Here is a 112,611-nt window from a genome sequence, read left to right as displayed (position 1 = left end):
AAGTATGATTTCTGATGTAATTTCACAATATTTGCACAAAAAAAAATTAAAAATATTTTACATGAGTTTGTTAGTTATTGGTACTGTGGCATTTGACGCGATCGAGACCCCGTTTGGTAAGACAGATAAAATTGTGGGAGGGGCTGCAACCTATGCAAGTTTGGCCGCTTCGTACTTTTACGACAAGATTAAGATAGTTGCCGTGGTTGGCGACGACTTCCCCACCGAAGAGATAAAGGACTTTAACAACCACCATATTGATACCGAAGGCCTGCAGGTAAAACAGGGCGAAAAATCGTTTTTCTGGAGCGGAAAGTACCATAACGATATGAACAGCCGCGACACATTAGCTACTGAGCTTAATGTATTGGCCAACTTTGACCCGATAATCCCTGAGAACTACCAGGACTGCCATTACCTGATGCTGGGTAACCTTACCCCGCAGGTGCAGCAAACCGTTATCAAACGCCTTAAAAACCGCCCTAAGCTTATTGTAATGGACACCATGAACTTTTGGATGGACATTGCCATGGACGACCTTTTGGAAACCATTAAAATGGTTGACGTATTAACCATTAACGATGCCGAAGCACGCCAGCTTTCGGGCGAATATTCGCTGGTTAAGGCTGCCAAAAAGATCCTGACCATGGGCCCTAAATACCTGATCATCAAAAAAGGCGAGCACGGTGCATTGCTATTCCATGAGAACCATATCTTTTCGGCCCCGGCCCTGCCGCTTGCCGAGGTATTTGACCCAACCGGCGCCGGCGATACTTTTGCGGGTGGCTTTATTGGCTATATGGCCAAGGTAGGCACCGTGAATTTCAACAACATGAAAAACGCCATCATCTTCGGTTCGGCCCTGGCATCGTTCTGCGTAGAAAAATTCGGTACCGAAAAAATAAGAAATCTTACCGAGCAGGAAATTAAAGCACGCGTACAGGAGTTTGTACAGCTGTCTACTTTCGATATAAAATAAAGCCTCTCCCAACCCTCGCCGGAAGGGAGGGCTTAATTTTCAAGTCTCCCCTACCGGGGGAGATTTAGAGGGGGCTTGCTACTAATACTCCAGCCACTTTTTTATTTTAAGGCCAACAGTATCGCCTTCGGCGTATTTGCCACTTTCGTCATTTACCACACGCAGCATGGTACCGTTATTCTCCAGTATCAGGTCTTCATAAAAACCTTTAAATAGCACCTGCTTCACCGTCCAGATACTGGTTTTCAAAATATTGTTCAGGCGGATCCATTCGGGGTAGATCACCACAAATTCTTTATCGGCATTGATCCCGCACGCCTTTGCTTCTTCAACGGTGAGCACGTTGCAATTGGTAAGTAGTTCGGCCGTATATAAGTTAAGCGGAGTTTGATACAGTGTTTTAGGGTGGCCATGTTCTACTATGCCGCCCTGCTTCAATACGATAAGTTCATCAGCCATCGAAAGTACCTCTGCCGGGTCGTGCGATACCATTACTACCGTAAGGCCGGTTTCCTTTACTATCTGCCTGATATCGTGCTGTAGCCCTTCGCGGAACGAGGTATCCACCTGGTTGAAGGGTTCGTCAAGCAGTAAAACTTCGGGGCGGGTAATAATGGCGCGGGCAATGGCTACGCGCTGCTTTTCGCCGCCGCTTAAATCGGCAACGCGCTTGTAGGCCAGCTGCATTATGTTCAACTGGGTAAGTACCTGTTCGGTTTTTTCCTCCTTAAGTTTTACATTGGTGCTGGGCAGCATGCCCGATACATTATCCCAAACGCGGGCAAAAAGGTTAAGGTCATCCGTGTGCTGGGTAACCATTTTCATGGCGTCGTGGCCGGGTATCAGTTTTTCTTCGGGTCCCCAAATGCGTTCTCCTTTAAAGGATACCGTACCGTTATCTGGCGAGAGCAAGCCATACAACAAGCGTAATAAAGTGCTTTTACCGCTGCCGCTTTCGCCAATTATAGCGGTTATTTTGCCGGGTTCTATCTCAAGGTCAATCCCTTTAACTCCCGATGCTTCCGCACCGCCATAACTCCTGCTTACCGAATTTGCCTGTAAAAAAGGTACATCTGCCATTAAGGGCAAAGATACAAAATTGCGCTACCACCCAATGCTCATCCCGAAAGAGAAATTGCGCAGCCCATCCTGAGCGGGGCTGTTCTCAAACATATTGTTAAAGTAGTACTTCGCAAACACCCCTATAGAGCCATAGCCTAACCTGGCTGATGCACCATACCTGAATTTAGCGAAGTGATAATTCCCGCTCAGCTTTTGGTCGCCGTTTTCTTTACTTTCCTGCTTAAGGCTGCTGCTCAACAACATACCCATTTCAAACCCGCCAACAAAATGGAACCTTCTCCCTTCATCATCATTATGCGTCCGGAAATCGAACGCAACCGGCACACGTATATAAGTGGCCGAAAGGCGGTTCTTATCGTATTTAACGTTATCGCGTGTATAAGTTAAAACGGGCTGGTCGCGCAGGATGGTAACACTTTCGCGCAGGCGCAGGTTTGTCCAGTCGAAACCGCCCGAGGTATAGATCCTGAACGAGCTGTTAAAACGGTAGCTTAGCTGCAATACATCGAAGCCAATGTTGCTGCTCCGCCACGAGCGGTAGTTTAAAAAATCGTTTGTTGGCGACAGCTTAAAGCTGCCGTTATCATTCAGGGTGGTTAACCCGATATCAAACCGGGTAAAGGTAAGCCCGAACGAAAAGCCCGGCGCTTTTGAAGCATAGCTTGTTGTATCGTTAATTGATACCTGTGTGGCATCGTCGCCAAAGCCAAGTCTAATATGTGTGCGGCGTGTTTTGGTGGTATCGGTGTTAACAGAATCGGTTTGCGCGGATGCAATGGTTGCAGTTAAGCATATCAGTGCTGTAAAAATCAGGCGTTTCATATGTGGTATAATAATAATCTATCGTTCTTGTTTTTTAATTTTTATAAAGCCCAGGTTAAGGCCGCTCACTACCGATTCATCCTCGTCCTTTGTATCCGAAAATTCTATCAGTTTATCCTTGCGCTTATCCACTTTGCTCACCACCGCGTTTATCAGGTCGCCAAGGTTGCGGATGCGGTGTTTTTTTGCGGGCGCGGCGGCTATGGTTTTGATATCTGCTGCCGGTTGTACAGCTAAAGCATTCGCCTGTAAAGGCACATCATCGGCTGCTGTTGGTTTTTCGTTCAATGGTGTTTGCTTATCGGGTACCACATACTTCACATCATCAGCCGGTTTTTGAATGGTTTGTGCCATTTGCGTTGCGGGTTGTAATATGTCTTCCTGCTTCACGGGTAGCACCTCATTTCTGGTGATGCTTTTTGTTTTTTGCTTGCGCGATTTTACTGCGGTGTTAACCGCTACAACCTTCTCCGGTTGGGGTTGTACTATGTCTTGTAAAGCAATAACCGGCTCTGTAACCGCCTGTGCAGGTTTATCGATCTTAACCGCGGTTATTTGTTCCGGCTTTTTGATATCCTCCTTTGTTTGCGATATGAAATAGAGACCCGCGCTTAGCAATATCAGTAAGCTTGCCGCAATGCTCAGGTATGTTTTCCATCCCGGTTTTTTAGCATCAAGCCCTGACCTGATCTCGCCCCAAACCTTACCCGATGGCTCAACCTCCAGGTTATCCAACCCGGATCTGAATAGTTGGTCAATTTCTTTATCCTGCATATTCATATTTCTTATTGTCCATTTTTAATACCTGTTCCTTTAAAATAGCCCGCGCCCTTGATAATTGCGATTTAGATGCACCCTCGCTAATGCCTACTATTTCGGCGATCTCCTTGTGCGAGTAGCCATCAATGGCGTACATGTTGAAAACCATGCGATACCCCGGCGACAGCGCCTTTATCAGCATCAGCAGGTCCTTAGCTTCCAGGCTGCTTGCGGCTGTGGCGTTTACAGATGGCTCGTGCCCGGTGTTATCAATATCAACTACCTGCATCATTTTGTGGTGGCGGCGGTAATACTCAATAGAGCTGTGCACCATTATACGCCTTACCCAGCCCTCAAACGATCCATCCCCGCGGTAATCATCAATTTTTTGGAACATTTTTATAAACCCGTTCTGCAGCATATCCTCGGCTTCCATTTTATCAGTAGCATAGCGCATGCAAACCCCCAGCATTTTCGCCGCAAACTGCTTGTACAGCAATTCCTGAGCCTTACGCTGCCCGGCCTTGCAGCATTTTACCAATTCATCTATCGTGCGCTTAGGTTCCAAAAACATCATTTAAAACTAAGATGTAAAACTGTTGTAAATGGTTGCATGGGTTATAAAATAATTTTAGCTAAATTTCCTTTGCCTTTTAATGGCTCAAAGTAACCTAAATTATATCTAATGAAAATTATTAACCTTGTGATCTCCGCCATCTTTCTTTTATGCTTACGAAGTGCTGCACAAGATTCCTCATCCAACAAATATATCCTGCTTAAACCCGAACGTGTTTTTGACGGGCAACAAATGCATACCAACTGGTATGTTTTAATCAAAGGCAATCATATCGAAGCAGCGGGTGAACCATCGGCCATCAAAATACCTGCATCTGCAAAAATCGTAGTGTTAAAAGGCCAAACAGTTATGCCGGGGATGATAGAGGGCCACTCGCATTTGTTTTTACACCCTTATAATGAAACCAAATGGAACGAACAGGTAATGAACGAAAGCCGGGCCGAGCGCACCGCCCGCGCTGTTGAACATGCAAAAGCCACCTTAATGGCAGGCTTTACCACCGTACGCGACCTGGGTACCGAAGGTGCCGCATATGACGATGTGGGTTTAAAAACCGCTATCAATAAAGGCATTGTGCCCGGCCCCCGCATGCTTGTAGCCACACGCGCAATTGTTACCACAGGGGCTTACGGGCCAAAAAGCAACGTTGCCGAGCTGCACCTGCTGCTTGGCGCCGAAGAGGCCGATGGCGTTGAGGGTGTATCAAGAGTTGTGCGTTCACAGATAGGCTACGGGGCGGATGTTGTAAAGCTTTACGCCGATTACTGGGCTACCGACGAGGGTGCCACCCCGACATTTACGATTGATGAACTGAAGGCTGCTGTGGCGGTGGCCAGCAGCCGCGGCAGGCAGGTGGTGGTGCATTCGGGCAGTGAAGAAGGCATGCGCCGGGCTATAGCGGCGGGCGTTAACACCATTGAGCACGGCGATGGCGGCACGCCCGAACTATTCAGGCTGATGAAAACTAAAGGGATAGCCTTATGCCCCACCCTTGCGGCAGTTGAAGCCAATGATATTTACAGCGGATGGAAAAAAGGTGTTGATGCCGACCCTGAAGACGTAAAAGCGAAACGCACGATGTTCAGGGACGCGTTAGCTGCCGGGGTTACTATTTGCATGGGCGGCGATGTGGGCGTGTTTACGCATGGCGATAATGCCCGCGAAATGCTGCTAATGGCGGAGTATGGCATGAAACCTGTTGATGTGCTGCGTTCTGCCACATCGGTAAACGCCAAAGTTTTTGAACTGGCAACCCTGGGCAATATAAAACCCGGTTTTCTTGCCGACCTTATAGCCGTTGAGGGCAACCCTGCGGAGGATATTAAAGCGGTTAAACAGGTAAGGCTGGTGATAAAGGATGGGGTGGTTTATTTGCAGAAGTAACCTTGAAGCCTAAAGCAGGCTACGGAAAACCAGGTAAAGATATTGTTCAATCTGTTCAAATTGGAACAATAAGCTAAATGCAATAGCATTTGGTTATTTCTTCTCCCTCAAATACTTGTAAACCTTCACAGCCGACATGATGATGAGGCTGAAAAGGATAATACCGATTACCCCGAAGATCCAGTTGATGGTGCTTTTTAGAACCACCAGGAAAACTATGGCAAACAGGATGATGGTGGCCAGTTCATTCCAAAGGCGTAATTGGGTTGATGTCCATTTGAAAACCCCTTTGGCCATTTGCTTCATTTTTTGTTGGCAAATGAAATGATAGATGATCAGCCCCACTACAAATAACAGCTTTATATGAAGCCAGGGCATTTTCCATAATGCTGGGTTAATGTAAAGCATGGTTACACCGGCGGCAATTACAAAATACATACTTGGCGTAGCAATGATCCACCAAAGCTTACGCTCCATGATCTGAAACTGGTCAGAGAGGATGGTGCGGGCGGGTTCGGGTTTATCCTGCGCCTCAGTATGGTAAATAAACAGGCGCACCATGTAAAACAGCCCCGCCATCCAGCAGACTACAAATATGATATGTATGGCTAAAACGTATTGGTACATGTTTTTAATATTATGTCATTGCGAGGGGCGTAGCGACGTGGCAATCTCTTCGCGTTCATTAACCAGGCGACGAGATTGCCACGCTATCGCTCGCAATGACATATTCTTTATTAGCATTTATATTCTTTTATCACCTCTACCGCGTACTTCACGTTATCAAACGGGATATCGGGCATTATGCCGTGGCCCAGGTTGAAGATGAAGCCGTTTTCGCCTTTCATCCGGTCGAACAGGCGGTAGATGCGTTCTTTTATTACTTTTTTATCAGCATACAATATATGCGGGTCGAGGTTGCCTTGTACGGCGATATTTTTTGGTAAACGGTTCTTGATATCCAGCAGGTCAACATTCCAATCGATGGAGATCACATCCGGTTTGGCTTCGGCCATCAGTGGCGCGAACACCGAACTGCCTTTACAAAACGATATCACCGGGATATCCTTCCTGTTCAGCTTGCTGATGATCTCCACAATATAACGGTGCGAAAATTCGGTATAATCATCCCATGATAATGCCTGCGCCCAGCTATCAAAGATCTGTACGGCATTAACACCGGCTGCTATCTGCAGGTTCAGGTAATCGGCCGTAACCGTTGCAATTTTTGATAAAAGCTGATGCGCCATTTCCGGATGGTTATGCAACATCAGTTTGGTTAGCTTAAAATCTTTTGACGATCCACCCTCAACCAGGTAGCTCATAACCGTAAACGGCGCGCCTGCAAAACCTATCAGCGGGATGCTGCCATTTAAGCGCTGCTGAATTACTTTTATAGCATCGGCAACATATTGCAGCTTATCGCCAACGTTGGTTTGCAGGTTATCGATATCTGCCTGTGTGCGTACCGGGTTGGCAAACTTAGGGCCTACACCTTGCGTGAAGCTCAGGTCGCCGCCCATGGCTTCGCTGGTAACCAAAATGTCCGAAAAGAGGATGGCGGCATCGATACCCAAAAGGTCAACCGGCAGCATGGTAACATCGGCAGCCAGTTCGGGTGTTTTACACATCTCCAGGAACGAGTACTTGTTTTTGATCTCCCAGTATTCGGGCATAAAACGGCCTGCCTGGCGCATCATCCACACGGGCGGTCGTTCTGTTTTCTCTGAAAATGCGGCTTTTATAAATAACGAATCTTTCATGTTTCTTTGAGAGTCAAGAATCAAGAGTCAAGAATCAAGAGCTAATTTGGTTGATTTCTTCTTGATTCTTGACTCTTACATCTTGATTCTGTTTTAGTGTTTCTTTAATTCCTGCTCAACCTTTTGGATCACATCCTTCATTTTGGCAGTTATATTGTCTTTATGTTTTTCGGTAAGCTGCAGGTAAACCCTTGCCTTTTCGTAATTACCGTTGCGTACGTTTATGTTTGCCACATGCACCAGCGCTGCCACATGGTCGTTTGCGCTGCGCAGCGGGTACAGGGCGGCCAATTCATAGTGCTGCTCGGCTTCGGCGTATTCGCGCTTTTGCAGGCATACCCCGCCGTATATAAACTCGTAAAAGCCGCGGCGGCGTTTGCTCAGCCACTCGGCTTTGGGCACTTGCTTCAGCAGGTTCTCGGCTTTGTCGTAATCCTTCTGGTGGAAAGCTTTTGCCGCCAGCACAATAGTACCCTGTTTAAAGTAGCCCCATATTAAAAACCCGATGAACATTACACATACGGCAGCCAGTTCGTAAACCTTTAACTTAAGGATAACGGCCAGCAGTATTACAAAAAGCCCGGTTACTAATATGCGTGCCCTGTTTGTAAACATCTATTAGTGCTGGTTGTCTGTAAATTTATAGCCCACACCGCGTATAGAATGGAAGTAAACCGGGTTTTTAGGATCGGGCTCAAAATATTTACGGAACGTCAGGATAAAGTTATCAATAGTACGGGTTGATGGGTACACATCGTAGTTCCAAACGGTTTCCAGTATCTGCTCGCGCGATACGGCCTCGTTACGGCGCTCTATCAGCAGCTTTAAAAGCATAGTTTCCTTTTTGGTAAGCGGGGTAATGCTTTCGTCGCCATTTACCAGTTCGAACGAGTTAAAGTGGATGGTTTTGTCGCCTATCTTGTAGCTGTTAAACTCTTTCAGGTCGTCGCCTTTTAAACTGCGTTTTACCAGGTTATTTACACGCAGTATCAACTCTTCCAGGTTAAATGGTTTGGTAAGGTAATCGTCGGCACCTTTTTTAAGGCCCGATATTTTATCCTCATTGGTATTTTTGGCGGTAAGGAACATGATAGGCACTTCCGAGTTCTCTAAACGGATGGTTTCTGCAACCACAAAGCCGTCTATCTCGGGCATCATTACATCCAGTATTACCAGGTTAAAGCGTTCCTCTTTGAAGATCTGAAGGGCTTTTTTACCATTGTTTGCTGTAGAAACCTTGTAACCCTCCAGCTCCAGGTTTAATTTGATGGCCTCCAATAAATGGTCTTCGTCTTCGGCTAATAAAATTCTTTTTTTGTTTGGCATGATCTCTATTTGTTTAGGTTAATCCAAATACAACTTCAAATACACTCCCGGCAGGGCGGTTGTCTTTAACTTTTATACTGGCCTGGTGTTTATCCAATACTTGTTTTACAATGAATAAGCCCAAACCAGTTCCTTTTGTATTTCGTGTATCTTCGCTGCCTACACGGTAAAATTTATCAAAAATACGCGGCTTCTCACTGTCTGCAATACCTATGCCATGGTCTGCCACCTGAAAGTAAACTTTGCCATCCTTCTCAAATAGCTTCACGTTTACGGTTTCGCAGGGGCTCGAATACTTTACGGCGTTCTCTACCAGGTTAGTAACAACCGATGTTAATGCAAATTTGTCACCTGTTATTTCAATTTTCGGCTCAATTTCGGCATTAATGATCTGCTGGTTGCAATCGCATTTGCTGATCTGCAGGCGGTTTACAATGCTATCCACCAAAACAGATAGGTTAAATTTAGCCTTAGGGAAGCTGTACGAGCGGTTATCAATTTTTGATGCCAGCAGCATGTTCTCTACCATATCATCCAAACGCTCTACATCAAGCAGCGATTTATCAATAAAGTTCAATATCTGCTCTTTTGTCAGGTTACGCTTTTGGATGGTTTGCAATAATATTTTGATAGATGCCAGGGGCGATTTAAGCTCGTGCGTAACCGAAAGCAAGAAATTTTTTTGTTGCTCGCGCAGTTTGGTTTCTTTATTTAAGGATTTATGCAGGAAGTAAGCCCCGATTAAAAACACGGTAACAAACATGCAGCCTTCGCCCAGTATCATGCCTTTACGGCTTGGGTTTAGGTGTACCAGCATATACCCCCACCATATCAGTTCTGCAACCGCATAAATGATGATAGCGTAAAATATTACAAGTGTCTTTTTCATTTGGCCCTCTCTAAATCTCCCCGATAGGGAAACATTATTTCTAATTATGATTTAAATACAATATCCAGACTATCAAATATAGCTGTTTTTGTGGTTTCTAAGTCGGCCGGTGTATGGGCGGCTGATATAAAGCCAACCTCGTAGCCCGACGGGCCTAAATAAATGCCCCTGTTTATCAGTTCGTGGTGCATTTCTTTAAATTTTGTCATGCTGGCCGGGTCAATATCTTCGGCTGTGGCAATGTTGTCCTGGTCAGTAAATGCAAACCAAAAGATGGAGCCGATGGTGGATACCCTAAACCGGTACCCGCGCTCTGCAACAAAATCCTGTATAGCTTTTACAAAACCGGCGGTTTTAGCATGCAGTTCGTCGTAAAAACCGGGCTTTAATAACTCGGTTAGCTGCGCTATGCCTGCCGCCATGGCAACCGGGTTGCCCGATAGCGTACCCGCCTGGTAAACCGAACCAACCGGTGAGATATAATCCATTACTTCGGCAGATGCACCATAAGCCCCTACGGGCAGGCCACCACCTATGATTTTTCCGTACGTCAAAATATCCGGCCGGATGCCGTAGTACGCTGCAGCGCCTTCAAACCCGACCCTGAAACCGGAGATCACTTCGTCAAATATCAGCATGGTGCCGTTATCGGTACAGATCTGGCGCAGGTACTCCAAGTATTCTTTGGTTTGCAATAATAACCCGTTATTAGCAGGGATAGGCTCGATAATAACGGCTGCGATTTGTCCCTCAAACTCTTCAAAGGCCTCGTGCAGGGCTTTTTTATCATTCAATGATACAACTATCGTCTCATCAGCAAAAGCCTTTGGTACGCCCGCAGATGAGGTCTCGCCAAAGGTTACCAGGCCCGAGCCTGCCTTCACCAATAAGCTATCGGAATGGCCGTGGTAGCAGCCTTCAAATTTTAAGATCTTATCGCGTTTGGTATACCCCCTTGCCAACCTGATGGCCGACATTACCGCCTCGGTACCCGAGCTTACAAACCGGATCTTTTCGATAAATTTATTATTGCCGAGGATCAGTTCCGCCAGCTCGTTCTCCAAAGCAGTAGGCGCGCCAAATGACATGCCCTTTTGCATTACCTCGGTAACCTTATTACGTACAGCAGCATTATTATGCCCTAAAATAAGCGGCCCCCACGAGCAGCAAAAATCTATAAACTCGTTACCGTCCGCATCCCATATGTGGCTGCCATCGCCTTTCTCGATAAAAAGCGGGGTACCGTAAACAGATTTAAACGCCCTTACCGGTGAGTTTACCCCACCCGGGAAATAGGTCTTCGCTTTTTCGTACAGTGCTGCAGATTTTGCTCTGCTTATATCAGGTTTATTCATTTAGCCCCCTCTAAATCTCCCCCGGTAGGGGAGACTTTTTGTTTTCTTTTAATATTACATTCATAAGCCCTCCCCTTCGGGGAGGGTTTGGGTGGGGCTTTCTAAAGCCACTTATTCGCCAACACCTCTTTAGCGTGGTACGTCAGTATCGCGCTGGCGCCGGCACGGCGGATGCTGGTGAGCACTTCCATCGTAGCACGTTGCTCGTTCAGCCAGCCTTTTTGTACGGCAGCTTTGATCATGGCGTATTCGCCGCTTACGTTGTAGGCCGCAACCGGCAGTTCGGTATCGTCTTTTATTAGCTTGATAACATCAAGGTAAGCTAAAGCCGGTTTCACCATCAGGAAATCGGCGCCCTCCGCTTCATCCAAACGGGCTTCTATTAGCGCTTCGCGTTGGTTGGCAGGGTTCATCTGGTAGGTTTTTTTGTCGCCGAATTTTGGGGCCGAGTTTAATGCGTCCCTGAACGGGCCATAAAAAGCACTGGCATATTTTGCCGAGTACGACATGATAGATACGCCGGTAAATCCGTTATCGTCAAGCATCTCGCGGATGTAACCCACACGGCCGTCCATCATATCACTTGGGGCAATGATATCAGCACCGCTGCGGGCGTGGGCCAAAGCCATTTTGCCTAAAATTTCCAGTGTTTCGTCGTTAAGGATCTCGCCATTTTCAACAACGCCATCATGGCCGTCGCTGCTATAGGGATCCATCGCAACATCGGTTATTACACAAGCTTCCGGGAACTCCTTTTTAACCGCACGGATAGCGCGCAGGTAAAGGCTTTCGTCGCGATGGCTTTCGGTAGCGTACTTATCTTTTAATGCCTCGTCGATATTAGGGAAAAGGTCGAACGAATGTAAGCCCAGTTTCATGCAACTTTCCACCTCGCGCAGCAAATTATCTATCGAATACCTATAGATGCCCGGCATGGATGCCACCTCGGTTTTCTGGTTCACGCCATCCACAATAAACAGCGGGAATATCAGGTTAGCCGCGCTAACATGCGTTTCCTGCACCATCTGGCGGATAACTTCACTCTTACGGTTTCTTCTTGGTCGTTGTAGCATTATGTTATCATTGGGTCACTGAGTCATTGAGTCATTGGCCTCAATTATAATGACCTAATGACGCAATGACCCAATGACTAATTATATCCCAAACACCGCCTCTGCCAGTCCAACTTCGTCGGGCGAGAAGGGCAGGGTATATTTTACACCCATTTCATCAAACTTTTTACCAGTTGATTTACCAATGGCTATCACCTTTTGTCCGGGCTCCAGCAGGTTACCGGCAAAGTAGGCTTCCACGTTGCTTGGGCTGGTAAACACCATTACATCGGCACCGCTTGGCTCTACATCTTCTTCCAGCACGGTTTCGTAAACAGGCAGGTCAATTATTTTTGTTTCGGCAGACAGGCCTTGCTGGATACTCCGCATCGGGTTATCCGCTCCCGGGAACAGTACAATAGTACCATTTGCCAGTTCGGCAAAATCGGCAGCTACGTCGGCGGTATCATTGCTTTCGCCAACAAAATCGGCAAAATGGCCGTTGCGGCGCAGCATATCTTCACTGCCGGCGCCCATCACCCCAAATTTTACTTTTTTGGGGAACTGCGGTGATAGTTTAAAGAAATACTCCACCGCGTTTTTACTGGTGAAAAACACCCAGTCGATATTTTTTAAAATGTATGAGTCAAACTTGGTGATAACCGGCACCGTACGGATCAGCGAGCGGGCTTCTATCTCGATTTTGTGCTTTTCCAGCGCACGGCGAAAGTAACTGGTCTCCGAAATATCGCGCGAGATGAATACCTTGTTGGGGAACTTCCTGTCCTTTGCAAAACGGGCAACAATTTTATCGGCAACACCATCAAGGGTATCAGCTTCTATAAAATACCTATCGGGAAATTCTTCACCATCCTCGGCTTTTGAGGTAAACACCTGGAATTTACCATCGTCCCGGCGGCAATAAACGCCGAGTGGTAAATGACAGCCGCCGCCAAACATTTTTAGTACGCCGCGCTCCAATGCCAGCTCTTCTGCCACATCAGGGTGGTTCAAGGCTTGTAAAGCTTCAAACAGATCAGCGTTGCTTTCGCGGATCTGGATGGCCAGCACACCCTGCGCAGGCGCGGGTATAAATTCGGTTGGCGTAAGTTCCTCCACATGAAACTCGCTCAGGTCGATTCCCAAACGGGACACGCCCGCTTTGGCCAGCATAATGGCATCGTAATTTTCATCGCGCAGCTTGTTAATGCGGGTAGGTACATTGCCGCGCAGTTCTTCTATCTCCAGGTCGGGGCGTGTGGCCAGTAATTGCGCCTTGCGCCTGTTGGATGATGTGCCTACCATGCCGCCAAATTTTACGGATAGTTTTTGGCGTACATCCACGCAATCCTTCAAGATCAACAACAGTTCAGCCGGGTCTTCCCGTTCTGAAACTGCTGCGATGATGAGTCCCGGAGGGTTTTCTGTCGGCAGGTCTTTGTGCGAATGCACGGCCAGGTCTATAGTACCTGCCAATAATTCTTCTTCCAATTCTTTGGTAAAAAAGCCCTTGCCTTCCAGCTTATCAAAGCTGAGGTTAAGGATGCGGTCGCCCTGGGTTTTTATAATTTTAAGTTCGGCGGTAATGTTTAAAGCGGCAAGGCTGTCTTTTACAAAGTTTGCCTGCCACAAAGCCAATTCGCTGCCACGCGTTCCTATGATTACTGTTCTGTCCAAAGGGATAAATTTTTACAGCACAAATTTAAATTTTTATGCACAGTAATATAGTATTAAATAAGGATATGAGAGTGGGCTGACTAAGTGCGTATTTAGTAAGCTGAACGCTTGCCTTGTGCTACACCACGAGTTACGCTACGCTAAACTCGCGGCAGCAACGAAAAAGATTGCTGTCGCGGGTTTTCAACCCGTGACACGGCATGGATAAAGCTTTCAGCTTTAGCATCATATTACTAATTTAACGGCATGAGCAGTAATTATAAATTTCACGACCAGGAGCGTCCATACTTCGTAACATTCTCAGTCGTGCGTTGGATAGATGTATTTACCCGAAGGGAGTATAAAGACATATTGGTAGATAGCCTTAAATACTGTATAAAAAATAAGGGACTTGAATTATATGCATGGGTTATTATGAGTAACCATGTTCACTTAATAATTAGCACGAATAACCAGCCCATGCAGGATATTCTGAGGGATATTAAAAGGCATACATCTAAAATGCTTATAAAAGCGGTTAGCGAAAATATTCAGGAAAGCAGGCGGGATTGGCTGTTATGGTTTTTTGAACGGGAAGGAAAACAGAATCCAAATAACGAGCAGTACCAATTTTGGCAACAGGGTAATCACCCTATAGAGTTGTGGAGCAATACTGTTATCGACCAAAAATTAGACTATCTTCATAATAACCCGGTAACCGCAGGGTGGGTTGATGAGCCGGAGCATTATCTGTACAGCAGCGCACGTGATTACGCCGATATTAAGGGTTTAATAGATATTTCGTTAATGATTTGATTTTGTTTGGTAAGCTGAAAGCTTACCTTGTGCTACACCACGAGTTATGCTGCGCTAAACTCGCGGCAGCGGTGTGGTGTTTTCCTGAGTGCACTATCATGTGTCACGTTGAGCTAAACTCAGTAGCTTAGGATTGTGCTTTAATGAAAGCCAGTCCGCTCAATTGCCGCGGAGGGCTGTTACTTTGTCTTGATACAAAGTAACCAAAAATCAAGTCAGCAAAAAGGCTTCTTGGCGCTCATAGCCTTTGCCCCCGCAACCGGGCAGAACCACGGGCTGGAATATTTTGCCCATGCTTCGCCGCACCAGGCCCACTCTTCAGCAAAATTTTCTAAGCCCTTGCCACGCTCAAGGCCACCATCGTTCTGCCCACTTTCGCCCGAAGCTGTTTTGCTGACGGGGGCGGAATTTTCTGAACCATGATTTATGGGATTTTTTTTATTTAAGGATTTCCCCACGCGTTATCGGGCGTAGCATGGTAATTTGATATAAAAGCCAGCGACAAGGAAATGGATAGGTTAAAAGTACTGCCCTAAGGCCACCTCAAAATGCGGCATTGGCCTGTTCGGGTAGCACAGGCATTGCTAAAGCACTAACTATCACAGAGCAGGACACAGCCGCGATTTTTCTTTGGTTACTTTCTTTTGAGAGAAAAGAAAGTAACATCCACAGGCTAATCATAAAGCATAACCATTCCTAACGAAGAACAAACGCGAGGAGATTGCTTCGCCGCGCAGGCACACACACCGGTTCGCAATGACATATTTATTGGGCATGGTTGAGAGATTGCTTCGTACCTCCCAGTGGCTTCAAGAAAATCGCTAATTATTATTGATCAATATATCCTTCGCCATGATCATGGGGACGCTGATATATTTTTTTTCCATGTAGTTCATCACCTTTTCCAAGATCTCGCGCGATTCTTTGTCAAGGCTTTGTACCTCTTCGGCAAACACGGTGTTTACCGCGTTGTTGCGGATCTCTTTGATCTTCTCGGGCACCTGGCGCATGGCAAGTTCAACTTTGCGCTGCTTAAGCATCACCAAATGCCCGGCAATGTTTTGCTCGATGATCACTTCGGCATGTACCAGTTCCTGGTAACGTTCCTGCAGGTTCTTTTTGGCAATTTCGTTAAGGCTGTGTACCTCAATAAAGTTTACATCAAACTGCTCCAATACTTCGGGGGCTGTATCATTAGGGATGGCCAGGTCGACAATGGTTTTTTTATCAGTATCGCCGTTTAATAACGACGCGTATATTTCGGGGGTGATTATAGGCTCAACTGCCGATGTGCAGGTGATAATAGCATCAAACCCCTGTTTAAAGGTTTTTAGGGCATCAAGCTCATAAGCCTGGCCGCCAAGTTCGTTAGCCAGTTGCTGCGCCTTTGCCAGCGTACGGTTAAAAACCGAAAAGTTTGAAAACTTATGTTTTTGCAGGTATTTTGAAATATTGCGGTTGGTTTCGCCTGCGCCGATGATCAGTACACGGGCATTCGAGCAAAGTTTCAGGTCCTTTAACTTGCGGTAAGCCAGCGATACAACCGATATAGGGTTTTTAGAGATATTGGTATTGGTGTAAACCTCTTTAGCGGTTTTAACCACACATTCCATTACCAGCCGAAGTTTATCGCCGGTAAGGCCTGCCCCGCGGCAGTCGTCATATGCTTTGCGCAGCTGGGCCAATATTTCTTTTTCGCCAACTATCAGGCTCTCTAACGAGCATGAGGTACGCAGCAAATGGTTAAGCGCTTCCTGCCCTTCGTAAATAGAAGCGGCATCTAAAAAAGCTTTGGTAGAGTGTGTACAAAGGCCCATTTGCATCTCGGTCAAAAAAGCCTCGGCAAATTCCCTGTCAACCTTTTGCTGGGTTGATAATACAAACTCAACGCGGTTACAGGTTGATAAGTAAAAGATCTCATCAATGCCAAAATGGGCTTTAGCTGCATGAAGTTTTTCGGAAGTGTTCTCCTGGCATAGCACCAATCGTCCCAGTTCCTTCAGCTCAATCTGTTTATGTGTAAAAGCAATAACTTTTAAATACTTCAAAGCAGTTTTTATTTTGACCCAACAAAAGTAACATACCAATGTGCATGCAATGTCAAGGATATGTCAAACGCGTGCATTTAGAATGATTATAAATTAAATGATATCGATAATATTAGCCATCCAATTTTATGATATTATCGTTTTTAGAAGTAGATATGCCCCAAAAAATAAAAATCTTAAAAAAAATCAGTCTTGTAATTTTAGTGCTCGGTTATTTAGCTGCCGGGGCCAATCATTTTTACAACCCGCAATCGTATTACCGCATTATTCCGTCTTATTTACCCTTCCCGGTTGTGTTAAACGCATTAGCCGGCTTTTTCGAGATCCTTTTTGCCCTAATGTTAATACGGCCAAAAACACGTAAGGTTGCTTCGTGGGGCATTGTACTATTGTTGATAGCCTTTTTGCCGGTGCATATAACCATGCTTACAGATGCGCCTTTAAAGGTAGGCAACCTGTTGGTTACTCCTACTATTGCATGGGCGAGGCTGCTGTTGCAACCGGTGCTGATATTGTGGGCGTGGTGGCATGCTAAGTTGTAAGTCTAAAGTCCGCGTAGTCTGTATAAAAAAAAGCCGACTTACGACTAAGAACTTCAGACTTACGACTTTGTACAAAACATTCCTCCCCTAAGTCGGTTACAGGAAAATGGATCTGCAAAGTATTGAATTACGCACACTGGAAGTACAGGACTACCAGGAACTAAAAAAATCAATGAAATCTGCCTACCTGGATATGGACGACGACCATTGGGATCTCGCCTCTATCCGGAAGCTGATCAAGCTTTTTCCCGACGGGCAGGTTTGCGTTACCGTAAATGGCGAGGTTGTTGGCTGCGCCTTATCCATCATTGTGGATTACACCAAGTTTGGAGATAACCACACTTACAAACAAATTACCGGCGGCGGCAGCTTTAAAACACATACCGATAAAGGGGATGTGTTATACGGCATCGAGGTATTTATACACCCAAAATACCGCGGCCTGCGCCTGGCCCGCCGCTTATACGATGCCCGTAAGGCCCTTTGCGAAAAGCTGAACCTGAAGAGCATTATCGCCGGCGGCCGTATCCCCAACTATCAAAAATTTCAGAGCGAATTAACGCCGAGGCAATACATCGATAAAGTAAAATACAAGGAGATCTTCGACCCTACCCTGTCGTTCCAGCTATCGAATGATTTTCACGTACGTAAAATACTGCGCAACTATTTACCCGAGGATGCCCGCTCAAAAGGTTTTGCTACGCTGATAGAATGGAACAACGTTTATTACGAAGAGATAAGCACCGTAATTAACCAAAAAACCGTGGTGCGTATTGGTTTGGTGCAATGGCAGATGCGCCCCTATAGCAACATAAGCGAACTGATGAAGCACGCCGAATATTTTGTGGATGCCGTAAGCGATTACCAGTCGGATTTTATTTTGTTCCCCGAGCTTTTTAACACCCCGCTCATGGCCGAGTATAACCACATGGATGCCGCTAAGGCCATGCGCGAACTGGCCAAATTTACCAAGCCCATTACCGAGGCCTTTACTAAACTTGCCGTATCGTACAATGTAAATATCATCGCCGGAAGTATGCCCAAGATAGAGGACGATTCGTTATACAACGTGTCGTACCTGTTCCGGCGCAACGGCAGCATGGAAGAGAGTGTTAAGCTGCACCCCACCCCTTCCGAGATCAACTCCTGGGGGATGCGGGGCGGCAGCGACCTTAAAGTTTTTGATACCGATGCCGGCCGGATAGGTATACTGATATGTTATGATGTAGAGTTCCCTGAACTTGGCCGCATCCTGGCCGGTCAGGATATGCAGATCTTGTTTGTGCCTTTCCTGACAGATACACAAAACGGTTACAATCGGGTTAAGTTTTGCGCGCAGGCACGCGCGGTAGAGAATGAGTGTTATGTGGCCATAGCCGGCTGCGTGGGCAACCTGCCCAACGTAAACAACATGGATATTTCTTACGCGCAATCGGCAGTGTTTACCCCATCTGATTTTGGGTTCCCTACCAATGGCATCCAGTCGGAAGCCACGCCAAACGCGGAGATGATCGTTATTGCTGATGTTGACCTTTCTACCCTGGGCCAGTTGCACGAGTATGGCAGTGTACAAAATTTAAAGGACAGAAGAACCGATCTGTACGGCATAACATTTAACGGGAAGAAAATTTAGCAGGCCATTGAGCGTGTTATGTTTCATTGCGAAACTGAACATGCTGAAGCCTTTACCCTCTTTGCGAAGCGGAGAGGGTAAAGCACACGGTGCTGCGGGGTGGTAAAATGACAAAGCAGTTTACGATAATTTCATCTTACCATTTTCGCCGTAAAAACTGTAATTTTCGGGCCATGATCGTTAAGCAGCATTATACCATTCCCGGTGCCAAAGGCCGCGGCATTACAGCCGATATTACCTACGATACTTTACTTCCGTATGCACCGTTGGTGATCTTCGCCCATGGCATACGCGGGTTTAAAGATTGGGGGGCGCATAACCTGGTTGCACGGTACTTTGCCGAAAACGGCTTTCGCTTTCTAAAGTTCAATTTTTCTCATAACGGCACTACCTCCGATAACCTTACAGAATTTGCCGATCTGATAGCCTTTAGCGATAACACCTTTACATTTGAACTGGAAGACCTGAAATCTGTTATTGATTTTGCCTGCGGCGGGTCGGCCATACCCAGGGTAAATAGTGTTTACCTGATAGGCCATAGCCTGGGCGGCGGTATAAGCATTGTAAAAACCGCCGAAGATAAACGTATTGCCAAATTGGTTACCATGGCTGCCATATCCAGCTTCCATAATCTTTGGCCAAAAGAAGCCGAGAAACAATGGCGCTTGCAGGGGGTAATGTATATGAAAAACTCCCGAACAGGACAAAACATGCCTTATAAATCGTCGCTGCTGCTTGATCTGGACGAAAACCCTTTACGGCTTGATATCCAGCTTAGGGCATCCGAAATAAAACAGCCATGGCTTATTGTGCATGGCGATGCCGATACCAGCGTGTCATTAAACCATGCTGAGCAATTGCACTCAGCCCAACCTAATGCCGAATATTTAGTTATTCCTGATGCCGACCATACCTTTAACGTAAGCCACCCCTATCAGCTGCCCTATCTATCAGCCCAGCTTTCGGCTTTTTGCGATGCCGCCATTTGTTTTTTTAATAAATAACCGTTACGCAGCCACCGTTAAGCAATCTTTTTAGCTTATTATACATTTTTACAGATACAAGTTTTATAATTGCCCATGAGTTTAGCCGGAGCCAAGAAAAACGGAAGAAAATTTTTAAATCCTATACCTACTGATGATGCCGGTTTCGGCAAGCTTATCCCCATTATGCGGGAATATGCCAAAAATACTGCCGAGAATGTTCCGAAAATCACTTTAGGGCCGTTTAAAACAGATGCCTCAATTTATCAAACACCTCCAAAAAGCGGCTTGCGCATAACCTGGGTTGGGCACAGCAGCCTGCTGATAGAAATTGACGGGACCCGTATTTTAACCGACCCGGTTTGGAGCCAGCGGGTTTCTTTTACCCAGGCCTTTGGCCCCAAGCGCTTTTTTCAGCCGCCAATAGCGCTGGAAGACCTGCCGCCATTGGATGCCGTTATCGTGTCGCACGATCATTATGACCACCTGGATAAGGCAACCATCAGGTTTTTTGCCGGCAAAAATATCCCCTTTATCACTCCTATTGGTGTTTGCAAGTACCTGGAAGATTGGGGCATCCTAAAAAATTACGTTAACGAGGTTGACTGGGGCGATAGCGTAATGATAGGCAATTGCAATATCACAGCTACGCCGTCAAGGCATTTTTCGGGCCGTGGCATCTTCAACCGTAACGAAACCCTATGGGCCGCGTTTGTAATAAAAGGCCCGCAGCATAATATCTTTTTCGGTGCCGATTCGGGCTGGTTTCCGGGTTTTGCTGAAATAGGAGATGCCTTTGGCCCCTTTGATTTGACGATGCTGGAAATTGGCGCTTACGGCAAGTACTGGCCCGATATACACATGGGGCCTGATAATGCCACTAACGCGCACCTCGCACTTAAAGGTAAGGTGATGATGCCCATACACTGGGGCACTTTTAACCTGGCGCCGCATGCCTGGTACGAGCCTGCCGAAAGGTTGTTGAAGTTTGCGGAGGAGAAAAAAATTCAACTTTTTATGCCCGGACCCGGCAAGCCAACCGATGTGAACGGTCCTTATAATTCTGAATGGTGGAAAGACTTTATGAGTGGCGTCAAGAGTCAGGATATTAGAGTCAGGAATCAAGAATAAAAGCTTAAAGGAGGCACCTCCGGAGCCATTGACTACTTTATAATCTGCTATAAACAGGCGACCCCTCCGGGGTCAATAAATTAAAAATAGCGATAGTTCCATAGGAACTACCTGTTTATAGTAATCTGCGAATGTTAACGGCCCCGGCGGGGCCTCCTGTTTGAATAAATCTCTATGCATGTCTTTGATTCGCATGATATTATAATGTAAATTTACTCATATGAAAAACATGGTATCATCCTATAAAATCCTATTTATGCTGATGCTGTGCAGCTTTGCATCGCATGCGCAAACGGTTATTCCGCTATGGGCAAAGGGCGCACCGGGATTTGAGGAACGCCGCGATGAGCCCGAACAAGCAAAAGACTACTGGATAAAAAACATTCATAACCCATCTTTAACCGTTTACGCGCCCCCGACAGGTAAGGCCAATGGCGCTGCGGTGGTTATTTGTCCGGGTGGTGGTCATCGTTTGCTTGTTTATAACTCGGAAGGTGTAGCGCCGGCCAAATTTTATAACCAGCTGGGAATTACTGTTTTTGTACTGAAGTACCGTTTAGGCCGCGATACGCTGTCGCCTTACAAGGTCGATATCCACCCGAAACAGGATGCTTACCGTGCCATGCGTTTGGTTCGCAGCAGGGCGGCCGAGTTTAATATCGATACCAACCGGATAGGCATGATGGGCTTTTCGGCAGGTGGCGAAGTGGTTGACATGGTTGCCTTCAGCGGATGGAAAGGCGACCCAAAAGCAGCCGACCCTATTGACCGCGCAAACGCCAAACCCAATTTTATAGTACAGGTTTACCCCGGCCCCGGCTTTGTGCCCGAAAGTATCCCCTCAGATGCGCCCCCTGCATTTTTAGTAGCCGCCAACGATGACGCCTGCTGCTCGTTGCCACTTATCCAACTTTTACAACGCTATCGCGATGCCAAAGTACCCGTAGAAATGCATATGTACGCCCGCGGCGACCATGCCTTTAACATGGGCACTAACCGCAAGCTAAAATCCATTAACAACTGGCCGCAGCGCTTGGCCGATTGGCTGGAAGACAGCAATATTTTACAGCCCGATCGGAAGAAGGTGCTGCATTAGGGTATTTTCTTGTCATAGATAACTCTTGCGGAACAAAAATTCTGCAATCACGCATCATTGCCGTCCCATTTATGGGGCGGAAAGCCAAAAATTCTTTAATTGGCTTTAGCCGAAATATAGAACTGTGGCTAAAGCCAGCATTATTATGCATCATATCCCGTTGACTAAAGTCAACGGCAATGATAGAATACTTTTTGCTTTGCATAAAAGCGGGAAAGGTTTTGCATTAATTTGTTTGTGCAGCGTTGAGGGTAACCCCTACAGAGCAAAAAATTAACTTCGATTTTTTCTACAAAGCGGTAGCCCCATGGGGCAATTATTGTTTGTTATGGGAAGCCTCTGATTTTCCTTCTGTCCTGTAGGGACAAACGCTTTGTAGCAATAACCTAACCCGCTATTCCGTACCGTAGGTACGCCGCCTTTCCTTACAGGGCCGCCTTTAGAAGAGCCTGCAAGTATGATAACATTATAAATAATAGAATTGGTGGCACTGTTTTGTCAGTACCCCAACCGTCAACTACCTGATTATAAGGTATTAATATTTATTACAGTGGTTGTGTGTATCGTGAACGTGAACATTTTACAGAAGGAATGGTGATCAAAAACGGCTAACCAGCAATGTTTGGTTCTACAAAAACGTATTCTTAATTTATGCGTTATAACTAAAAGGAGATAAAGCTATGGCAAACTTCCAGGATATTATTGCGTCGGATAAACCGGTGCTGGTCGATTTTTCGGCAGAGTGGTGCGGGCCCTGTAAAATGATGCCACCGATCTTAAAACAGGTTAAAGATGCCTTAGGCGATAAGGTAACCATCATTAAAATTGACATTGATAAAAACCCTGCAGCAGCCAGTGCTTACCGGGTGCAAAGTGTACCAACCCTAATGGTATTTCAAAACGGCGAAAGCAAATGGCGGCAAAGTGGCGTAATGCAGGCCGGTCCGCTGCAGCAAATTATCCAGCAATACATCAAGCCTTAAAGCTACAAATAACTTAACCACCATTGGGTGTGTGTTTTTTTGTAATTGGAGAACCATCTGCAAGGATAATAAAGCGATAATATTATTGCCAGCCAGATCAGGTATATCCAGCCAATGCTAAAACCAAACCCCGGCGGTGTAAACAGGAACGGATTGTTCGGCGTAACAATTTGCGAGGGTTTAAATCCTTGCAAAAAGAATACAACTATTGTAATTACCCTTATCAGATAAAAATGCAGCACATAATAAAAAAATGGTACGCTGCCATACACCTTGAAAAACCCTGCCAGTTTGCCTGCGGATTTTTCTGTTAATGCCAGTATCAATAATGCACCGGATAATGTAAGGCAAACAAACAGCAGCGAAGGTGGATATTTGCTTATGCTGAGGAACGACATTAAAGTAAACACCCCATTCTTTTGTACCGACCATGGTGCCGGGTCGCCATAGGCATTTATAAACCGCAGGGCTACAAACACCGCGAATAGAAATATCGCTACGTATAGGAGCATCCTTTTCCTGTCTGCCTGCTGGTGTTTGGCCTGGTAAAGGCTTCCAAAAGCATAACCTAAAAACATCACACCCGTCCATGGGATAATGGCGTACAGGTCGAAAATAAAATGGGATTTATCTAAAATAAATACCGTTCCCCTTGCGGTAAAAAACATTTTCATTAAAATGTCACCAGTGCTATTTGGCACCAGCGTAATGGTGCTTAATAGCTGATGGCTTGCAATTATCGCCAGCCCTATTAATCCTATCGCGCGCAGCGGTAACTTTATCATCAGGGCCAGCAATATCATGCTGATTGCAATAGCCCATATCACCTGCAATACTATTGCATTGTAAAGTGGGTTAAGCGACAAAGCAAACGTAACCAGTACAACTTCTACCAATATAAGCCATAAGCCGCGCTTGAGTAAAAAGCCGCTCAATTCGCCCTTAGTACGGCGCGTGCCGGCAAGGTAGGCTGATAATCCACTTAAAAACACAAAAGTCGGCGCGCAAAAATGGGTTGCCAGGCGCGTGAAGAATATTAGCGGCGTAGTTGTGGCAAGGTTGCTTGGGTCGGTTGAAATAGCACCGATGTTAAAATACTCACGCGTATGGTCTACCGCCATGATCAGCATAATAATGCCGCGTAAAATATCGATGGATTGTACCCTTTGTTTGGTGGATAAGCTTGCCGTCATGATGCAATACAGGTTTACGACCTGAAATTACAGAATTTAGCTTACAAATAAAAAGTGGCTATTTAGTTTCGGCGACCGGTGCTTCCTGCTTATCGGCGGGCTTGCGCAGGTAAAACCACGATAGCAGATACAGGCATAGCAGGCCTAATAAAAAGCCACCCACTACATCGGTAAACCAATGCGCGCCCATGTATATGCGCGAGAACGGGATGGTAAGTATCAGAAACAGGCTTATAACACCAACACTATACCTGAGCACTTTTGGCAGATGATCCAGCTGAAACATCAACAGCATCATAAAGCCAAAAAACACCACGTAAAATAACATATGCCCGCTCGGGAAGCTTTGCTGGGCGGTATCATGGAGTATTCGCACCAAATCTTTTGAGGGCCTGGGCCGGTTAACCAATGCTTTTACTATGGTACTTATTAAACTCGCCAAACCCGTAGCGAGCACGTAAGCGGCCGCTTTTTTATATTTAAACAGGAAAAATATAACGCTGGTTACCGCTACCATTATTACCGATTCGGGCATATAACCCGGTGTACTTATCAGGTACATCAGTTGGTCGAAAAACGCGTTTTGATGTTCCTGGATCTCGTGCGAAACCCTGACATCTATAGACATAGCCGGATACAGCACCACCAGTACAGACAACCCAATAAACCCGGCGATGATGAGGGTTAGTACTAACAGCAGTATGTGCTGCCTGCGTATATTCATTTATACTATATAAGGTCTTTTAAATGTTTATAGTTGGCTTTAATAGTATCTACTACTTCGTCCATTCGGCCATTCAGCATCAGTTTGGTCATGGATAGGGCCATCCCTTTTACCTGTCCCAGTTCAACCTTTGGCGGCATGGCTAAAGCATTAGGATCGGTAAATATATTTATTAATGCCGGGCCTTTATATATCAGCCCTTCAATTAAAGCTTGTTTTGCTTCATCGGGGTCTTTAATAGTTATCCCTTTCATGCCCATTGCTTTGGCAACCATGGCAAAATCGGGGTTGTGCATCTCGGTTTGCCAGTCGGGCAGGCCGGCAACTTCCATTTCCAGCTTCACCATCCCCAGCGAGCGATTGTTAAACACGATTATTTTGATGGGCAGATTGTATTGTGTTATAGTTGCCATGTCGCCCAGCAGCATGGAAAGCCCGCCATCACCACATAACGCTATTACCTGCCTGCCGGGCATTGCCAGTGCCGCGCCTATCGCCTGTGGCATCGCGTTGGCCATTGACCCATGATTGAACGAGCCTATCATTTTACGCTTGCCCGTAGCATTGATATAGCGCGAGCCCCATACGCAAGACATACCGGTATCTACTGTAAATATAGCATCATCGGTGGCTAATTCGTCAATCAAGCTGGCAATATACTCGGGGTGGATGTTTTCCTTTTTACCGGTATCATCCACGTAGATCTTCATGTTCTTTTTCACGTCGGCGTAAAAATCAAGCTGCGCCTTCAGGAAGCTATCGTCCCCGTGCTGCTCTACCTGGGGTAATAAAGCGACAAGTGTATCTTTAACAGAACCGCTTAACCCAACATCAACCTTGGCGCGGCGGCCAATGCGCTCGGGTTTTATATCAACCTGCACTATTTTGCAACCGGTAGGCATAAACGGTGTGTACGGAAAATCGGTGCCTAATAATATCAGCAGGTCAGATTCGTGCATGCTGTGATATGCCGAAGGCAAGCCCAGTAGCCCCGTCATCCCTACCTCGTTGGGGTTATTATACTGGATATCCATTTTGGAGCGGAAAGAATAGGCCACCGGCGCATTAAGTTTTTGCGATAAGGCAACCACTTCGTCGTGCGCATCGGCGGCCCCTATACCACAAAACATGGTAATTTTTTTATGCTGATTAACCAGGGCGGCAAGTTTGGCAATATCTTCATCATTAGGCCTTGTTACTGCAACCGGGTCGAAATTTTGGGTGGACGTTGTAATTTCTTCGGCATCCATACTGGTCAGGTCGCCCGGTACGCCAAGGACTGAAACACCTTTGCGGTGCAGGGCAGCCTGTATACCGGCCTGAAGCATCCGGGGGAATTGTTTGGGCGTTGTGGCCACCTGGTTATAGTGGCTGCAATCGTCAAATAACTTAATGGTATTTGTTTCCTGGAAATATTCGGTGCCATACTCAAAGCTGGCGACGGTAGATGCTATGGCTATAACCGGCGCACCCGAACGATGGGCATCGTACAAACCGTTGATGAGGTGAACATGGCCGGGGCCGCTGCTGCCGGCGCAACAGGCCAGGTTACCGGTAAGCTGCGCTTCGGCGCCCGCTGCGTATGCTCCGGCTTCCTCGTGCCGCACATGCACCCATTGGATACTGCCTTCGCGCCTTACAGCATCGTTAACCTCGTTTAAGCTATCGCCTGTTACAGCATATATTCTTTTGATGCCTGCGTTCACCAGCATTTCAACCATCTGGTCTGCTACCTTTGCCATAATTGTTTGTAGATATTATACTATTTAAACCCAATAAACGGGAAGGGGTTTTAAAATTGACAAACATTATAACGCAAAAAAGCCTCCCGAAAGATCGGGAGGCTTTGATATTCTAAAAGGAATAACTAATTATTCGCCTTTTTCTGCATTTTCTTCTTTGTCGTCAGCTGCAGGAGCTTCAGCCGCAGGGGTTTCCTCTACAGCCGGTGCTGTTTCAGCAACAGGTGCAGTTTCAACAACTTCTTCGGCAACTACGGGGGCAGCAGCAGTAGTATCAGCAGCTGCAGCAGCAGGAGCCGTTTTAGCTTTAGAAGCACCACCACGGCGACGTGTTGTTTTCTTCTCGGCCTTAGCATCAACATCCTTACCGTAAACGGTGTTGTAATCAACTAATTCAATGATAGCCATTTCAGCGTTATCGCCTAAACGGTTCTCTAACTTAACTATACGTGTGTAACCACCGGGACGGTTAGCAATTTTTTCGGCAACTTCACGGAACAGGATGTTCACGGTGTCTTTGTCTTGCAAATAGCTAAACACTGTACGGCGAGAGTGTGTAGTATCGTTTTTTGATTTTGTTAAAAGTGGCTCAACATAACCGCGCAGGGCTTTTGCTTTTGCCAATGTTGTTGTAATACGCTTGTGTTGAATAAGCGAAGACGCCATGTTAGCCATCATCGCTTTGCGGTGGCTATCTGTACGACCTAAATGGTTTACTTTTTTTCCGTGTCTCATTTGTTTGTTAATTTGTGCACGTGCATACCGTCAGGCGAACTTAATCAAGCCCTCGGAATTATGCCCTCGCTTACTGTTTATTAGATTTGAGATAATAAATGTGAGATTGGAGACATAAGATCTAAAATCTCAATACACATATCTCACATCTTATATCTACGATTATTCTTCGTCTAACTTAAATTTAGACAGGTTCATACCAAAAGATAAGCCTTTTGATTTAACCAGGTCCTGAATTTCGGTTAATGATTTTTTACCAAAGTTCCTGAATTTTAACATATCGGCAACATCGTACGATACCAGGTCTGCAAGGCTGCGGATGTCGGCAGCTTTTAAGCAGTTTAGTGCGCGTACGCTCAGGTCAAGATCAACCAACTCGGTTTTAAGGATCTTACGCATGTGTAAAATTTCCTCGTCAACTTCTTTGGTTTCTTCTTTAGCCTGTGCTTCAAGCATCATGTTCTCGTCAGAGAACAGCATGAAGTGCTGGATAAGGATCTTGGCAGCTTGTTTCAATGCATCCTCGGGATGGATAGATCCATCTGTAGAAATGTCAAGGATCAGTTTTTCATAATCCGTTTTTTGTTCTACACGATAGTTTTCAAGCGTATATTTTACGTTCTTAATAGGTGTGAAGATCGAATCGATAGCTATCACGCCTACGTTAGCATCAGGATTTTTGTTTTCTTCGTTGCTGATGTAACCACGGCCTTTAGCAACAGTAAGCTCAACTTCAAGCGTTACTGATGAGTCCATATTACAAATAACAAGATCAGGGTTCAATACGGTAAAGTTGTTTGAAAACTTAGTAATGTCGCCTGCAGAAAAAGCATCCTGGCCGTTAATGATCACAAATATTTTCTCATTATCGCCCGATTCACCTGTCTTTTTAAAACGAACTTGTTTTAAGTTCAGGATGATCTCGGTTACGTCTTCAACAACACCTTTGATGGTTGAAAACTCGTGCATCACACCCGAAAAACGTACTGATGTAATAGCATAACCTTCTAATGAAGAAAGTAAGATACGACGCAGAGCATTACCAATGGTTACACCGAAGCCTGGTTCTAACGGACGAAACTCAAACGTGCCATCAAAATCATTCGATTTTTGCATGATAACCTTGTCTGGTTTTTGAAATGCTAAAATTGCCATTTATATCTTTTGTTTATTGTTAACTTGATTATAGATTTGAGATATGAGACGTGAGATATGAGAGCTTGCCTTTTATCTTCTTCTCTTCTAAAACCCCTTAATTATTTTTCTTTTGACCTGAAACCAGAAAAGAGACTTGAAAAAAGTCTCAAATCTCATATCTAAAATCTCAAATCTTATTTTGAATATAACTCGACGATAAGGTTCTCTTTGATATTCTCAGGGATCTCATCGCGGTTTGGATAGTTTAGGAATTTACCTGATAATTCATCAGCGTTCCACTCTAACCAGCTATATTTATTTACTTTACGGCCTGCTACTGATGTAGTGATGCTTTCAAGTGATTTTGATTTTTCGCGTACTGCAATAACGTCGCCGGCTTTTAATGCATATGATGCAATGTTTACCACGCTGCCGTTAACAGTGATGTGTTTGTGGCCTACCAGTTGGCGTGCACCAGAACGGGTAGGTGCAATACCTAAACGGTAAACTGCATTATCCAAACGGGCTTCTAAAAACTTTAATAAGTTCTCGCCGGTGATACCTTCTTTAGCAGAAGCTGTATGGAATAAGTTTTCGAACTGACGCTCTAACACACCGTAAGTGTATTTAACTTTTTGTTTTTCCATTAGCTGTACCGCGTACTCAGATTGCTTTCCTCTTCTTTTAGAAGCGCCATGCATACCTGGTCCGTAGTTTTTACGTTCTAACGCCTTGTCCGGACCGAAGATCGGCTCGCGGAACCTACGCGCAATTTTTGATTTGGGGCCTGTATATCTTGCCATTATTTGTGTGTTTTAAAGTATCAAACAGCCCGCAGCTGTCGAATCTTAGCTTTAAAAATTAAGTGAATTAAACTCTTCTACGTTTAGACGGACGGCAACCGTTGTGCGGAAGCGGGGTAATGTCCTTTATAGTAGTTACTTCGATACCTGTTGTTTGCAGGGTACGTATTGCAGACTCGCGGCCTGAACCCGGACCTTTAACAAAAACCTCTACCTTGCGCAGACCTAAGTCGTAAGCAACTTTACCGCAATCGGCAGCAGCCTGACCGGCAGCGTAAGGGGTGTTCTTTTTAGAACCTTTAAAACCCATTTTACCTGCAGACGACCATGATACAGCTTGTCCGCTTTTGTTGGTAAGGGTGATGATGATGTTGTTAAAAGTTGCGTTGATGTGTGCTTCGCCGATAGCGTCTACAACAACAATGCGCTTTTTGGTAACTTTTTTGCTTTTAGCCATTTTGTTTTTGAGGTTTGAGATATGAGATTTGAGATGTGAGACAAGCTCATTTCAAAAACATCCTATCCTATTTTAGCAAGATGATAGATATGATCTCATGTCTCATATCTAACGTCTCAAATCTATTTACTATTTAGTAGCTTTCTTTTTGTTAGCAACTGTTTTACGTTTTCCTTTACGGGTACGCGAGTTGTTTTTGGTGCGCTGGCCACGTAGAGGTAAACCTTTACGGTGACGGGTGCCACGATAGCAACCAATATCCATTAAACGTTTGATGTTAAGCTGAACTTCTGAACGCAGTGAACCTTCAACTTTAATTTGATCGTTGATGATTGTACGGATAGCGGTTAACTGATCATCATCCCAATCCTGAACTTTGATGTTAACATCGATACCTGCCTGGTCTAAAATGTCCTGAGCAGTAGAGCGGCCTATGCCGTATATATAGGTTAAACCTATAACACCTCTTTTATTTTTTGGTAAATCAATACCGGAGATCCTTGCCATATTTGTTTTTGTTTTTAAGTAATACCGAACGGCGGGCCACCGTTGTGCGGTTTATTACAATACTTTTCTAATTATCCCTGACGCTGCTTAAACTTTGGGTTCTTTTTGTTTATCACATAAAGTTTCCCGTTACGGCGGATGATCTTGCAATCAACGCTACGTTTTTTAATGGATGCTCTAACTTTCATCTCGTTTTTATTTATATCTGTAGGTTATTCTTCCTTTTGTTAAATCATACGGGCTCATCTCCAATTTCACTCTGTCGCCAGGTAATATTTTGATGTAGTGCATCCGCATTTTTCCGGATATGTGTGCAATAATCTCGTGGCCGTTTTCAAGTTCAACTCTAAACATCGCATTTGATAATGCTTCGCGAATTGTACCATCTTGCTCAATCGAGGATTGTTTTGCCATATTTTATTGATTATTACTTAATTATCCACCCCAAAACCGGGATGCAAAATTAATAAAAAATATTTACTTTTTATTCTTTTCTTCTAAAACTTTATCAATGTATTCAAACGTTGATAAAACATCGGGTTTCCCCTTCTTAACAGCCACGGTATGTTCGTAATGTGCCGATGGTTTTTTATCAGATGTTGATACGGTCCACCCATCATCCCAAAACTTAACACCGGCACGGCCCGCGTTGATCATTGGTTCAATGGCTATCACCATTCCTTCTTCTAATTTAATACCTGCGCCGCGTTTACCGTAGTTAGGTACTTCGGGCTTTTCGTGTAAGCGTGTGCCTACACCATGGCCAACAAGTTCCTTCACTACGCCAAAACCATTCTTCTCGGCATGTTCCTGTACCGCGTAGCCAATATCGCCAATGCGCATACCTACTACGGCCTTTTCAACACCCAGGTCTAAACACTCGCGTGTAACACGCATTAGTTTTTTTGTGGTTTCGTCAACTTCGCCAATGGCAAAAGTAAAAGCCGAATCGCCGTAGTATTTGTTTAGCACTACACCGCAATCAACAGATACCAGGTCGCCCTCAACTAAAACATGTTTACCGGGGAAACCGTGCACCACCTGATCGTTAAGTGAGATGCATAACGAATATGGGAAACCGTTATAATTTAAAAATGCCGGAACCCCCCCGTTATCACGGATAAAGGTTTCGGCAAGTTTATTTAATTCTATTGTGGTTATACCGGGGCCTATAACTTTAGCTATCTCCCCATGTGTTTTGGAAACAAGTAAAGAACTTTCTCTTATCAGCTCTATCTCTTCGACAGACTTATAAATGATCTTTGACATGTATATTATTAGATAACCGGCGGAGTAGCACCCGAAGCTGTAGGGATACTTGCACGGCCTTTTATCCTGCCAGTTTTCATCAACCCATCGTAATGACGCATTAATAAATGGCTTTCGATTTGCTGCAAAGTATCTAACACCACACCCACAAGGATGATTAACGATGTACCACCAAAAAATCTTGAAAAGATGCTGCTTACCCCTACTAAACTGGCCAGGGCCGGTATAATAGCAACTATAGCCAGGAAAATAGAACCCGGTAAAGTTATTTTAGAGATAACCCCGTCAATAAACTCAGCTGTAGATTTACCCGGTTTAATACCCGGAATAAAGCCACCATTCTTTTTCATATCATCAGCCATTTGGTTAGGGTTAACCGTAATAGCTGTATAAAAATATGTAAACAGTATAATTAAAATACCAAATATCAAGTTATGCTGCCATGAGTTATAATTTGATAAGGCCATTAAAAAGCTGTTTGTTGACATAGATGGGAAGAAGCTTGAAATGGTTGCAGGTATAAACATTAAAGCCTGCGCAAATATAATAGGCATTACACCTGCAGCATTTACCTTTAAAGGTATATACTGGCGTACGCCGCCATATTGCTTATTACCAACAATACGTTTTGCATATTGTACAGCAACTTTACGTGTGCCTTGTACTATAAGTATGGTAAACATTACCACACCAAGCAAGGCCACAATTTCTACAATGAAGGTAATTAAACCACCCGGTCCGCCTGTACGTGATTGAAATTCTACAATAAACGCACTTGGTAACTGGGCAATAATACCCACCATAATGATCAGCGAGATACCGTTACCAATACCCTTATCCGTGATCTTTTCGCCCAGCCACATTACAAATAAGGTACCGGCTGTTAATACGCAGGTATTTAATATCGTAAAGTAAGGGTTGCCAATAAGCATTGCATCAGGCGTAATTTGCGATTTTAAGTACGCAACAGCTTGTACCGCGGTAATGGCTATTGTTAAATAGCGTGTCCACTGGTTTATTTTGTTACGGCCGCTTTCGCCTTCCTTTTGCAATTTAATAAAGTAAGGTACTGCAATACCCAATAACTGCACCACAATTGATGCAGATATATAAGGCATAACACCTAATGCCATGATAGACGACCGTGAGAACGAGCCGCCGGCAAACATGTTTAACAGCCCTAAAAGCCCTTCTTTATTTTGGTCGGCGTTAAGTGCTGCCGCGTTTACACCCGGCAAAACAACAAACGAACCAACGCGATATATCAAAAGAAATAAGAGTGTGTTTAAAATACGCACTCTTAGATCTTCAATTTTCCAGATATTGGATAATGTGGTGAAAAATTTCTTCATCGAAATTATAACTTTACAATAGTTCCGCCGGCTGCTTCAATAGCTTTTTGTGCAGTAGCAGTAAATGCGTGTGCTTTAACCTCTAATTTAGCTTTTAATTCGCCGCGACCAAGTATTTTTACCAGATCGTTACGAGAAACTAAACCATGCTCTTTTAAAGTTGCGAAATCAACTGTTGCCAGCGAATATTTCTCAACCAATTGTTGCAATACATCAAGGTTTACACCTGTATACTCTACACGGTTAGGGTTTTTAAAGCCTACCTTAGGTACACGGCGCTGTAATGGCATCTGGCCACCTTCAAAACCTACCTTGGTAGATGTACCTGAACGTGAACCGGCACCTTTATGGCCACGGGTTGATGTACCGCCACGGCCAGAACCTGTACCACGGCCAATTCTTTTCCTATTTTTAGTAGAACCTTCTGCAGGTTTAAGATTACTTAAATTCATGATATTAAATATTTTCTACTGCTACCAGGTGGTTAACTTTACGTACCATTCCAATAATAGCCGCAGTGGCTTCAACTTCCACGCTGTGGTTAATTTTTTTAAGACCTAAGGCCTCAACGGTTTTTTTCTGGCGCTCGCTTCTGTCGATAACGCTTTTAATTTGTGTTATTTTAATTTTCGACATGACTGATTATCCGTTAAATACTTTACCTAAACTAATACCGCGTTGTTGCGCTACGGTATGTGCATCGCGCAGTTGCGATAATGCAGATACGGTTGCTTTAACCACGTTGTGCGGGTTTGATGAACCTTTTGATTTTGCCAATACATTGTGTATACCGGCACTTTCTAATACTGCACGCATTGCACCACCTGCAATTACACCGGTACCGTTAGCTGCTGGTTTTATAAAAACAAAACCACCGCTAAATTTACCTATCTGCTCGTGCGGGATAGTACTGTTGATGATAGGGACCTTTACAAGGTTCTTTTTTGCATCGTCAATACCTTTTGCAATAGCTTCGGTAACCTCTTTGGCTTTACCCAAACCGTAACCTACAACACCGTTCTCGTCGCCTACTACCACAATGGCAGAAAAGCTGAATGTACGGCCACCTTTGGTTACTTTGGCTACACGCTGTATGCTCACCAGGCGATCTTTTAATTCGATCTCGCTGGTTTTTACTCTTTTTATGTTGATTGTTGACATTTCCTGTTTCGATTAAAAGTTTAAACCACCCTCACGTGCACCTTCGGCCAGCGATTTGATGCGGCCGTGATACAGGTAACCATTCCTGTCAAAAACCACATCTTTAATACCTGCGGCAATAGCTTTTTCGGCTACTAATTTACCTACAGCTACAGACTGGTCTGACTTTGTTGTACCGCTTGCTACAAAATCTTTTGATAATGATGAAGCAGATACAATGGTTTTTCCTGTTACATCGTCAATAATTTGTGCATAGATGCCTTTGTTGCTTCTGAATACAGATAGACGAGGGCGTGCTGTTGAACCTGAAAGGCGTTTTCTGATGCCTTTTTTAATCCTGTCTCTTCTTGATAGTTTCATGACGATTATTTTTTAGATGCTGATTTACCTGCTTTTCTTCTCAATACTTCGCCAACAAACTTGATACCTTTACCTTTATAAGGCTCTGGTGCACGTAACGAGCGTATTTTCGCCGCTACCTGACCGATCAATTGTTTATCGTTTGATTCCAGGATGATGGTTGGGTTTTTACCCTTCTCAGCAGTGGTTGTAACTTTAATTTCTGATGGTAATTGAAACACATAGTGGTGAGAGAAACCCAACACAAGGTCTAATGTATTGCCCTGGTTAGTTGCGCGGTAACCCACACCAACTAATTCCTGCTCAATTTTGTAACCGGTGGTTACACCAACAACCATGTTGTTTATAAGCGAACGGTATAAACCGTGTAATGCTTTGTGACGTTTCTGGTCAGACGGGCGCTTAACTAATAAGTTACCCTCTTCTTGCTCAATGATGATATCTCTATCAACTGCCTGTTGCAATTCACCTTTTGGGCCTTTAACAGTAACAACATTATCTGCTGATACGGTAACGGTAACTCCGCCGGTTAATGCAATAGGTGCTTTTCCTATTCTTGACATTGCTTAATTTCCTCCTATTAATAAACGTAGCATAAAACTTCGCCACCCACATTTTGTGCACGGGCTTCTTTATCGGTCATTACACCTTTAGAAGTCGATAAGATGGCGATACCTAAACCATTTAACACACGCGGCATGGTGTCCATACCTGCGTATTTCCTCAAACCTGGTTTACTAATACGTGCAATGCTGCGTATAGCAGAAATTTTAGTTATCGGGTGATACTTCAAAGCAACTTTGATGCTGCCTTGAGGACCGTTATCCTCAAACTTGTAATTAGCAATGTAACCTTTTTCGAAAAGCACTTTAGTGATTTCCTTTTTCAGATTTGATGCAGGAATTTCAACAACCCTATGGTTGGCTTTAATAGCATTCCTTACTCTTGTAAGATAATCTGCGATTGGATCTGTATTCATTATTGTTGTTTATGATAGTGGTTTCCTTCCGGTAACATCCCAGGCGACCTTCTATCGGTTAATTCTTTTAAAATTCGAGCCGCGAAAATACGAAAAATTCAAAACATATTTAAGGTATGTTTTGAATTCTTAATTGCTTACGAATTATATGATAATTACCAGCTTGCTTTTTTAACACCCGGTATTTTACCGGCCAGTGCCATATCGCGGAATGTAACACGCGATATACCAAACTGGCGCATGTAGCCACGCGGGCGGCCTGTTAATTTGCAACGGTTGTGCAATTTTACCGGTGATGAAGCCTTAGGTAATTTATCTAAGCCTATGTAATCGCCGGCTGCTTTTAACGCTGCTCTTTTTTCAGCAAATTTTGCTACTAATTTGGCACGTTTTACTTCACGAGCCTTTACGCCTTCTTTAGCCATTGTTAGTTGGTGTTTGATTTTTAAATGGTAAACCAAATTGTTTCAGTAACTCCAATGCTTCAACATCGTTTGTTGCCGAGGTTACAAAGGTAATGTCCATACCCTGGATCTTGTTGATCTTGTCAATATTGATCTCGGGGAATATGATCTGCTCTGATATACCTAAGGTATAGTTTCCGCGTCCGTCAAAACCTTTATCGTTAATGCCTTTAAAGTCACGGATACGTGGCAGGGCAACAGCAATTAAACGGTCTAAAAACTCATACATTGTATTATCGCGTAATGTAACACGCACGCCAATTGGCATACCTTTACGCAATTTGAAGTTAGAGATATCCTTTTTAGATTTTGAAGAAACCGCTTGCTGCCCAGTGATGGTTGTTAACTCGCTGATGGTGTTCTCGATAAGTTTTTTATCGGTAGTAGCACCGCCAACACCCTGGTTGATAGCTATTTTCTGCAATTTAGGAACCTGCATTACACTTTTATAAGCAAACTTATCTTTAAGCGCCGTGCGGATTTCTTCCTTATATTTTGATTTTAATCTTGGTACGTAAGTCATTACTTAATTTCCTCCCCTGATTTTTTTGATACTCTAACCAATTTGCCGGCATCGTTTAATTTACGGCCAACGCGGGTTGTTTTACCTGTTGAAGGTTCAACCAGTGCCAGGTTAGAAATGTGTATAGCAGCTTCCTGCTTTACAATTCCGCCGTTAGGGTTGGCTGCATTAGGCTTGGTGTGTTTAGATACCATATTGGCACCTTCAACAACAGCCCTGTTTTTATCAATGATAATTTCAACTATTTTACCTTGTGATCCTTTTGAATCACCGGCTATTACCTTAACTAAATCGCCCTTGCGGATCTTTAATTTAGCTGGTTTTGTGTTTTTCTTTTCCATATTACAATACCTCCGGTGCTAATGATACAATTTTCATAAATTGTTTTTCACGTAACTCTCTGGCAACAGGGCCAAAGATACGTGTGCCCCTTGGCTCATCCTGGTTGTTTAACAAAACGGCTGCGTTATCGTCAAAGCGGATATATGAACCATCTTTCCTGCGGATCTCTTTCTTGGTCCTAACCACTACGGCTTTAGATACTGTACCTTTTTTCACGTTACCTGATGGTAATGCGCTTTTTACGGTAACTACTATCTTATCGCCAATAGAAGCATATCTTTTACCGGTACCACCTAATACGCGTATTACTAAAACTTCTTTAGCACCGCTGTTATCGGCTACATTTAATCTTGATTCCTGTTGTACCATGTTATTTAGCCCTCTCTAAAATTTGAACTAATCTCCAGTTTTTGTTTTTGCTCAACGGGCGGGTTTCCATAATCAATACGGTATCGCCAACACCACAGGTGTTTGCTTCGTCATGAGCCATAAATTTGGTAGTCTTCTTTACGAATTTACCATAGATGGGGTGCTTCACCTTCCGCTCTACAGCAACAACAATAGATTTTTCCATCTTATTGCTTACTACCAGGCCGGTACGTGTTTTTCTTAAATTTCTTTCCATTGTTTTCCGACGCTTAAAAATTAATTCTGTTCAGAAGCTGACGCCGCCTTGCGTTTTGTTAGTTCAGTATTCAAACGAGCAATATCCTTGCGCACTTTTGTAATGCGGGTTGGGTTCTCAATAGCCGAAACCGCGTGTGCAAATTTCAGTTTTGTAAGAGTTGATTTTTCCTCGCTCAGTCTTGCTGACACTTCTTCGGTTGAAAGCTCTAAAATTTCTGAGTTCTTCATGTTCTTATTGTTGTTGTAATGTTGGAAAGTTTAAATGTTTTAATGTTACCTAATGGCGGCTGCAATAACTTTACAACCTTTCAACATTTACAACTTTTCAACCATTTATTTATGCTTCTACGTAATCCCTACGTGTTACAAATCTGGTTTGCACCGGTAGCTTTTGTGCTGCAAGGCGTAACGCCTCTTTTGCAACATCTAAAGGCACACCTTCTGCTTCAAATATCATCCTGCCCGGGCGTACAACTGCTACCCAGTATTCTGGGGCACCTTTACCTTTACCCATACGTACCTCTGCTGGTTTTTTGGTTACAGGCTTGTCAGGAAATATCCTGATCCACACCTGGCCTTCACGTTTCATAAAACGTGTTACAGCAATACGTGCAGCCTCGATCTGGCGGCTGGTTATCCAGGCGGCTTCGAGTGATTTTATACCGAAAGATCCGAATGAAAGCTCAGTACCACGACTGGCTAAACCTTTCATCCTGCCTTTTTGCATCTTTCTGAACTTCGTTCTTTTTGGCTGTAGCATTTTCTTAAGTATTGAGATACGAGATATGAGATGTGAGATTTATACCTTTCGGTGTCTCTTATCAAGATATCTTTTATCTTATTTAATTGTTATCTATATGCTGCGGACCGGGGATGATAACAGATGAATTTCTCACATCTCACATCTCAAATCTCACATCTGTTATTATTATCTTCTTCCCGGGCCACCTGGGCGGTTACCACCACCTTGTCCACCGGGGCGGTTACCCTGGCCACCCGGGCGGTTACCCGCGCCTGGTGCACCACCGCCTCTGCGGTCGTTACCACCTGGTTTACGGTCGCCTCTGCGCTCGCCGCCTCTTTCGCCGCCACGTGCATTATCACGGCCGCCGAAACCTGCAGAACCTTCTGGGCGCCCACCTTTACCGCTTGCGCTGCTTGTACCACCAATGTTTGGCGATAAGTCGCGTTTGCCGTAAACCTCACCTTTACAGATCCATACTTTAACACCTATTTTACCATAAGTAGTTAAGGCTTCTGCCAAAGCATAGTCAATATCGGCACGGAAAGTGTGCAATGGAATTCTTCCTTCTTTATATTGCTCGGTACGTGCCATCTCAGCGCCACCTAAACGGCCTGATGTCATCACTTTAATCCCTTCGGCACCCATTCTCATGGTCGAAGCAATTGTAGTTTTCATGGCACGACGGAAAGAGATACGTGCTTCAAGTTGTTTAGCAATACCTTCGGCAACTAACTGGGCATCAAGCTCAGGGCGTTTTATCTCGAAGATGTTGATCTGAACATCCTTTTTTGTTAATTTTTTTAACTCTTCCTTGATCTTATCAACCTCGGCGCCGCCTTTACCAATTACAATACCCGGACGGGCAGTGTGTATGGTTACAGTAATGCGTTTTAAAGTACGTTCTATAACTACTTTAGATACACCACCTTTGTTAATACGTGCTGATAAGTATTTACGGATCTTTTCGTCTTCAACTAATTTGTCGGCATAGTGATTTCCACCGAACCAATTAGAATCCCAACCGCGGATGATCCCTAACCTGTTACCTATTGGATGTGCTTTTTGTCCCATTTCAAATTAGTTGTTATCGTTTTTACTATCCACAATAAGAGTTACATGGTTAGAACGTTTGCGGATACGGAAACCTCTACCTTGTGGTGCAGGGCGTAACCTTTTTAACTGGCGGCCACCACCTACTGATACTTCTTTTACAAATAAAGCGCTATCCTCAACACGTTTGCCTTCATTTTTTGCTTCCCAGTTTTTAATGGCTGATAACAAAAGTTTCTCTACACGTATTGCAGCTTCCTTGTTTGTAAATTTTAAGATGTATAACGCTTTCTCAACGTTTTCACCACGGATCAGATCAACCACCAAACGCATTTTGCGTGGTGAAGTTGGACAGTTCTGTAGTTTAGCAACCGAAGAGCCACCCACTACGAGTTTAGCCGCTTCCTTTTGTTGCCTGATCAGTACAGACTTTTTGATTTTAGTTGTTGCTTCCATGCCTTATTTTTTCTTTTCTGCGTGACCGCGGAATGTGCGGGTTGGTGCAAATTCTCCCAACTTGTGACCAACCATGTTTTCTGTTACGTACACAGGGATAAATTTATTACCGTTGTGTACTGCGAATGTATGACCAACGAAATCAGGAGAGATCATGGAACGACGTGACCATGTTTTTACAACTGATTTTTTACTTGCATCATTCAAGGTCAGAACTTTTCTTTCCAGGTTATGATCTATGTAAGGTCCTTTTTTAATTGAACGTGCCATTATTATTTCTTCCTTCTTTCAATGATGTAACGATCTGATCCTTTTTTCTTGTCACGGGTTTTGTAGCCTTTAGCTAATAAACCTTTACGTGAACGTGGATGACCACCTGAGGCTCTACCCTCACCACCACCCATAGGGTGATCTACCGGGTTCATGGCTACACCACGTACTCTCGGACGGCGACCTAACCAGCGCTTGCGGCCGGCTTTACCTAACACTGCGTTTGCTTTTTCGCCGTTTGAAACGGTACCGATAGTTGCCAAACAAGTTGACAGTATCATACGTGTTTCGCCCGAAGGCAATTTGATGATGGCATATTTACCATCGCGTGCTGATAACTGAGCGTAAGTACCGGCGCTGCGGGCAATAATACCACCCTGGCCAGGGTTTAACTCAATGTTGTGAATGATAGAACCTAACGGGATGTTTTTCAAAGGCATGGTGTTACCAACCTCTGGTGCTGCGCTCTCGCCAGATACAACTACCGTTCCAACTGTTAAGCCTTCCGGAGCTATCATATATCGTTTTTCACCATCAACAAAATGTAACAGGGCTATACGTGCAGATCTGTTTGGATCGTACTCAATAGTTGCAACTCTTGCCGGGATATCAAACTTATTACGTTTAAAATCAATTAACCTGTATGCTTGTTTATGGCCACCACCCAGGTAGCGCATAGTCATTTTACCGCTGTGGTTACGACCACCCGAACGTGTATTGGCTGCTACAACCAACGACTTTTCAGGAACGTTTGTTGTAATATCCGAATTGGATACGTCAATTCTGAAACGGGTACCCGGTGTAACCGGTTTAAATCTCTTTACTGCCATGTCTTATATTATATATTGCTGTAAAAATCAATTGTTTCACCATCCTTCAGCGTGATGATGGCTTTCTTATACGTAGCGGCACGGCCAGATACTGCACCTGCTTTTGTATTGCGGGTTTTAAGTTTACCTACGTATTTCATTGTGTTAACTGCTGTTACGTTAACACCATACATAGCCTCAATAGCGCCTTTTATCTGAATTTTGTTAGCCCTGTGGTCAACTTTAAACGCGTAGCGGTTAAGTTTCTCAGTTAGTTGAGCTACTTTTTCAGTAAGTAAGGGTTTCTTTAAAATTTCCATATTACTTAGCTAATGCTCCCTCCAAAGTTTTAACAGCGCCTGTAGTTAAGATCAGTTTACCTGCGTTTAACACATCATAAGTGTTTAACTGCTCAACGGTAATAACCTTGGTTTTCTTCAGGTTCCTGCTTGATAAATAAACATTGTTATTTTCAACACCGGCTAATACCAATAACGTTTTATCGTTAGTAACATTAAGGTCGGCTTCCATTTGGATGTAGGTTTTGGTTTTAATAGCATCAAAGCTAAAATCTTCCAATACCAAAATGTTGTTATCTTTTGCTTTGTATGATAAAGCAGATGCACGGGCCAGTGATTTTAGCTTTTTGTTTAATTTAAAGCTGTAATCGCGCGGCTGCGGGCCAAACACACGGCCACCACCATTAAACAATGGCGATTTGATGCTACCTGCACGGGCGCCGCCTGTACCTTTTTGTTTATGTAATTTGCGGGTACTACCTGCAATTTCATTACGTTGTTTTGATTTGTGCGTACCCTGGCGTTGGTTAGCTAAGAACTGCTTTACATCTAAGTAAATAGCATGATCGTTAGGCTCTACTCCGAATACGGACTCAGGCAGCTGCACCTTGGCACCTGTTTCTTTACCTGATAGATTTAATACGTTGATTTCCATCTTATTTATCCACTATTACGAATGAACCCTTAGCTCCGGGGATTGAACCTTTAACTACGATTAAGTTTTGCTCGGCAAATACTTTAACCACTTCAAGGTTTTGCACTTTAACACGAACGTTACCCATTTGACCGGCCATACGCATACCTTTGAATACACGCGAAGGCCATGACGAGGCTCCTAATGAACCTGGGGCACGTAAACGATTGTGCTGACCGTGAGTTTGCATACCCACACCACCAAAACCGTGACGCTTTACAACACCCTGAAATCCTTTACCTTTTGAAGTACCTACTACATCAACGTAATCGCCGGCGGCAAAAATCTCAACGGTAACAGTGTCACCAAGAGCTTTTTCGTCTTCGAAAGTTTTAAATTCAACTAATTTACGTTTTGGAGTGGTACCGGCTTTTTGGAAATGGCCTTTTAACGGGCCAGAGGTGTTTTTTTCCTTCTTCTCGCCATATGCTAACTGTACAGCTGCATATCCGTCTGTTTCTACAGACCTGATCTGGGTTACTACGCAAGGGCCAGCTTCGATTACAGTACAAGGAATGTTTTTCCCTGCTTCATCGAAAATGCTGGTCATTCCTACTTTTTTACCAATAATTCCTGACATTTTCTTTATTTTATTTGTGCCCATCGAAGCAGTAGGGCTTCGTTCAAGGCATATTATTTCCCCCTTAAGGGACGGCAAAGATAGAAACTTTACATTAATTTTCAAATAGTTAGTCAGTTATTTTTAAATAAATGTTTGGTAAAGGAAAATGGTTGGTTTTGTGCGGGATGGACAGGGAGAAGAAAGATGATTTACAGATGTGTTTTAAGTAATTTAGCACATATAAGATTTATACATATGCGCCGGGAGCTTTTTCTGATTGTTACTTATGATTTATGGGAGTTGCCTGCAGCCGGTCCGTTAGCCAACAGATCATACTGCGTAAGGCCTTATCTGTTAGCCAACGGAGGGTATCCCCCCTTCAATCCTTAACGCAAATAATCCGTTTGTCATGCTGAACGATAGTGAAGCATCTAATCGCCGACATGCAAATCGAACATGCAAGTTCGCCAGTAGATCCTTCGCGATGCTCAGAATGACAAACAACGGACCTACCCCATCATCAGCCGCCGTATCAACTCGGCGCTTTGCTTGTTACCTTCTTCCAACCGCCCTTGAAAGAAGGCCTGTACCTCGTTAAAGTGCTTCTTGTAGCCTTCCATATCGCCGTAGCCTATGATGGCGCTCCACTCCCGTACGGCTGAGTGAAATTCCAGATCGTCGCCACGGATGGTTTTATCATAAAGGGCGGTTTCGATAGATTCCTCCAATAACTCCTCGTTCTTGAACAGGTATTCGGCTATCCCCAAACGCAGGCGGAACGGCGGGGTTTGGCAGATGAGGTTATCGTAAGGGTTTACGCCAAGGTGGTACCAGGCATCAACCATGCTTAATATGCTCAGGTGCGAGTTTGGTTTTTGGTGCCCGGCATCGCGCGCCAGCGAAAACTCGCGCATTACGGCATCGTTAAACATAATAGGCTTACGGCTTTCGTGGAAAACAAAATCGCGGGCGCGGTAAAGGCGGTTCCTAAACTCCTGCTCTTCTTCCTTTATCATCAGCTTAAACAACTCCGACTCCGATTCGGCATAGCGTTTTACCTGCTGGCGGGCATAAGGGTTCAGGATAGCCAGCCCGGCATAAACGTGTGCCTTATAGCTGAAGATACGCAGGGTGGTCAGGATCTTTACATTATCTATCCCGCCAATATAAGAGGCGTTCTCCCAGGGAAAAAACCCGGCCGATTTCCAGGCCGTGCCCATGCTCTCGAAACCTACGTGGGTTACGGCTTGTGTATCGGCCACAATTTTATCGTGCTCGTGGTAATCCTTTATCTCAACAATGTCGGTTTGCAGGGCAGTAAACAGGTCGTACATGCGCTTGTAGGCACCCGGCTCGCTGCGATGGTTAATGAGTATCAGCTTTTGCCCTTTAGGCTCAAAGCCCGGCCCGTGCATAGCGTGGAAGGTGATGATCTGCGCATCGGCAGGCAGGTACTTTTCAAAAATGGCTATCTCGGGGTGCTTAACTGATGTTTGTCCGGCCACAATGGCGCCGTACTTGGTGGCGGGGCCGTACTGGGCAACCACCTGCTCCAGCTTATCGGCTTCAACAGAGTATATAATAAGGTCGCTTACGCGGGCTACATCTTTGCCATCGTCCATCAGGGTTATGCCTAAAGGGTTAAGCTCGTTCTCCAGTTTCTCCCGGTTATCAGGCATATCGCAGCCGCAAACAGTATAACCCGCCTTTGAAAAAGCTTTGGCATACAATTTACCCATATCGCCCAAACCTATAATACCTATCCGCATAGTATAAATTAAAAAGGCTAATATATGCTTTTGATAATTACACCTTATTATATGTGCTTAACAACTTTTTTATACATTTAAAAAAGAAAAGCATTTGAATGGATATAACTGCAAACCTTACTACTTGTAAAGCCTGCGGCGCAGAAGGAAGCGGTAATTATTGCCACGCCTGCGGCGAACTATACCACACGCACCGCATTACGCTTAAGCACATGCTGCACGAAGTATGGCACCTGTTTACCCATTTTGACAAGGGCTTTGGCTATACTTTAAAGCAGCTGATGCTAAAGCCGGGTTACATGCAGGAAGAATACATTGCCGGCCGGCGCAGCTTGTACCAAAAACCCTTCTCGATGTTTTTTTTATGCGGCACCATTACCGCGCTGGCTTTGTACTGGATAAACAGAGGGGTGCTGGCGATACATGCGTCGGGCGATGAGGCAGAGGGCCATTACTACCAGCATTATTTTGTTTTACTGCAAATGTGCCTGGTACCGGCTTATTCGTTTGTGGCTTACCTGGTATTTAGTAAACGCTACAATTTTGCCGAGTACCTGGTGATATTGCTTTACAATACATCTATGCTGTTTATGTTTATATGTATTGCAAACTTTTTTAAACTGATATTCGGTGCTTTTGAAACGGGGTATATCGAGATAGTGATTGTGTTATTATATAATGTACTTACCTATCTTAATTTATTCAATGACGAAGGCAGGGCATCGGTGATACTGCGCACGCTGTTATCGTCTGTTATCTGTTTTTGCCATATCGCGCGCAGCGATGGAGTTGTTCATCAAATTTTTTATGCCACACAATTAATACAAACTTTTAATACAAACTTTAAATTAAATTTTTACGTTTAAGCAATAAAGCGTACCGATCCTATAATCCCCCGAACCTATATTGATATGATGAAGCTTTTCAAATTACGAACATTTACCATCACTTTACTTATTTTAAGCATAGCCGGTTTTAGCTATGCACAAGATTCAACAAAAAAAGCAGCAGTGAAGCAGGTAACAGTAAAATCTGTTGCCGTAAAGCCAAACCCGTATGCTGCTAAAAAATATGTTCCATATAAAAAACCTGTAACTGCTGCTGTACAAACACCAGGTGCTACTACGCCCCCCTTACATGCCCCGGTACAACCTGCCACCCCTGTTGATAAAAGCCTTCGCGGGCAGTATCAGTATTTGTTAACCAAAGTTTATAATTATCAACAGCCCCTGGTAGCGGCGTTATTTAAAAACTACAGCGATACCTTAAGCCAAACCCGCAAACAGTTAAAAGCTGCGCAGGCCACGCTTGCGGCGCAAACCAAAACTATTGACACACTAAAAGCTGCCTCAATCACAAAAGACCAAACCCTGGCCGAGTCAAAGGCAAAGGTTGACGAGGTGAGTCTGCTGGGCATACCGCTATCAAAATCTACCTATAATTTGATTATGTGGGGACTGGTAATTGGCTTTGGCGCTATTGCTGTTATTGTTATAGCCCGCTCGGGCAGCCACAGCCGCGAGGCTAATTACCGCATTAAGCTCTATAACGAGCTGGAAGAGGAATACAAAATCTACAAAAGCAAAGCCAACGAAAAAGAAAAGAAACTGGCCCGCGAACTGCAAACCGAACGTAACAAGAACGATGAGTTAATGGGTAAAGGATAAGCCCCTCAGCCCCCTAAAGCGGGAGTTAAAAAAAATATGGCACAAGTTATACCCAAAAATAGTTCCCCCGTTAACCAACGGGGGTTAGGGGACAAAGCTTTTTTATTTGGATGGAACCCCACTAAGTTTGCGTGGGCCGATATTGTCGACGATATAGAAACGCTGAAAACAACCGGGAAGTTTGAAGAGAACTGGAGTGTTGCCAGCCATAAAACCATCAAGCCCGGCGACAGGGCCTATGTTGTACGCCTTGGTACCGAACCAAAAGGGATCTTCGCATCGGGGTTTATCACATCCGAGCCTTACCTGGCATCCCGTAGAGGGCGCATCTACCACCGTATTAATATCGGCTTTGATGTATTGCTAAACCCCAATACGGAGCAAATCCTCACTTTCGATATTCTGAAAACCGGTAACCTTGCCGAACAGAACTGGTCGCCGCAGGCATCGGGTATATCCATAAGGCCGCACCTAATTGATGAGGTGGAGGGTGTTTGGCTGGATTTTTTGAGTAATACCTATTATGGCGAATTATAACTTTATTCTCCTTCCGTGTCGCTAATACCCCCTTAAATTGTCGTTTATACACATTTGCGATACCATTTAGCGACTGTACCTTTGAATAAACAAAACAACAAAAAACTATGACAACTCAAATTTTTGTAAACCTCCCGGTTAAAGACCTTGATAAATCAGTGGCGTTCTTTACCAAATTAGGATATACCTTTAATCCGCAATTTACCGACGAGAATGCAACCTGCATGATCATCAGCGATACCATTTATGTGATGCTATTGGTTGAGCCTTTCTTCCAAAGCTTTACTAACAAGGATATTGTAGACACCAGCAAAGCGCAGGAATGTACCATATGCCTGTCTGCCGAAAGCAAGGATGCTGTAAATGAAATAGTTGACAAAGCCGAAGCGGCGGGCGCCAGGATCCCTAAACCGGCAACCGACTACGGCTTTATGTACCAGCACAGCTACGAAGACCTTGACGGCCACCACTGGGAATTTGCCTGGATGGACCCAAACGGTATGCCACAGCATCAGTAATTATCTATAGACCTACATCAAGCAAAAACTATAAAAGCCAACCATTAACGGTTGGCTTTTATATTATTGGATCTTGCCTGTTATCCCAAAAGAATAATATCTCTACAGTATTTTCTCCCACCTCATAAAAGACCGAACAGTTCTTATGAATAAAACCTTTCCGCATATTTAAATTTGATTCCATCGCTTGATAAATAAATGGTGATACTTTGATAGTCTCAATAAGTTTTACTGTCCGTTGTTTAAAATCAGCAACATATTTATCTCCCCACCTGTCCGCCAACTGCCTTGATATTTCATCAAATGTTTCTAAAGCTACAGGAGAATATTTTAGTGTGTACACCATTAAACTACACCTATTCTTTTTTTAAATTCTTCATGTGTGATGAAATTTCCTGCTGCAATTTCTGCCCGTCCTCTTGCTATTCCGTCTAATACATGTTGAGGCAGATCATTTATACTCTCATCTTTAATAAAAGAAATATGCTGTTCTTCCAAAAAATCAGCTATTAACTTTTCCTGGTCGGGAGTAGGAGTTACTATGTATGTGCTCATAAACAAATTTACTTAAAAAAGTATCAGCAACAAAAAAGCCATCCTTTTTCAAGAATGGCTTTTTATTATAGATCTTCCGGTACAGTTACACTTTGATCTCAACTTCAACACCGCTTGGCAATTCAAGCTTCATCAGCGCATCTACAGTTTTTGAGTTTGAGCTGTAGATATCCAATAAACGCTTGTAAGAGCATAATTGGAATTGCTCACGTGCTTTTTTGTTAACGTGTGGTGAACGTAAAACAGTAAAAATTTTCTTTTCGGTTGGTAACGGAAGTGGTCCGCTAACTACAGCGCCTGTTGGCTTTACTGTTTTTACGATCTTCTCGGCAGATTTATCTACCAGGTTGTAATCGTACGATTTTAATTTGATCCTGATTCTTTGGCTCATTTTGCTTGTTTTAATGGCTAATCCTAAGAGCTATTTATTAGGCTTAACCGTGTTTATTTATTTAAAAGTTGATTGGTAACTAATCTCTAATCACCAATCAACTAATCACTAATTCTTAATTATTTCCAGCAGCTCTTCTGCCTTTGGCTTTAGCAACAATTTCGTCCTGTACGTTACGTGGCGCTTCAGCATAGTGATCAAACTCCATGGTTGAAGTAGCACGGCCCGATGTAATGGTACGTAACTGGGTTACATAACCAAACATTTCTGAAAGTGGTACAGTAGCTTTAATTACCTGTGCACCGGCACGAGAGTCCATACCCAAAAGCTGGCCACGACGACGGTTCATGTCACCGATAACGTCACCCATGTTTTCTTCAGGGGTTAAGATCTCGATTTTCATGATCGGCTCCAACAATACTGGTTTACAACGTGGCAAAGCCTCGCGGTAAGCCATCTTAGCAGCTAACTCGAAAGATAGCGCATCTGAATCGACCGCGTGGAACGAACCATCGATCAAACGTACTTTTAAGCCGGTAAGCGGATAACCTGCCAACACACCATTTGCCAAAGAAGCCTCAAAGCCTTTTTGTACAGATGGGATAAACTCACGGGGGATTGAACCACCAGAAATTTCGTTGATAAAGGTTAAACCTTCTTTGCCATCATCATTTGGCGATAATACAACTTGTATATCAGCAAATTTACCACGGCCACCAGTTTGTTTCTTGTATGTTTCGCGGTGTTGTACCGAACCTGTAATAGCTTCTTTGAAAGCTACCTGTGGCGCACCTTGATTAACTTCAACCTTAAACTCGCGTTTAAGACGGTCCATGATAATATCCAGGTGAAGCTCGCCCATACCGCTAATTACGGTTTGGCCGGTTTCTTCGTCAGATTTTACGTGGAACGTAGGATCCTCTTCAGATAATTTACCTAAAGCGATACCTAATTTATCAACATCAGCCTGTGTTTTAGGCTCGATAGCTAAACCGATAACCGGGTCAGGAAAGTTCATTGACTCCAATATGATCGGGTGTTTCTCGTCGCAAAGGGTATCACCTGTTTTAATATCCTTAAAGCCTACTACCGCAGCAATATCACCGGCACCTACATTAGGTATCGGGTTTTGCTTGTTAGCGTGCATCTGGAAGATACGGGAGATACGCTCTTTATTGTCAGAACGCATATTGTGTATGTATGATCCTGCTTCCAGGTTACCCGAGTAAACACGGATAAAGCATAAACGACCTACGAAAGGATCCGTTGCAATTTTAAATGCTAAAGCTGCAAAAGGCTCTTTTTCTGATGGTTTACGTAAGATCTCTTCGCCGGTGTCTGGGTTAGTACCAATAATACCTTCAACATCCATAGGTGAAGGAAGCAATTCCATCACATAATCAAGCATGGTTTGTACACCTTTGTTTTTGAATGATGAACCGCAAACCATAGGTACGATCTTAGCATCTAACACTGCTTTACGCAATGCATCTAAAATTTCGCGCTCGGTAATTGAAGCAGGGTCTTCGAAGAATTTCTCCATCAAAGTCTCATCATAATCAGCTACAGATTCAAGCAATTTCTCTCTCCACTCGGTAGCTTCTTCGATCATATCCTCAGGGATAGGCACTTCGGTAAAGGTCATACCTTTATCATGCTCATTCCAAACAATACCTCTCCAGTTGATCAGATCGATCACACCTTTAAAGTTCTCTTCTGCACCAATTGGTAACTGCAATGGTACTGCGTTACTGCCCAGCATGCTTTTTACCTGTTTTACAACATTTAAAAAGTCGGCGCCGCTACGGTCCATTTTATTTACGAAACCTATACGGGCAACGTTGTAGTTATTAGCCAGTCTCCAGTTAGTTTCAGATTGTGGCTCAACACCATCAACCGCACTAAAAAGGAACACCAAACCATCCAGTACACGTAAGCTGCGGTTTACCTCTACAGTAAAATCCACGTGCCCCGGTGTATCAATAATGTTAATATGGTAATCTTTACCCCTGTATTTCCAACCAACTGTAGTAGCTGCCGAAGTAATGGTAATACCACGCTCCTGCTCTTGTGCCATCCAGTCCATTGTAGCTGCACCCTCGTGTACTTCGCCTATTTTATGGCTCACACCCGAGTAATACAGGATACGCTCTGTAGTAGTGGTTTTACCGGCATCAATGTGAGCGGCAATACCTATATTTCTTGTATATCTTAGATCTCTTGACATTTTCTTTTTATTGAGAGCGGAGAGCGGGGTGTGAAGACCGGTAAAACCCGTTCCCCGCGCCTCGCTCCCTGCACTAATTATTTTTAGAATCTAAAGTGAGAGAACGCCTTGTTAGCTTCAGCCATTTTGTGCGTATCTTCTTTCTTCTTAACAGCAGCACCTTCACCTTTAGCGGCAGATATGATCTCGCCTGCTAATTTCTCCATCATGGTTTTTTCACCACGACGACGGGCATAGCTGATCAGCCATTTCATACCCAAAGCAATTTTACGCTCGGGACGAACTTCTGTAGGCACCTGGAAGTTTGCACCACCAACACGGCGGCTTTTTACTTCAACAGCAGGCATTACGTTGTTCAAAGCTTTTTTCCAGCTATCTAAGCCGTTTTCGCTTGTTTTCTTTTCAACAATATCAATTGCATTGTAGAATATGGTGTAAGCAGTAGATTTTTTACCGTCAAACATCATGTTATTTACAAACCTGGTTACCAATACTTCGTTGAATTTTGGATCAGGAAGAAGGATTCTTTTTTTTGGTTTTGATTTTCTCATTATTACTATCCTCCTTTAATTATTTCTTTTTACCTTTTGCTGGAGCCGCTGCTGCTTGTCCTGGTTTAGGGCGCTTGGTTCCATATTTTGAACGACGTTGGTTACGACCGGCTACGCCCGAAGTATCTAACGCACCACGGATGATGTGGTAACGTACACCGGGTAAGTCTTTAACACGACCACCGCGGATCAACACAATAGAGTGTTCCTGTAAGTTGTGGCCTTCACCAGGGATGTAGGCGTTAACTTCTTTACCATTTGTAAGGCGCACACGTGCAACTTTACGCATTGCTGAGTTTGGTTTTTTAGGGGTAGTGGTGTACACACGGGTGCACACGCCTCTTCGCTGTGGACAGCTGTCCAACGCTGGCGACTTACTCTTGTCAACCAGAGCTACTCTACCTTTTCTAACTAATTGCTGAATAGTAGGCATTTTTCCTTTTTTGTATTTACAGTTTTATCCTTATTTTAAGGACTGCAAAGGTAGGCACTATTTTTTGATTTTCAAGGGCTTGGGAGAAAAAGATTTTTGTAATGGATTGATTGAGTGGAAGAACTGGGCAGGATGGGCAAAATTTAACTTAATATTTATAAATCATGTCATTGCGAGCGATAGCGCGGCAATCTCGTAGGACGTTAGGCTAAATTTTTGAAAAGCAAATATAGGGCTTCTATCTCCCGCCAGCCCCGCTTTACGCTAATACTGCACAGGCTTTAGGCGCAGGGCCGGTATCCGCTGCAATCGGGTTTAGTTGGCAAGGCCTGTGGCCTATCAGACCTGCCTCTCTGTAGAAATTTAAAGTAACAAAAAAACCCGTCCTTTAATTAAATATATTCACCAAGTATCTGCATAGCAATTATTCCAAAACATATGGTGACGTTATTTTGTCAGTAATATATTTATAAATGCCTGATTATAAGATGTTCATGTTTTGTTCACGTTGTATGTGTATCGTGAACGTGAACATATCTGTACTTACGAAGGAAAAAATTTACAACTTTTAAAAAGTTGTAAATCCTGATAAGCTGCACATTTACCCTCTATCCATACGTTAAAAGATGTTAAATACTATACCTATATATATAAGGTGCGGTTTTACCGTTATATATTCGTCTACTAAATAAATAATTGACTGATTTATAATATTCAACTATCTTTGCAAAATGTTTAAAAAACAACTACTCATATTTTCGGGCGTAATGTTCCTGCTTATTGTTACGCTTGGCAGTTGTAAAAGCAAATACGAAAAGTTAAAAGCAAGTAACGATAACGCTAAAAAATACCAGGAAGCGGTAAAGTTTTATAACAAAAAAGATTACTCGAAAGCCCTTGGTTTATTTGAAGACCTGGTAACCCGTTACCGCGGCCGTGCCGAAGCTGAAGACTTATTTTACTATTACGCTTACACAAACTATAAGCTTAAGGATTATACATCAGCAAGGTTCCATTTTAAAACATTTGCAGATACCTACCCTTCGAGCCCGCGTGCCGAGGAGTGCCGTTTTATTGCTGCATATTGCTATTACCTGGATTCGCCTATTTACTCTTTAGATCAGGAAAACACCACCAAGGCTATCGAATCGTTACAGTTGTTTATTAACCTTTACCCAAAAAGCGACCGCGTTACCGAGGCAAGCAAACTGATACAGAACCTGCGCGATAAGCTGGAGCAAAAATCCTACGCTAACTCTAAGCTATATTTAACCATAGGCGATTATCAATCGGCAGTTATTGCGTTTGGCAACACCCTGCGCGATTACCCCGATACTAAATATGCCGAAGAACTGGAGTTTTTAACCATACGTGCACAATACGAATACTCAAGGGTTAGCCGCGAAAACAGGCAGGAAGATCGTTTTAACCAAACCATAGCTTATGCTGATGAGTTTACCGAGAAATACCCTTCAAGTAAATTCTTAAAAGAGGCCGCCGACTATAAAAAAGACAGCCAGGAAGGCATCATTAAGGCTAAAAAATTTATGGCCGAATTAAATGCCAATCCAAAACTGGCCGAGAAAATTGCTAAGAAAGATACTGTAACTTCGCAGCCACCCTCAATTAAGGACAGGGATAATCAGAAAATACCATATTAATAATAAATAAAGACATGAACGTTAACAACCCAACTAACAAACCGGCTATTGCCAGCAGCACAGTTACCCGTGACCTGCGTGAACTGGATGTGAAAACCGACAATATATACGAGTCGTTGGTAATTATGTCAAAAAGGGCAAACCAGATCTCGAACAATATAAAAGAAGAGTTACACCAAAAGCTTTCTGAATTTGCATCGGCTAATGATAACCTGGAAGAGGTATTTGAAAACCGCGAGCAGATAGAGATATCAAAATACTACGAAAAATTACCTAAACCTACTTTGGTAGCCGTTCAGGAATTTTTAGATAACAAAATTTACTACCGCAACCCGGCTAAAGAAGCAAGGGAACTGTAGTAGCCCCCCGGCCTCCGTTAGCTAACGGAGGAGCTGGAAAGATATAGCCCTTCTCTGTACCGAGAAGGGCTTTGTTTGTTTAATAACGTTAGGTTATTTATATATTTGGATCATCGTTCACCCCTTCAGGGGGTTAGGGGGTTATATGCTTGAGGGTAAAAAGATAATTTTAGGGGTTTGCGGCAGTATTGCGGCTTATAAATCGGCAACGCTGGTGAGGCTATTGGTTAAAGCCGGTGCCCAGGTGCAGGTAGTAATGACACCCGATGCTACCAACTTTATTACCCCGCTTACCTTATCCACCCTATCTAAGCGTCCTGTATATTCCGACTATTTTAAGCCCGAAACCGGCGAATGGAACAACCATGTAGAGCTTGGCCTTTGGGGCGATGCCATGATCATAGCGCCGGCAAGCGCTAACACTATGGCCAAAATGGCCACAGGTTTGGTTGATAACCTGCTTACTGCTGTGTACCTGTCGGCCAAGTGCCCGGTGTATTTTGCGCCTGCAATGGACCTTGATATGTGGAAACACGAAACCACCCAGCAAAACATTACTGATCTTCAAAGCTTCGGAAATATACTGATGCCGCCGGGCAGCGGCGAACTTGCAAGCGGCCTGCATGGCGAAGGCCGCATGGCCGAACCAGAAGAGATAGTAGCTTTTCTTACCGATGACATCAAAAAGAAACTGCCTTTGTTTGGCAAACAGCTATTAGTTACTGCGGGGCCAACCTACGAGGCTATTGACCCGGTACGTTTTATAGGTAATCATTCATCAGGCAAAATGGGATTTGCCTTGGCGGATGAACTGGCTTCGCTGGGCGCGGATGTTACACTGATAGCAGGGCCAACGGCGCAGATTAGTAAATATAAAAGCATAAAACGGATAAATGTTACCAGCGCGGCAGATATGCTGCAGGAGTGTTTAACTTACTTCCCCGCTGCCAACGCCTGTGTAATGTGCGCGGCTGTTGCCGACTATACCCCGGCTACCGTATCGGCACAAAAAATAAAAAAGCACGACGACGGCCTTAATATCGAGCTGAAGAAAACTACCGACATATTAAAAACCCTCGGCGGGCAAAAACGCGATGGCCAGGTATTGGTTGGTTTTGCCCTGGAAACCCAGAACGAGGAGCAATACGCGATAGAAAAACTGGAAAAGAAAAATTTGGATTTAATTGTGCTAAATTCGTTGAACGATGCGGGTGCGGGGTTTAAGGGTGATACAAATAAGATAACACTCATTGATCGCCAATTGCATAAAACTACCTTCGACCTTAAAAACAAAGCCGAGGTAGCGCACGATATTTGTATTAAGCTGATTGAACTGCTAAAAAAATGAAAAGATATATAACTTTTTCCGTGTTGTTTTTTACCTGCTGCGCCGTGCAGGCCCAGGACCTGAATGCACGTGTAAAGGTTGTTGCCCCAAAAATACAGGTTACCAATAAGCGCGCCCTGCAAACTTTGGAAACCGCGATGAAAGACTTTTTAAACGGGCGCAAATGGAGCGCCGATGACATCGCCCCGCAGGAACGTATCGATTGTAATTTTGTGTTGAACATTACCTCCTGGGATGGCAGCAGTAACTTTAGCGGCGAATTGCAGGTACAATCGTCAAGGCCGGTGTTTAACTCAACCTACGGCACCACCCTGCTAAATATCAACGATAAGGATTTTGATTTTACCTATACCGAGGGCCAAACCATCGACTACAGCGACCAGAATTTTCAAAGTAACCTAAGCTCGGTAATGGCATTTTACGCCTATATTATTGTGGGGATGGATTACGATTCGTTCTCGAAATATGGTGGCACCCAGTATTTTCTGAATGCGCAAACCATTTCCATCAACGCGCAAACCACCTCGTTTAAAGGCTGGAAGGCTTTTGACAGTAACACCAACCGCTACTGGCTGGTAGAGAATTTAAATAACAAGCTTTACAACAACCTGCGCGAGTTTATTTATAACTACCACCGCAATGGCTTGGATATAATGGCTGATAACCCTTCAAAAGGCCGCAAGTATATCAGCAGCATACTACCTGTATTGAGCCAGGTAGATCGTAAACGGCTGGGCTCATATTTTCCGCTTGCTTTTTTTACAGCTAAAAATGCCGAGTTTGTTTCCATCTTCAGCAATGCTTCGCCGCAGGACAGGATGCAGGCTATGAACACCCTCTCGGCAGCCGACCCGGCTAACGGGGGTAAATACCAATCGCTTAAAGGGAAATAGTTAGGGGAAATTCCAAACGCTAAAGTCTAAGTTCTGATCTTAAATAGTTTTTGCTGTCCTCAGTATCTTTCTGTCGATATAAAAGGTACCGAAGGGGATGATGCATGCCAGCAACACTTTGCCTGTGGTTTTAAATTGCCATTTCTGTTCTACCCCTACGCTTACCGTATTCACAATAAACAACAGGAATAAGGCGCCGTGTACAGGCCCCATCGCTTTTACCATCACCGGATTGTGCCCTAAGTACTTAAGCGGTATCGCTATAAATATTAACACCAATAGTGAGATGCCTTCTAAAAAGCCGATGATGCGCAGGCGGCCAATGTTTGTGGAGAGTAATTGTTTCATAAATTAAAAGAATGTAAATATGGCCTTTGCGCCAGTGGCGAAAACGGCCAGGGTATAGCTATAAATATAATAAACAGCGCCAGGCCAAACCATATCAGTATCGTTTTAAACTTCCCGCTATCTGTTGGTTTACGCTTGGCCATAGCCGAGCCTATAGTAATGATAACAATTGCCGATACCATCAGCAATAAATGCAGCACACCGAAAAAGAATGGTTGGGTTATTTGTCCATCAGTGCCAATGGCGTGTAAAGTGAACTTAGCATTAGGGCTTTGCGTGTACAGTACAATACCAAGCATTAATTGGATATGCGCGATAGTGGCTGTCCAGTGCCTCACAAAATCGTCGCTTTTGGTAAAAGTTAGTTTACCGCTACAACCTTTATAAGATCTGTAAATGGCATAAAGTAATGTACCCAGTACGGCCCACCTAACCATCGAATGAAAAAATAACAGCGTATTTAACATGATTATAATATCAGCAACAAACATAATTAAAACATACCAATTAGTATGTTTTAACTGAAAAAAAATTGTTACCCGAGTTGCTTTAAATAGTTTTTTAGTTCCTGCAAATAGATTGGATAGCATGATGAGCCCATTGCCTTACCCATATTACGGATGCCACTGTAGCCGGCAACCACAAAACAGGCCACGTATTCGGCGTTAACATCCCCGCGGATCTCTTTTGTGGCTTTCCCCTGGTTAATGCTTTCTTTGATAGCAGCCTGCCATTGGTCGGTAAGTTTTACTAATGCTTGTTTAAAATCCTCATTCAGCGGCGACATCTCCTCTATTAAATTTACCGCAGGGCAGCCATATTTTGCCCTCAGGAACGGCACTTTCAATAACACGTTCCGCATCATTTCGTAGATATCGTTTATCGGGCTTTTGGCGTCTAACAATGGTTTTACCAAACTGGCGTACATCCCGGGGAAAATGACCTCGTTGATCATGGCCAGTCCCATTTCATCCTTGTTCTTAAAATGATAGAAGAAAGCGCCTTTGGTAACCTGGGTGGTAGCCAAAATATTATCTATACTCGTAGTCTGGTACCCCTGCTTATAAATAAGCTCGAAGGATTTGGTCAGGATCATGGTACGGGTAGTGGCCGCTTTAGACATTTTTTATACTGATTAGTATGTACACAAACGTACTGGTTAGTTTAGCAGCTTCCAAATTTATTTTACGATGAATGAACTTTAATTAAAAGAATTTCCCAACTTCTGCGTTTAGCGATAAACAATTCTTAAAATTCCTTAATTCTGAAAATTCGGGTTCAGGCGAATTGCTATCTTTACTCTTTTAAAAGCAATAGATTTATGATTAAACGGTGGGTGTTAAAAGATGCGGCAGATGCAAGTACTGTACAGGAACTCGCTGCCGGCCTTAACATTGATCCCGTCCTTTCTGCATTGTTGGTGCGGCGCGGTGTTAAAACCTTTGATGAAGCCAAATACTTCTTTCGCCCCTCTACCTTGCACCTGCACGATCCTTTCCTGATGCAGGATATGGAAAAAGCCATAGACCGCATCGAGCAGGCCATTGCCAAAAACGAAAAAATTTTGGTTTACGGCGATTATGATGTAGATGGCACCACAGCCGTGGCCCTGGTTTACAGCTTTTTTCAAAAGATCCACCAAAATATAGAATACTACATTCCCGACAGGTACAAAGAAGGTTACGGCATATCCACCGCCGGCATTGATTATGCAGCGGCCAATGGCTTCAGTTTAATTATCGCCTTAGATTGCGGGATAAAATCAGTTGATAAAATTGCTTACGCCAATACGCTCAATGTAGATTTTATTATCTGCGATCACCACCTTCCCGGCCCGGAATTGCCTGAAGCCATAGCCGTACTCGACCCAAAACGCGCCGATTGCGCTTATCCTTTTAAAGAACTTTCGGGTGCCGGTATCGGTTTAAAGCTGATACAGGCATGGTCTGATAAACACGGCCTGCCGTTTGAAGGTGTTGCCGAATACTTTGACCTCGTAGCGATTAGTATCGCCTGCGATATCGTACATATCACCGGCGAAAACCGCGTACTGGCCCATTTAGGCCTGCAAAAAATAAACGAAAACCCATGCATAGGCGTAAAAATGCTGATGCAGGTTGCCGGGCGCACAGGTACTTATACCATAAGTGATGTGGTGTTTTTATTGGGCCCCCGCATTAATGCTGCCGGGCGTATTGATGATGCCAAACATGCTGTTGAGCTTTTGATAGCCTGCCACGAGGATGCCGCCAAAGAAAAGGGCGACATGATCAACATCCGTAATACCGAACGGAAGGGCCACGATCAGCAAATTACCGACGAGGCTTTGGGAATGATAGATAACGACGAGGTGATGATAGCCCGTAAATCTACCGTGGTATTTAATAAGAACTGGCATAAAGGGGTTATTGGTATTGTGGCATCGCGCTTAACCGAAAAATATTACCGGCCAACCGTGGTGCTTACCCAATCGAACGGGCATGTTGCTGGTTCGGCCCGCTCGGTTTTAGGATACGATCTGTACGAAGCATTATGTGGCTGTAGTGATCTGTTGATACAATTTGGCGGGCACAGGTACGCGGCCGGCTTAACCATGCATCCCGAAAACGTTCCGGCTTTTATTCAAAAATTCGAGGAAGTAGTGAGTTCAACCATTACTGATGAACAACTGGTACAACAAGTAAGCATCGACGCGGAGATAGAACTGAAGGATATCGACGCTAAATTTTTCAGGATCCTGGCTCAATTTGCACCTTTCGGGCCCGAGAACATGTCGCCGGTTTTCCTCAGCAAAAATGTGTATGTTAGCGGTAACGCGGGTTTGGTGGGCAGTAACCATGTAAAAATGCTGGTGATGCAGCCTGGCTCGGCAGCGTTTAGCAGCATAGCCTTTAACCAGGGCGAGCTGCTGCATTTATTAAAACCGGGCGTGCCCTTTGATATTTGCTATACCATTGAGGAAAACGTATGGCGCGAACAACGCAGCATACAGTTAAATATAAAGGGGATAAAGCCCCACCCAAACCCTCCCCGAGAGGGAGGGCTTTAATAGGAATTTTAAAATTCTCCTCTATCGGGGGAGATTTAGAGGGGGCTATATGATTTTACGGGCAGAAAATTTAGTAAAGAAATATAAACAGCGCACCGTTGTAAACGATGTAACGTTCAACGTATCGCAAGGCGAAATTGTGGGTTTGCTTGGGCCAAATGGTGCCGGTAAAACAACCTCGTTTTACATGATTGTAGGTTTGATAAAACCCAACGAAGGCAAAATATTTTTAGAAGATGAAGATATAACCGGCGACCCCATGTACCGCCGCGCACAGAAAGGTATCGGTTACCTGGCGCAGGAAGCATCTGTTTTTCGTAAGCTTTCGGTAGAGGATAACATTAAGGCTGTGCTGGAAATGGGCAAAATGAGCAAGGACAAGCAGCGCGATAAGCTGGAAGAGCTGATAGATGAGTTTAGCCTGCACAAAGTGCGCCGTAACCGGGGCGATTTATTATCGGGTGGCGAGCGCCGCCGTACCGAAATTGCCCGCGCCCTTGCTGCCGAACCAAACTTTATCCTGCTGGATGAGCCTTTTGCCGGGGTTGACCCGATAGCGGTTGAAGAGATCCAGGCGATGGTTGCCAAATTAAGGCACCGCAATATCGGCATCCTGATAACCGACCACAACGTACAGGAAACCCTATCCATTACTGACCGTGCCTACCTGCTTTTTGAAGGGAAGATCCTGGAATCGGGCGTGCCCGAGGTACTGGCCGAAAACGAAATGGTACGTAAGGTTTACCTTGGCGCAAACTTTGTATTGAAAAGAAAAACGTTCCCGCAATAACTTTATATTTGGCTGTAGGTTGTTCATAGATGATAGTTCATGGTTCATAGAAAGCCCCAAAGATACGAACTATCAACTATGAACCATCAACTACGAACTATCAACTAACTTATGACCATAATCAACTCCGTATTTACCTGGTTCATGAAAAAGCGTATCCACCAGATAGAGCTTTTCAAGAAATACCCGAATGAGGTACAGGAGGAGTGGTTTGAGCAATTGATAGCCGGTGCCGAAAACACCGAATGGGGCAAGCAATACGGTTATAAAAGCATCGAGAACCTGGCACAGTTTAAAGATCGTGTTCCCATCCAAAATTACGATACACTAAAACCTTACATCGAGCGGATGCTCAAAGGCGAGCAAAACGTGCTTTGGCCGTCAGAGATCCGCTGGTTTGCCAAATCATCTGGCACAACCAGCGACCGCAGCAAGTTTATCCCCGTAAGCGAGGAGTCGTTAGAAGAATGCCACTTTAAGGGCGGTAAGGATATGCTTACCTTGTACTTTAATAACAGGCCCAACGCGCGCATTTTTACCGGGAAAAGTTTAACACTTGGCGGCAGCCACCAGGTTGGGCAGTTAAATGCCGATACTTTTTTTGGCGACCTATCCGCGGTGATCATGAAAAACCTGCCTGTTTGGGCTGAGTTTTACCGTACCCCGCACCTGGACATTGCCCTGCTCGAAAACTTTGAGGAGAAAATTGAAAAGATGGCCTATGCCACCAAGGATGTAAATGTAACCAGCATCAGCGGTGTGCCCACCTGGAATATTCTGCTGTTTAAGCGTATCCTGGAAATCACAGGTAAAAAAAACCTGCTGGAAGTTTGGCCAAACCTGGAATTGTATTTTCATGGGGCGGTTAACTTCACTCCCTATCGCGAGCAGTTCAGGAAACTGATCCCTAATGATGATATGTATTACCTGGAAACCTACAATGCATCCGAAGGTTTTTTTGGGATACAGGATGTAGAAAACCCCGGCGAATTGTTGTTAATGCTTGATTATGGCATCTTCTACGAGTTTTTACCGATAGAGAACCTGCACGAGGAAAACCCGAAAACACTTACGCTATACGAGGTTGAGCTTGATAAAAATTACGCGCTCATCATTACCACCAACGCCGGCTTATGGCGATATATGATAGGTGATACCGTTCGTTTTACTTCGTTGGTGCCTTATCGCATCCAGATAACCGGCCGTACCAAGCACTTTATTAATGCCTTTGGCGAAGAACTGATCATAGACAATGCCGAACGCGCCCTTGCCGAAGCATGCTCGCAAACCGGCGCTATTATTCGCGATTATACTGCTGCTCCCGTTTATTTTAACGATAACGAATGCGGCGCACACGAATGGCTTATTGAATTTGAAAAACGCCCCGCCGAGTTTGAACGCTTTGTTGACCTGCTGGACGAAACCCTGCGCCGTGTAAACTCTGATTACGATGCCAAGCGCTTTAAAGATATGGCGCTTCGCCGCCCGCAGGTAAAAGCGGTAGCCCAAAACACTTTTTTTAACTGGATGAAGGAAAAGGGAAAAATTGGCGGTCAGCATAAAGTACCTCGCCTTGCCAATAACCGCGAGTACGTAGATTCGATATTAAAAATGACGCAGTTTATAGTGAATTAGTTTTACTGCGGCCGGAGGCCTCATAATAGTCGTCACTCGCGAAGACGCGAGCGACTGCGTGGAATAAAGTTACCAATTTGCACTCGCCCGGCTCCAGCCGGGTGAGCAATATTATAAGGCCTCCGGTCGCCTCAAATCAAAATATTCACTTATCCTTGTAGCATTCGCGTAACCACTTGCGTAATAGTGTTATAAACTGGTCGAAATGAAAAAAACTTTACTGTTTGTGCTTGTAGTTGCCTGTTTTGCATCCTGCAAAAAGGACGATAACCCAAAGATCCCATCTGTTAACGGCACATGGGAATTAAGATCGATATCAGGTGGGTTTAGTCCGGGTGTTTCGATAGCTCCGGGCAAAGGGGACAAGTACCAGTTTAACACCAACAGCACTTATACTAAATCCTCAGACGGCAAAGAAACGGCTAAAGGTAAGTTCAGCATAAATTTTACGGGCGAAGAGCGGGGATTTAAATATGGTACCATAACATTTACCAACCCCGATTACCGCGACGCGTTTAGCTATAAACCCGATACCATTTACATCGGCACTTCTATAGCCGACGGGCCTACTTATCAATACATAAAAATTAAGTAAAAACTGTTAGCAAATGAAAAAGATCATTTTACTTATCGTAATTGTAACAGCCTTTGCGTCGTGCCAAAAAGATAATACTACCCCGGTTACTTCAAATGAGTTTACCGGCAACTGGGAATTGCGCGGACGTTATGGAGGCCTTATAGGCATCAACGAACATTATGCACCCGGTAACATGAACCTGCTCCAATTAAATATCGATAGTACTTATAAACTACTTGAAAAGGGTGCTTTGAATAAGCAAGGCGGTTACAGCATCAGGTTAAACACAGATACATTGGATGGCGTGGTTTACAACCGGATCTATTTCGACGATGATACGCAATACGGTACAGAGATCCGCCTTCACGGAGATACGCTTACCATCGGCACAACCATTACTGATAATATTGCGGTTGATTACCAGCGGGTAAAATAATCCCTCAGGATGAGGTGCAGGCACTGTAAATTTTCACCGCTTCAACAGCTTCCTTTACATCGTGCACGCGCAATATATTTGCCCCTTTCATCAGGGCGATGGTATTGAGCGCCGTTGTACCGTTCAAAGCTTCGTTGGCGGTGGTGCCTAATAAATTATAGATCATTTTTTTGCGGGATATACCTGCAAGCACAGGCAATTGCAATGTATTAAATTCCTGCAACCTACTCATCAGCGCGTAGCTGTGCTGTTGTTTTTTGGCAAAGCCGAAGCCGGGGTCTAAAATGATATCGTGCACGCCTAATTGCTTTAATTGACAGATCTTCTTTACGAAATAATCGTACACCTCAGCAAACACGTCTTCATAATTGGCCAATTGCTGCATGGTTTGGGGGTTGCCCTTCATGTGCATTAAAATATAAGGCACCTGCAAACGGGCAACGGTGGCAAACATATCCTCGTCCAGTTCGCCGCCCGAGATATCATTAATGATCTGCGCACCCGCCTTTACACCAGCCTCTGCAACCTTAGCGCGAAAGGTATCGACAGAAATAACAGCATCCGGAAAGGTTGATACGATAGTTTCAACCGCAGGCAACAGGCGGTCAGTTTCTTCCTGTACAGAAATATCAGTTGCGCCGGGGCGGGATGAATAGGCGCCTAAATCAAGGAAAGTGGCACCCTCGGTTAGCATTTTTTCGGCTTGCAAAAGTATATCTTCGGCATTTATTTTACGGCTTTCGGCATAGAAAGAATCAGGCGTAATATTGATGATGCCCATCACTTTTGGAGTAGACAGACCTATCAATTTACCATCTGCATTTATGGTTGCCTTTTTCTGAAAAAATGTATCTTTAGCCATCTGATGGTTGAAACGTTGTAAGGTTGAAACGTTGTAAAGTTAAAGTACTTTACATAAATCCTTTCACCCTATTTGCTGATAACATTTCAACCTTCAAACATTACAACTTTACAACAACTAAGTGAGCAACACAGCAGCAGAATACGAAGCGGTAATAAATATTTGCAGGGGCCTTTTCATCAAAAAAACTCGCGACTACGGCACCGCCTGGCGCATTTTACGGATCGGATCCATCACAGATCAGATCTTTATCAAAGCGCAGCGCATCCGTACCCTCGAAGAAAAAAAGGTTTCGAAAGTTAACGAGGACATCACCGGCGAGTACATTGGCATTGTAAACTATTGTGTTATTGCCATGATGCAGCTGGATTGCGCCCCCGAAACCCCTACCGAACTGGATGCTGCCGAGGTAGAAATGATATTTGATGGCAAGGTGAACGAGACCAAGGAATTGATGTTTGCCAAAAACCATGATTATGGCGAGGCCTGGCGCGATATGCGCATCAGCTCGTTAACCGACCTGATTCTGATGAAACTACTGCGCGTAAAACAAATAGAAGATAACAAAGGCCAAACCCTGGCATCCGAAGGTGTAAAAGCTAACTACCAGGATATGCTGAACTACGCGGTGTTCGCACTGATAAAACTTGGTGTAAAATGAAGAACGGATTGGTGTGGTTTTGCAGGATAGCCGTTGGGCTTTTATTCATTTTCTCAGGATTGATAAAGGCTAACGACCCGCTTGGCTTCTCGTACAAACTGGAAGAATACTTCGAGGTGTTTCACATCACCTGGCTAAACGGCTTTGCCTTAAGTATGGCCATTATACTTTGCGCGTTAGAAATGATACTTGGATTTGCCCTGCTGGTTGGTGCGCGGGCGATAAAGGTAGTTTGGGGTTTGTTATTGCTTATCATATTTTTTGCGTTCCTTACGTTCTATTCGGCTTACTTTAAAGTGGTGCAAAGCTGCGGCTGTTTTGGTGATGCTATTCCGCTTACGCCATGGCAGTCGTTTATTAAAGACTTGATGTTACTGCTATTGGTGTTAGTGTTGTTTGTGAACCGTAAAAGAATCAAACCGTTGGCCAATGCCAAGACTGGTGATAACCTGCTGATCGGCGCGGCAATTGTGTCCATCGGTTTTGGCTTGTACACTTATAATTTTTTGCCGGTGGTAGATTTTCTACCCTATAAAATTGGCGCGAACATCCTGGAAGAAATGAAGACCCCATCGGGTGCTGTGCCTGATGAGTTTGAGATCACCTACAAGCTTGCCAACAAAAAATCCAAAGAAACCAAAACCATGACCGACAAGGAGTACCTTAAATCGGGCATTTGGAAAGATGCCAGTTGGGAAATACAAGGCAACCCAGAAAGCCGGCTGGTTAAAAAAGGTTTTGAACCCAAAATACGCGACCTCAACATCCAGGATGCACAGGGGAATAATTACAACCAGGAATTGTTGTCGAGCCCGTTTTATAGCCTTTGGGTTGTAGCTTATAACCTTGATGACACTAACTCTGAAGCCGTTAACCGTATCAACGCTTTAGCCGCCAACCTTATCCAGAACTACAACACCCGTGTTGTATTCTTAACATCAAATGCCCCCGAAAGCGCGCAAAAATTTTCTAAAGACCATAAACTGGTAAGCGAATTATTTTACGCCGATGGTGTACCGTTAAAAACGATGGTGCGATCCAATCCGGGTATTATACTGTTAAAAAATGGCGTAGTGATAAACAAATGGCATTTTCATAATATGCCTAAGTACGAAGACCTTATTAAAAACTACCTGAGCAAACAATAATGGGCCTGATATTTTTAGTTGGATTTATGGGCTGCGGTAAAACATCATGGGGCCGCAAACTGGCAGCAGGATTAGGTTACGAATTTATTGACCTTGACCATACCCTTGAAGCCAAAGTGGGTTCAACCGTTGCCGAATATTTTGCATCGCATGGCGAAGAAGCGTTCCGTAACCTGGAAAGCGAAATATTAAAAACAACTGCTTATCCACAAAACACGGTAGTATCAACCGGCGGTGGCCTGCCCTGCTTTTTTGATAACATGGACTGGATGAACAGCCACGGACAAACACTTTATATACAATTATCGCCCAAGGCACTGGCTAACCGTTTAGAAAACGCCAAAACCCCGCGCCCCGTTCTGCAAGGCAAAAAAGGCGATGAACTGGTGGCATTTATCGAACACAAACTGGCCGAACGCGAAGGCTTTTATTTAAAAGCTACTCACGTGGTTGATGGTATAGATATGAGTGTGGAGAAGTTGGCGGGAGTGGTGGTGGGGTTGCATTGACTCAGCTATGTCATTGCGAGCGTAGCGTGGCAATCTCAGCATATCCAAGCGTAAATAAGCTAATCATACCACCCGATGCTTAAGTCATTGCAATCGGGATTTTCGTTAACTATTAAAGCTATCTTCTTTTTCCGCGAACCGGCCTTTATTTGTTTTTCACGCGCTATAGCATCTTGTATCCATTGAAATTCTTCGTAATAAACAAGTTTGCCACATTGATATTGCGCCGAGAAACCTTTATTCATTTTATCCTTATGCTGAAGTACACGATCCGCTAAATCATTGGTAACGCCGGTATAAAGCACGTTATTAGAAGCATTAGTAATTATATAAACGTAGTACTGGTGGATTTTCATTTATCCCTTTATTAGAAAAGCCGTTTACTTGTCCTATGAGATTGCCACGCTATCGCTCACAATGACATGGTGGTAAGCGCGTAACATTCTACCTCAAATAAACAGCATCCTCCTGTCCTTCTTCGTCCAGCACCACGTCTACATGCTCTTTAATAACAGTTGAGAGGGCAATACCGGCATAATCTGTAGTTACCGGGAAGTTTTTGTGGTTACGGTCTATAAGTACTACCGTGCGCAGCTTTTTTAGGGGGACATCAAGGAATACGCCGAAACCGTAAGCGAGGGTTTTGCCGCTGTTCAGCACATCATCAACCAAAACAATAACTTTATTACTGCAGTCCTGTACGTCAAAATTGGTTTTGGCCTGCAGCTGGCTGCTTTGTTTATCCAGTTCAATAGTTAACAACCTGCTGGTAAACGGTGCAATTTTATCTAAAACGGTTTTTAAACGCCCGGCTACGTGGTTACCGCGGGGCAGGATCCCGGCTATAAGGATCTCCTTCTCGTCAAAATTATCTTCCAATATCTGGTAAGCAATACGGTCTATCTTCTGCTGTATTTGCTGCTGGTTTAATATCAGGATCTTTTTATCAGACATGGGGAGTTTTTTGTAACGTTGGAAGTTAAATGTTGGAATGTTTGATACGGTTTAAAGGTAAAAATAACTTTACAACATTTCAACCTTATAACATTTCAACTTTTTACATACGGATAATACACAAAATTAGCCCCTTCTGGTACTACCACAAACAGGCACATAAAATCGTTGGGGTTTTTATAGGTGTTCAGGAAACGTTCCTTCAATTCAGTTTTGATGATGCCGCGCTCTACAAATTCTTCTATAGTTGAGGCGTGGATGCTCCATTCGGTGTTCAGTTCTATCCTGTCCAATATCAGTTCACCGAGTTTAATTTCATGCTGATGGGCGATGAATATCGGGTGTAGTGAAAGTCCTTCAACCATAATTTCTATAGCTACCTCGCGGATAGATTCGTTAAAGAATTTAAGATCGCGCTCTAAACTTACCAGCGGACTGTCCTTTTTTGGCTGCTGTTCTGCCCCTCGTTTCTCGTTAAAAAGTTCTTTAGCTTCCATATTTCTGTTGTATAAAATTATTCTTCGGGTGGGGTTTGCGGTTTGGTGGTTTTTGCATTAAACCTTGGTTTGAAACCAATTTTTGGTGCGGCAGGTGTTAGTTCTGTCACAGGCTTTTCTTCTTCCGCAGTTTTAGTTTCTGCAGGTGGTTGCTCTGTCTTTATCTCCTCCGTCCCAGCAGGTTTTGGTGCCATCGTTTTCATGTTGAAACGCGGTTTAAAGCCTGCCGGTTTTGGCGTAGTGGCTTCTTCTGCCGGGGCTGTTTCCGTAATTTCTTTCGCAGGTTCTGCTTCGGACTTTACCTCTTCCGTTTCAGCAGGCTTCGGTGCGGCCATCTTCATATTAAAGTGTGGCTTAAAGGCCGGCTTAGGCGCGGTGGTATTTGCCGATGGCGTTGTCCCTGCCTCATCCTTAACAGGTTCTGCTTGCGGTTTAGCTTCGTCTTCAGCAGGTTTAGCTGCAACCATTTTCGCGTTGAAACGGGGTTTGAAAGCGGGTTTGGGAGCGGTGTTTTCTGCTGCGGAAATTTCAACTTTCACGTCAGTTTCCGCCGGGGTTTCCTGCTTTTCCTCAACAGGTTTGCTACCCATGCCTGGTTTAAATCTTGGCTTAAAGCCGGTAGTTGATGCAGGGATGGTATCGGTAAGTGTTTCTACAATTGTCTGTTCGGCCAATTGGTTTTCCTGGTGCATTTTCTCCGGCTTAAGCTCGGGTGCAAGGTGATATAACAATCTCAGCTTATTGAACCAGTATTTTTTGGTATGGTCGAAACTTTTCTCACCCATTTGGTTAAAGTGCTTTTCAAATTCGGCAAACAGGCCCGGCTCTGCTGCTTGTAAAGCAGCCAGGTCTATACGCTTCTTATTAAAAAACTCTTCAAAAGTCATTTGTATAATTTGAAAATCTGTTGATTGAAAATTTGAAAATTGATATTCATTTTCAAATTGCCACATCTTCAAATTGAGTAATTAAAGTGCTACATCCACATCCAGCGCGTTAAAGTGGATGCCGGTTGGGGTTTGTTTCCAATCTTCGCGCTCCTCTTCAGTAGCGTTCATCAGACCCGGGAACCACTCCAGCGGGAACGCCTGCTGCTTGCCATCTGCTTTTTCTACAAAAAGCAAACCATTGGCAAAGGTCACCTTAACTTTTTTTTCCTGCTTGCTTGATGAAAATAGTGGCATTTGTATTAAGTCAAAAGTTTAAAGTTAAACTTATCGTTCTAATAAATCCGAAATCGAAAATCCGAAATCCGAAATTGTCTTACTCCGCCATATTATGGTACACCGCCTGCACGTCGTCGTCTTCTTCCAAACGGTCGATAATCTTGAAAACATCAACGGCTTGCTCTTCGGTTACCGATGTGGTTGACTGTGCAACACGTTCCAACTTGGCCGATTTTGTTTCGATACCTATCTCTTCCAATGCTTTTTGCATTTTACCAAAGTCTTCAAAAGCGGTATGCAAAACTGCTATATCGTTTCCTTCCTCGTCGGCCTCCACAAAAAGGTCTTCCAAACCGGCATCTATCAGTTCAAATTCCAGTTCTTCCAGGTCGCGGTCGCCCGGATCAAATGTAAATACCGATTTACGGCTGAAAATAAAATCCAACGAGCCGGTTTTACCCAGTGTACCGCCATATTTTGTAAAATAGCTGCGCACGTTGGCAACAGTACGGTTCAGGTTATCTGTAGCGGTTTCTACCAATATAGCTACGCCATGCTGCGCGTATCCTTCGTAAACAATTTCTTCGTAATCTTTTTCATCACGACTGGTTGCCCTTTTAATGGCAGCCTCTACCCTATCCTTAGGCATATTTACCGCCTTAGAGTTTTGGATAGCCGTACGCAGGCGCGAGTTTGTGGTTGGGTCGCCACCGCCTGCTTTAACAGCCATTACAATTTCCTTACCCAAACGGGTAAACTGCACGGCCATCTTGGCCCAACGCTTAAATTTTCTTTCTTTACGGAATTCGAATGCTCTTCCCATATTAATTGGTTTGTCCATGGTCCATGGACTATAGACCATGGACACAGCGAATATAATATTGTTTTCTTAAATAATCTTTTTCAGGTTAGTTAGCATATCCCCGGTGATCTTGGCGAGGTCGTAATCTAACTGCCAGCCCCAATCTTGTTGTGCCTGGGTATCGTCTATCGATTTTGGCCAGCTATCGGCAATGGCCTGGCGGGGGTCGCTATCTGCGTAGCTCATCTCAAAATCGGGGATATGCTTTTTAATTTCTTCGGCCAGTTGCTCGGGTGTAAAGCTGATGCCTGCCAGGTTATAGCTCGACCGGATGCTCAGGTTTTCGGCCGGGGCATCCATCAAATTAATGGTAGCGCGGATAGCATCGTCCATATACATCATGGGCAAAGCTGTTTGTGCCGACAGGAAGCCCTGGTATTTACCTTTTTTCAATGCTTCATGGAAGATATGCACCGCGTAGTCTGTTGTACCGCCTCCGGGGTTTGCGCGCCAGCCAATAAGGCCGGGGTAACGTAAGCTACGCACATCCACACCATATTTAACGTAATAGTATTCGCACCAGCGTTCGCCGGCCAGCTTGCTAAAGCCGTAAACCGTGTTGGGGTCCATTACGCAATATTGCGGGGTATTGTACTGTGGCGAGTGCGGCCCGAAAACCGCTATCGAGCTTGGCCAGAATATTTTTGAGGTTTTAAACTCCACGGCAAAATCAAGCACGTGCAACAGGCCGGTCATGTTCAGGTCCCAGGCCATTTTTGGTTTTTGTTCGCCTACGGCAGATAGGATGGCCGCCAGCAGGTACACTTGTGTGGGGCGGTGCTTATCAAATAAATGGTGCAGGTTATCCTTATCCAGCACGTTCGCAAACTCGAACGGCCCGCTATTGCGAATGGCATAGTTAGGGCTGTTTATATCAGATGCTATAACGTTTTCGGCACCGTGGATGCCTCTTAAAGCAGTTACCAGTTCGGTACCAATTTGCCCATTGGCGCCAATCACTAAAATCTTTTCGCTCATGCAATCGCAGGTTTAGGTACAAAGGTAAAAAATTGCATCAAAACCTTTAATTTTTACAAAAACAAAGGTTTATATACTAAATTGGTAGACAAACTGGTGAATAAAAGCGAAAAAAATCGCATATTTGCAATTTAACATATACACACATAAATTAACAAAATGAAAGTCGCAGTTATTGGTGCCACAGGATTGGTAGGCACTAAAATGTTGCAGGTTTTGGCCGAACGCAACTTCCCCGTTACAGAATTAATTCCCGTAGCTTCCGCTAAAAGTATTGGTAAAGAAATCACTTTTAAGGGTAAGCAGTTTAAGGTGGTTTCTGTTGAGGATGCGATAAAGCAGAAACCGGACGTTGCGCTTTTCAGTGCCGGCGGCAGTACTTCGTTAGAGCAGGCGCCGTTATTCGCGGCTGCAGGTATTACCGTTATCGATAATTCATCAGCATGGCGTATGGACCCAACCAAAAAATTGGTTGTGCCCGAAGTGAACGCAGATGTGTTGACCGCTGATGACAAGATCATCGCGAACCCAAATTGCTCAACCATACAAATGGTGGTGGCCTTAAAACCCCTGCACGATGCTTATAAAATTAAACGCGTTGTGGTATCCACCTACCAATCGGTAACCGGTACCGGCGTTAAGGCAGTTGACCAGCTTTTTAACGAGCGTAAAGGTATCGACGGGCCAAAGGTTTACCCTTACACCATCGACCTGAACGTGATCCCCCAGATTGATGTATTTACCGAGAATGGTTACACCAAAGAGGAAATGAAAATGATATTGGAGACCAAAAAGATCATGGGTGACGATAGCATTAAGGTTACCGCTACCACTGTGCGCATCCCGGTTATGGGTGGCCACTCGGAGTCGGTAAACATTGAGTTTTTGCACGATTTTGATTTGAGCGAAGTACGCGAGCTGCTGGCAAAATCGCCGGGTATTGTAGTAGTGGATGATACCGCAAACCTAAAATACCCAATGCCGCTTGACGCGCACGACAAGGACGAAGTATTTGTTGGCCGCCTTCGCCGTGACGAAAGCCAGGATAATACCCTTAACTGCTGGATAGTATCTGATAACCTACGCAAAGGAGCAGCTACTAACGCTGTGCAGATTGCGGAATACCTGGCTGCCAACCATTTGATTGGGCAGGCGGTTGAGGTTTAGAGATTGAGAATTGTGATTAGAGATTAGTTTCTCTGCATATTTAATAGGGATAATCTGATGATTATCCCTATTTTTATTTGAAAACCTTTAAAAATTGTCATTGCGAGGAGCGTAGCGACGTGGCAATCTCAGAGGACATGCGGATATGCTAAGATTGCCACGCTATCGCTCGCAATGACATGTTTTTATGGCTGTTAAGAGGCTTTCCCTTATCTTTACCCCCATGCCTCAACAAAAAGCTGTAATTATTGGTGCCGGTATAGCGGGGATAGCAACGGCTATCCGTTTGGCGGTTAAGGGTTACACGGTTGAGGTTTACGAGGCTAACAGTTACCCGGGTGGTAAGTTATCGCAGTTTGAGCAAGATGGTTACCGTTTTGATGCCGGGCCAAGCCTGTTTACCATGCCGCAATATGTGGATGAACTTTTTAAACTCGCCGGTAAAAACCCTGCTGATCACTTCACCTACCAAAAGCTGGATGTAGTTTGCAAATACTTTTACGAAGATAGCACTCGCTTAAGCGCCTATGCCGATACCCAACAATTCGCTCAAGAGATTGAAAGCAAAACCGGTGAACCTGCTGCATCCGTAATAAAACACCTTGCCAATAGCAGCGATATTTACAGCATAACTAATCACGTATTTTTAGAGCGATCGCTGCATAAGCTAAAAACTTATTTGAGGTGGGATACGGTTAGGTCGATATTGAGATTTCCGAAAATTGATCCATTGAGGGCCATGCATAAGGCTAACCAATCTAACTTTAAAGATAAGAGAATCGTACAGTTTTTTGACAGGTATGCGACCTATAATGGATCTGATCCCTACCAGGCGCCCGCTACCCTGAATGTTATTCCGCACCTTGAGCACCACTTCGGCGCATATTTTCCCTATGGTGGCATGTACAGCATCCCCCAAAGCCTCGTTAAGCTGGCAGAAGAGTTAGGTGTAAAGTTCCATTATAATTATAAGGTGGATGAGATCGTAGTAATCAACAATAAGGCAAAAGGTATCCGCGCAAAAGGCGAAAATATTTTGGCCGACGTGGTAGTTTCTAATATGGACGTTTGGTTTACCTACAACCGCCTGCTTGGCAAATATCCAAAGCTACATCCGCAGAAAATTTTAAACCAGGAACGCAGCAGCTCGGCATTGATATTTTACTGGGGAATAAAAAAGCATTTCCCGGAGCTTGATCTGCACAACATATTTTTTAGTGCCGATTATAGGGCCGAGTTCGGGCACATCTGGAAGCAACAGGATATTTATAATGATCCCACGGTTTACCTCAACATCAGTTCGAAATATAAAACAGATGACGCGCCGGAAGGCTGCGAAAATTGGTTTGTGATGATCAACGTACCCGCCAACAACGGGCAGGATTGGGACAAGCTTATCGCAGATGCACGGCAGCATATTATTGCTAAGCTTTCTAAAATACTTGGAGAGGATATCGCGCCACTCATCGTATGCGAAAGCATCCTTGATCCGCGCAGTATCGAAAGTAAAACCTCATCGTATAAAGGCTCTATCTATGGCACCAGCTCCAATAACCGGTTCGCGGCATTTTTGAGGCATGCCAACAAGTCATCAAAAGTTAAGGGATTGTATTTTTGCGGGGGGAGCGTACACCCCGGCGGCGGCATCCCGCTTTGTTTGTTATCGGCGAAGATAACAGCGGATATAATTAGCTAACGTTATTACGAGGCACGAAGCAATCTCAACACTTGCATAAACGCCATATTTCCGTCGTTGCCTATCGGGAGATTGCGTCGTACCTAAATGACGCGATGTTTAAAGCCCCCTCCTTTGGAGAGGATTGAGTGAGGGCCCTACTCAGGGCAATTATCCTTGCGGCGGGTGTCAACAATATATATCACTTTCCAGCCGTCTTTTGCTTTCATCAGCTGAAAAAAGTTGACACCGCAGTGGCTGAATTTATCACCAACATAAAATTTGTAGGGTGTCCAAACGCTGGCCAGGTCGCCGTCTATTTTAATATCGCCCCAGGTAATACGCTCGTCGTAAACATCTTTGTGTGGGGTGCCAACTTGCTTTACAAAGTCGTCTGCCTTTTCTGAAGCAAGTATGGTTGAGCCATCCTTTTTATTTACCACACTTTGCAATACCATGTCTTTATGAAAGGTAGAGTGCAGCATGGCGCTATCACCTTTGCGCATGCCATCAAACATGGTGGTAATGGTTTTTTTGATATCGTCTTTATCCGTTTGGCAAAAGGCCGGTGCGGCTAATGCCAGCATTACGATTGTAAGGATTAGTTTTTTCATAATTGAGCTGATTTGTTGAGGCAATTTAAGGATAAAAAACAATATTAAACACCATGTCATTGCGAGCGATAGCGTGGCAATCTCATAGGACAATCGGATATGCTGAGATTGCCACGTCGCTATCGCTCCTCGCAATGACATGCCCGGTAAGGATAAATCTAAAAACCAAAAAAGCCCCGCATCTCTGCAGGGCTTTCTAATATCTAACATGTCAACTACGACATTTTTAGTTTCTTTTGGATATCGGCTACATAGCCTTTGAATTTTTTATCGGTATCAATAAGGTCTTCAACGGTTTGGCAGGCATAGATAACGGTAGAGTGGTCGCGGCCGCCAAAGAAATTACCGATTGATTTTAACGAGCTTTTGGTGTGCGCTTTTGCCAGGTACATCGATATCTGGCGGGCCTGTACAATTTCGCGTTTGCGAGTTTGTGATTTTACCATTTCGATAGGCACTTCAAAGTACTCGCAAACCAGGCTTTGGATGTATTCCATCGAAATTTCCTTGGCCGAATTTTTTACAAAATTCTTAAGCATTTGCTTGGCCAGGTTCAGGTCAATCTCTTTACGGTTAAGGGTGCTTTGCGCCAGTAAGGATACCATCGCGCCTTCCAGTTCGCGCACGTTGTTATCAATGTTATGGGCAACGTATTCAACCACATCGTTCGATAGTTCGATGCCGTCCTGGTAAATTTTGTTTTTCAGGATAGCCATGCGCGTTTCCAGGTCAGGGATCTGCAGATCGGCAGAAAGGCCCCATTTGAAACGCGATAGCAAACGTTCTTCTAAACCGGCCAGGTCCTTTGGCGCTTTATCTGATGTGATGATCAACTGCTTGCCGCTTTGGTGCAGGTGGTTAAAAATGTGGAAGAAGAAATCCTGTGTTTTTTCTTTACCGGCAAAGTTGTGCACATCATCCATGATCAGTACATCTATCGCCTGGTAAAAATTCACAAAATCGTTTATGTTGTTGTGTTTAAGCGCGTCAACAAATTGCTGGGTAAATTTTTCGCAGCTTACATATAGTACGAGCTTATCGGGCAGGGTGCGTTTAATTTCGTTACCAATGGCCTGGGCCAGGTGCGTTTTGCCAAGGCCTACGCCGCCGTATATCATCAACGGATTAAATGATGTGCCGCCCGGTTTGGCAGCAACAGCATAGCCTGCAGAGCGCGCCAAACGGTTGCAATCGCCTTCAACAAAATTTTCGAAGGTGTAGTTACGGTTTAGCTGCGGATCTACGTTCAGCTTTTTAAGGCCCGGTATTACAAACGGGTTCTTAATATCCTTATTTATAGAAATAGGTATCGGCATAGACTGATTTTTTGATTCAGCACCATTTCCATTCGAGGGCATGTTGGTAGTATACGGCTTGCTTGATGACTGCTCAACAACAATGTTGTACTCTAAACGACCTTCGTCGCCTAATTGCTTTTTTATTGTTTTGCGCAGCAAGCCTACATAATGCTCTTCCAACCACTCGTAAAAGAATAAACTTGGTACTTGTATCGTTAAAACGCTACCCTCCATACGCAAAGCTTTTATTGGTTCGAACCAGGTTTTAAAGCTTTGTGCCGGTATGTTGTCTTTTATTATCTGAAGGCAGCTATTCCAAACGTTAGTACAAGTTTTTTCCATATAAGTATTAAGTAATATCTTGATTTACAGCCTCCGAAGCGGTAAGTTTTTGTGCCGTTTCGGAACATCGAATATTCTAAAAAAAAGCGGATAAAAAAATAAATTTTGAGAAATATATTTATAAAAATTATCTGTTTGTATTGCGAATATTAAAGTTATTAACATTATATTTCGCATGTATAAAGGCGTTTTATGCGCCAGTTTTACGGGAATGCGGTTTTAAAAGTTTAAACATTGGTACCGTCAAAAATGTGGATTAGTTTCCCGTGAAATGTTTGCGAAAATTCTTAATTAGAACGATAAAACTTGTCAATATTCTCCAAATATATTCCGTAGTGTATCGGCTATCTCGCCAAGTGTTGCGTAGCACTCAACGGCTGTTAAAATATACGGCATAAGGTTATCTTTTCCACGGGCCGCGTCTGCCAAATTTTGCAGCGCTCTTTCTACCTCGTCATTGTTTCTTTCCTCTTTTAAACGCGTAAGCTTATCAATTTGTTGCCTGCGGATGGCATCATCAACCCTAAAAACATTTGGGTTCACTTCTTCGGCCTGGGTAAACTTGTTAACGCCAACCAGTACCTGGTCGCCGCTTTCTATATCGTTTTGATATTGGTAGGCGGCCGCGGCAATCTCCTGCTGGATGTAATCCTGCTCAATCGCTTTTACCGAGCCACCCATCGCATCAATCTTATCTATATATAATTGGGCGGCTGCTTCCAGTTCATCGGTTAAAGCTTCTATAAAATATGAGCCTGCCAACGGGTCAACCGTATCGGTTACGCCGCTTTCAAAAGCGATGATCTGCTGGGTACGCAGGGCTATTTTGGCAGCGGCCTCGGTTGGTAACGACAAAGCCTCGTCGTAACCATTTGTATGTAAGGATTGTGTACCACCCAATACCGCGGCTAAAGCCTGCATACTTACGCGCACTATGTTATTCATGGGCTGCTGTGCGGTTAAAGTAGAGCCCCCTGTTTGGGTATGGAAACGTAATTTTTGCGCGCCGGCATCTGTGGCCCCAAGCTCTTTGGTAATATGCGCCCACATGCGCCGCGCAGCCCTGAATTTTGCAATCTCCTCGAAAAAGTTATTATGGCAGTTAAAGAAGAACGAAAGGCGTTTAGCGAACACATTAATATCCAGCCCTTTTTCTAACGCGGCCCTTAAATAGGTTTTGCCGTTGGCCAGTGTAAAGGCCAGTTCCTGCACGGCGGTTGAGCCTGCCTCGCGGATGTGGTAGCCCGATATGGATATGGTATTCCATTTGGGTACCTCCTTACTGCAATATTCAAAAATATCAGTGATCAAGCGCATGGACGGAGTAGGCGGATAAATATAAGTACCTCTTGCCGCGTATTCCTTTAATATATCGTTTTGGATGGTGCCCGAGATCTGTTTCAGATCGGCGCCCTGTTTTTTTGCTAACGCGATATACATGGCCAGCAGGATACTGGCTGTAGCGTTGATGGTCATGCTGGTGGTGATATCCTTCAACTGGATGCCATCAAACAATATCTCGATATCCTTCAACGAGTCTATCGCTACGCCAACTTTGCCCACTTCACCTTCGGAGAGCTCGTGGTCGCTATCGTAACCTATTTGGGTAGGCAGGTCGAAAGCTACCGACAGGCCCATGGTGCCCTGGCTTAATAAATAGTGGTAACGCTTATTGCTTTCTTCGGCGGTTGAAAAGCCCGCGTACTGGCGCATGGTCCAGGGTTTTCCCCGGTACATATCTTTCTGGATGCCGCGGGTGTAAGGGTACTGCCCCGGCAACTCTGTCATGCCCGAAGGCTCGGTATAAACTTCCTTAAGCTCGATGCCCGAAATGGTTTTAAATTTTTTATCGGCCATAGTGTTTAAAATATATTATCCAAATCCTTACGCACCAGGTTAGTTGCCGTTTCGTAAGGGTCGTCTTCCAGTTTGCTCAAATGCGTAAGTATCACTTTACCCAGGTCGAGCCCGGTAGCGCTATCCGGCATAGTTTGTACAGCGTTGCTGATGAGGCTAAGGGTATCCGTTTTTACGCGCTTTACTACGGCCCAGGCCTGTGTGCTTACATAAATTTGCTGGGTAACGTTATGCTGATATTCGGTACGCACCTCGTTCAATATAATGCTGTGCAGCTCGGCAGCGGTGTAACCATTGCCGTTTAAACGGATCAATAAGTTGGCCGGGTTTATCCTGTCGATAAATAACACCAAACGTTCGTAAGCCTGTAAGCGCAGGGGCAGGGTTTGGTTGGCTATCGCTTTTTTAAACTCCAGCGTTTGCAGGGCGGTGGTTTTATCCAGGTAGGGTTTAAACAGGTAAAACGCTATATATATAATACCAATACCGGCAATGGTGTACTTTAATATCTCTAACAGGTAATTGTAAAGGTTCATTTTTACGAATGTTAAACGGAGGTCATAAATAAATCGGTCGCTGCAAAAATCCGCATTTTACCTTATATTTGTGTAGTTAATTAAAAATAAGATGAGCGCGATCGTTGAAACCCTTACTGCCCCTGTAACTTTTACCCAGGGTGCCGTTAAAGAACTTTTTAAGTTGAAAGACCAGCAAGAACTGAACGACGATTTTGGCCTGCGTGTTGGTGTTGAAGGCGGCGGCTGTTCGGGCATGAACTATGTTTTAGGCTTCGACCAGAAGAAAGACGGCGACCAGGAGTTTTTAATTGAAGGTATTAAGGTTTACATGCACAAAGCGCATGGCCTGTACCTTGCCGGTATGCAGATAGATTTTCAGGATGGATTGAACGCACGTGGCTTTACTTTTAATAATCCTAATGCCGCCAGCACCTGCGGCTGCGGTACTTCGTTCTCGGTATAAATATTACATAGATATTTTAAAGGTCCGCGTTAGTTACGAGGGCCTTTTTTGTTGCAATCAATTTGCGCTTTTGAAATCCTCGATAGTTTTTTTAACCCAATAACCGGTATTGTCGGCACCGACAGCGTTAAAGCGGATAATACCCTGCTTATCCAGAACCAGCGTAGTAGGATATAGATTTATGCTATATTTATTACCGTAGTAAGCTGCATCAGCAATATGTTTAAAGTTAAAAGGCACCATTGCAATAAAATCCTTTATTTTTTGTTTTTGATCAAGGCATAAACCTACGAATATCACATCGGGATCATTAGCATAATCTGCAACAACTTTATTTAGTTCGGGCATTTCCGAACGACAGGCAGGGCAATTGATAAACCAAAAATTAAGTACTACTATTTTACCTTTCAGCGCATTGATATCTATCTTTTCACCATTGATGTCTTTATCTTTAAAGAATTTAAAGGCATCACCATTACGGAACGATTCTGATTGTCGTGGCAAATAATCAGGAACATATACCGCAGGTTTTTGAACAATGGTTACTGGTTCAATTACAGGTGCGGCACTTGCAGTTGTATCTGCCGGTTTATTTACACGTAACGATTTAATTAAAGCCCGTTTCTGTCCGGATAATTTATTCAGGGTATATATGCTGGTATCCCCGCTGGGTAATACTTTTATTGAGTACCCTTGCGACTGCATCAAAGAGGACCAAATCGCATAAGGCACCACGTTACCGGCAGTATCTTTTACAACGGTGTGCTCAGTAAGCATTTTTGGCTTCATCATAGTTGTTGTTTGCGACCGGCAAACGGTAACAAAACTTATGGCCAATAGCAGCAGTATTATTTGCTTCATGTTTAAATAGAGAATAAAATAAAAGTAGCACAAGTTTTTTACCCGGTCAACAGGCTTTTAAATAATATAATAATCTGCTGTGGCTGTAACAAACCATACCTTATTATAGTCATACCGTCAAGTTTTTTTATATTTAGGGCATGCCGGTAAAAACAACCTTCAGAGAAAATATATCCATAGCGTTACAATCTATAGCCGGTAACAGGCTGCGTACATCGCTTACCGCGTTAATTATTGCCATAGGTATTATGGCATTAGTGGGGATATTAACGGCTATTGAGGGCATTAAGCAATTTACAAACGATGCTTTTGCCGGCCTGGGGGCAAACTCTTTTACCATCCAGAACCGTGGAAGCGGTATTAATTTTGGTAACGGCGGGCACCGTAAAATATACCCGGCTATCAATTATGACCAGGCCGAGCGCTTTTCAAAACTTTATAAATTACCGGCACGCATCAGTATCGACCTGAGCGTTACCGGCACCGCTATTGCCAAGTATAACAGCATTAAAACCAACCCCAATATATCGGTAACAGGCAGTAACGATAATTACCTTTTTATAAAAGGGCATAAGCTGGCCTTAGGCCGTAATTTTTCATCATCCGAATTGGAGCACGGCGCTAACGTGGTTATCATAGGCGATGAGCTGAAAGTAAAATTATTTAAGAACGAAGACCCGATAAACAAATCGATACTGCTGGGCAGCAGCAAATTCAGGATAATTGGTGTAGTTGCACCCAAAGGAAGCAACAGTTTTGGGGGCGATAAATTTTGCATCATCCCGGTGCAAAAGGCCAGGCAAATTGCGGCCACATCAAAACCATCGTTTGGGGTAACAGTAAACGTTAACAGCCCTGATGTGCTTGATGCCAGTATTGGTGAAGCTACTTCGCTGATGCGGAATATCCGTGGCATCCGTATTGGACAGGCCGAAAACTTTGAAATATCAAGGAGCGATTCGATCCAGCAAGAGCTATCAGGGCAACTTACGGGTATCACGGTAGCCGGTTTTGCTATTGGCGCAATCACCTTAATAGGTGCTGCCATTGGCCTGATGAATATTATGCTGGTATCGGTAACCGAGCGTACCCGCGAAATTGGATTGCGTAAGGCTATTGGCGCCACGCCGGCGGTGATACGCAAACAGTTTTTGATCGAGGCTATTGTAATTTGCCTTATAGGCGGCTTTGCCGGTATAATATTGGGCATGGGCGCGGGTAACCTCATAGCCGTACAAATCAGCGGGACATTTATTGTACCGTGGGTATGGTTGTTTTCGGCAGTAGCCTTGTGTACATTTATTGGTTTATCGTCGGGTTTTTACCCCGCGAAAAAAGCATCCAAGCTCGACCCTGTAGAGGCGTTGAGATACGAGTAGAAATTAAGATGTAAGAAGTCAAGAATCAAGAAATAACAAAGGGCTTAGATAATATCTAAGCCCTTTGTTATAATTATATTTTTGTCTTGGTACTTGACTCTTACATCTTGATCCCCTAACTACAGCATTACATTCTTCAGCGGATAATCAAACAGTAGTTTTTCCAGGTATGGCATGGTCAGCGCGGTTTCGAACGCTGCTGCGTGGCGGGGGTGGTGCATATCGCTCGATATAAAATCAACCATTTGGTTATCTACCAGTTCTTCGGCTAATTTTTTAGTGTGCTTGCCATAATACCCGGCTAACGATATCGTGTTCAGTTGCAGATCGCAGCCCCAGTTACGGATGGTTTTTAATTGTTCAATGGTCATATAGCCGTACCTTTCGGGGTGGGCCAATATAGGCTTATACCCCAAATCCTTCATTTTTTGAATGATCTGGATAATATTCGGAGGCTGGTTAATAAACGAAAGCTCGAACAATACATGGTTATCTCCCATGGTTAAAACCTTGCGGTCTTCCAGGCGCTTTTCAAAAGTTTCGTCAAAGTAATGCTCAGCCGCTGCAGATATATCTATATCGATGTTTTGATTTTTCAGTTCCGCTTTCAGGATGGCAAGCGCGTTCCCAACACTTTCGGCATCGTTACGGTAATAATCTATCATAATGTGCGGGGTAGCAATTATTTTTTTGATCCCCAACTCCATCATTTTTTTGATCAGGACTATAGATTCCTCAACGTTTTGCGCCCCATCGTCAATACCCGGTAAAACGTGCGAATGCATATCTGTCACTATCGAACTGTAATCAAAACTTACAGTACGTTTTTCCTCTTTCTTCTTAAATAATCCGAACATTTTTAGCGGTTGGTATATTGCTCATTATAATAATCCTGGTAATGCCCCGATGTAACATCGTTAAGCCATTGCTCATTAGTAAGGTACCAGTCAACTGTTTTTTCCAGGCCTTCTTCAAAGGTTATAGATGGTTCCCAGCCCAGTTCATTTTTTAGTTTGGCAGCATCAATAGCATATCTTAGATCGTGCCCGGCCCTGTCTGTTACATAAGTGATCAACTTTGCCGATTCGCCGGCCTCGCGCCCCAGTTTCTTATCTAATATGCTACACAACAGTTTGATGAGATCTATGTTTTTCCATTCGTTGTGGCCGCCAATGTTATATGTGGAACCTGCTGCTGCTTTATGGAAAATAACGTCGATAGCCCTTGCGTGGTCCTCAACCCAAAGCCAATCGCGCACGTTCTCGCCTTTGCCATAAACGGGTACTGCCTTGCCCTGTTTAATGTTATTGATAGCAAGCGGGATCAGCTTTTCGGGGAAATGGTATGAGCCGTAATTGTTTGAACAGTTTGATATAACCGTACCCAAACCGTAGGTATCGTAATAGGCCCTTACAAAATGATCTGAACTTGCTTTTGATGCCGAATAAGGCGAATGCGGATCATAAGCGGTTTGTTCTGTAAACATATCCGTATCGCCCAGGGTGCCATACACCTCATCGGTTGATACGTGGTAGAAACGTTTTTTATCGTATTGGCCTTTCCAAATATTTTTAGCGGCGTTTAACAGGTTCACTGTACCTACCACATTGGTCATTACAAACTCCAGCGGGTTGGTAATAGAGCGGTCCACGTGCGATTCGGCGGCAAGGTGGATCACCGCGTCGGGCTGTTCCTGCTCAAATAAATTATTTATAAACTCAAGGTCCACAATATCCCCCTTCACAAAACGATAATTGGGGGAATGCTCGATGTCTTTAAGGTTAGCCAGGTTACCTGCATAGGTAAGCTTATCCAGGTTAATGATGGTATAATCGGGATAATTTTTTACGAAACGCCGTACCACGTGCGACCCGATAAACCCTGCGCCGCCCGTAATAATTATCTTTTTCATGATGCTGTTATTGGGTTATAACGGATTTTGGGTAATATAATTTTCCCAGGCCCATGCAGATGACATCATGGTATCGATATCGCGCTCGGCTTTCCAGTGTAACTTCCGGGTCGATTTTGATACCTCGCCCCATACCTTTTCAATATCGCCGCTGCGTGGGGGGCCAATCTGGTAATTTAATTTTTTGCCGGTTGCCTGTTCAAAAGCATTAATAACTTCTAAAACCGTGTAGCCATTACCCGTACCAATGTTAAATACATCGTACCCCTCAAAAGTATCCTGTTCCATTAATTTAAGCGCCGCTACGTGTGCTTTGGCCAGATCAACAACGTGGATATAATCGCGTACGCAGCTGCCATCAGGTGTGTTGTATTTATCGCCAAATACGGTTAGTTTTTCGCGTTTGCCGCTGGCTGTTTGTGTTATAAAAGGCACCAGGTTTTGCGGCACCCCAATAGGCAGCTCGCCAATTAAAGCGGTTTCGTGTGCCCCTACCGGGTTAAAATACCGCAATGCAACCACTTTGTATTTGGTGCCTGCTGCTACAAGGTCCCTCAGCATCTCTTCGGCAATTTGCTTGGTATTACCATACGGCGATTCGGCAGCCTTAACAGGCGCGTCTTCGGTTACCGGCAAAACATCCGGCTGGCCGTAAACGGTACAGCTTGACGAGAATACAAAGTTTAACGCAGTACCCTGGTAAGCTTCCAAAATATTTATAAGCGAATAAAAATTGTTGCGGTAGTATTTTAAGGGCAGCTGCACCGATTCGCCAACAGCCTTTGAAGCCGCGAAATGAATGATGCCGGCAATATCGGGGTTATTACCCGCAAAGTTTTTTACGGCCTGCGCATCGCAAAGGTCAAACTGATGGAATACAGGTTTATAGCCTATAATTTTAGCGATCTGGTCTAATATTTTGATGTTTGAATTTGAAAGGTCATCAATTATTACCGGTTCGTACCCGGCGTTTACCAGTTCTACAACGGTGTGCGAGCCTATAAAGCCCAGGCCCCCGGTCACTAAAATTTTCATAAGATGTTTTTAAAGTATGCTGTTACGCGCGTTAATATTAAACGTGGGTATCGTTATTGTTTGTTATAGTAAGTAAAATCCTTATGCAGGATCTCTTTTTCGGGCAGCGATTTAAAATACTCGTAAGTGATCTTTAACCCTTCGCTGCGCGATACTTTTGGCTCCCAGCCTAAAATATTCCTTGCTTTGGTAATATCAGGGCGGCGTTGTTTAGGGTCATCTGTTGGCAGGGGCAGGCTTATCATTTCCTGGTCGGTACCTGTTAATTTTATGATCTCCTCGCCAAATTCTCGGATGGTTATCTCATCAGGGTTACCAATATTCATCGGCTGCGCGTAATCGCTGTGCAGCAGGCGGTAAATACCTTCTATCAGGTCGTCTACATAACAAAAAGAGCGGGTTTGTGAGCCATCGCCAAACATGGTCAATGGTTCGCCGCGTAATGCCTGGCCAATAAACGCCGGTAAAACGCGCCCGTCGTTAAGGCGCATGCGCGGGCCGTAGGTATTAAAGATGCGCACAATGCGGGTTTCTAAGCCATGAAATGTATGATAAGCCATGGTGATAGATTCCTGGAAGCGTTTAGCCTCGTCATATACACCACGCGGGCCAACCGTATTCACATTGCCCCAGTATTCCTCGGGCTGCGGGTTAACGGTAGGGTCGCCATAAATTTCTGATGTGGAAGCTATAAGCATCCTGGCTTTTTTGGAGCGCGCCAAACCCAGCAGGTTATGCGTACCCAGCGAGCCAACCTTTAGGGTTTGGATTGGGATCTTAAGATAATCGATTGGGCTTGCAGGTGATGCAAAATGCAATATGTAATCCAGGTTGCCCGGCACGTAAACAAATTTGGAAACATCGTGGTTGTAAAACTCAAAATTTTCGAGCTTAAACAAATGTTCGATGTTGCGCAGGTCGCCGGTTATCAGGTTATCCATGCCAATAACATGGTAACCTTCTTTTATAAACCTGTCGGATAAATGCGAGCCTAAAAACCCGGCCGCGCCGGTAATAAGGATACGTTTGCGTTCTGCCATTAGTTAATTACTTTTCTGCCTATGCTGTTATAATAGTACCCCAGATCTATCATTTTTTGCAGATCGTAAAGGTTCCTGCCATCAAATATAACCTTACTTTTTAAAAGTTCAGACAGGCGCTCAAAATCCGGCGTCCTGAACAGCGACCATTCCGTTACGATCAATAGCGCATCAGCGCCAGCAGCGGTTTCGTAAGGGTCGGTACCGTATTTTATTTTATCGCCAAGCAAAGCTTTAACATTTTTCATACCCTCAGGGTCAAAAACGGTTATCTCTGCACCGGCGGCTAATAATTCATCAATAATGTATAAAGCAGGCGCTTCGCGGATATCGTCGGTTTCCGGTTTAAAAGCCAGGCCCCACATGGCAAATTTTTTGCCTTTAAGGTCATCGTTATAATATTTCTTCAGTTTTTGCACTAATACTTTCTTTTGGATCTCGTTAACTTCCATTACAGAGTTAAGGATCTTAAAGTCGTACCTGTTCTCTTCGGCCGATTTTGCCAAAGCCTGCACATCCTTAGGGAAACAGCTGCCGCCATAACCAATCCCCGAGAACAGGAAGCGGTTACCAATACGATTATCGGCACCAATACCGCGGCGCACCATATCAACATCGGCACCAACCAGTTCGCAAAGGTTGGCAACCTCGTTCATGAACGATATTTTTGTGGCCAGGAAAGAGTTGGCGGCATACTTGGTCAATTCAGATGAGCGCTCGTCCATAAATATCACGGGGTTACCCTGGCGTACGTATGGGGCATAAAGCTCGCCCATTAATTTGCGGGCGCGTTCATCGGTAGTACCAACAACTACGCGGTCGGGCTTCATAAAATCTTCAACCGCCACACCTTCGCGTAAAAACTCGGGGTTTGATACCACCGCGCACTCTACATTAGTGTTGGCTTTTATAACCGCGGTAACTTTATCGGCAGTGCCAACCGGCACGGTAGATTTTGTTACGATAACTTTATAGTCGGTAACTAATTTGGCAATATCTTTTGCCGCGCCTAAAACATAGCTCAGGTCGGCAGAGCCATCACCACCCGGGGGCGTTGGCAGGGCAAGGAAAATGATCTCAGCGTCTGCAATGGCGGCGGCAAGGTCATTGGTAAATAATAACCTTTTCTGGTTTATATTACGATGGAAAAGCAACTCCAGGCCGGGCTCGTAAATAGGGAGCTTGCCCTCCTGCATCATTTTTACTTTTTGTTCGTTAATATCAACACAGGTAACCTGGTTACCGGTTTCGGCTAAACAAGTGCCGGTTACCAGTCCAACATAACCCGTTCCAACAACAGCTATTTTCATAATTTTATTTTTGCGTTAATGTGTTACTTTTATGCCCGACGAAGATAATAATACAAATCCAAAAATGCTTGTACTATATAACATCGGCATCACATTATACTATGTTTTAGTATATGTAGCATCACTATATAAAAACAAAGCCAAACTATGGATAAAAGGCCGGAGACTGCAGCAGGTGCAACCGTTAAAATCCAGCATCTGGTTTCATTTTGCTTCGTTAGGCGAATTTGAACAAGGCAGGCCGGTTTTAGAAGCCGTAAAACATGAATACCCTCAACACGCGATTGTAATAACTTTTTTTTCTCCTTCGGGATACGAGGCACGCAAAAATACACCCCTTGCTAATGCTGTGTATTATTTGCCCCTTGATAGGGCTGCTAATGCTCAAAAATTTATCAGCGCCATAAACCCGGTTATGGCCATTTTTACCAAGTATGAATACTGGTACCATTTTTTTAACCAATTGCATAAACAGCACGTGCCATTGTACATTATATCGGGCATTTTCAGGCCCGGGCAGGTGTTTTTTAAATGGTACGGCGGGCTGCACCGCAAAATGCTGAAACTGGTTACCTGGTTTTTTGTGCAGGATATTCCATCAAAACATTTGCTGCACAATGTGGGCATAACCAACGTAACCATTAGTGGCGATACCCGTTTTGACAGGGTATGGGCCAATGCGCAGCAGCCAAAAGAATTGCCGGAAATAGCCGCGTTTAAAAACGGACAAAAACTTTTTATAGCCGGCAGCACCTGGCCCGCCGATGAAAAGCTGATTGCCGGATTGATAACACAGCACCCCGACTGGAAATTCATCATCGCCCCGCACGAGATAGGCGAGGATAAGGTAAGCAGATTGGTAAACATCTTACCAAAGGAAACCACCTTAAGGTTTTCCCAAATCTCACATCTTAATCCCGATAGCTATCGGGATCACGTCTCACATCTTATAATAGATAACATCGGCATGCTCTCGTCACTATATCAATATGCCGATATCGCTTATATAGGCGGTGGGTTTGGTGCAGGGATCCATAATACACTGGAGGCAGCGGCTTTTGGCATGCCGGTAATATTTGGCCCTAAGTACGATAAGTTTAAAGAGGCCCGCGATTTGGTAGAATTAAAGGGAGGATTTAGTATTGACAGCCAGGATAAATTAAATGCGGTAGCCGGTTTATTAATGAATGATGAAGATACCCGCCACGCCTCGGCTGTTATTGCGAAGAACTATGTTGAGCAAAATATTGGCGCGACAGAGGCTATTAGGAAATATATAAAGGAGAGACATTAGTGGTTTTAACCACCAGAGACCACAAAGAGAAAACCACAGAGTTCACAAAGAAAAACTTCGTGTCCTCTGTGGTTAAATACTGAAGCGTTCAATATATCTAACAATGCTCTCCCAAATGTCATTTCGAACGAGGTACGAGGAGAAATCTTCTACAACCTGCAAATCCGCCAGTCGCTTTTAGAAGATTTCTCTCTATCGTTCGAAATGACATGTATATTAAAGGAGTAATTCTTAATATTGCCACTATGGGCTTTTTGGATATTCCCGGCCTGGGAAAGGCACACTATCACGAATATGGCACGGGGACTAAACCCATGCTGGCCTTCCACGGTTACGGGATGACGGGCCGCCAGTTCCATGTGCTGGAAAACTCCATATTGCAGGAGTACCATGTTTACGGTTTCGATCATTTTTTTCATGGCGACAGTAAACTGGGCGACTGGACCGAAGAGCAGATAGTAGCGGGTATGCCAAAACCAATGGTCAAGGCTTACCTGGAAGAATGGTTTAATATCTATGGCAGGCAGCGCTTTTCGGTAATGGGTTATTCCATCGGCGCAAACATAGCCTTGCTGCTGATAGAAGAATACGCCGACCTGATAGATGAAGTAGTATTAATGGCCCCCGACGGATTATCGGTTTACAAAGGCTTTCATTTTTTAACTTTTAAAAAGGTGGGCCAATACCTGTTTAAGCGCGTAACAAAAAGCAAATGGCTGGCACCCACACTGCTCAAAAACTTAAAAAAGCTGAAGTTTATTGACGATAGCCTATACACCATAGCCTATAATGAAATTGATACCGAACAAAAACGGCAGGATGTTTATTATACCTTAAACCTCATCCGTTTGTTAAAGCCCGATACCAATAAAGTAGCCGAAATGATAAACAGACATAATATCAAATGCCGGTTGATATTTGGCAAGCACGATAATTTGTTCCCGATGAAGGCGGCTTTGCCTTTTATCGGAAAATTGAACAACCCGCAAGTTTATGAGGTAGATATGGGCCACTGGCTGGTTACCAAACAATTGGATGAGTATTTAGTAAATTTACAGCAATGATACCCGCCCGCAGAGTAAAGCTTTTTAGCAACTGGTTTGCCATGTATATGCGTTACCGCATGCGCAGGGCTTTCAACCGGCTGGTGGTTATGCCATTTACACCCAAACCGGGGCATTCGGTACTGCTGCTGTCCAATCACTTTAGCTGGTGGGATGGCCTTTGGGGCAATTACCTGGCCTATTGGCACTTAAACCGCCACCTGTACATTATGATGCAGGAAGACCATCTGAAAAAACGCATGCTGCTAAACCTTTTCGGCGGGTTCTCTATCAACAGGTCATCGCGCGAGATGGTAAAATCGCTGCAGTACGCTGCCGGCTTGCTTAACGACCCAGAGAACCTGGTGGTTGTTTTCCCGCAAGGCGAACTAAGATCGAACCATACTACCGAAATTAAAGTAGAGAAGGGCATAGAGCGCCTTATCAAGAACATAAAAGGTCCCTGCCAGATCGTTTACAACTGCGCGCTGATAGATTATTTTGAAAGCCTGAAACCATCGGTATTCTTCCATTTGTTTGATTGCGGAGTAGCCGGCGAGGTGCCGTTTGATGAACTTATTGCCAAAATAAATACCTTTCACCAACAAGCGTTAAAAGCGCAAACAGACGTGGAGCATTAAATCCGAAATCGAAAATCCGCAATCCGAAATCAAAATGATCTATCCGCAGAAAAATAAACTCGTATCATGGTTCTTTCATAGTTATATCCTGCGGATAGTGAAAACGAATTTCCATGAGGTGAAGTTTAATGAGGTGGAAGTGGATAAGGGCAGGTCGGTATTATTACTGGCAAATCATTTAAGCTGGTGGGATGGTTTCCTGATGTATTATATCAACCATAAAGTTTTTAAAAAGCGGTTTCATGTAATGGTGATACAGGAAACCGTACAAAAGGTGAGTTTTTTTAAATATTTAGGAGCTTTCTCGGTAACTAAAAATTCGAGGGACATGCTGGCATCGTTAAATTACGCCGCCCAATTATTAAATGATCCGGAAAATATGGTGCTGATATTCCCGCAAGGGAAACTGCATTCTAATTTTATTGATGAGGTGAATTTTGAAAAGGGGTTATCAAAAATTATGCAAATAGCCGCGGGGAAATTTCAAACCGTAATGGCCGCAACTTTTATCGAGAACCTGCAATATAAAAAGCCTACGGTTAACGTTTATTTAAAATCTGAGCATGATGTAACAGATGTGCAAAGTGCCTATCAGCAGCATTATAACAGCGCCAAACAGCAGCAAATAAAAACAGTAGTATAGTGATCATCGCCCTATTAGTAACCTTTATATTCCTGATACTGCGCTTTACGGTTACACTGTTCAATTTTTTATCGAACCCTAAACTGCCGCGTATTGGTAAGCATTATGAAAATAAGGTATCGATATTAATACCCGCGCGAAACGAGGCGGATAACATCCTCTCCCTGCTGCAGTCCATCCACGCGCAGGATTACCGGAATTACGAGGTTATTATACTGGATGATAACTCTACCGACGATACTTATACGCTTTGTGAAGCTTTCACCAGTAATCACAATCATTTTAAAGTTATAAAAGGCAAGCCCCTTGCCGATGGCTGGCTTGGTAAAAACTACGCCTGCCATCAACTGGCCCAATACGCCACCGGTGATTATTACCTGTTTTTAGATGCTGATGAGAAAGTGGAAAAAGGATTGATAAACAGCGCTGTGCACCGTATGAACTTACGCGATTTAAGCCTGCTGAGCCTTTTCACCAACCAAACCATGCTCACCCCAGGCGAAAAAATGGTGGTGCCGCTGATGCACTACATTTTGCTGAACCTGCTGCCCCTGAGGCTGGTGTACCTGATTAAAAGCGCCGCAGTTGCCGCAGCCAGCGGTCAGTTTATGTTGTTCAACGCCGAAAGCTACCAAAACTATCAATGGCATCAACTGGCTAAAAACAAGGTGGTAGAAGATGTAGAGATCATGAAACTGGTAAAGGTATCTAAACTAAACGGCGAGGCCTTGCTGGCTAACGGGATGATAAGCTGCCGTATGTACAGCAGCTACAATGAAGCGGTAAAAGGTTTCGGGAAGAATTTCCTGGCAGCGTTCAATTACAACATCATCGGCTTTTTAATTTATTTATTGCTGCTGATTGGCGGCCCGGCGCTAATTGTTATGACCTTAAACCTTAACTTTATCCTGATGATGGCAGGGCTTATTGCGCTTACCCGGGTTATGATCTCGTTATCGGCCGGGCAAAATGTTTTGCTTAATTTAATATTACACCCCATACAAATGTTTAGCCTGCTTATCATCGGCCTTACATCAATTCAAAAGCACCTTACAAAAACCACCGAATGGAAAGGCCGCAAAATTTAAACATCACCCCGCGGGCTGCCATAATAATTATTGTATTATTCCATGTGGTGGGCCTGGTAGGCCTGTCCATACCGGCAACAAGGCCTTTGTTCCTGCAGATAGTCCCCTTTCATTTACTGCTGATGCTTGTGGTGATAACACTTGGGCACGAAAAACAGGATAACCGTTTTGGCAAATTTATACTAAGTGTTTTTTTATTGGGCTTTATTGCGGAGTGGGTAGGTGTACATACCGGTGTGCTGTTTGGCAATTATGCCTATGGCAAAACCCTTGGATTAAAGCTGTTTGATATCCCCTTGATGATAGGCGTAAACTGGTTCTTGCTGGTGTACGCGGTTGGTGTAACCATGCAGCGCAGCCGGTTAAAAAGCCCGTTCTTTAGGGTAATAACAGGTGCCGCCATATTGGTAACGCTCGACTTGCTTATTGAACCTGTTGCGGTAAAATTTGATTACTGGCAATGGTTGGATGGCATTATCCCGCTCAAAAATTACATCTGCTGGTTTTTACTGAGTGTTTTGATGCTGGGTATTTTTGAGTGGTTTAAATTTAAAAAACAGGGCAAGGCAGCCGTGGTATTGCTGATTACAGAGTTTGTGTTTTTTGGAGCGCTGAATTTGATGGCATTAATATAGTCTGCGTGAACCCGCATAAACCCATTCGTCTAACTAAATTCAAATTATAACCTTTCGCCCTTAACCTTTCTCCTTTAACCTAATAAATAGTTATTTTTGCAATACAATGGGTGATTATCAGCTACAGGTTACTATAGACCAGGACTCGGGCTTTTGCTTTGGGGTGGTTTACGCCATTGATATGGCCGAAGAAATACTGGCCGAAGACGGATACTTGTATTGCCTGGGCGATATTGTGCATAACGATGAAGAAGTTGAGCGCCTGAAAGCGATGGGCCTCCGTATTATTGACCATACCGAACTGGCCGGCCTGCATAACGAAAAAGTGCTGATACGTGCGCACGGCGAAGCCCCCGAAACTTACAAAATTGCTTTAGAGAACAATATTACGCTGATAGATGCATCGTGCCCGGTGGTGTTAAAATTGCAAAACCGTATAAAAACATCGTACGATAACAACGAGCGGATATTGATATTTGGCAAGCATGGCCATGCCGAGGTTGTTGGCCTGCAGGGGCAAACCAATGGCGATGCCCTGGTTTTCCAGGATATTACCGAGCTTGACGACGCCGAACTGCCCGGTAGCTTTACGCTGTATAGCCAAACTACTAAAAGTATGGATAAGTTTTACAACGTTAAGGAGCAGCTGCTGTCGCGCGGGTACGAGGTAAAGGCTAACGACACCATTTGCCGCCAGGTAAGTAACCGCGATAAGGACCTGCCTGCTTTTGTGACAAAATTTAACAAGGTGGTGTTTGTATCGGGCAAAAAATCATCAAACGGCAAGGTACTTTACGAGGTTTGCCGCAAACATAACCCGGATACTTACTTTGTATCATCGATAAGCGAGTTGGATAAAACCATGTTTGTGCCCGGAGATAAAGTTGGCATTGCCGGGGCAACATCAACCCCCATGTGGCTGATGCAGCAGGTAAAAGCCGAACTGGAAAGCTATTAACAGCACGCTATTTGCTCATGTATAAAGTCGCCCCGTTTTAGAGGAGATTTAGAAGAAGCTACCGCCTTGCAAAAAACACCACCATATACCGGTTTATTTATTGCCCTGCTGGTACTGGGTAGCTGGGTAACCTCAACCGTGTTGTTAATGCAATGGCAGGTAGATTTTAAAAATCCACTGCTTTACCTGCTGATGCTGGTACAAATGCACCTGTACACCGGTCTGTTCATTACCGCTCACGATGCCATGCACGGCACCATCGCCCCCAATAAATTTCTAAATAATAGTCTCGGGTTTATCTGCACTTTTTTGTACGCCTCGTTCTGGTATCCAAAACTATACACCAAACATCACCAGCACCACAACCACGTACATACAGATGCCGATCCGGATTACCACAATGGCACATTTTTTAGGTGGTACGTGCAGTTTATCCGTAATTATCTGTCTATCTGGCAAATTGTGATTATGGCTATTGTTTTTAACGTACTCAAGATCTGGATTCCGCAACCCAACCTTTTATTGTTTTGGGTAGCGCCATCGTTACTAAGTACGCTGCAATTATTCTATTTCGGCACCTACCTTCCCCATAAAGGCGAACACGACAACAAGCATCAATCGCGCAGTTTGCCGCGCAACCATTTTTTGGCATTTTTTAGCTGCTATTTTTTCGGCTACCACTACGAACATCACGACGCCCCCTGGCTGCCCTGGTGGAAGTTATGGCAAGCCCCCCAGCCCCCTAAAGGGGGCGCTAAATAGCACCTAATCATTTATTTGTAAATTGTTCCCCCTTTAGGGGGTTAGGGGCCTAAATTATTTTATTTTTGCACCTCTTATAAATTATGGCAAAAAAGGGAGTTTTACTGGTAAATTTAGGCACACCGGATAGTCCGTCGACAGCGGATGTACGCAAATACCTAAACGAGTTTTTGATGGATGGGCGCGTTATAGACGTTAACCCCGCCTTGCGTACCGTACTGGTAAAAGGGATCATCGTCCCGTTCAGGGCGCCAAAGTCTGCCAAACTTTACCAGGCCATCTGGGACAAGGAAACCGGCTCTCCTTTATTACATTACAGTTTATTACAGCAAGCCGCGTTACAGCAGCGCCTTGGCGATGGCTATGTGGTTGAACTGGCTATGCGTTACCAAAGCCCATCTATCGAAGCGGCCTTACAGCGCTTAAAAGATGCTTTGATAAGCGACATCCAGGTGATTCCCTTGTTCCCGCAGTACGCATCGGCAAGTACGGGATCGGTGCAGGAAAAAGTAATGTACCTAGTAAAGGACTGGCAAACTATCCCTACTATATCGTTCCTTAATTCGTTCCACGATAACGAGCTGATGATCGAAACCTTTGCCGATAACGCGCAAAGACATAACCCCGATAGCTATGACCACATACTGTTCAGCTTTCACGGCCTGCCGCAACGCCAGTTAAAAAAGTGCGACCATACCCACAGCTATTGCCTACAGGCTGATGGCTGCTGCGATGCGTTAAATGATACCAATAAATTGTGCTATTCGGCACAATCGCATGATACGGCAAGGCTGATAGCCGCTAAAATGAACCTGCCGGGGGAGAAATATACCGTTTGTTTTCAATCGCGCCTGGGCAGCGACCCATGGGTGCAGCCCTACACCAGCGAGGTAATTGCCCAATTGGCTAAAGATGGCAAGAAACGCCTGCTGGTATTTTGCCCGGCCTTTGTATCCGACTGCCTGGAAACCGTTTTTGAAGTTACGCACGAATATGGCGACGAATTTAAAGCCCTCGGCGGCGAGCATGTACAATTGGTGGAAAGCTTAAATGCCGAGCCGAAATGGATAGAGGCGCTGGCGGGGATGGTGAGTTAAGAGATTTCAGAAGTAAGAACCAGGGCATTGCTTCCTCCACCGTAATTAACTTTCGTTTTATCTTGCTTCCTGCATCTCACAATCTTGCATCTCCTTCCACTCTCTATCGCTTACAGCAATGACATAGTTTAATAGAAAAGCCCGGTTGCTTGCACAACCGGGCTTTCTTGTATCTTGATTCTTTCGTCTTGACTCTAACTTACACCGTCAGTTTTTTATACCTGATGCGTTTTGGGGTTACATCGCCAACGCGCTTTTTGTGGTTCTCTTCGTAATCGCTGTAGTTACCCTCGAAGAAGTACACCTGCGAGTTGCCCTCAAACGCCAGGATGTGGGTACAAACCCTATCCAGGAACCAGCGGTCGTGGCTGATAATTACCGCGCAACCGCCAAAGTTTTCCAAAGCTTCTTCCAATGAGCGCAAAGTATTTACGTCGATATCATTCGTAGGCTCATCCAACAGCAAAACGTTCGAACCTTTTTTAAGTGTAATAGCCAGGTGCACACGGTTACGCTCCCCACCTGATAGTACACCAACCTTCTTCTGCTGATCGGCACCGTTAAAGTTGAACTTGGATACGTAAGCGCGCGAGTTAAGCGGGCGGTTACCTACCATAATATTATCAAGGCCATCGGTAACGTTTTCCCAAACAGATTTGTTGGGGTCAAGGTCGTCATGCATCTGGTCTACATAACCTAAAGCAACCGTATCGCCAACCCTGAAGGTACCGGCATCCGGTTGGTCCTGACCGGTAATTAAACGGAACAGCGTGGTTTTACCTGCGCCGTTGGGTCCTATAATACCCACAATGCCGGCAGGCGGCAACGAGAAGTTAAGGTTCTCGAACAATACCTTATCGCCATAAGCTTTGGTAACCCCATTTGCTTCGATAACGATATTACCCAAACGCGGGCCGGGCGGGATAAACAACTCCAGCTTTTCTTCCCTTTCCTTTGTTTCTTCGGATGCTAATTTGTCGTAATTTGATAAACGCGCTTTTGATTTGGCATGGCGGCCTTTGGCACCCATGCGTACCCATTCCAGCTCGCGTTCCAGCGTTTTCTGGCGTTTGCTTTCGCTTTTCTCTTCCTGCGCCAAACGTTTCGATTTTTGATCCAGCCATGATGAATAATTTCCTTTCCAGGGTAAACCTTCGCCCCGGTCAAGCTCCAGGATCCATCCGGCAACGTTATCCAGGAAGTACCTGTCGTGCGTTACAGCAATAACGGTCCCTTTATATTGTTTAAGGTGCTGTTCCAGCCAGTCTATCGATTCGGCATCCAGGTGGTTGGTAGGCTCATCCAGTAATAGAACATCAGGTTCCTGTAAAAGCAGGCGGCACAGGGCCACACGGCGGCGCTCACCACCCGATAGTACCGAAATTTTGGTATCCGGCTCGGGGCAGCGCAGGGCATCCATAGCGCGTTCCAGTTTTACATCAAGTTCCCAGGCGTTCACAGCATCAATCTGATCCTGCAATTCGCCCTGGCGGGCCATCAGCTTGTCCATTTTATCGGCGTCGCTGTAATATTCTTCCAGGCCGAATTTTTCGTTGATTTCTTCGTATTCTTTTAAAAGCGCGGTAGTTGCGGCAACACCTTCCTCCACAATTTCCTTAACGGTTTTATCGGGGTCGAGCTCCGGCTCCTGGCTCAGGTAGCCAACGGTATAGCCCGGCGAAAATACCACCTCGCCTATATTGGTTTTATCAATACCGGCAATGATCTTCAGCAACGACGATTTACCTGAACCGTTTAAACCGATAACGCCAATTTTTGCGCCATAAAAAAACGACAGGTAAATATTTTTAAGTACTGTTTTTTGAGGAGGGTAAACTTTGCTTACCCCTGCCATAGAAAATATGATCTTTTCGTCTGCCATTGTTGGTTATAATTTTAGAGGAGACAAATATCATCTAAAAACCTAAATAATGCTACGCTATATAAATATTTTAACCGGCAATTATTATTGGGTAAACAGGGCATTAATTTTTACTTTGCACCATGCAACGCACAATACAATTTGTTTTAAACCATCCTTTTAATAAGGGGCGGGTTATTCCTGCTTTAATAAGGCTCTTTAAATGGCAGCTATTGTCGCGCTTAAATAAACAGCCCGTTGTGCATCAGTTTACGCAGCACAGCAAGCTTTGGGTATGGAAAGGGTTAACCGGCGCTACAGGTAATATCTATTGCGGCCTGCACGAGTTTGAGGATATGGCTTTTTTACTGCACTTATTACGCCCCGATGACCTGTTTATAGATATAGGCGCCAACATTGGCAGTTATACCATGCTGGCAGGTGCCGAGGCTGGTGCCAGCGTAATTGCTGTAGAACCAATTCCACAAACGTTTGAACACCTTACGCAAAACGTCAAACTAAATAACATTGGCAATATGGTTACAGCGCTTAACATCGGCCTTGGCAGTAAAAAAGACATTTTAAAATTCACCCGGACGCATGATACCGGCAACCATGTAGCAACCGATATCGATACTGATGTTGTTAAAGTAAATGTTGATACGCTTGATAATATACTGGAAGGAAAAATACCGCTGTTGCTAAAAATGGATGTAGAAGGATTTGAAACGGAGGTTTTGAATGGCGCGATAAACACGCTTGCAGCCCCCGGGTTAAAAGCGATAATTATAGAACTGAACGGTGCAGGCAAAGCATATGGCTTTAATGACGATGATATACACATGCTGTTACTGCAACATGGGTTTAGTGTAATGGCCTATCATCCCTTTAAAAGAGAACTGGTGGATGCCGGGCGCAATAACACGCACAATACTTTATATATAAGGGATTCTGATTTTGTAAATAGCCGTTTAAAAAACGCCAAAAAGGTGTATGTACAGGGCAGGCCAATATAGCAAAGCCGTGTTATTAACAGGGTGTTTGCAATTTTCACCACAAATTCATCCTGTAATTTGTATCTTTCAATGTAAATCGTTTGGTTTGCTAATAACGTATTTATATACAGCAGGGCTATTTTACCGGCATGCCGTATTGTCATAAACAATGACTAATTGCCCTGCTTTGTTTAATACTTAGCTATTGGTTTAAACTATTTGATACTTAATATATCAAATAATAAAGTTTTAACCGTTAATACTAATAATCAGGCGTTTTGTAGGTTTTAAAAACAAAATCCCACCTATTTAAATTTTAATAAAACAGGCGCTGTATCATTAAATTGTCTGTTTCTGATAAAGCTAAAAAGTTGGCAATATTGTTGATAAATGTTACAACAATCGTCTTGACAGATAAAAACAAATTTATAGATTAGGACGATCATAATCAGAAAGGTATATATGGAAGCTAAATTTTCGCCACGGGTTAAGGATGTGATACAGTACAGCAGGGAAGAGGCGCTACGCCTTGGGCATGATTATATTGGTACTGAGCACCTTTTGCTTGGCCTTATTCGCGATGGCGATGGCGTGGCAATTAAATTATTAAAAGGGCTAACCGTTGATACCGCTAAACTACGCCGCGCCGTTGAAGATGCTGTAAAAGGAACAATTGGCACTAATGTACATATAGGCAGTATCCCGTTAACCAAGCAGGCCGAAAAGGTTTTGAAGATAACTTACCTTGAAGCAAAAATTTTTAAAAGCGATGTGATAGGCACCGAGCACCTGCTGCTTTCTATCCTGCGCGACGAAGATAACATCGCTTCGCAGATACTGATGCAGTTTAACGTAAACTACGAGGTATTTAAAAGCGAAGTGGAAGCCAATAAAAATGATGTTACCGACGAAATGCCGGGCTCATCAACCGGGGGCGACGACGACTTTAAAGAAGACGATTCGTTCACCCAGCCTAAAAAAGTTTCTGACATTAAATCAAAAACTCCGGTACTTGACAATTTTGGCCGCGACCTTACTAAAGCCGCCGAAGAAGGCAAGCTTGACCCCATAGTTGGCCGCGAAAAAGAAATTGAACGCGTATCGCAGATCTTATCGCGCCGTAAAAAGAACAACCCTATCCTGATAGGCGAGCCGGGTGTTGGTAAAAGCGCCATTGCCGAGGGCTTGGCCCTGCGTATTGTGCAGCGTAAGGTATCGCGCGTGTTGTTTAACAAACGGGTGGTTACCCTTGACCTTGCCTCGCTTGTGGCAGGTACCAAATACCGCGGGCAGTTTGAAGAGCGTATGAAAGCCGTGATGAACGAGCTTGAAAAATCGCCAGATGTAATTTTATTTATTGACGAGATCCATACTATTGTTGGCGCAGGTGGCGCATCGGGTTCGCTTGATGCCTCGAATATGTTTAAACCGGCCCTGGCGCGCGGCGAGATCCAATGCATTGGCGCAACTACCCTTGACGAGTACCGCCAGTACATCGAAAAAGATGGCGCTTTAGACCGCCGTTTCCAAAAGGTAATGGTTGAACCGGCCACCCCTGATGAAACTGTTGAGATCCTGAACCGCATTAAAGAAAAATACGAAGAGCACCACGGTGTAACTTATACCGACGAGGCTATCAACGCTTGCGTTAGCTTAACCACCCGTTACATTACCGACCGCTTTTTACCGGACAAGGCTATTGATGCCCTGGACGAATCTGGCTCGCGGGTGCATTTGACCAATATCCACGTTCCGCAGGAAATTTTGGATATCGAGCAAAAGATCGAGCTGATCAAAATAGAGAAGAACAAAGTTGTGCGCAGCCAGAAATACGAAGAAGCGGCCAAACTGCGCGATACCGAAAAGCATTTACTTGAGGAACTTGAACAGGCCAAATCGCTTTGGGAAGCCGAAACAAAATCGAAACGCTACACCGTAACCGAAGATAATGTTGCCGAAGTGGTAAGCATGATGACCGGCATCCCGGTACAGCGTGTGGGCCAGGCGGATAGCGCCAAACTTTTGGCCATGTCTGATACCATTGCAAGCAAAATTATTGGCCAGGAAGATGCTATTAAAAAGCTTACCCGTGCCATACAACGTACCCGTGCGGGATTGAAAGACCCTAAAAAGCCTATCGGCTCGTTCATATTCCTGGGCCCTACCGGCGTGGGTAAAACCGAGCTGGCCAAAGAGCTTGCACGCTTTATGTTTGATACTGAAGACGCGCTGATACAAATTGATATGAGCGAGTACATGGAGAAATTCGCGGTATCGCGTTTGGTGGGCGCCCCCCCGGGCTATGTAGGCTACGAAGAAGGCGGGCAGCTTACCGAAAAGGTACGCCGCAAACCATACGCTGTTGTATTGCTGGATGAGATTGAAAAAGCTCACCCTGATGTATTTAACATATTGCTACAGGTGCTTGACGAAGGCCAGCTGACCGACTCGTTGGGCCGTAAGGTTGATTTCAGGAACACCATCATCATCATGACATCCAACATCGGCGCACGCCAGCTGAAGGATTTTGGCCAGGGTGTAGGCTTTACCACTGCTGCAAAAACAACACAGGCCGATGCCCACTCGCGTGGTGTGATAGAGAACGCTTTAAAGCGCGCTTTCGCTCCCGAGTTTTTGAACCGTATTGATGATGTGATCGTGTTTAACTCATTAGGTAAGGACGAGATCTTCAAGATCATCGACATCGAGTTGGGCTTCCTGTTTGGCCGTGTAAACAGCCTGGGTTACAAGATCGAGCTTACCGAAGCTGCCAAAGAGTTCATCGCAGAAAAAGGTTACGATTCGCAATTTGGTGCAAGGCCGCTTAAACGCGCCATCCAGAAATACCTGGAAGACCCAATTGCCGAAGAGATACTTAAAGGCGAACTGACCGAAGGCGATACCCTGATGGTTGACTACGACAAAGAAGCCAACGAAATAAAGGTTATCGACAAAAAGAACGAAGCCAAACCCGAAGAAGAGGAACAAAAATAATTCTTTGGAATAGAGGATAAATTTAATGCCCGCTTGTATTGCAAGCGGGCTTTTTTTGTGGAATATTTATCAATGGAACTTATTATATATTTGTGTATGATAATATCTAAACTTAAAATACCTGTTTTTGGTATTGTACTTTTTACGTGTGTATTGTTAACTACTAAAGTAAATTCATCTGCTTGCGAACAACAGGCTGTTATTGAACAAAAGCAAATTCAAGGCTTATGGAAAGCATTTAAAGATGAATTTAGATTTGACGGTACTGAAAACACTATGAATTTGTTTATACCAATGATTATTGAAGTAAAAGACAGCTTACTAAGGCGGAGTAATAAAAATGAGTTCATGGGGTATCAGCTTAAAGAAAACATGATCCTTTGGAGCCGGTCTGGCAAAATCGATACTGGTATAATTAATAAGATAACGAAAAAAGAATTTACGATAACCTGGATAGACAAAGCGAACTTCACGAGATATTATTATAAAAAATAGTAATAGCTTGGCCACTTATATACATATCGAAATGTAAATGAGCAGGTTATTATCAGAGTGCGACCCTAAAACTATTTTTACATCAGGCGTACTATATCATGGATGGCAAGCCGCAGCCACAGTTTTGTTTCGTTCAACAAACTGGATATGATTTGGCTGGTAACCCAAGCTATACTCAAAAAGGAAAAATTAAAGGATGCGGTAATTAAACTATCATGAAAGCACTTATCTGCATTTTATTATTTATTATCTGCTTCAACAAAGCTGGGGCACAGCATAAGCTTTCGTCTAAAGAAAGGTATACTATTTATATTGAAAAAAGCGATACAGCAAATAAAACACTAAAGCCAACTCAGTTTAAATTTGTCGTTCAGGACGATACCGGTCGCAATTACACCCTATACGAATTGGTTATTAATGGTGTAAGGCTTCGCAATACCAATATTGTTACACCATTTATTGTTGAGGTAGCGCCTAACCAACGCTATTTTATTAAGTGTGTAGCTATGTTATATGAAAGTGTTTATTTACCTCCGATAAATATAGTGAATGGGGAAACTGTTGCTGTAAAGATCATTTTAAAGGCCGATGAAACCCCTATTAAGGATTAGATAAATAGTTTCAAAACAGCACAGTCACTTTTTTTAGGAACAGAGGCGGAAAAATAATGCAATATATTGAAAACGACCACATCAATACTTTTTTTTCTTGCCTGTGTAAGCTTTTTGTCTATCGCGCAAAAACCAAAAAGTGAAATAGATGAAACGCAAATAACACAAACCTGGTAAGGCTTGGTCAAACTAATACAGCTTATTAGCAATATGTTAATTGCTTCTTAATGCCTAACTTCCTTCCTTTTCGGCTCCCTTAGTGGCGGCCAATAATCTATGGGCAAAAGTTCGGCTATGCGGGTTATGCCCCAGCTGTATCTGAAAAAAGCCCCCGTAGGGTTTAAGATGGTTCCGTTTAGATCGAAAAATACATTTTTGTCAATAAAATCGATACTGCCTATTTGCCGGTGGTTACCATATGCCAAATTAAGGTTGTAAAAGTGCATTACACCCGGCGGGTAATAAAAAACGTCCAGGTCTACCGGGTAATTGATGGCGTATACCCCCCTCTTATCGGTTTTGTAAATATAATTTGCTACATGCAAAGTATCGTACCTGGGTATCAAATAACTTGTGCTATCGCCTGTTTGGGTTATTAACCTCCTTTTATGGTCACTCGTTACCCTTTCAACAAATTTGATGCAAAATGGCCTTACAACAAAGTCCGAATCTGCCTTATCGGCTAATATCGCACGCAAAAAATGCGTGGGCGAGCCATAATAAACCCTGTTCCGGTTCGCCTCCCATTTGTCTTTTTGCTCTGCGGTCCCCTCTATTTCCTCAAACAAGGCAAAACCTTCATACTTCATGTTAAGGGCATCTTCATCCAGCACAAAATTATTGAGCAGGTATTTTAGTTTATAACCCAGCGCGTTGTTCTCTATCTCCAAAAAATCGTCGGTACTGGCGGTAAGTATGTGTTCGCGCTTGCTAAAAGTAAGCTTCAAAATTTCGGGGTTAAGTATTTTGCAATCGCGCCAAAACAGCGCCCTTCCCAAAAATTGCTCTTTAAACATCCGCAATTTGCGGGCACGCTTAGGATCTTTGCCACCTATAACCACCTCTTTCATCATCATGGTTTTGGGCAGCATTTTAATATCCGGGATAATCATCGCGCCATTTACCATAATGATTTCGCGGTAGGTTTCGTAACCTATTACACTTACAACCAAATCGTATTGGCCGGGGCTTAACCTGTAAAGCGTAAAAGTGCCATTATCGGCAGATTTGGTACCAATAGTTGCGTTATTTAAAAACACGCTGGCATCCGGGATGGGCTTGCCATCTACAGTATTTATAACTTTCCCTTTAATGGTTAACTGTGCAAAACAATACAGCGGTAGTAAGAATAATAGCAGGCACAAGTACTTCATGCGTAAGTTTATATATAAATATACAACTACTTTTCTTCGGGGGTGTAATCCACGGGTAACATTTCTGCCACCCTGCTTTTGCCCCAGTTGCCTTCAAAAGTTACAGCTGCAGGGTTTATGATCACTCCATTTGTATCAAACAACGTGTAAGGCTCTACAAACGATAATATGGTTGTTAAATAATTAGGCATATTTAAAGGCCGGTAAGTACTGTTATACCGGTCGTCGTCGCGCTTTTTGGTGTACATCACATACAGGCAGTCGGGAAACTTTAACGCGAATATTCCCCTGTTATCGGTAAGTTTGGTAAAGTCGGTAACCTCTAAAGGTACGTTTACTAAAGTTTGAATATACTTATCGTTAAGGCCGGTGTATGCCGGGTTAGGCTTTCTTATTAACCTTAGCACTTTAAAACCATAATTAGGCATGTTGTTACCCACAATGGCTCTTAAAAACTGCATCGATGAACCTTCATAAACCTGTTTACGGTTTTTCTTCCAACGGGCTTTTTCCTTAGCCGAGCCTTTCATTTCCTGGAATAAGGCCGAACCTTCGTAATATACGAGGTTGATCTTCCCATCTTTTAAAAACTTGGTGAGCAGGTATTTAATGTGATAACCCAAAGCCTTGTTATCGATCTCCAGGAAATCATATGATGAACCTGTTAAAGTACGCGTTGATTTATCGTATTCCAGGTCTACCATTCCCGGGTTCAGTATCACACACTTCAAAGCTATGGAAGATGTTCCCAAAAACTCCTGTTTAAAAGCGTCGTAGTTTCTTTCCCAGTTCGGGTCGGGCATTATATTAACTTCTTTTAAAACTAATGTTTTAGGGATTAGCTTAATATCAGGCAAACTAATACTCCCGCCCGCTGCCAACACCGCCTGCCGGTATGTTTCATAGCCTATTACTGTAACTACCAGTTCGTACTGGCCGGGCTTTACATTACGTAATATAAAAGTACCATCGCCTGCAGATTTATTGCCTACAGTCGCGTTGCTTAAAAATACACTGGCATCGGCCACAGGGCTTTTATCAGTACCGTTAATAATTTTGCCACTTATGCTTATTTGTGCAAAACAAGCAAAGGGTGTAAAAAGCAACATCAATAAAAACCTTTTCATTAAAATAAATTTAACTAATAAGTTAGTTAATTAAACCTTTTTCTAAAACTTTGTTCTTATGTATATATAAATACATTGTAATAACGTTATGATAGGGTTCATAACCGGTTTATGATTCATAAAAACAATTTATCACATGAAAAAACTATTATCTATCCTGTGCGTGTCGGTTATTTTACTAACAGCCGCATCATGTAAAAAAGAAACCATTATTGGCCCAAGTAACAACTTTACGGTTGTTAAAACTGTACAATCGGATGATTGGTCGGCTTATGATGCAAACACTTTAAAAGTAGACCTGAACGTACCGGAACTTGACAATGATTACAACGAGAGCGGCGCTGTATTGGTTTATATCTCTTACGGGAACGATGACCCATGGGAGCAGATCCCCGAAACTTTCGATGGCGAAGCCTTTAGCTTTACCCACGAACCGGGCCATGTAACCCTGTACAAACAAAGATCGAGCGGCGCGGGTTCGCCAAACGATACCGACCCGATATTTGTAAAAATTGTATTAATAGATTCGCAGCAATAATCCTGTATATCTGTTAAAACAGAAAGGCCTCCGGATATCCGGAGGCCTTTCTGTTTTTGAATATTATTGCCTGCTAAAAAGCAGCGCCAAATTACTTTTCCATTTGCTCTATCACCGCGGCAGTAACCCCGGTGAACGAGAAACCGCCATCGTGAAACAGGTTTTGCATGGTAACCATTTTGGTCAGGTCGCTAAACAGGCTCACGCAATAGTCGGCGCACTGGTTAGCATCTGCATTACCCAGCGGACTCATTTTTTCAGCGTAGTTGATAAAGCCATCAAAGCCTTTTACGCCACTGCCTGCGGTAGTACGGGTTGGCGATTGCGATACCGTGTTGATACGTACATGCTTTTTAACACCATACTGGTAACCAAAATTGCGGGCAATGCTTTCCAGGTACGCCTTGTTATCGGCCATATCGTTATAATCAGGGAATACACGCTGTGCCGCAATGTAAGTAAGCGCCACTACCGATCCCCACTCGTTTATGGCATCAAGCTTCATGGCCGTTTGCAGCACACGGTGAAAACTTAGTGCAGATATATCCAGGCCCTTATGGGTAAATTCGTAGTTATTATCAGTATAAGCGATGCCTTTGCGTACGTTAACGCTCATGCCTATCGAGTGCAGCACAAAATCAACACCGCCGCCAAAATGTTCCATGCTCTTGGTGAACAGGTTGGTTACATCCTCGTTGCTGGTTACATCCGCCGGGATAACAGGGGCATTACATTCCTCTGCAAGTTTATTCAGTTCGCCCATGCGCAATGCAAGCGGCGAGTTGGTTAAAACTATTTCGGCGCCTTCTTCGTGGCAGCGTTGCGCCACTTTCCAGGCTATTGATTGCTCGTTAAGCGCACCAAAAATAATTCCCTTTTTACCTTTTAATAAATTGTAAGCCATTGTTTTTAGTTTTATGAGTGGGGCAAAGTTATGTTTTATTTACGATTTTAGAATTACGATTTTAGATTGACCTGACTATCGTATTTACTGTACTTAAGTTTTAAACTTTGCACAATCGTAAATCTAAAATCGTAAATCGTAAATTCTTAAGTGTTCAAAAGTTCCCTCGCGTTTTGCAGCGCGCTTTCGCCGGGGTTATCGCCACTTAGCATTTTGGCGATTTCGGTTATGCGTTCGGTATCGCTGAGTTTTTTGATGCGGGTTTTGGTGATAGCTTCGCTGTCGTCCTTATAAACAAAGTAATGGCTTTTACCCTTGCCGGCAATTTGCGGCAGGTGGGTTATGGTTATAACCTGCAGGTTTTGCGCCAGGCGCTCCATCACCTGCCCTACTTTGTTGGCAACCTCGCCACTTACGCCTGTATCTATCTCATCAAAAATAATGGTTGGCAGCGCGGTGTACTCTGCAATGATAGATTTGATGCTCAGCATAAGCCTGCTTAACTCACCACCCGATGCTACTTTGCTCATATCGGCCAAGGCATGCCCTTTATTTGCCGAAAACATAAATCGGATGGTATCGATACCGTTAGGCCCAAGCATCCCTGCATTTTCTGCTCCCCCTTTAGGGGGCTGGGGGGCTTGCTCTATTTCTAATATCGAATTTGCCATACCCATCTCCGTAAGATTTGCCAAAACTTTATCCTGTATCACCGGGATAGCTTTGGTACGATTAGCCGATAGCTCTTTAGCAATGCCTTCCAGTTCCAGTTTATCGGCCGCTATCTGCTTTTGCAGTTTTTCTACCGCCTCGTCGCCAAACACCGCCTGCTGGATCTTGTCGCTCAGGTCATTCTGTATATCCAGCAATTCCTGGTTATTATTAACGCGGTGCTTTTTTTGCAAATTATACAAAAGGCTTAAACGCGTATTAACTTCTTCGGCGCGGGCTTCGTTAGTGAAGGTGCGCTGTTCCAGGTTTTCCAGTTCGGCAGCAATGTCCTTTAACTCTATCAAGGTGCTTTTGAGGCGCTCGTGCAGGTCTTCTACATCAGGGTTATACCTTTCTATAGTCGATAGCTGCTGCCCGGCCTCGCGCAGTTGTATAATAGCCGATGTTTCACCCTCGTGCATCAGGTAATGGGCACCAAGCAGGTTGCGTTTTATTTCCTCGGCATTGGTTAGGGTGGCCAGTTCTTTTTCCAGTCCCTCCTGCTCATCGGCAGCAATGCCGGCCTTTTCCAATTCATCAAACTGAAACTGGTAGTAATCAAGGTCGGCTTTGGCCTTATCGTTATCGGCTATCAGTTGCTGCAAAGCCGCAAGCGATTTTTTATAAGACCGGTATTTTGCCCGGTACCCGGCAAGCAGATCATGATGACCCGCAACGCCATCTACCACCAATAACTGAAACTCAGGGTCGTTTATTTCGTAGGTGGCATGCTGCGAGTGGATGTCTATCAGCTTCTCGCCAAGTTGTTTAAGGGTGGTAAGGTTAACCGGTGTATCGTTCACAAACGCGCGCGATTTGCCATCGGCCGAGATCTCGCGGCGCAGTACGGTTTCGCCTTCGTAATCCAGGTCGTTATCCTCAAAAAAGGTATTCAGCTGAAAGCCTGTAATTTTAAAAGCGCCTTCTATCACACATTTTTTTTGCTGATTGAAAAAGTAACGGCTCTCGGCCCGTTGCCCCAAAATAAGCGACAAGGCCCCTAAAATGATAGATTTACCCGCGCCGGTTTCGCCGGTAAGTATATTTAACCCCTTATCAAAGTTGATCTCCAGGTTATCAATCAACGCGTAATTTTGTATGGTTAGCTTTTGAAGCATAAAAAAAGTATCCCCTTTTTTGAGGATACTAAATTACTAATTTTAATAGGATTTGTATTGGTGAATGGCTGATTAAGTTATCCCGGTAGCTATCGGGAGGCGGGTATTTACAAAAACCATTACCCGGCATTAAACAAACACCCGCTCAACAAACACTAATTGCTTTTAACTTGTCCGGCCTCGGCTTTTTCAGGCTGCTCCGCTTTCTCGTTCCGGTTATTATTGTCGTTATTATTATTGTTGTCGTTATCGTTGTCATTGTCGTAATTCCAGTTCCTGGCCTCATCAGGGTGTGTTTTACGGTACTCGGCAAGTTTCTTTTTAAACTCCGGCGATTGGGTGTACGCCCTTAGTTTGGCAGATGCTTCGCGCAATAGTTGCTGCTCTTTTTTAACTTCGGGGTTACCCTGGTAATTGCGCATCTTTTCGCCAAGGCGGCGCATTTGCTCCTGCTTTTGCTTTACATCAGGGTTATCAAATGCTACGCGCATGTCTGCGCTGGCGGCACGCATCTGCTCCTGTGCTTTACGCATATCGGGGTTATCAAAACGGGCGCGCATTTGTTCGCCCAGTTCGCGCATTTGTTTGGTAGCCTGTTTTATTTCAGGGGTTAGGGTAGCATCTACCTCGGCCTGGTATTTTTTGTAGTTATCGTCCCTGTCGTCGTGGAAATCGCGGCTCCTGATACCGTATTTTTTCATCAACTTATCATTGGTCGCTTTAAACTCGGGCGAGTTAAAGTATTTCTCCATTTGCTTGCCCAGGCCTTCCATTTGTTTGCTAAGCTGATCTGTGCCCTCCTCTTTTCCGGCGTAGAGTTTATTAAATTCGGCCGCGGCTTTTTCCTGGGCAGCAGTTGCCTGTTTAATTTTGTCGCTATCGTAAAAAGCGCTTACTTCATCACCCAGTTTGCTCATCTGGTCGCTTTGTGCTTTAAATTCGGGGCTATCAAAGTGTTTACTAACAGCATTGGCGTGTTTTTCAACCTCCTTGCTCAGGCGTTCCAGTTCAGGGTCCTGCATACCAATGGTGTAATGGTAGTCGTAAGTTTTTCTGTAATTGGTGTTATACTTAGCGTCCTTTTGTGTTTTATACTTGACTTTTGCCATTTCCGGCGCTTTAACATTCATTTTAACTTTAGCCTTAACCGCCTTACCGGCTTGCGCGGCTTTTTTGGCAGGTACCGTATCGGTAGCCATTAAACCTTCAATTGTTGGTGTTATCGCTTTTAAGGATATTTTACCTTGTGCTATCTGGGGATTAAGCATCGCTAAGCTGCCAACAGCTATGGTTAGTATAAGCATGGCCAGTAATGTTGGCCGTACGCTTGGGATTTGTTTTTTTGTTTTCATGATTCTTTCAATTCGATTTAATAATTGGTACTTTTTGCCGGTTACAGCCAGCGCTAACTGTAACTCGTTTTGGCGATTTTGCTCTAACTTAAATAAAGCTTTTGCATATATAACAGGGTTTTGAGTAGCGTGCACAACTAAATCGTCGCAGCTGTTCTCGCGCTCTTCGCCTATTATTTTATTGATAAGTAACACGCACGGATTAAAAAATAACAACGTGGTTATAACTTGCTGCAGCAGGTTAATAAGGTAGTCGTTACGTTTAATATGAGCCAGTTCGTGCAGTAATATGGCTTCAATTTCTTCGGCACCCAGGTAGGTTGACAAGGTGAGCGGCAATAATATCACCGGCTTTAAAAACCCTACTATACAGGGCACATCAACCATTTGGCTAAAGCCCACTTTTACCTTCCTGGTGATGTTTAATTTTTTAGCAAAGCTGCCTATTTGTTGCTGCAGCTGTACCCCAAGGCTCATGGTGCGTTTAATGGTGCGGATCTTTTTATGGGCCAAAACTATCCTTGCCATGTTTAATAACAGACCGGCAACATATATTGCGGTTACATAGGGCAGGTACTCTTCTATACTATAATAGTAACGTATGGTTTGCTCGTTAAACTGGCGGATGTTGGCAGGCAGATCAATCATAACGGGCATATTGGCCAGGTTGGCGGGTTTTGTCAGCCAGTCGTAGATCCGGATCTCGTGCACCAGCGTATAAGCAAACCAACCGGTAATGGCCACTAAGCTACTTACCGCCAGCATATATTTTGTTGATGCCGGTAGCCTGCCTGCAATAAGCAGCGCAACCCTTAGCAGGAAATAGATAAGCAGCCCCTGCCATAAAGAGTGGATAATGGTTATCCCTAAAATCTGGCTAATGTTGTACAATATGTTTTCCATAACGTTAAATTCTAAAAGCTAAATACTAAATAAGCTTCAACTAAACTCTACTCACAATTAACTACTCACCACTCTCAAACTGTTTCAGGTAATCCTTTATCGCGTCTATCTCGTCCTTCGACGCGCGGTGCTGGCCAAGGGCCTGTATCACCAGGTCAGATGTCGATCCTTTAAACACGGTTGATATAATTTTATCAAGCGCGCCCTGCTGTGCCTGCCCGCGGGTTATTAATGCTTTGTATAAATGGGTTTTGGCGTTTGTATCGCGCTCAACCAAACCTTTTTCGTGCATTATCTGCATCAGTTTAAGGGTGGTGGTGTAGCCCGAGTCTTTGCTCTTTGCAAGTTCCTCGTGCACATCGCGTACGCTGCATTGCCCCTTTTTCCAAATCACCTGTAATATTTCCAGCTCGCTTTCTGTCGGTTTCAAATCCATGATATAAAAGTTATACGAATTTCTTCGTACAAATATGTACGATAGTTTTCGTATATCAAAATTTATTTTAAAATATTTTTCATCAGGTTATAAATAATAGACGTAGCGAGTTTAAAAACGTTACAGGTAGCGCATATATTCCTAAGAAATAACGAGGCCAATGTCATTTATTACCTAACATTCCCCGCTTAGCTTTTTGCGGCTTATATTTGCATAAACATTTAATTATGGAAATTTTTGCGCTGGGCGAAGGCTCTTATTCGGTTGATGCCACAAAAAAGTTCATCCCTTTTAACCCCGAAACCGACAGTAAAAAAGACCGGCCCGGTTCGCTGTTTATCCATGTGAACCCATTCCTGATAAAAACCGCTGCCGACCTGATCGTACTGGATGCAGGGCTTGGTTATAAAGACACCCGCGACGAGCTTTTATTGCATCAGCACATTCGCAATGCCGGTTTCGACCCGGACGATGTTACTTTGGTGCTGATGTCGCACCTGCATTACGATCACTCGGGTGGTTTGGTTGTAGAGCGAAATGGCCAACTGGAGCCGAGTTTCCCGCAGGCTAAACATGTTATCCAACGGCAGGAATTTGATTTCGCCCTAACCGGTTCTTCAACATCGTACCATAAGGAAATTTTTGAGGCCTTAAAAAACAAGGCCGATATTGATTTTGTTGAAGGCAGCGGCGAATATAAGCCGGGTATTAAATATGAGCTATCTGCCGGGCACAGTAAATACCACCAGGTGTTTTGGATAGATACAGAGAGGCAAAAAGTATTTTTTGGGGGCGATGAATTACCCGAACCTGAGCAGTTAATAAGAAAGTTTGTAGCTAAATACGATTATGATGGTCATAGAGCTGCAGAGTTACGCATACAATACGGAAAAAAAGCTGCTGCCGAAGGATACACATGTTTATTTTACCACGCAAGGGCAACGGCAATAGGTACGGTTAATTACCGGGACGAAGTGTTTACAGTAAATGCTGTTTAGTTTGAAGATACTCCAAAAAGCTCTTTTATTTTTTCCACATTTAGTGGTTTCGATATAAAATCTTTCACTAAAGGGTAAGATCGGGCCTTGTTGATATCGTTACTAAACACCGAGGATGAAATGATATAGATCTTGCTTTTACCAAGCGGGTCCAGGTTCAGGCGCTTGTACTCGTCTAAAAACTCCCAGCCGTTCATAATCGGCATATTGATATCCAGCAGGATGTAGTCGGGCAATTTTTCAGGGTCTTTACGCTGAATATCAGCCAGTTGATCGATCGCAAATTTACCATTAAGGCAAGCCATAATATCAGAATTGGTCAAGGCCTTCTTTATCAATTTTATCGAGATAAAGTTGTTTATTTCATCGTCATCAACCAATAAAACACTTACTGTTTTGTCGTTATTAAGGCTCATATATACTTTATACGGAAATTCATTTTAAAAGGTTATATTCCTACAGGTTGTAACGATACGTTTTTTACAATGTTTTTGCAACACAACAGTTAAAATAACCTGCTTTATAGATATCCATATAAGTAAGTTGTTACAACCTGATCAAATATATGTATATACATACGAATTTTTGTGATTCAGATTTGCAAATTTGTTAGGGTATACCAGCTTTGGAGTAACAACCACAATAACTCGAAATTTACATTTATCATTCTGAGCATAGCGAAGAATCTGATCGCCGCCATACCGGGTGGTGGTACAAGTTCAATAATAGATGCTTCACTATGTTCAGCATGACAAGGCAGAGAACAAAAAAAGCGACGGGTTTTATCCATCGCTTTTAAATTATTCATCTGCACATCCGCACATCTGCACATTTATTCACGTTCCGTACTCCGGTGTGGTAACTTCGCTTTCTTCAAACTCGTAATCGGTAAGCGGCGGGCACGAGCAGATCAGCGTCCTGTCGCCATAGGTATCATTCACCCTGCCTACTGATGGCCAGAATTTATAAGCCGCAACATATGGCAGCGGGTAAGCTGCTTTTTGGCGGGTGTACGGGTGCTCCCACTCGTTTCCGGTAATTACGGCTGGCGTGTGCGGCGCGTTTTTCAGCGGGTTATCCGTTTTATCAGATATGCCTTTTTCAACGTCCTCAATTTCACCTCGGATAGAGATCATGGCATCGCAGAAACGGTCAAGCTCGTGCTTAGGCTCAGATTCGGTTGGTTCGATCATCACCGTACCTGCAACCGGGAACGATACTGTTGGCGCGTGGAAGCCATAATCCATTAAGCGTTTGGCAATATCCACCACTTCTACACCGTATGCTTTAAACGAGCGGCAGTCAAGGATCATTTCGTGCGCGCAGCGGCCGTTTGCACCGGTGTACAGCACGTTATAATGATCTTTTAAACGCGTTTTAATATAGTTAGCGTTAAGGATAGCGTAACGGGTGGCATTGGTTAAGCCATCGGCACCCATCATAGCGATATAGGCGTGTGATATGATCAGTATAGAAGCAGAACCCCATGGCGCGGCAGATACCGCGTGGATGGCCTTACCATTATCAATATCAACCACAGCATGGCCCGGCAGGTAAGGTACCAGGTGCTTTGCTACGCCGATTGGCCCCATGCCCGGGCCACCGCCACCGTGCGGGATACAGAAGGTTTTGTGCAAGTTGAGGTGGCAAACATCGGCGCCAATATTAGCCGGACTTGTTAAACCTACCTGCGCGTTCATATTAGCGCCGTCCATGTAAACCTGGCCGCCATTGGAATGGATTATCTCGCAGATCTCGATGATGCTTTCTTCGAACACCCCATGGGTTGATGGATAAGTTACCATCAGGCACGAAAGTTCGTTTTTGTATTGCTCGGCTTTAGCTTTCATATCGGCAACGTCGATGTTACCGTTATCGTCGCATTTAACAACCACAATTTTCATCCCGGCCATAGCCGCCGATGCAGGGTTAGTGCCGTGTGCCGACGAAGGGATCAGCGCAATGTTACGGTGATGGTCGCCCCTATCATTATGATAAGCACGGATAACCATTAAACCGGCGTACTCGCCTTGCGCGCCCGCGTTTGGCTGTAAGCTCATGGCTGCAAAGCCGGTGATCTCGCTCAGCCATTTGTTCAGTTCATCAAACAGCTGCATGTAGCCGCCAACCTGGTCGGTTGGTGCAAAGGGGTGCATCTTGCTAAACTCGGCCCATGTAACCGGTACCATTTCGGTAGTCGCGTTCAGCTTCATGGTGCACGAACCCAGGGCTATCATCGAGTGGCAAAGCGAAAGGTCTTTTGCTTCCAGCGATTTGATATAACGCAGCATCTCATGTTCCGAGTGGTGCGAGTTGAATAAAGCGTGGGTAAGGTAAGCAGATGTACGCTGCAGTTCGGTTGGGATAATGCCCTCTACATTTGCTTTCAGCGTTTCAAAGTTCGAATCTGCTAATGTTTTACCCTTAACCTTGGCAAAAAAGCGTACAATGGTTTTGATATCCTCCGGCGAGGTAGTTTCGTCGATAGAGATAGTAGCCGTAGTGCCTTTGTAGTTTAGGTTAAGCTCGTTGTTTAAAGCTTCGGATTTTACCGGGTCGGCTAATGCGCCAAGCTCAACTTTAAGGGTATCAAAGTAGCTATCGTTCAATTGCTCGTAACCAAGTTCGGTTAATGAATTAGCCAATAAAACGGTTAACCCGTGGATGCGCTCGGCAATCAGTTTTAAGCCCTGCGGGCCATGGTACACGGCATACATCCCGGCCATAATAGCCAGTAAAGCCTGCGCTGTACAAATATTGGAAGTTGCTTTATCCCTACGGATGTGCTGCTCGCGGGTTTGCAAAGCCATACGCAATGCGTAATTGCCAGCGCTATCGATGGTTACACCGATAATACGACCGGGGATAGAGCGTTTGTATTCTTCTTTGGTTGCAAAAAATGCCGCGTGCGGGCCACCAAAGCCCATTGGTACGCCAAAACGCTGGGTACTGCCTACTACAATGTCCGCGCCCCACTCGCCCGGAGGGGTAAGCAGGATAAGGCTCATGATATCGGCGACTACGGTTAGCTTAATATTTTTTTCGT

Annotated in this window: 127 protein-coding genes (1 of these 127 only partly in view); 44 read left to right on the top strand and 83 right to left on the bottom strand. The window is 44.2% G+C overall.

The genetic code is table 11. The features are described from left to right. Positions 1–61: 61 nt before the first annotated feature. Positions 62–979 (top strand): PfkB family carbohydrate kinase, encoded by a 918-nt coding sequence (locus tag EWM62_RS08530; protein ID WP_129876236.1) that lies wholly within the window; start codon positions 62–64, stop codon positions 977–979. Positions 980–1,060: 81 nt separating this feature from the next. On the opposite strand, the gene EWM62_RS08525 is transcribed toward EWM62_RS08530, so the two are convergent. From EWM62_RS08525 to EWM62_RS08510, 4 genes are read right to left on the bottom strand one after another with little or no spacing between them, the layout of a single operon-like run. Continuing rightward, positions 1,061–2,059: an ABC transporter ATP-binding protein gene (locus tag EWM62_RS08525; protein ID WP_129876235.1), complete on the bottom strand. Its 999-nt coding sequence runs from the start codon at positions 2,057–2,059 to the stop codon at positions 1,061–1,063. Between the two features lie 24 nt (positions 2,060–2,083). Next, complete coding sequence (locus tag EWM62_RS08520; RefSeq protein WP_129876234.1) at positions 2,084–2,884, bottom strand: outer membrane beta-barrel protein; 801 nt, start codon at positions 2,882–2,884, stop codon at positions 2,084–2,086. A gap of 18 nt (positions 2,885–2,902) precedes the next feature. Next, a complete protein-coding gene (locus tag EWM62_RS08515) occupies positions 2,903–3,664 on the bottom strand; it encodes a hypothetical protein (protein WP_162499807.1) in 762 nt (253 codons plus the stop codon). Then, positions 3,648–4,220, bottom strand: a complete 573-nt coding sequence (locus EWM62_RS08510; RefSeq protein WP_394342856.1) for an RNA polymerase sigma factor — start codon at positions 4,218–4,220, stop codon at positions 3,648–3,650. Before EWM62_RS08510 ends, EWM62_RS08515 begins: the two co-directional genes overlap by 17 nt. Positions 4,221–4,328: 108 nt before the next feature. Here EWM62_RS08510 and EWM62_RS08505 point away from each other — a divergent pair, with 108 nt between their 5' ends. Further along, on the top strand, positions 4,329–5,603 hold the full coding sequence (locus EWM62_RS08505; RefSeq protein ID WP_129876232.1) for a metal-dependent hydrolase family protein: 1,275 nt from the start codon (positions 4,329–4,331) through the stop codon (positions 5,601–5,603). A 93-nt stretch (positions 5,604–5,696) separates the two neighbouring features. On the opposite strand, the gene hemJ is transcribed toward EWM62_RS08505, so the two are convergent. From hemJ to hemC, 8 genes are all read right to left on the bottom strand, one after another. Then, positions 5,697–6,230, bottom strand: a complete 534-nt coding sequence (gene hemJ, locus EWM62_RS08500) for a protoporphyrinogen oxidase HemJ (protein ID WP_129876231.1) — start codon at positions 6,228–6,230, stop codon at positions 5,697–5,699. Positions 6,231–6,340: 110 nt separating this feature from the next. Beyond that, positions 6,341–7,366 (bottom strand): uroporphyrinogen decarboxylase, encoded by a 1,026-nt coding sequence (gene hemE, locus EWM62_RS08495; protein WP_129876230.1) that lies wholly within the window; start codon positions 7,364–7,366, stop codon positions 6,341–6,343. A gap of 93 nt (positions 7,367–7,459) precedes the next feature. After that, positions 7,460–7,981: a tetratricopeptide repeat protein gene (locus tag EWM62_RS08490; RefSeq protein WP_129876229.1), complete on the bottom strand. Its 522-nt coding sequence runs from the start codon at positions 7,979–7,981 to the stop codon at positions 7,460–7,462. Positions 7,982–7,984: 3 nt separating this feature from the next. Next, on the bottom strand, positions 7,985–8,692 hold the full coding sequence (locus tag EWM62_RS08485; protein ID WP_129876228.1) for a response regulator transcription factor: 708 nt from the start codon (positions 8,690–8,692) through the stop codon (positions 7,985–7,987). Positions 8,693–8,705: 13 nt separating this feature from the next. Further along, the gene (locus EWM62_RS08480; protein WP_129876227.1) at positions 8,706–9,581 is read right to left on the bottom strand and encodes a sensor histidine kinase; all 876 of its coding nucleotides are present in this window, start codon (positions 9,579–9,581) and stop codon (positions 8,706–8,708) included. Positions 9,582–9,625: 44 nt separating this feature from the next. After that, positions 9,626–10,936, bottom strand: coding sequence for a glutamate-1-semialdehyde 2,1-aminomutase (hemL, locus tag EWM62_RS08475; protein WP_129876226.1), 1,311 nt, complete (start codon positions 10,934–10,936; stop codon positions 9,626–9,628). Between the two features lie 101 nt (positions 10,937–11,037). After that, on the bottom strand, positions 11,038–12,009 hold the full coding sequence (gene hemB, locus EWM62_RS08470) for a porphobilinogen synthase (RefSeq protein ID WP_129876225.1): 972 nt from the start codon (positions 12,007–12,009) through the stop codon (positions 11,038–11,040). An 81-nt stretch (positions 12,010–12,090) separates the two neighbouring features. Continuing rightward, positions 12,091–13,665: a hydroxymethylbilane synthase gene (gene hemC / locus EWM62_RS08465; RefSeq protein WP_129876224.1), complete on the bottom strand. Its 1,575-nt coding sequence runs from the start codon at positions 13,663–13,665 to the stop codon at positions 12,091–12,093. A gap of 246 nt (positions 13,666–13,911) precedes the next feature. On the opposite strand from hemC, the gene EWM62_RS08460 reads away from it, so the two are divergent. Continuing rightward, positions 13,912–14,460 (top strand): REP-associated tyrosine transposase, encoded by a 549-nt coding sequence (locus tag EWM62_RS08460; RefSeq protein WP_129876223.1) that lies wholly within the window; start codon positions 13,912–13,914, stop codon positions 14,458–14,460. A gap of 215 nt (positions 14,461–14,675) precedes the next feature. On the opposite strand, the gene EWM62_RS08455 is transcribed toward EWM62_RS08460, so the two are convergent. Together EWM62_RS08455 and hemA are read right to left on the bottom strand one after the other, a co-directional pair. Next, positions 14,676–14,918 carry a hypothetical protein gene (locus EWM62_RS08455; RefSeq protein WP_129876222.1) on the bottom strand — a complete coding sequence of 81 codons (243 nt, stop codon included), beginning with the start codon at positions 14,916–14,918 and terminating at the stop codon, positions 14,676–14,678. 363 nt (positions 14,919–15,281) lie between these two features. Then, positions 15,282–16,508: a glutamyl-tRNA reductase gene (gene hemA, locus EWM62_RS08450; protein ID WP_129876221.1), complete on the bottom strand. Its 1,227-nt coding sequence runs from the start codon at positions 16,506–16,508 to the stop codon at positions 15,282–15,284. A 203-nt stretch (positions 16,509–16,711) separates the two neighbouring features. Here hemA and EWM62_RS08445 point away from each other — a divergent pair, with 203 nt between their 5' ends. The 6 genes from EWM62_RS08445 to trxA all read left to right on the top strand — a co-directional run bounded on the left by EWM62_RS08445 (position 16,712) and on the right by trxA (position 22,876). After that, complete coding sequence (locus EWM62_RS08445) at positions 16,712–17,050, top strand: DoxX family protein (RefSeq protein WP_238989308.1); 339 nt, start codon at positions 16,712–16,714, stop codon at positions 17,048–17,050. A 106-nt stretch (positions 17,051–17,156) separates the two neighbouring features. Beyond that, the gene (locus EWM62_RS08440; protein ID WP_129876220.1) at positions 17,157–18,683 is read left to right on the top strand and encodes a bifunctional GNAT family N-acetyltransferase/carbon-nitrogen hydrolase family protein; all 1,527 of its coding nucleotides are present in this window, start codon (positions 17,157–17,159) and stop codon (positions 18,681–18,683) included. A gap of 173 nt (positions 18,684–18,856) precedes the next feature. Further along, positions 18,857–19,687 carry an alpha/beta hydrolase family protein gene (locus tag EWM62_RS08435; RefSeq protein ID WP_129876219.1) on the top strand — a complete coding sequence of 277 codons (831 nt, stop codon included), beginning with the start codon at positions 18,857–18,859 and terminating at the stop codon, positions 19,685–19,687. 75 nt (positions 19,688–19,762) lie between these two features. Then, positions 19,763–20,797: an MBL fold metallo-hydrolase gene (locus EWM62_RS08430; protein ID WP_129876218.1), complete on the top strand. Its 1,035-nt coding sequence runs from the start codon at positions 19,763–19,765 to the stop codon at positions 20,795–20,797. A 220-nt stretch (positions 20,798–21,017) separates the two neighbouring features. Continuing rightward, positions 21,018–21,893 carry an alpha/beta hydrolase gene (locus tag EWM62_RS08425; RefSeq protein WP_203235010.1) on the top strand — a complete coding sequence of 292 codons (876 nt, stop codon included), beginning with the start codon at positions 21,018–21,020 and terminating at the stop codon, positions 21,891–21,893. A 680-nt stretch (positions 21,894–22,573) separates the two neighbouring features. Beyond that, complete coding sequence (trxA, locus tag EWM62_RS08420) at positions 22,574–22,876, top strand: thioredoxin (protein WP_129876217.1); 303 nt, start codon at positions 22,574–22,576, stop codon at positions 22,874–22,876. A 2-nt stretch (positions 22,877–22,878) separates the two neighbouring features. On the opposite strand, the gene EWM62_RS08415 is transcribed toward trxA, so the two are convergent. The 33 genes from EWM62_RS08415 to EWM62_RS08255 form a co-directional block, all read right to left on the bottom strand. Further along, complete coding sequence (locus EWM62_RS08415) at positions 22,879–24,069, bottom strand: DUF1624 domain-containing protein (RefSeq protein WP_129876216.1); 1,191 nt, start codon at positions 24,067–24,069, stop codon at positions 22,879–22,881. Positions 24,070–24,127: 58 nt separating this feature from the next. Next, the gene (locus tag EWM62_RS08410) at positions 24,128–24,793 is read right to left on the bottom strand and encodes a phosphatase PAP2 family protein (RefSeq protein WP_129876215.1); all 666 of its coding nucleotides are present in this window, start codon (positions 24,791–24,793) and stop codon (positions 24,128–24,130) included. A gap of 5 nt (positions 24,794–24,798) precedes the next feature. Then, positions 24,799–26,535 carry a thiamine pyrophosphate-dependent enzyme gene (locus tag EWM62_RS08405; protein WP_129876214.1) on the bottom strand — a complete coding sequence of 579 codons (1,737 nt, stop codon included), beginning with the start codon at positions 26,533–26,535 and terminating at the stop codon, positions 24,799–24,801. Between the two features lie 129 nt (positions 26,536–26,664). After that, a complete protein-coding gene (rplQ, locus tag EWM62_RS08400) occupies positions 26,665–27,270 on the bottom strand; it encodes a 50S ribosomal protein L17 (protein WP_129876213.1) in 606 nt (201 codons plus the stop codon). Between the two features lie 162 nt (positions 27,271–27,432). Then, positions 27,433–28,425, bottom strand: coding sequence for a DNA-directed RNA polymerase subunit alpha (locus EWM62_RS08395; RefSeq protein WP_129876212.1), 993 nt, complete (start codon positions 28,423–28,425; stop codon positions 27,433–27,435). Between the two features lie 176 nt (positions 28,426–28,601). Then, positions 28,602–29,210, bottom strand: coding sequence for a 30S ribosomal protein S4 (gene rpsD, locus EWM62_RS08390; RefSeq protein WP_129876211.1), 609 nt, complete (start codon positions 29,208–29,210; stop codon positions 28,602–28,604). Positions 29,211–29,277: 67 nt separating this feature from the next. Continuing rightward, positions 29,278–29,667 (bottom strand): 30S ribosomal protein S11, encoded by a 390-nt coding sequence (rpsK, locus tag EWM62_RS08385; protein WP_129876210.1) that lies wholly within the window; start codon positions 29,665–29,667, stop codon positions 29,278–29,280. Between the two features lie 129 nt (positions 29,668–29,796). Continuing rightward, positions 29,797–30,174, bottom strand: coding sequence for a 30S ribosomal protein S13 (gene rpsM, locus EWM62_RS08380; RefSeq protein ID WP_129876209.1), 378 nt, complete (start codon positions 30,172–30,174; stop codon positions 29,797–29,799). A gap of 71 nt (positions 30,175–30,245) precedes the next feature. Beyond that, a complete protein-coding gene (rpmJ, locus tag EWM62_RS08375; RefSeq protein WP_082855993.1) occupies positions 30,246–30,362 on the bottom strand; it encodes a 50S ribosomal protein L36 in 117 nt (38 codons plus the stop codon). 7 nt (positions 30,363–30,369) lie between these two features. Then, positions 30,370–30,588 carry a translation initiation factor IF-1 gene (gene infA, locus EWM62_RS08370; RefSeq protein WP_022833270.1) on the bottom strand — a complete coding sequence of 73 codons (219 nt, stop codon included), beginning with the start codon at positions 30,586–30,588 and terminating at the stop codon, positions 30,370–30,372. Positions 30,589–30,651: 63 nt separating this feature from the next. Continuing rightward, complete coding sequence (gene map, locus EWM62_RS08365) at positions 30,652–31,443, bottom strand: type I methionyl aminopeptidase (RefSeq protein ID WP_129876208.1); 792 nt, start codon at positions 31,441–31,443, stop codon at positions 30,652–30,654. A gap of 8 nt (positions 31,444–31,451) precedes the next feature. Next, complete coding sequence (secY, locus tag EWM62_RS08360) at positions 31,452–32,795, bottom strand: preprotein translocase subunit SecY (protein WP_129876207.1); 1,344 nt, start codon at positions 32,793–32,795, stop codon at positions 31,452–31,454. A gap of 5 nt (positions 32,796–32,800) precedes the next feature. After that, positions 32,801–33,247, bottom strand: coding sequence for a 50S ribosomal protein L15 (rplO, locus tag EWM62_RS08355; protein ID WP_129876206.1), 447 nt, complete (start codon positions 33,245–33,247; stop codon positions 32,801–32,803). Positions 33,248–33,251: 4 nt separating this feature from the next. Next, on the bottom strand, positions 33,252–33,431 hold the full coding sequence (rpmD, locus tag EWM62_RS08350) for a 50S ribosomal protein L30 (protein WP_067059736.1): 180 nt from the start codon (positions 33,429–33,431) through the stop codon (positions 33,252–33,254). A 6-nt stretch (positions 33,432–33,437) separates the two neighbouring features. After that, positions 33,438–33,956, bottom strand: coding sequence for a 30S ribosomal protein S5 (gene rpsE, locus EWM62_RS08345; protein ID WP_129876205.1), 519 nt, complete (start codon positions 33,954–33,956; stop codon positions 33,438–33,440). A 12-nt stretch (positions 33,957–33,968) separates the two neighbouring features. Beyond that, positions 33,969–34,316 carry a 50S ribosomal protein L18 gene (gene rplR, locus EWM62_RS08340; RefSeq protein WP_129876204.1) on the bottom strand — a complete coding sequence of 116 codons (348 nt, stop codon included), beginning with the start codon at positions 34,314–34,316 and terminating at the stop codon, positions 33,969–33,971. Between the two features lie 5 nt (positions 34,317–34,321). After that, positions 34,322–34,879, bottom strand: a complete 558-nt coding sequence (gene rplF / locus EWM62_RS08335) for a 50S ribosomal protein L6 (RefSeq protein WP_129876203.1) — start codon at positions 34,877–34,879, stop codon at positions 34,322–34,324. 17 nt (positions 34,880–34,896) lie between these two features. Beyond that, positions 34,897–35,295, bottom strand: a complete 399-nt coding sequence (rpsH, locus tag EWM62_RS08330; RefSeq protein WP_129876202.1) for a 30S ribosomal protein S8 — start codon at positions 35,293–35,295, stop codon at positions 34,897–34,899. A gap of 155 nt (positions 35,296–35,450) precedes the next feature. Continuing rightward, on the bottom strand, positions 35,451–35,720 hold the full coding sequence (gene rpsN, locus EWM62_RS08325; protein ID WP_067059741.1) for a 30S ribosomal protein S14: 270 nt from the start codon (positions 35,718–35,720) through the stop codon (positions 35,451–35,453). Beyond that, complete coding sequence (gene rplE / locus EWM62_RS08320; RefSeq protein WP_129876201.1) at positions 35,713–36,282, bottom strand: 50S ribosomal protein L5; 570 nt, start codon at positions 36,280–36,282, stop codon at positions 35,713–35,715. The genes rpsN and rplE overlap by 8 nt, the downstream gene beginning before the upstream one ends. After that, positions 36,282–36,623, bottom strand: coding sequence for a 50S ribosomal protein L24 (rplX, locus tag EWM62_RS08315; RefSeq protein ID WP_129876200.1), 342 nt, complete (start codon positions 36,621–36,623; stop codon positions 36,282–36,284). The genes rplE and rplX overlap by 1 nt, the downstream gene beginning before the upstream one ends. A 1-nt stretch (position 36,624) precedes the next feature. Beyond that, positions 36,625–36,993, bottom strand: a complete 369-nt coding sequence (rplN, locus tag EWM62_RS08310; protein ID WP_073405786.1) for a 50S ribosomal protein L14 — start codon at positions 36,991–36,993, stop codon at positions 36,625–36,627. Between the two features lies 1 nt (position 36,994). Next, positions 36,995–37,249: a 30S ribosomal protein S17 gene (gene rpsQ / locus EWM62_RS08305; RefSeq protein ID WP_129876199.1), complete on the bottom strand. Its 255-nt coding sequence runs from the start codon at positions 37,247–37,249 to the stop codon at positions 36,995–36,997. Positions 37,250–37,269: 20 nt separating this feature from the next. Continuing rightward, entirely contained in the window at positions 37,270–37,479 is a 210-nt protein-coding gene (gene rpmC, locus EWM62_RS08300) for a 50S ribosomal protein L29 (protein ID WP_129876198.1), read from the bottom strand. A gap of 109 nt (positions 37,480–37,588) precedes the next feature. Beyond that, positions 37,589–38,011, bottom strand: coding sequence for a 50S ribosomal protein L16 (gene rplP, locus EWM62_RS08295; protein WP_129876197.1), 423 nt, complete (start codon positions 38,009–38,011; stop codon positions 37,589–37,591). A 168-nt stretch (positions 38,012–38,179) separates the two neighbouring features. After that, entirely contained in the window at positions 38,180–39,067 is an 888-nt protein-coding gene (gene rpsC / locus EWM62_RS08290) for a 30S ribosomal protein S3 (protein WP_129876196.1), read from the bottom strand. Between the two features lie 6 nt (positions 39,068–39,073). Continuing rightward, positions 39,074–39,502: a 50S ribosomal protein L22 gene (rplV, locus tag EWM62_RS08285; RefSeq protein ID WP_067059749.1), complete on the bottom strand. Its 429-nt coding sequence runs from the start codon at positions 39,500–39,502 to the stop codon at positions 39,074–39,076. Positions 39,503–39,505: 3 nt separating this feature from the next. Further along, positions 39,506–39,772 (bottom strand): 30S ribosomal protein S19, encoded by a 267-nt coding sequence (rpsS, locus tag EWM62_RS08280; RefSeq protein WP_067059750.1) that lies wholly within the window; start codon positions 39,770–39,772, stop codon positions 39,506–39,508. Positions 39,773–39,774: 2 nt separating this feature from the next. Then, entirely contained in the window at positions 39,775–40,602 is an 828-nt protein-coding gene (rplB, locus tag EWM62_RS08275; RefSeq protein ID WP_129876195.1) for a 50S ribosomal protein L2, read from the bottom strand. An 8-nt stretch (positions 40,603–40,610) separates the two neighbouring features. Next, positions 40,611–40,901 (bottom strand): 50S ribosomal protein L23, encoded by a 291-nt coding sequence (rplW, locus tag EWM62_RS08270; protein ID WP_121245911.1) that lies wholly within the window; start codon positions 40,899–40,901, stop codon positions 40,611–40,613. Position 40,902: 1 nt separating this feature from the next. After that, positions 40,903–41,535: a 50S ribosomal protein L4 gene (gene rplD / locus EWM62_RS08265; RefSeq protein WP_129876194.1), complete on the bottom strand. Its 633-nt coding sequence runs from the start codon at positions 41,533–41,535 to the stop codon at positions 40,903–40,905. Between the two features lies 1 nt (position 41,536). After that, on the bottom strand, positions 41,537–42,154 hold the full coding sequence (gene rplC, locus EWM62_RS08260) for a 50S ribosomal protein L3 (protein ID WP_129876531.1): 618 nt from the start codon (positions 42,152–42,154) through the stop codon (positions 41,537–41,539). Between the two features lie 491 nt (positions 42,155–42,645). Next, on the bottom strand, positions 42,646–43,905 hold the full coding sequence (locus EWM62_RS08255) for a prephenate dehydrogenase (protein WP_129876193.1): 1,260 nt from the start codon (positions 43,903–43,905) through the stop codon (positions 42,646–42,648). A 98-nt stretch (positions 43,906–44,003) separates the two neighbouring features. Here EWM62_RS08255 and EWM62_RS08250 point away from each other — a divergent pair, with 98 nt between their 5' ends. From EWM62_RS08250 to EWM62_RS08235, 4 genes are all read left to right on the top strand, one after another. Beyond that, positions 44,004–44,771: a DUF3667 domain-containing protein gene (locus EWM62_RS08250; RefSeq protein WP_129876192.1), complete on the top strand. Its 768-nt coding sequence runs from the start codon at positions 44,004–44,006 to the stop codon at positions 44,769–44,771. 45 nt (positions 44,772–44,816) lie between these two features. Beyond that, positions 44,817–45,572, top strand: coding sequence for a hypothetical protein (locus tag EWM62_RS08245; protein ID WP_129876191.1), 756 nt, complete (start codon positions 44,817–44,819; stop codon positions 45,570–45,572). Positions 45,573–45,608: 36 nt separating this feature from the next. Beyond that, positions 45,609–46,109: an EVE domain-containing protein gene (locus tag EWM62_RS08240; RefSeq protein WP_129876190.1), complete on the top strand. Its 501-nt coding sequence runs from the start codon at positions 45,609–45,611 to the stop codon at positions 46,107–46,109. A gap of 107 nt (positions 46,110–46,216) precedes the next feature. Beyond that, positions 46,217–46,627 carry a VOC family protein gene (locus EWM62_RS08235; protein ID WP_129876189.1) on the top strand — a complete coding sequence of 137 codons (411 nt, stop codon included), beginning with the start codon at positions 46,217–46,219 and terminating at the stop codon, positions 46,625–46,627. Positions 46,628–46,685: 58 nt separating this feature from the next. On the opposite strand, the gene EWM62_RS08230 is transcribed toward EWM62_RS08235, so the two are convergent. From EWM62_RS08230 to rpsL, 6 genes are all read right to left on the bottom strand, one after another. Continuing rightward, positions 46,686–46,973 carry a type II toxin-antitoxin system RelE/ParE family toxin gene (locus EWM62_RS08230; protein ID WP_129876188.1) on the bottom strand — a complete coding sequence of 96 codons (288 nt, stop codon included), beginning with the start codon at positions 46,971–46,973 and terminating at the stop codon, positions 46,686–46,688. Next, positions 46,973–47,182 carry a hypothetical protein gene (locus EWM62_RS08225; protein ID WP_129876187.1) on the bottom strand — a complete coding sequence of 70 codons (210 nt, stop codon included), beginning with the start codon at positions 47,180–47,182 and terminating at the stop codon, positions 46,973–46,975. The genes EWM62_RS08230 and EWM62_RS08225 overlap by 1 nt, the downstream gene beginning before the upstream one ends. An 85-nt stretch (positions 47,183–47,267) precedes the next feature. Then, on the bottom strand, positions 47,268–47,573 hold the full coding sequence (gene rpsJ / locus EWM62_RS08220; RefSeq protein ID WP_022830652.1) for a 30S ribosomal protein S10: 306 nt from the start codon (positions 47,571–47,573) through the stop codon (positions 47,268–47,270). 115 nt (positions 47,574–47,688) lie between these two features. Beyond that, positions 47,689–49,800 carry an elongation factor G gene (gene fusA / locus EWM62_RS08215; protein ID WP_129876186.1) on the bottom strand — a complete coding sequence of 704 codons (2,112 nt, stop codon included), beginning with the start codon at positions 49,798–49,800 and terminating at the stop codon, positions 47,689–47,691. A gap of 83 nt (positions 49,801–49,883) precedes the next feature. Beyond that, positions 49,884–50,351 (bottom strand): 30S ribosomal protein S7, encoded by a 468-nt coding sequence (gene rpsG, locus EWM62_RS08210; protein WP_129876185.1) that lies wholly within the window; start codon positions 50,349–50,351, stop codon positions 49,884–49,886. Positions 50,352–50,370: 19 nt separating this feature from the next. After that, the gene (rpsL, locus tag EWM62_RS08205; protein WP_002993550.1) at positions 50,371–50,784 is read right to left on the bottom strand and encodes a 30S ribosomal protein S12; all 414 of its coding nucleotides are present in this window, start codon (positions 50,782–50,784) and stop codon (positions 50,371–50,373) included. 731 nt (positions 50,785–51,515) lie between these two features. Here rpsL and EWM62_RS08200 point away from each other — a divergent pair. The 4 genes from EWM62_RS08200 to porD all read left to right on the top strand — a co-directional run bounded on the left by EWM62_RS08200 (position 51,516) and on the right by porD (position 55,045). After that, complete coding sequence (locus EWM62_RS08200) at positions 51,516–52,445, top strand: outer membrane protein assembly factor BamD (RefSeq protein ID WP_129876184.1); 930 nt, start codon at positions 51,516–51,518, stop codon at positions 52,443–52,445. Between the two features lie 14 nt (positions 52,446–52,459). Beyond that, entirely contained in the window at positions 52,460–52,804 is a 345-nt protein-coding gene (locus EWM62_RS08195; protein ID WP_129876183.1) for a DNA-directed RNA polymerase subunit omega, read from the top strand. 145 nt (positions 52,805–52,949) lie between these two features. Beyond that, the gene (coaBC, locus tag EWM62_RS08190; protein WP_129876182.1) at positions 52,950–54,152 is read left to right on the top strand and encodes a bifunctional phosphopantothenoylcysteine decarboxylase/phosphopantothenate--cysteine ligase CoaBC; all 1,203 of its coding nucleotides are present in this window, start codon (positions 52,950–52,952) and stop codon (positions 54,150–54,152) included. Further along, entirely contained in the window at positions 54,149–55,045 is an 897-nt protein-coding gene (gene porD, locus EWM62_RS08185; protein ID WP_129876181.1) for a type IX secretion system protein PorD, read from the top strand. The genes coaBC and porD overlap by 4 nt, the downstream gene beginning before the upstream one ends. A gap of 39 nt (positions 55,046–55,084) precedes the next feature. On the opposite strand, the gene EWM62_RS08180 is transcribed toward porD, so the two are convergent. The 3 genes from EWM62_RS08180 to EWM62_RS08170 all read right to left on the bottom strand — a co-directional run bounded on the left by EWM62_RS08180 (position 55,085) and on the right by EWM62_RS08170 (position 56,516). Next, positions 55,085–55,393, bottom strand: coding sequence for a DUF3817 domain-containing protein (locus tag EWM62_RS08180; protein WP_129876180.1), 309 nt, complete (start codon positions 55,391–55,393; stop codon positions 55,085–55,087). After that, a complete protein-coding gene (locus tag EWM62_RS08175) occupies positions 55,390–55,860 on the bottom strand; it encodes a hypothetical protein (RefSeq protein ID WP_129876179.1) in 471 nt (156 codons plus the stop codon). Before EWM62_RS08175 ends, EWM62_RS08180 begins: the two co-directional genes overlap by 4 nt. A gap of 68 nt (positions 55,861–55,928) precedes the next feature. Then, positions 55,929–56,516 (bottom strand): TetR/AcrR family transcriptional regulator, encoded by a 588-nt coding sequence (locus EWM62_RS08170; protein WP_129876178.1) that lies wholly within the window; start codon positions 56,514–56,516, stop codon positions 55,929–55,931. A 198-nt stretch (positions 56,517–56,714) separates the two neighbouring features. On the opposite strand from EWM62_RS08170, the gene recJ reads away from it, so the two are divergent. The 5 genes from recJ (at position 56,715) to EWM62_RS08145 (ending at position 61,880) form a co-directional block, all read left to right on the top strand. Further along, positions 56,715–58,442, top strand: coding sequence for a single-stranded-DNA-specific exonuclease RecJ (gene recJ, locus EWM62_RS08165; RefSeq protein WP_129876177.1), 1,728 nt, complete (start codon positions 56,715–56,717; stop codon positions 58,440–58,442). A gap of 49 nt (positions 58,443–58,491) precedes the next feature. Beyond that, positions 58,492–59,232: an LPS export ABC transporter ATP-binding protein gene (lptB, locus tag EWM62_RS08160; RefSeq protein WP_129876176.1), complete on the top strand. Its 741-nt coding sequence runs from the start codon at positions 58,492–58,494 to the stop codon at positions 59,230–59,232. Between the two features lie 111 nt (positions 59,233–59,343). After that, the gene (locus EWM62_RS08155) at positions 59,344–60,867 is read left to right on the top strand and encodes a GH3 auxin-responsive promoter family protein (protein WP_129876175.1); all 1,524 of its coding nucleotides are present in this window, start codon (positions 59,344–59,346) and stop codon (positions 60,865–60,867) included. A gap of 205 nt (positions 60,868–61,072) precedes the next feature. Further along, positions 61,073–61,462 (top strand): hypothetical protein, encoded by a 390-nt coding sequence (locus EWM62_RS08150; RefSeq protein ID WP_129876174.1) that lies wholly within the window; start codon positions 61,073–61,075, stop codon positions 61,460–61,462. Positions 61,463–61,475: 13 nt separating this feature from the next. Next, positions 61,476–61,880 (top strand): membrane lipoprotein lipid attachment site-containing protein, encoded by a 405-nt coding sequence (locus tag EWM62_RS08145; RefSeq protein WP_129876173.1) that lies wholly within the window; start codon positions 61,476–61,478, stop codon positions 61,878–61,880. 4 nt (positions 61,881–61,884) lie between these two features. Here the strand turns inward: EWM62_RS08145 and folP are convergent, their stop codons facing one another. Further along, positions 61,885–62,742: a dihydropteroate synthase gene (gene folP / locus EWM62_RS08140; protein WP_129876172.1), complete on the bottom strand. Its 858-nt coding sequence runs from the start codon at positions 62,740–62,742 to the stop codon at positions 61,885–61,887. A 121-nt stretch (positions 62,743–62,863) separates the two neighbouring features. On the opposite strand from folP, the gene EWM62_RS08135 reads away from it, so the two are divergent. Genes EWM62_RS08135 through EWM62_RS08125 form a run of 3 tightly spaced genes read left to right on the top strand, consistent with a single transcriptional unit; the run spans position 62,864 to position 65,060 of the window. Next, the gene (locus EWM62_RS08135) at positions 62,864–63,403 is read left to right on the top strand and encodes a DUF1599 domain-containing protein (protein WP_129876171.1); all 540 of its coding nucleotides are present in this window, start codon (positions 62,864–62,866) and stop codon (positions 63,401–63,403) included. Beyond that, on the top strand, positions 63,400–64,551 hold the full coding sequence (locus EWM62_RS08130) for a BT_3928 family protein (protein WP_129876170.1): 1,152 nt from the start codon (positions 63,400–63,402) through the stop codon (positions 64,549–64,551). Before EWM62_RS08135 ends, EWM62_RS08130 begins: the two co-directional genes overlap by 4 nt. Next, a complete protein-coding gene (locus EWM62_RS08125) occupies positions 64,551–65,060 on the top strand; it encodes a shikimate kinase (protein ID WP_129876169.1) in 510 nt (169 codons plus the stop codon). Before EWM62_RS08130 ends, EWM62_RS08125 begins: the two co-directional genes overlap by 1 nt. Positions 65,061–65,119: 59 nt before the next feature. On the opposite strand, the gene EWM62_RS08120 is transcribed toward EWM62_RS08125, so the two are convergent. The 7 genes from EWM62_RS08120 to EWM62_RS08090 form a co-directional block, all read right to left on the bottom strand. Next, positions 65,120–65,416, bottom strand: a complete 297-nt coding sequence (locus tag EWM62_RS08120; protein ID WP_129876168.1) for a GIY-YIG nuclease family protein — start codon at positions 65,414–65,416, stop codon at positions 65,120–65,122. A gap of 88 nt (positions 65,417–65,504) precedes the next feature. Further along, positions 65,505–66,014: a phosphoribosyltransferase family protein gene (locus EWM62_RS08115; protein WP_129876167.1), complete on the bottom strand. Its 510-nt coding sequence runs from the start codon at positions 66,012–66,014 to the stop codon at positions 65,505–65,507. Between the two features lie 95 nt (positions 66,015–66,109). Continuing rightward, positions 66,110–66,511: a hypothetical protein gene (locus EWM62_RS08110; RefSeq protein WP_129876166.1), complete on the bottom strand. Its 402-nt coding sequence runs from the start codon at positions 66,509–66,511 to the stop codon at positions 66,110–66,112. Between the two features lie 17 nt (positions 66,512–66,528). Beyond that, positions 66,529–67,398: a hypothetical protein gene (locus EWM62_RS08105; protein ID WP_129876165.1), complete on the bottom strand. Its 870-nt coding sequence runs from the start codon at positions 67,396–67,398 to the stop codon at positions 66,529–66,531. Positions 67,399–67,479: 81 nt separating this feature from the next. Then, positions 67,480–67,695 carry a DUF2442 domain-containing protein gene (locus EWM62_RS08100; RefSeq protein WP_129876164.1) on the bottom strand — a complete coding sequence of 72 codons (216 nt, stop codon included), beginning with the start codon at positions 67,693–67,695 and terminating at the stop codon, positions 67,480–67,482. A gap of 79 nt (positions 67,696–67,774) precedes the next feature. Then, positions 67,775–68,500 (bottom strand): YebC/PmpR family DNA-binding transcriptional regulator, encoded by a 726-nt coding sequence (locus tag EWM62_RS08095; protein WP_129876163.1) that lies wholly within the window; start codon positions 68,498–68,500, stop codon positions 67,775–67,777. 66 nt (positions 68,501–68,566) lie between these two features. Continuing rightward, positions 68,567–69,517, bottom strand: coding sequence for an NAD-dependent epimerase/dehydratase family protein (locus EWM62_RS08090; RefSeq protein ID WP_129876162.1), 951 nt, complete (start codon positions 69,515–69,517; stop codon positions 68,567–68,569). A gap of 159 nt (positions 69,518–69,676) precedes the next feature. Here EWM62_RS08090 and EWM62_RS08085 point away from each other — a divergent pair, with 159 nt between their 5' ends. Together EWM62_RS08085 and crtD are read left to right on the top strand one after the other, a co-directional pair. Beyond that, a complete protein-coding gene (locus tag EWM62_RS08085; RefSeq protein WP_129876161.1) occupies positions 69,677–70,684 on the top strand; it encodes an aspartate-semialdehyde dehydrogenase in 1,008 nt (335 codons plus the stop codon). A 223-nt stretch (positions 70,685–70,907) separates the two neighbouring features. Beyond that, positions 70,908–72,380 (top strand): 1-hydroxycarotenoid 3,4-desaturase CrtD, encoded by a 1,473-nt coding sequence (gene crtD, locus EWM62_RS08080; RefSeq protein WP_129876160.1) that lies wholly within the window; start codon positions 70,908–70,910, stop codon positions 72,378–72,380. A gap of 137 nt (positions 72,381–72,517) precedes the next feature. On the opposite strand, the gene EWM62_RS08075 is transcribed toward crtD, so the two are convergent. The 4 genes from EWM62_RS08075 to EWM62_RS08060 all read right to left on the bottom strand — a co-directional run bounded on the left by EWM62_RS08075 (position 72,518) and on the right by EWM62_RS08060 (position 77,006). Beyond that, entirely contained in the window at positions 72,518–72,973 is a 456-nt protein-coding gene (locus tag EWM62_RS08075; RefSeq protein ID WP_203235009.1) for a nuclear transport factor 2 family protein, read from the bottom strand. A 215-nt stretch (positions 72,974–73,188) separates the two neighbouring features. Then, positions 73,189–74,613, bottom strand: a complete 1,425-nt coding sequence (gene dnaA, locus EWM62_RS08070; RefSeq protein ID WP_129876159.1) for a chromosomal replication initiator protein DnaA — start codon at positions 74,611–74,613, stop codon at positions 73,189–73,191. 309 nt (positions 74,614–74,922) lie between these two features. Continuing rightward, positions 74,923–76,470 carry an acyl-CoA mutase large subunit family protein gene (locus tag EWM62_RS08065; RefSeq protein ID WP_129876158.1) on the bottom strand — a complete coding sequence of 516 codons (1,548 nt, stop codon included), beginning with the start codon at positions 76,468–76,470 and terminating at the stop codon, positions 74,923–74,925. Positions 76,471–76,475: 5 nt separating this feature from the next. Continuing rightward, positions 76,476–77,006: a DUF7935 family protein gene (locus tag EWM62_RS08060; protein ID WP_129876157.1), complete on the bottom strand. Its 531-nt coding sequence runs from the start codon at positions 77,004–77,006 to the stop codon at positions 76,476–76,478. Positions 77,007–77,097: 91 nt separating this feature from the next. Between EWM62_RS08060 and EWM62_RS08055 the strand changes: the two genes are divergently transcribed. Further along, positions 77,098–77,451, top strand: a complete 354-nt coding sequence (locus tag EWM62_RS08055) for a HesB/IscA family protein (protein WP_129876156.1) — start codon at positions 77,098–77,100, stop codon at positions 77,449–77,451. Positions 77,452–77,508: 57 nt separating this feature from the next. On the opposite strand, the gene EWM62_RS08050 is transcribed toward EWM62_RS08055, so the two are convergent. Continuing rightward, positions 77,509–78,312 (bottom strand): TlpA family protein disulfide reductase, encoded by an 804-nt coding sequence (locus tag EWM62_RS08050; protein ID WP_129876155.1) that lies wholly within the window; start codon positions 78,310–78,312, stop codon positions 77,509–77,511. A gap of 140 nt (positions 78,313–78,452) precedes the next feature. On the opposite strand from EWM62_RS08050, the gene EWM62_RS08045 reads away from it, so the two are divergent. Next, complete coding sequence (locus EWM62_RS08045; RefSeq protein WP_129876154.1) at positions 78,453–79,691, top strand: ABC transporter permease; 1,239 nt, start codon at positions 78,453–78,455, stop codon at positions 79,689–79,691. Positions 79,692–79,810: 119 nt separating this feature from the next. On the opposite strand, the gene EWM62_RS08040 is transcribed toward EWM62_RS08045, so the two are convergent. Genes EWM62_RS08040 through EWM62_RS08020 form a run of 5 tightly spaced genes read right to left on the bottom strand, consistent with a single transcriptional unit; the run spans position 79,811 to position 84,988 of the window. Further along, the gene (locus tag EWM62_RS08040) at positions 79,811–80,548 is read right to left on the bottom strand and encodes a tyrosine-protein phosphatase (RefSeq protein WP_129876153.1); all 738 of its coding nucleotides are present in this window, start codon (positions 80,546–80,548) and stop codon (positions 79,811–79,813) included. Positions 80,549–80,550: 2 nt separating this feature from the next. Beyond that, positions 80,551–81,603, bottom strand: coding sequence for a dTDP-glucose 4,6-dehydratase (gene rfbB, locus EWM62_RS08035; RefSeq protein WP_129876152.1), 1,053 nt, complete (start codon positions 81,601–81,603; stop codon positions 80,551–80,553). Positions 81,604–81,618: 15 nt separating this feature from the next. After that, positions 81,619–82,638: a UDP-glucose 4-epimerase GalE gene (galE, locus tag EWM62_RS08030; protein ID WP_129876151.1), complete on the bottom strand. Its 1,020-nt coding sequence runs from the start codon at positions 82,636–82,638 to the stop codon at positions 81,619–81,621. 53 nt (positions 82,639–82,691) lie between these two features. Beyond that, positions 82,692–83,678, bottom strand: coding sequence for a UDP-glucuronic acid decarboxylase family protein (locus tag EWM62_RS08025; protein WP_129876150.1), 987 nt, complete (start codon positions 83,676–83,678; stop codon positions 82,692–82,694). Then, positions 83,678–84,988, bottom strand: a complete 1,311-nt coding sequence (locus EWM62_RS08020; RefSeq protein ID WP_129876149.1) for a UDP-glucose dehydrogenase family protein — start codon at positions 84,986–84,988, stop codon at positions 83,678–83,680. Before EWM62_RS08020 ends, EWM62_RS08025 begins: the two co-directional genes overlap by 1 nt. Before the next feature lie 31 nt (positions 84,989–85,019). On the opposite strand from EWM62_RS08020, the gene EWM62_RS08015 reads away from it, so the two are divergent. From EWM62_RS08015 to hemH, 9 genes are all read left to right on the top strand, one after another. Then, complete coding sequence (locus tag EWM62_RS08015; RefSeq protein WP_238989307.1) at positions 85,020–86,282, top strand: 3-deoxy-D-manno-octulosonic acid transferase; 1,263 nt, start codon at positions 85,020–85,022, stop codon at positions 86,280–86,282. 209 nt (positions 86,283–86,491) lie between these two features. Beyond that, positions 86,492–87,346, top strand: a complete 855-nt coding sequence (locus EWM62_RS08010; protein WP_129876148.1) for an alpha/beta hydrolase — start codon at positions 86,492–86,494, stop codon at positions 87,344–87,346. After that, positions 87,343–87,966, top strand: a complete 624-nt coding sequence (locus EWM62_RS08005) for a lysophospholipid acyltransferase family protein (RefSeq protein WP_129876147.1) — start codon at positions 87,343–87,345, stop codon at positions 87,964–87,966. Before EWM62_RS08010 ends, EWM62_RS08005 begins: the two co-directional genes overlap by 4 nt. A gap of 34 nt (positions 87,967–88,000) precedes the next feature. Continuing rightward, complete coding sequence (locus EWM62_RS08000) at positions 88,001–88,609, top strand: lysophospholipid acyltransferase family protein (RefSeq protein WP_129876146.1); 609 nt, start codon at positions 88,001–88,003, stop codon at positions 88,607–88,609. Beyond that, complete coding sequence (locus EWM62_RS07995; RefSeq protein WP_129876145.1) at positions 88,609–89,697, top strand: glycosyltransferase; 1,089 nt, start codon at positions 88,609–88,611, stop codon at positions 89,695–89,697. The genes EWM62_RS08000 and EWM62_RS07995 overlap by 1 nt, the downstream gene beginning before the upstream one ends. After that, positions 89,676–90,332, top strand: a complete 657-nt coding sequence (locus EWM62_RS07990; protein WP_129876144.1) for a carotenoid biosynthesis protein — start codon at positions 89,676–89,678, stop codon at positions 90,330–90,332. Before EWM62_RS07995 ends, EWM62_RS07990 begins: the two co-directional genes overlap by 22 nt. Positions 90,333–90,438: 106 nt before the next feature. Further along, the gene (locus EWM62_RS07985) at positions 90,439–91,290 is read left to right on the top strand and encodes a 4-hydroxy-3-methylbut-2-enyl diphosphate reductase (RefSeq protein ID WP_129876143.1); all 852 of its coding nucleotides are present in this window, start codon (positions 90,439–90,441) and stop codon (positions 91,288–91,290) included. A 66-nt stretch (positions 91,291–91,356) separates the two neighbouring features. Next, complete coding sequence (locus EWM62_RS07980) at positions 91,357–92,052, top strand: fatty acid desaturase (protein WP_203235008.1); 696 nt, start codon at positions 91,357–91,359, stop codon at positions 92,050–92,052. A gap of 83 nt (positions 92,053–92,135) precedes the next feature. After that, positions 92,136–93,149 (top strand): ferrochelatase, encoded by a 1,014-nt coding sequence (hemH, locus tag EWM62_RS07975; protein WP_129876142.1) that lies wholly within the window; start codon positions 92,136–92,138, stop codon positions 93,147–93,149. Between the two features lie 199 nt (positions 93,150–93,348). On the opposite strand, the gene ettA is transcribed toward hemH, so the two are convergent. Next, complete coding sequence (gene ettA / locus EWM62_RS07970; protein WP_129876141.1) at positions 93,349–95,031, bottom strand: energy-dependent translational throttle protein EttA; 1,683 nt, start codon at positions 95,029–95,031, stop codon at positions 93,349–93,351. Positions 95,032–95,153: 122 nt separating this feature from the next. Between ettA and EWM62_RS07965 the strand changes: the two genes are divergently transcribed. The 4 genes from EWM62_RS07965 (at position 95,154) to EWM62_RS07950 (ending at position 100,105) form a co-directional block, all read left to right on the top strand. After that, the gene (locus EWM62_RS07965) at positions 95,154–96,026 is read left to right on the top strand and encodes an FkbM family methyltransferase (protein WP_129876140.1); all 873 of its coding nucleotides are present in this window, start codon (positions 95,154–95,156) and stop codon (positions 96,024–96,026) included. Positions 96,027–96,467: 441 nt separating this feature from the next. Continuing rightward, complete coding sequence (locus EWM62_RS07960; protein WP_129876139.1) at positions 96,468–98,999, top strand: ATP-dependent Clp protease ATP-binding subunit; 2,532 nt, start codon at positions 96,468–96,470, stop codon at positions 98,997–98,999. Positions 99,000–99,095: 96 nt separating this feature from the next. Beyond that, complete coding sequence (locus tag EWM62_RS07955; protein WP_129876138.1) at positions 99,096–99,494, top strand: hypothetical protein; 399 nt, start codon at positions 99,096–99,098, stop codon at positions 99,492–99,494. Between the two features lie 215 nt (positions 99,495–99,709). After that, positions 99,710–100,105 carry a hypothetical protein gene (locus EWM62_RS07950; RefSeq protein WP_129876137.1) on the top strand — a complete coding sequence of 132 codons (396 nt, stop codon included), beginning with the start codon at positions 99,710–99,712 and terminating at the stop codon, positions 100,103–100,105. Positions 100,106–100,329: 224 nt separating this feature from the next. Here EWM62_RS07950 and EWM62_RS07945 read toward each other — a convergent pair whose 3' ends face one another. Further along, positions 100,330–101,478 carry a carboxypeptidase-like regulatory domain-containing protein gene (locus tag EWM62_RS07945; protein ID WP_129876136.1) on the bottom strand — a complete coding sequence of 383 codons (1,149 nt, stop codon included), beginning with the start codon at positions 101,476–101,478 and terminating at the stop codon, positions 100,330–100,332. Between the two features lie 26 nt (positions 101,479–101,504). Next, complete coding sequence (locus tag EWM62_RS07940) at positions 101,505–102,605, bottom strand: carboxypeptidase-like regulatory domain-containing protein (RefSeq protein ID WP_129876135.1); 1,101 nt, start codon at positions 102,603–102,605, stop codon at positions 101,505–101,507. 136 nt (positions 102,606–102,741) lie between these two features. Here EWM62_RS07940 and EWM62_RS07935 point away from each other — a divergent pair, with 136 nt between their 5' ends. Continuing rightward, positions 102,742–103,143 carry a hypothetical protein gene (locus tag EWM62_RS07935; protein ID WP_129876134.1) on the top strand — a complete coding sequence of 134 codons (402 nt, stop codon included), beginning with the start codon at positions 102,742–102,744 and terminating at the stop codon, positions 103,141–103,143. 91 nt (positions 103,144–103,234) lie between these two features. Here the strand turns inward: EWM62_RS07935 and EWM62_RS07930 are convergent, their stop codons facing one another. From EWM62_RS07930 to EWM62_RS07915, 4 genes are all read right to left on the bottom strand, one after another. Further along, positions 103,235–104,047, bottom strand: a complete 813-nt coding sequence (locus EWM62_RS07930; protein WP_129876133.1) for an enoyl-ACP reductase FabI — start codon at positions 104,045–104,047, stop codon at positions 103,235–103,237. 146 nt (positions 104,048–104,193) lie between these two features. After that, the gene (gene recN, locus EWM62_RS07925) at positions 104,194–105,876 is read right to left on the bottom strand and encodes a DNA repair protein RecN (protein WP_129876132.1); all 1,683 of its coding nucleotides are present in this window, start codon (positions 105,874–105,876) and stop codon (positions 104,194–104,196) included. A 155-nt stretch (positions 105,877–106,031) separates the two neighbouring features. Continuing rightward, a complete protein-coding gene (locus EWM62_RS07920; RefSeq protein WP_129876131.1) occupies positions 106,032–108,131 on the bottom strand; it encodes a M56 family metallopeptidase in 2,100 nt (699 codons plus the stop codon). A gap of 61 nt (positions 108,132–108,192) precedes the next feature. Next, positions 108,193–108,567 (bottom strand): BlaI/MecI/CopY family transcriptional regulator, encoded by a 375-nt coding sequence (locus EWM62_RS07915; RefSeq protein ID WP_129876130.1) that lies wholly within the window; start codon positions 108,565–108,567, stop codon positions 108,193–108,195. Positions 108,568–108,794: 227 nt separating this feature from the next. On the opposite strand from EWM62_RS07915, the gene EWM62_RS07910 reads away from it, so the two are divergent. Next, the gene (locus tag EWM62_RS07910; RefSeq protein WP_129876129.1) at positions 108,795–109,565 is read left to right on the top strand and encodes an MBL fold metallo-hydrolase; all 771 of its coding nucleotides are present in this window, start codon (positions 108,795–108,797) and stop codon (positions 109,563–109,565) included. Here the strand turns inward: EWM62_RS07910 and EWM62_RS07905 are convergent. Both EWM62_RS07905 and gcvP read right to left on the bottom strand, forming a co-directional pair. Continuing rightward, positions 109,562–109,981: a response regulator gene (locus tag EWM62_RS07905; RefSeq protein WP_129876128.1), complete on the bottom strand. Its 420-nt coding sequence runs from the start codon at positions 109,979–109,981 to the stop codon at positions 109,562–109,564. The genes EWM62_RS07910 and EWM62_RS07905 overlap by 4 nt on opposite strands. Positions 109,982–110,401: 420 nt before the next feature. After that, positions 110,402–112,611 carry the 3' portion of an aminomethyl-transferring glycine dehydrogenase gene (gcvP, locus tag EWM62_RS07900; RefSeq protein ID WP_129876127.1) on the bottom strand. 700 nt of this gene lie beyond the right edge of the window, so 2,210 of the gene's 2,910 nt are visible here — the last part of the coding sequence; its start codon lies beyond the right edge, outside the window; its stop codon occupies positions 110,402–110,404.

The sequence above is a fragment of the Mucilaginibacter terrigena genome (assembly GCF_004168255.1).
In the GTDB taxonomy this organism is placed as follows: domain Bacteria; phylum Bacteroidota; class Bacteroidia; order Sphingobacteriales; family Sphingobacteriaceae; genus Mucilaginibacter; species Mucilaginibacter terrigena.
The sequence above is the reverse complement of the archived record's forward strand: the minus strand, read 5'-3'. Positions and strand labels throughout refer to the sequence as shown.

Excerpts from the sequence above, each read along its gene's own strand:
- EWM62_RS08530 (WP_129876236.1), top strand. The coding sequence starts at position 62 with ATGAGTTTGTTAGTTATTGGTACTGTGGCATTTGACGCGATCGAGACC.
- EWM62_RS08525 (WP_129876235.1), bottom strand. The coding sequence starts at position 2,059 with ATGGCAGATGTACCTTTTTTACAGGCAAATTCGGTAAGCAGGAGTTAT.
- EWM62_RS08520 (WP_129876234.1), bottom strand. The coding sequence starts at position 2,884 with ATGAAACGCCTGATTTTTACAGCACTGATATGCTTAACTGCAACCATT.
- EWM62_RS08515 (WP_162499807.1), bottom strand. The coding sequence starts at position 3,664 with ATGAATATGCAGGATAAAGAAATTGACCAACTATTCAGATCCGGGTTG.
- EWM62_RS08510 (WP_394342856.1), bottom strand. The coding sequence starts at position 4,220 with ATGATGTTTTTGGAACCTAAGCGCACGATAGATGAATTGGTAAAATGC.
- EWM62_RS08505 (WP_129876232.1), top strand. The coding sequence starts at position 4,329 with ATGAAAATTATTAACCTTGTGATCTCCGCCATCTTTCTTTTATGCTTA.
- hemJ (WP_129876231.1), bottom strand. The coding sequence starts at position 6,230 with ATGTACCAATACGTTTTAGCCATACATATCATATTTGTAGTCTGCTGG.
- hemE (WP_129876230.1), bottom strand. The coding sequence starts at position 7,366 with ATGAAAGATTCGTTATTTATAAAAGCCGCATTTTCAGAGAAAACAGAA.
- EWM62_RS08490 (WP_129876229.1), bottom strand. The coding sequence starts at position 7,981 with ATGTTTACAAACAGGGCACGCATATTAGTAACCGGGCTTTTTGTAATA.
- EWM62_RS08485 (WP_129876228.1), bottom strand. The coding sequence starts at position 8,692 with ATGCCAAACAAAAAAAGAATTTTATTAGCCGAAGACGAAGACCATTTA.
- EWM62_RS08480 (WP_129876227.1), bottom strand. The coding sequence starts at position 9,581 with ATGAAAAAGACACTTGTAATATTTTACGCTATCATCATTTATGCGGTT.
- hemL (WP_129876226.1), bottom strand. The coding sequence starts at position 10,936 with ATGAATAAACCTGATATAAGCAGAGCAAAATCTGCAGCACTGTACGAA.
- hemB (WP_129876225.1), bottom strand. The coding sequence starts at position 12,009 with ATGCTACAACGACCAAGAAGAAACCGTAAGAGTGAAGTTATCCGCCAG.
- EWM62_RS08460 (WP_129876223.1), top strand. The coding sequence starts at position 13,912 with ATGAGCAGTAATTATAAATTTCACGACCAGGAGCGTCCATACTTCGTA.
- EWM62_RS08440 (WP_129876220.1), top strand. The coding sequence starts at position 17,157 with ATGGATCTGCAAAGTATTGAATTACGCACACTGGAAGTACAGGACTAC.
- EWM62_RS08435 (WP_129876219.1), top strand. The coding sequence starts at position 18,857 with ATGATCGTTAAGCAGCATTATACCATTCCCGGTGCCAAAGGCCGCGGC.
- EWM62_RS08430 (WP_129876218.1), top strand. The coding sequence starts at position 19,763 with ATGAGTTTAGCCGGAGCCAAGAAAAACGGAAGAAAATTTTTAAATCCT.
- EWM62_RS08425 (WP_203235010.1), top strand. The coding sequence starts at position 21,018 with ATGAAAAACATGGTATCATCCTATAAAATCCTATTTATGCTGATGCTG.
- trxA (WP_129876217.1), top strand. The coding sequence starts at position 22,574 with ATGGCAAACTTCCAGGATATTATTGCGTCGGATAAACCGGTGCTGGTC.
- EWM62_RS08415 (WP_129876216.1), bottom strand. The coding sequence starts at position 24,069 with ATGACGGCAAGCTTATCCACCAAACAAAGGGTACAATCCATCGATATT.
- EWM62_RS08410 (WP_129876215.1), bottom strand. The coding sequence starts at position 24,793 with ATGAATATACGCAGGCAGCACATACTGCTGTTAGTACTAACCCTCATC.
- EWM62_RS08405 (WP_129876214.1), bottom strand. The coding sequence starts at position 26,535 with ATGGCAAAGGTAGCAGACCAGATGGTTGAAATGCTGGTGAACGCAGGC.
- rplQ (WP_129876213.1), bottom strand. The coding sequence starts at position 27,270 with ATGAGACACGGAAAAAAAGTAAACCATTTAGGTCGTACAGATAGCCAC.
- EWM62_RS08395 (WP_129876212.1), bottom strand. The coding sequence starts at position 28,425 with ATGGCAATTTTAGCATTTCAAAAACCAGACAAGGTTATCATGCAAAAA.
- rpsD (WP_129876211.1), bottom strand. The coding sequence starts at position 29,210 with ATGGCAAGATATACAGGCCCCAAATCAAAAATTGCGCGTAGGTTCCGC.
- rpsK (WP_129876210.1), bottom strand. The coding sequence starts at position 29,667 with ATGGCTAAAAGCAAAAAAGTTACCAAAAAGCGCATTGTTGTTGTAGAC.
- rpsM (WP_129876209.1), bottom strand. The coding sequence starts at position 30,174 with ATGGCAAGGATCTCCGGTATTGATTTACCAAAAAATAAAAGAGGTGTT.
- rpmJ (WP_082855993.1), bottom strand. The coding sequence starts at position 30,362 with ATGAAAGTTAGAGCATCCATTAAAAAACGTAGCGTTGATTGCAAGATC.
- infA (WP_022833270.1), bottom strand. The coding sequence starts at position 30,588 with ATGGCAAAACAATCCTCGATTGAGCAAGATGGTACAATTCGCGAAGCA.
- map (WP_129876208.1), bottom strand. The coding sequence starts at position 31,443 with ATGTCAAAGATCATTTATAAGTCTGTCGAAGAGATAGAGCTGATAAGA.
- secY (WP_129876207.1), bottom strand. The coding sequence starts at position 32,795 with ATGAAGAAATTTTTCACCACATTATCCAATATCTGGAAAATTGAAGAT.
- rplO (WP_129876206.1), bottom strand. The coding sequence starts at position 33,247 with ATGAATTTAAGTAATCTTAAACCTGCAGAAGGTTCTACTAAAAATAGG.
- rpmD (WP_067059736.1), bottom strand. The coding sequence starts at position 33,431 with ATGTCGAAAATTAAAATAACACAAATTAAAAGCGTTATCGACAGAAGC.
- rpsE (WP_129876205.1), bottom strand. The coding sequence starts at position 33,956 with ATGTCAACAATCAACATAAAAAGAGTAAAAACCAGCGAGATCGAATTA.
- rplR (WP_129876204.1), bottom strand. The coding sequence starts at position 34,316 with ATGAAACTATCAAGAAGAGACAGGATTAAAAAAGGCATCAGAAAACGC.
- rplF (WP_129876203.1), bottom strand. The coding sequence starts at position 34,879 with ATGTCAAGAATAGGAAAAGCACCTATTGCATTAACCGGCGGAGTTACC.
- rpsH (WP_129876202.1), bottom strand. The coding sequence starts at position 35,295 with ATGAATACAGATCCAATCGCAGATTATCTTACAAGAGTAAGGAATGCT.
- rpsN (WP_067059741.1), bottom strand. The coding sequence starts at position 35,720 with ATGGCTAAAGAAGGCGTAAAGGCTCGTGAAGTAAAACGTGCCAAATTA.
- rplE (WP_129876201.1), bottom strand. The coding sequence starts at position 36,282 with ATGACTTACGTACCAAGATTAAAATCAAAATATAAGGAAGAAATCCGC.
- rplX (WP_129876200.1), bottom strand. The coding sequence starts at position 36,623 with ATGGAAAAGAAAAACACAAAACCAGCTAAATTAAAGATCCGCAAGGGC.
- rplN (WP_073405786.1), bottom strand. The coding sequence starts at position 36,993 with ATGGTACAACAGGAATCAAGATTAAATGTAGCCGATAACAGCGGTGCT.
- rpsQ (WP_129876199.1), bottom strand. The coding sequence starts at position 37,249 with ATGGAAAGAAATTTAAGAAAAACACGTACCGGCCTGGTAGTAAGCAAT.
- rpmC (WP_129876198.1), bottom strand. The coding sequence starts at position 37,479 with ATGAAGAACTCAGAAATTTTAGAGCTTTCAACCGAAGAAGTGTCAGCA.
- rplP (WP_129876197.1), bottom strand. The coding sequence starts at position 38,011 with ATGCTACAGCCAAAAAGAACGAAGTTCAGAAAGATGCAAAAAGGCAGG.
- rpsC (WP_129876196.1), bottom strand. The coding sequence starts at position 39,067 with ATGGGACAAAAAGCACATCCAATAGGTAACAGGTTAGGGATCATCCGC.
- rplV (WP_067059749.1), bottom strand. The coding sequence starts at position 39,502 with ATGGAAGCAACAACTAAAATCAAAAAGTCTGTACTGATCAGGCAACAA.
- rpsS (WP_067059750.1), bottom strand. The coding sequence starts at position 39,772 with ATGGCACGTTCAATTAAAAAAGGACCTTACATAGATCATAACCTGGAA.
- rplB (WP_129876195.1), bottom strand. The coding sequence starts at position 40,602 with ATGGCAGTAAAGAGATTTAAACCGGTTACACCGGGTACCCGTTTCAGA.
- rplW (WP_121245911.1), bottom strand. The coding sequence starts at position 40,901 with ATGGAAATTTTAAAGAAACCCTTACTTACTGAAAAAGTAGCTCAACTA.
- rplD (WP_129876194.1), bottom strand. The coding sequence starts at position 41,535 with ATGGAAATCAACGTATTAAATCTATCAGGTAAAGAAACAGGTGCCAAG.
- rplC (WP_129876531.1), bottom strand. The coding sequence starts at position 42,154 with ATGTCAGGAATTATTGGTAAAAAAGTAGGAATGACCAGCATTTTCGAT.
- EWM62_RS08255 (WP_129876193.1), bottom strand. The coding sequence starts at position 43,905 with ATGCGGATAGGTATTATAGGTTTGGGCGATATGGGTAAATTGTATGCC.
- EWM62_RS08250 (WP_129876192.1), top strand. The coding sequence starts at position 44,004 with ATGGATATAACTGCAAACCTTACTACTTGTAAAGCCTGCGGCGCAGAA.
- EWM62_RS08245 (WP_129876191.1), top strand. The coding sequence starts at position 44,817 with ATGATGAAGCTTTTCAAATTACGAACATTTACCATCACTTTACTTATT.
- EWM62_RS08240 (WP_129876190.1), top strand. The coding sequence starts at position 45,609 with ATGGCACAAGTTATACCCAAAAATAGTTCCCCCGTTAACCAACGGGGG.
- EWM62_RS08235 (WP_129876189.1), top strand. The coding sequence starts at position 46,217 with ATGACAACTCAAATTTTTGTAAACCTCCCGGTTAAAGACCTTGATAAA.
- EWM62_RS08230 (WP_129876188.1), bottom strand. The coding sequence starts at position 46,973 with ATGGTGTACACACTAAAATATTCTCCTGTAGCTTTAGAAACATTTGAT.
- EWM62_RS08225 (WP_129876187.1), bottom strand. The coding sequence starts at position 47,182 with ATGAGCACATACATAGTAACTCCTACTCCCGACCAGGAAAAGTTAATA.
- rpsJ (WP_022830652.1), bottom strand. The coding sequence starts at position 47,573 with ATGAGCCAAAGAATCAGGATCAAATTAAAATCGTACGATTACAACCTG.
- fusA (WP_129876186.1), bottom strand. The coding sequence starts at position 49,800 with ATGTCAAGAGATCTAAGATATACAAGAAATATAGGTATTGCCGCTCAC.
- rpsG (WP_129876185.1), bottom strand. The coding sequence starts at position 50,351 with ATGAGAAAATCAAAACCAAAAAAAAGAATCCTTCTTCCTGATCCAAAA.
- rpsL (WP_002993550.1), bottom strand. The coding sequence starts at position 50,784 with ATGCCTACTATTCAGCAATTAGTTAGAAAAGGTAGAGTAGCTCTGGTT.
- EWM62_RS08200 (WP_129876184.1), top strand. The coding sequence starts at position 51,516 with ATGTTTAAAAAACAACTACTCATATTTTCGGGCGTAATGTTCCTGCTT.
- EWM62_RS08195 (WP_129876183.1), top strand. The coding sequence starts at position 52,460 with ATGAACGTTAACAACCCAACTAACAAACCGGCTATTGCCAGCAGCACA.
- coaBC (WP_129876182.1), top strand. The coding sequence starts at position 52,950 with ATGCTTGAGGGTAAAAAGATAATTTTAGGGGTTTGCGGCAGTATTGCG.
- porD (WP_129876181.1), top strand. The coding sequence starts at position 54,149 with ATGAAAAGATATATAACTTTTTCCGTGTTGTTTTTTACCTGCTGCGCC.
- EWM62_RS08180 (WP_129876180.1), bottom strand. The coding sequence starts at position 55,393 with ATGAAACAATTACTCTCCACAAACATTGGCCGCCTGCGCATCATCGGC.
- EWM62_RS08175 (WP_129876179.1), bottom strand. The coding sequence starts at position 55,860 with ATGTTAAATACGCTGTTATTTTTTCATTCGATGGTTAGGTGGGCCGTA.
- EWM62_RS08170 (WP_129876178.1), bottom strand. The coding sequence starts at position 56,516 with ATGTCTAAAGCGGCCACTACCCGTACCATGATCCTGACCAAATCCTTC.
- recJ (WP_129876177.1), top strand. The coding sequence starts at position 56,715 with ATGATTAAACGGTGGGTGTTAAAAGATGCGGCAGATGCAAGTACTGTA.
- lptB (WP_129876176.1), top strand. The coding sequence starts at position 58,492 with ATGATTTTACGGGCAGAAAATTTAGTAAAGAAATATAAACAGCGCACC.
- EWM62_RS08155 (WP_129876175.1), top strand. The coding sequence starts at position 59,344 with ATGACCATAATCAACTCCGTATTTACCTGGTTCATGAAAAAGCGTATC.
- EWM62_RS08150 (WP_129876174.1), top strand. The coding sequence starts at position 61,073 with ATGAAAAAAACTTTACTGTTTGTGCTTGTAGTTGCCTGTTTTGCATCC.
- EWM62_RS08145 (WP_129876173.1), top strand. The coding sequence starts at position 61,476 with ATGAAAAAGATCATTTTACTTATCGTAATTGTAACAGCCTTTGCGTCG.
- folP (WP_129876172.1), bottom strand. The coding sequence starts at position 62,742 with ATGGCTAAAGATACATTTTTTCAGAAAAAGGCAACCATAAATGCAGAT.
- EWM62_RS08130 (WP_129876170.1), top strand. The coding sequence starts at position 63,400 with ATGAAGAACGGATTGGTGTGGTTTTGCAGGATAGCCGTTGGGCTTTTA.
- EWM62_RS08125 (WP_129876169.1), top strand. The coding sequence starts at position 64,551 with ATGGGCCTGATATTTTTAGTTGGATTTATGGGCTGCGGTAAAACATCA.
- EWM62_RS08120 (WP_129876168.1), bottom strand. The coding sequence starts at position 65,416 with ATGAAAATCCACCAGTACTACGTTTATATAATTACTAATGCTTCTAAT.
- EWM62_RS08115 (WP_129876167.1), bottom strand. The coding sequence starts at position 66,014 with ATGTCTGATAAAAAGATCCTGATATTAAACCAGCAGCAAATACAGCAG.
- EWM62_RS08110 (WP_129876166.1), bottom strand. The coding sequence starts at position 66,511 with ATGGAAGCTAAAGAACTTTTTAACGAGAAACGAGGGGCAGAACAGCAG.
- EWM62_RS08105 (WP_129876165.1), bottom strand. The coding sequence starts at position 67,398 with ATGACTTTTGAAGAGTTTTTTAATAAGAAGCGTATAGACCTGGCTGCT.
- EWM62_RS08100 (WP_129876164.1), bottom strand. The coding sequence starts at position 67,695 with ATGCCACTATTTTCATCAAGCAAGCAGGAAAAAAAAGTTAAGGTGACC.
- EWM62_RS08095 (WP_129876163.1), bottom strand. The coding sequence starts at position 68,500 with ATGGGAAGAGCATTCGAATTCCGTAAAGAAAGAAAATTTAAGCGTTGG.
- EWM62_RS08090 (WP_129876162.1), bottom strand. The coding sequence starts at position 69,517 with ATGAGCGAAAAGATTTTAGTGATTGGCGCCAATGGGCAAATTGGTACC.
- EWM62_RS08085 (WP_129876161.1), top strand. The coding sequence starts at position 69,677 with ATGAAAGTCGCAGTTATTGGTGCCACAGGATTGGTAGGCACTAAAATG.
- crtD (WP_129876160.1), top strand. The coding sequence starts at position 70,908 with ATGCCTCAACAAAAAGCTGTAATTATTGGTGCCGGTATAGCGGGGATA.
- EWM62_RS08075 (WP_203235009.1), bottom strand. The coding sequence starts at position 72,973 with ATGAAAAAACTAATCCTTACAATCGTAATGCTGGCATTAGCCGCACCG.
- dnaA (WP_129876159.1), bottom strand. The coding sequence starts at position 74,613 with ATGGAAAAAACTTGTACTAACGTTTGGAATAGCTGCCTTCAGATAATA.
- EWM62_RS08065 (WP_129876158.1), bottom strand. The coding sequence starts at position 76,470 with ATGGCCGATAAAAAATTTAAAACCATTTCGGGCATCGAGCTTAAGGAA.
- EWM62_RS08060 (WP_129876157.1), bottom strand. The coding sequence starts at position 77,006 with ATGAACCTTTACAATTACCTGTTAGAGATATTAAAGTACACCATTGCC.
- EWM62_RS08055 (WP_129876156.1), top strand. The coding sequence starts at position 77,098 with ATGAGCGCGATCGTTGAAACCCTTACTGCCCCTGTAACTTTTACCCAG.
- EWM62_RS08050 (WP_129876155.1), bottom strand. The coding sequence starts at position 78,312 with ATGAAGCAAATAATACTGCTGCTATTGGCCATAAGTTTTGTTACCGTT.
- EWM62_RS08045 (WP_129876154.1), top strand. The coding sequence starts at position 78,453 with ATGCCGGTAAAAACAACCTTCAGAGAAAATATATCCATAGCGTTACAA.
- EWM62_RS08040 (WP_129876153.1), bottom strand. The coding sequence starts at position 80,548 with ATGTTCGGATTATTTAAGAAGAAAGAGGAAAAACGTACTGTAAGTTTT.
- rfbB (WP_129876152.1), bottom strand. The coding sequence starts at position 81,603 with ATGAAAAAGATAATTATTACGGGCGGCGCAGGGTTTATCGGGTCGCAC.
- galE (WP_129876151.1), bottom strand. The coding sequence starts at position 82,638 with ATGAAAATTTTAGTGACCGGGGGCCTGGGCTTTATAGGCTCGCACACC.
- EWM62_RS08025 (WP_129876150.1), bottom strand. The coding sequence starts at position 83,678 with ATGGCAGAACGCAAACGTATCCTTATTACCGGCGCGGCCGGGTTTTTA.
- EWM62_RS08020 (WP_129876149.1), bottom strand. The coding sequence starts at position 84,988 with ATGAAAATAGCTGTTGTTGGAACGGGTTATGTTGGACTGGTAACCGGC.
- EWM62_RS08015 (WP_238989307.1), top strand. The coding sequence starts at position 85,020 with ATGCCCGACGAAGATAATAATACAAATCCAAAAATGCTTGTACTATAT.
- EWM62_RS08010 (WP_129876148.1), top strand. The coding sequence starts at position 86,492 with ATGTATATTAAAGGAGTAATTCTTAATATTGCCACTATGGGCTTTTTG.
- EWM62_RS08005 (WP_129876147.1), top strand. The coding sequence starts at position 87,343 with ATGATACCCGCCCGCAGAGTAAAGCTTTTTAGCAACTGGTTTGCCATG.
- EWM62_RS08000 (WP_129876146.1), top strand. The coding sequence starts at position 88,001 with ATGATCTATCCGCAGAAAAATAAACTCGTATCATGGTTCTTTCATAGT.
- EWM62_RS07990 (WP_129876144.1), top strand. The coding sequence starts at position 89,676 with ATGGAAAGGCCGCAAAATTTAAACATCACCCCGCGGGCTGCCATAATA.
- EWM62_RS07985 (WP_129876143.1), top strand. The coding sequence starts at position 90,439 with ATGGGTGATTATCAGCTACAGGTTACTATAGACCAGGACTCGGGCTTT.
- hemH (WP_129876142.1), top strand. The coding sequence starts at position 92,136 with ATGGCAAAAAAGGGAGTTTTACTGGTAAATTTAGGCACACCGGATAGT.
- ettA (WP_129876141.1), bottom strand. The coding sequence starts at position 95,031 with ATGGCAGACGAAAAGATCATATTTTCTATGGCAGGGGTAAGCAAAGTT.
- EWM62_RS07965 (WP_129876140.1), top strand. The coding sequence starts at position 95,154 with ATGCAACGCACAATACAATTTGTTTTAAACCATCCTTTTAATAAGGGG.
- EWM62_RS07960 (WP_129876139.1), top strand. The coding sequence starts at position 96,468 with ATGGAAGCTAAATTTTCGCCACGGGTTAAGGATGTGATACAGTACAGC.
- EWM62_RS07955 (WP_129876138.1), top strand. The coding sequence starts at position 99,096 with ATGATAATATCTAAACTTAAAATACCTGTTTTTGGTATTGTACTTTTT.
- EWM62_RS07950 (WP_129876137.1), top strand. The coding sequence starts at position 99,710 with ATGAAAGCACTTATCTGCATTTTATTATTTATTATCTGCTTCAACAAA.
- EWM62_RS07945 (WP_129876136.1), bottom strand. The coding sequence starts at position 101,478 with ATGAAGTACTTGTGCCTGCTATTATTCTTACTACCGCTGTATTGTTTT.
- EWM62_RS07940 (WP_129876135.1), bottom strand. The coding sequence starts at position 102,605 with ATGAAAAGGTTTTTATTGATGTTGCTTTTTACACCCTTTGCTTGTTTT.
- EWM62_RS07935 (WP_129876134.1), top strand. The coding sequence starts at position 102,742 with ATGAAAAAACTATTATCTATCCTGTGCGTGTCGGTTATTTTACTAACA.
- EWM62_RS07930 (WP_129876133.1), bottom strand. The coding sequence starts at position 104,047 with ATGGCTTACAATTTATTAAAAGGTAAAAAGGGAATTATTTTTGGTGCG.
- recN (WP_129876132.1), bottom strand. The coding sequence starts at position 105,876 with ATGCTTCAAAAGCTAACCATACAAAATTACGCGTTGATTGATAACCTG.
- EWM62_RS07920 (WP_129876131.1), bottom strand. The coding sequence starts at position 108,131 with ATGGAAAACATATTGTACAACATTAGCCAGATTTTAGGGATAACCATT.
- EWM62_RS07915 (WP_129876130.1), bottom strand. The coding sequence starts at position 108,567 with ATGGATTTGAAACCGACAGAAAGCGAGCTGGAAATATTACAGGTGATT.
- EWM62_RS07910 (WP_129876129.1), top strand. The coding sequence starts at position 108,795 with ATGGAAATTTTTGCGCTGGGCGAAGGCTCTTATTCGGTTGATGCCACA.
- EWM62_RS07905 (WP_129876128.1), bottom strand. The coding sequence starts at position 109,981 with ATGAGCCTTAATAACGACAAAACAGTAAGTGTTTTATTGGTTGATGAC.